The organism is Streptomyces sp. NPDC002386 (genome assembly GCF_053593175.1).
Genome location: NZ_JBSFBX010000004.1, coordinates 335,113 through 448,611 on the forward strand (window position 1 = coordinate 335,113; position 113,499 = coordinate 448,611).

102 protein-coding genes, 1 tRNA gene and 1 pseudogene (2 of these 104 cut by a window edge) are annotated in these 113,499 nt (G+C 72.8%); 39 read left to right on the forward strand and 65 right to left on the reverse strand.

Going from position 1 to position 113,499, the window contains the following annotated elements; genetic code table 11:
* The 12 genes from ACWCPN_RS11205 to ACWCPN_RS11260 all read right to left on the reverse strand — a co-directional run.
* Positions 1–2,184 carry the 5' portion of a DEAD/DEAH box helicase gene (locus ACWCPN_RS11205; protein WP_451204319.1) on the reverse strand. It extends 669 nt beyond the left edge of the window, so the window shows 2,184 of its 2,853 coding nt (coding positions 1–2,184); the start codon lies at positions 2,182–2,184; the stop codon falls past the left edge of the window.
* Positions 2,185–2,257: 73 nt separating this feature from the next.
* The gene (locus ACWCPN_RS11210) at positions 2,258–2,668 is read right to left on the reverse strand and encodes a hypothetical protein (protein WP_451204321.1); all 411 of its coding nucleotides are present in this window, start codon (positions 2,666–2,668) and stop codon (positions 2,258–2,260) included.
* A gap of 259 nt (positions 2,669–2,927) precedes the next feature.
* A complete protein-coding gene (gene tatC, locus ACWCPN_RS11215; RefSeq protein WP_451204323.1) occupies positions 2,928–3,878 on the reverse strand; it encodes a twin-arginine translocase subunit TatC in 951 nt (316 codons plus the stop codon).
* A 49-nt stretch (positions 3,879–3,927) separates the two neighbouring features.
* Entirely contained in the window at positions 3,928–4,215 is a 288-nt protein-coding gene (gene tatA / locus ACWCPN_RS11220; RefSeq protein ID WP_451204325.1) for a Sec-independent protein translocase subunit TatA, read from the reverse strand.
* 229 nt (positions 4,216–4,444) lie between these two features.
* Entirely contained in the window at positions 4,445–4,639 is a 195-nt protein-coding gene (locus ACWCPN_RS11225; RefSeq protein WP_199209924.1) for a hypothetical protein, read from the reverse strand.
* A 20-nt stretch (positions 4,640–4,659) separates the two neighbouring features.
* On the reverse strand, positions 4,660–4,920 hold the full coding sequence (locus ACWCPN_RS11230; protein ID WP_199209925.1) for a hypothetical protein: 261 nt from the start codon (positions 4,918–4,920) through the stop codon (positions 4,660–4,662).
* 53 nt (positions 4,921–4,973) lie between these two features.
* On the reverse strand, positions 4,974–6,017 hold the full coding sequence (locus ACWCPN_RS11235) for a helix-turn-helix transcriptional regulator (RefSeq protein WP_451204327.1): 1,044 nt from the start codon (positions 6,015–6,017) through the stop codon (positions 4,974–4,976).
* 19 nt (positions 6,018–6,036) lie between these two features.
* Positions 6,037–7,014, reverse strand: a complete 978-nt coding sequence (locus ACWCPN_RS11240) for a helix-turn-helix transcriptional regulator (protein WP_451204329.1) — start codon at positions 7,012–7,014, stop codon at positions 6,037–6,039.
* Positions 7,015–7,176: 162 nt separating this feature from the next.
* Positions 7,177–7,560, reverse strand: coding sequence for an FKBP-type peptidyl-prolyl cis-trans isomerase (locus ACWCPN_RS11245; protein ID WP_451204330.1), 384 nt, complete (start codon positions 7,558–7,560; stop codon positions 7,177–7,179).
* A gap of 93 nt (positions 7,561–7,653) precedes the next feature.
* Positions 7,654–8,667: an FKBP-type peptidyl-prolyl cis-trans isomerase gene (locus tag ACWCPN_RS11250; protein WP_451204331.1), complete on the reverse strand. Its 1,014-nt coding sequence runs from the start codon at positions 8,665–8,667 to the stop codon at positions 7,654–7,656.
* A 143-nt stretch (positions 8,668–8,810) separates the two neighbouring features.
* Positions 8,811–10,172 carry a Pup--protein ligase gene (gene pafA, locus ACWCPN_RS11255; protein ID WP_020938995.1) on the reverse strand — a complete coding sequence of 454 codons (1,362 nt, stop codon included), beginning with the start codon at positions 10,170–10,172 and terminating at the stop codon, positions 8,811–8,813.
* A 9-nt stretch (positions 10,173–10,181) separates the two neighbouring features.
* On the reverse strand, positions 10,182–11,441 hold the full coding sequence (locus ACWCPN_RS11260; RefSeq protein WP_451204333.1) for an MFS transporter: 1,260 nt from the start codon (positions 11,439–11,441) through the stop codon (positions 10,182–10,184).
* A gap of 139 nt (positions 11,442–11,580) precedes the next feature.
* On the opposite strand from ACWCPN_RS11260, the gene ACWCPN_RS11265 reads away from it, so the two are divergent.
* Complete coding sequence (locus ACWCPN_RS11265) at positions 11,581–12,603, forward strand: LacI family DNA-binding transcriptional regulator (RefSeq protein ID WP_451204334.1); 1,023 nt, start codon at positions 11,581–11,583, stop codon at positions 12,601–12,603.
* Positions 12,604–12,942: 339 nt separating this feature from the next.
* On the opposite strand, the gene ACWCPN_RS11270 is transcribed toward ACWCPN_RS11265, so the two are convergent.
* From ACWCPN_RS11270 to arc, 8 genes are all read right to left on the reverse strand, one after another.
* Positions 12,943–17,253: an HAD-IC family P-type ATPase gene (locus ACWCPN_RS11270; RefSeq protein ID WP_451204336.1), complete on the reverse strand. Its 4,311-nt coding sequence runs from the start codon at positions 17,251–17,253 to the stop codon at positions 12,943–12,945.
* Positions 17,254–17,264: 11 nt separating this feature from the next.
* Positions 17,265–17,813: a hypothetical protein gene (locus ACWCPN_RS11275; RefSeq protein ID WP_451204338.1), complete on the reverse strand. Its 549-nt coding sequence runs from the start codon at positions 17,811–17,813 to the stop codon at positions 17,265–17,267.
* A 227-nt stretch (positions 17,814–18,040) separates the two neighbouring features.
* Positions 18,041–18,784, reverse strand: coding sequence for a proteasome subunit alpha (gene prcA / locus ACWCPN_RS11280; protein ID WP_451204340.1), 744 nt, complete (start codon positions 18,782–18,784; stop codon positions 18,041–18,043).
* Positions 18,785–18,844: 60 nt separating this feature from the next.
* Positions 18,845–19,690, reverse strand: a complete 846-nt coding sequence (prcB, locus tag ACWCPN_RS11285) for a proteasome subunit beta (protein ID WP_451204342.1) — start codon at positions 19,688–19,690, stop codon at positions 18,845–18,847.
* Positions 19,642–20,235 (reverse strand): endonuclease VII domain-containing protein, encoded by a 594-nt coding sequence (locus ACWCPN_RS11290; RefSeq protein WP_451204344.1) that lies wholly within the window; start codon positions 20,233–20,235, stop codon positions 19,642–19,644. Before ACWCPN_RS11290 ends, prcB begins: the two co-directional genes overlap by 49 nt.
* A gap of 43 nt (positions 20,236–20,278) precedes the next feature.
* The gene (locus tag ACWCPN_RS11295) at positions 20,279–20,497 is read right to left on the reverse strand and encodes a ubiquitin-like protein Pup (RefSeq protein WP_031108679.1); all 219 of its coding nucleotides are present in this window, start codon (positions 20,495–20,497) and stop codon (positions 20,279–20,281) included.
* Between the two features lie 199 nt (positions 20,498–20,696).
* Positions 20,697–22,208 (reverse strand): depupylase/deamidase Dop, encoded by a 1,512-nt coding sequence (dop, locus tag ACWCPN_RS11300; RefSeq protein WP_365122607.1) that lies wholly within the window; start codon positions 22,206–22,208, stop codon positions 20,697–20,699.
* A 232-nt stretch (positions 22,209–22,440) separates the two neighbouring features.
* Complete coding sequence (arc, locus tag ACWCPN_RS11305; RefSeq protein ID WP_451204347.1) at positions 22,441–24,207, reverse strand: proteasome ATPase; 1,767 nt, start codon at positions 24,205–24,207, stop codon at positions 22,441–22,443.
* A gap of 516 nt (positions 24,208–24,723) precedes the next feature.
* On the opposite strand from arc, the gene ACWCPN_RS11310 reads away from it, so the two are divergent.
* Positions 24,724–25,026: a ferredoxin gene (locus ACWCPN_RS11310; protein WP_199209932.1), complete on the forward strand. Its 303-nt coding sequence runs from the start codon at positions 24,724–24,726 to the stop codon at positions 25,024–25,026.
* A gap of 114 nt (positions 25,027–25,140) precedes the next feature.
* Here the strand turns inward: ACWCPN_RS11310 and ACWCPN_RS11315 are convergent, their stop codons facing one another.
* From ACWCPN_RS11315 to ACWCPN_RS11330, 4 genes are all read right to left on the reverse strand, one after another.
* Positions 25,141–25,725: a hypothetical protein gene (locus tag ACWCPN_RS11315; protein ID WP_451204349.1), complete on the reverse strand. Its 585-nt coding sequence runs from the start codon at positions 25,723–25,725 to the stop codon at positions 25,141–25,143.
* 236 nt (positions 25,726–25,961) lie between these two features.
* Positions 25,962–26,864 (reverse strand): tRNA (adenine-N1)-methyltransferase, encoded by a 903-nt coding sequence (locus ACWCPN_RS11320; protein WP_067050546.1) that lies wholly within the window; start codon positions 26,862–26,864, stop codon positions 25,962–25,964.
* Positions 26,865–26,916: 52 nt separating this feature from the next.
* Positions 26,917–28,470, reverse strand: a complete 1,554-nt coding sequence (locus tag ACWCPN_RS11325; protein WP_451204351.1) for a site-2 protease family protein — start codon at positions 28,468–28,470, stop codon at positions 26,917–26,919.
* A 149-nt stretch (positions 28,471–28,619) separates the two neighbouring features.
* Positions 28,620–28,895, reverse strand: coding sequence for a hypothetical protein (locus tag ACWCPN_RS11330; RefSeq protein WP_451204544.1), 276 nt, complete (start codon positions 28,893–28,895; stop codon positions 28,620–28,622).
* Here ACWCPN_RS11330 and ACWCPN_RS11335 point away from each other — a divergent pair.
* Together ACWCPN_RS11335 and ACWCPN_RS11340 are read left to right on the forward strand one after the other, a co-directional pair.
* A pseudogene (locus ACWCPN_RS11335) lies at positions 28,807–29,667 on the forward strand (RecB family exonuclease); the annotation flags it as partial. The gene ACWCPN_RS11330 and the pseudogene ACWCPN_RS11335 overlap by 89 nt on opposite strands.
* A gap of 89 nt (positions 29,668–29,756) precedes the next feature.
* The gene (locus tag ACWCPN_RS11340) at positions 29,757–30,428 is read left to right on the forward strand and encodes a response regulator (RefSeq protein ID WP_451204353.1); all 672 of its coding nucleotides are present in this window, start codon (positions 29,757–29,759) and stop codon (positions 30,426–30,428) included.
* A gap of 77 nt (positions 30,429–30,505) precedes the next feature.
* Here the strand turns inward: ACWCPN_RS11340 and ACWCPN_RS11345 are convergent, their stop codons facing one another.
* From ACWCPN_RS11345 to metH, 3 genes are all read right to left on the reverse strand, one after another.
* Positions 30,506–32,110: an ABC transporter substrate-binding protein gene (locus tag ACWCPN_RS11345; RefSeq protein WP_199209935.1), complete on the reverse strand. Its 1,605-nt coding sequence runs from the start codon at positions 32,108–32,110 to the stop codon at positions 30,506–30,508.
* A gap of 456 nt (positions 32,111–32,566) precedes the next feature.
* Complete coding sequence (locus ACWCPN_RS11350; RefSeq protein WP_451204355.1) at positions 32,567–33,268, reverse strand: HAD family hydrolase; 702 nt, start codon at positions 33,266–33,268, stop codon at positions 32,567–32,569.
* Positions 33,269–33,461: 193 nt separating this feature from the next.
* Positions 33,462–36,977: a methionine synthase gene (gene metH, locus ACWCPN_RS11355; protein ID WP_451204357.1), complete on the reverse strand. Its 3,516-nt coding sequence runs from the start codon at positions 36,975–36,977 to the stop codon at positions 33,462–33,464.
* Positions 36,978–37,271: 294 nt separating this feature from the next.
* Between metH and ACWCPN_RS11360 the strand changes: the two genes are divergently transcribed.
* From ACWCPN_RS11360 to ACWCPN_RS11380, 5 genes are all read left to right on the forward strand, one after another.
* Complete coding sequence (locus ACWCPN_RS11360; protein ID WP_451204359.1) at positions 37,272–38,036, forward strand: IclR family transcriptional regulator; 765 nt, start codon at positions 37,272–37,274, stop codon at positions 38,034–38,036.
* 384 nt (positions 38,037–38,420) lie between these two features.
* A complete protein-coding gene (locus tag ACWCPN_RS11365; protein ID WP_199209937.1) occupies positions 38,421–39,215 on the forward strand; it encodes an MIP/aquaporin family protein in 795 nt (264 codons plus the stop codon).
* A gap of 69 nt (positions 39,216–39,284) precedes the next feature.
* Positions 39,285–40,823 (forward strand): glycerol kinase GlpK, encoded by a 1,539-nt coding sequence (gene glpK, locus ACWCPN_RS11370; RefSeq protein WP_199209938.1) that lies wholly within the window; start codon positions 39,285–39,287, stop codon positions 40,821–40,823.
* A 40-nt stretch (positions 40,824–40,863) separates the two neighbouring features.
* Positions 40,864–42,480, forward strand: a complete 1,617-nt coding sequence (locus ACWCPN_RS11375; protein WP_199209939.1) for a glycerol-3-phosphate dehydrogenase/oxidase — start codon at positions 40,864–40,866, stop codon at positions 42,478–42,480.
* A gap of 372 nt (positions 42,481–42,852) precedes the next feature.
* Positions 42,853–43,863 (forward strand): PAC2 family protein, encoded by a 1,011-nt coding sequence (locus ACWCPN_RS11380; protein WP_451204362.1) that lies wholly within the window; start codon positions 42,853–42,855, stop codon positions 43,861–43,863.
* A gap of 80 nt (positions 43,864–43,943) precedes the next feature.
* Here ACWCPN_RS11380 and mshC read toward each other — a convergent pair whose 3' ends face one another.
* The 4 genes from mshC to ACWCPN_RS11400 all read right to left on the reverse strand — a co-directional run bounded on the left by mshC (position 43,944) and on the right by ACWCPN_RS11400 (position 47,432).
* Positions 43,944–45,173 (reverse strand): cysteine--1-D-myo-inosityl 2-amino-2-deoxy-alpha-D-glucopyranoside ligase, encoded by a 1,230-nt coding sequence (gene mshC / locus ACWCPN_RS11385; RefSeq protein WP_451204364.1) that lies wholly within the window; start codon positions 45,171–45,173, stop codon positions 43,944–43,946.
* Positions 45,174–45,266: 93 nt separating this feature from the next.
* The gene (locus ACWCPN_RS11390) at positions 45,267–46,100 is read right to left on the reverse strand and encodes an SCO1664 family protein (RefSeq protein ID WP_451204366.1); all 834 of its coding nucleotides are present in this window, start codon (positions 46,098–46,100) and stop codon (positions 45,267–45,269) included.
* Complete coding sequence (locus tag ACWCPN_RS11395; RefSeq protein WP_451204368.1) at positions 46,064–46,654, reverse strand: DUF3090 domain-containing protein; 591 nt, start codon at positions 46,652–46,654, stop codon at positions 46,064–46,066. Before ACWCPN_RS11395 ends, ACWCPN_RS11390 begins: the two co-directional genes overlap by 37 nt.
* A 91-nt stretch (positions 46,655–46,745) precedes the next feature.
* Positions 46,746–47,432: a histidine phosphatase family protein gene (locus ACWCPN_RS11400; protein ID WP_451204369.1), complete on the reverse strand. Its 687-nt coding sequence runs from the start codon at positions 47,430–47,432 to the stop codon at positions 46,746–46,748.
* 62 nt (positions 47,433–47,494) lie between these two features.
* Between ACWCPN_RS11400 and ACWCPN_RS11405 the strand changes: the two genes are divergently transcribed.
* Positions 47,495–48,499 carry a magnesium and cobalt transport protein CorA gene (locus ACWCPN_RS11405; RefSeq protein WP_451204538.1) on the forward strand — a complete coding sequence of 335 codons (1,005 nt, stop codon included), beginning with the start codon at positions 47,495–47,497 and terminating at the stop codon, positions 48,497–48,499.
* Positions 48,500–48,656: 157 nt separating this feature from the next.
* On the opposite strand, the gene ACWCPN_RS11410 is transcribed toward ACWCPN_RS11405, so the two are convergent.
* Positions 48,657–49,712, reverse strand: a complete 1,056-nt coding sequence (locus tag ACWCPN_RS11410) for an LLM class F420-dependent oxidoreductase (RefSeq protein ID WP_199209944.1) — start codon at positions 49,710–49,712, stop codon at positions 48,657–48,659.
* Positions 49,713–49,910: 198 nt separating this feature from the next.
* Between ACWCPN_RS11410 and ACWCPN_RS11415 the strand changes: the two genes are divergently transcribed.
* Both ACWCPN_RS11415 and ACWCPN_RS11420 read left to right on the forward strand, forming a co-directional pair.
* Positions 49,911–50,891 (forward strand): aldo/keto reductase, encoded by a 981-nt coding sequence (locus ACWCPN_RS11415; RefSeq protein ID WP_451204372.1) that lies wholly within the window; start codon positions 49,911–49,913, stop codon positions 50,889–50,891.
* Positions 50,888–53,047, forward strand: coding sequence for a helix-hairpin-helix domain-containing protein (locus tag ACWCPN_RS11420; protein WP_451204374.1), 2,160 nt, complete (start codon positions 50,888–50,890; stop codon positions 53,045–53,047). Before ACWCPN_RS11415 ends, ACWCPN_RS11420 begins: the two co-directional genes overlap by 4 nt.
* Positions 53,048–53,125: 78 nt before the next feature.
* Here ACWCPN_RS11420 and ACWCPN_RS11425 read toward each other — a convergent pair whose 3' ends face one another.
* The gene (locus ACWCPN_RS11425; RefSeq protein WP_451204376.1) at positions 53,126–53,869 is read right to left on the reverse strand and encodes a hypothetical protein; all 744 of its coding nucleotides are present in this window, start codon (positions 53,867–53,869) and stop codon (positions 53,126–53,128) included.
* A gap of 47 nt (positions 53,870–53,916) precedes the next feature.
* Here ACWCPN_RS11425 and ACWCPN_RS11430 point away from each other — a divergent pair, with 47 nt between their 5' ends.
* Positions 53,917–54,105 carry a DUF5703 family protein gene (locus ACWCPN_RS11430; protein WP_030053310.1) on the forward strand — a complete coding sequence of 63 codons (189 nt, stop codon included), beginning with the start codon at positions 53,917–53,919 and terminating at the stop codon, positions 54,103–54,105.
* A gap of 91 nt (positions 54,106–54,196) precedes the next feature.
* Here the strand turns inward: ACWCPN_RS11430 and ACWCPN_RS11435 are convergent, their stop codons facing one another.
* The 3 genes from ACWCPN_RS11435 to ACWCPN_RS11445 all read right to left on the reverse strand — a co-directional run bounded on the left by ACWCPN_RS11435 (position 54,197) and on the right by ACWCPN_RS11445 (position 56,835).
* Positions 54,197–54,985, reverse strand: coding sequence for a chaplin family protein (locus tag ACWCPN_RS11435; RefSeq protein ID WP_451204378.1), 789 nt, complete (start codon positions 54,983–54,985; stop codon positions 54,197–54,199).
* A gap of 142 nt (positions 54,986–55,127) precedes the next feature.
* Positions 55,128–55,361 carry a chaplin ChpH gene (gene chpH, locus ACWCPN_RS11440; RefSeq protein WP_199209947.1) on the reverse strand — a complete coding sequence of 78 codons (234 nt, stop codon included), beginning with the start codon at positions 55,359–55,361 and terminating at the stop codon, positions 55,128–55,130.
* Between the two features lie 148 nt (positions 55,362–55,509).
* On the reverse strand, positions 55,510–56,835 hold the full coding sequence (locus ACWCPN_RS11445) for a M20/M25/M40 family metallo-hydrolase (protein ID WP_451204381.1): 1,326 nt from the start codon (positions 56,833–56,835) through the stop codon (positions 55,510–55,512).
* Positions 56,836–57,034: 199 nt separating this feature from the next.
* On the opposite strand from ACWCPN_RS11445, the gene ACWCPN_RS11450 reads away from it, so the two are divergent.
* Positions 57,035–57,122, forward strand: a tRNA-Leu gene (locus ACWCPN_RS11450).
* A 73-nt stretch (positions 57,123–57,195) separates the two neighbouring features.
* Here the strand turns inward: ACWCPN_RS11450 and ACWCPN_RS11455 are convergent.
* The 3 genes from ACWCPN_RS11455 to ACWCPN_RS11465 are packed head-to-tail and all read right to left on the reverse strand — an operon-like array spanning position 57,196 to position 59,963.
* Positions 57,196–58,326 (reverse strand): CapA family protein, encoded by a 1,131-nt coding sequence (locus ACWCPN_RS11455; RefSeq protein WP_451204383.1) that lies wholly within the window; start codon positions 58,324–58,326, stop codon positions 57,196–57,198.
* 9 nt (positions 58,327–58,335) lie between these two features.
* On the reverse strand, positions 58,336–59,640 hold the full coding sequence (locus tag ACWCPN_RS11460) for a phosphoribosyltransferase family protein (RefSeq protein ID WP_451204385.1): 1,305 nt from the start codon (positions 59,638–59,640) through the stop codon (positions 58,336–58,338).
* 11 nt (positions 59,641–59,651) lie between these two features.
* A complete protein-coding gene (locus ACWCPN_RS11465) occupies positions 59,652–59,963 on the reverse strand; it encodes a dsRBD fold-containing protein (protein WP_365122562.1) in 312 nt (103 codons plus the stop codon).
* A gap of 132 nt (positions 59,964–60,095) precedes the next feature.
* On the opposite strand from ACWCPN_RS11465, the gene ACWCPN_RS11470 reads away from it, so the two are divergent.
* On the forward strand, positions 60,096–60,470 hold the full coding sequence (locus ACWCPN_RS11470; RefSeq protein WP_199209950.1) for a YchJ family protein: 375 nt from the start codon (positions 60,096–60,098) through the stop codon (positions 60,468–60,470).
* Between the two features lie 58 nt (positions 60,471–60,528).
* Here ACWCPN_RS11470 and ACWCPN_RS11475 read toward each other — a convergent pair whose 3' ends face one another.
* Positions 60,529–61,230 carry a FadR/GntR family transcriptional regulator gene (locus ACWCPN_RS11475; protein WP_451204388.1) on the reverse strand — a complete coding sequence of 234 codons (702 nt, stop codon included), beginning with the start codon at positions 61,228–61,230 and terminating at the stop codon, positions 60,529–60,531.
* Between the two features lie 140 nt (positions 61,231–61,370).
* On the opposite strand from ACWCPN_RS11475, the gene ACWCPN_RS11480 reads away from it, so the two are divergent.
* Both ACWCPN_RS11480 and ACWCPN_RS11485 read left to right on the forward strand, forming a co-directional pair.
* Complete coding sequence (locus tag ACWCPN_RS11480) at positions 61,371–61,889, forward strand: gluconokinase (protein WP_451204390.1); 519 nt, start codon at positions 61,371–61,373, stop codon at positions 61,887–61,889.
* 39 nt (positions 61,890–61,928) lie between these two features.
* Positions 61,929–63,326, forward strand: a complete 1,398-nt coding sequence (locus ACWCPN_RS11485) for a GntP family permease (RefSeq protein WP_365122557.1) — start codon at positions 61,929–61,931, stop codon at positions 63,324–63,326.
* A gap of 87 nt (positions 63,327–63,413) precedes the next feature.
* On the opposite strand, the gene ACWCPN_RS11490 is transcribed toward ACWCPN_RS11485, so the two are convergent.
* The 3 genes from ACWCPN_RS11490 to ACWCPN_RS11500 are packed head-to-tail and all read right to left on the reverse strand — an operon-like array spanning position 63,414 to position 65,846.
* Complete coding sequence (locus ACWCPN_RS11490; RefSeq protein ID WP_451204392.1) at positions 63,414–64,040, reverse strand: cytochrome b/b6 domain-containing protein; 627 nt, start codon at positions 64,038–64,040, stop codon at positions 63,414–63,416.
* Complete coding sequence (locus ACWCPN_RS11495; protein WP_199209955.1) at positions 64,024–64,758, reverse strand: molybdopterin-dependent oxidoreductase; 735 nt, start codon at positions 64,756–64,758, stop codon at positions 64,024–64,026. Before ACWCPN_RS11495 ends, ACWCPN_RS11490 begins: the two co-directional genes overlap by 17 nt.
* 53 nt (positions 64,759–64,811) lie before the next feature.
* A complete protein-coding gene (locus ACWCPN_RS11500) occupies positions 64,812–65,846 on the reverse strand; it encodes a hypothetical protein (protein ID WP_451204394.1) in 1,035 nt (344 codons plus the stop codon).
* A 263-nt stretch (positions 65,847–66,109) separates the two neighbouring features.
* Between ACWCPN_RS11500 and ACWCPN_RS11505 the strand changes: the two genes are divergently transcribed.
* The 4 genes from ACWCPN_RS11505 to ACWCPN_RS11520 are packed head-to-tail and all read left to right on the forward strand — an operon-like array spanning position 66,110 to position 68,277.
* Complete coding sequence (locus tag ACWCPN_RS11505) at positions 66,110–67,003, forward strand: DMT family transporter (RefSeq protein WP_451204396.1); 894 nt, start codon at positions 66,110–66,112, stop codon at positions 67,001–67,003.
* Positions 67,004–67,036: 33 nt separating this feature from the next.
* Positions 67,037–67,552 carry an NUDIX domain-containing protein gene (locus ACWCPN_RS11510; RefSeq protein WP_451204397.1) on the forward strand — a complete coding sequence of 172 codons (516 nt, stop codon included), beginning with the start codon at positions 67,037–67,039 and terminating at the stop codon, positions 67,550–67,552.
* A gap of 21 nt (positions 67,553–67,573) precedes the next feature.
* Complete coding sequence (locus ACWCPN_RS11515) at positions 67,574–67,966, forward strand: YidH family protein (protein ID WP_199209958.1); 393 nt, start codon at positions 67,574–67,576, stop codon at positions 67,964–67,966.
* A complete protein-coding gene (locus ACWCPN_RS11520) occupies positions 67,963–68,277 on the forward strand; it encodes a DUF202 domain-containing protein (RefSeq protein ID WP_451204399.1) in 315 nt (104 codons plus the stop codon). Before ACWCPN_RS11515 ends, ACWCPN_RS11520 begins: the two co-directional genes overlap by 4 nt.
* Positions 68,278–68,294: 17 nt before the next feature.
* On the opposite strand, the gene ACWCPN_RS11525 is transcribed toward ACWCPN_RS11520, so the two are convergent.
* Positions 68,295–69,242, reverse strand: coding sequence for an NADP-dependent oxidoreductase (locus ACWCPN_RS11525; protein ID WP_451204401.1), 948 nt, complete (start codon positions 69,240–69,242; stop codon positions 68,295–68,297).
* Between the two features lie 255 nt (positions 69,243–69,497).
* Between ACWCPN_RS11525 and ACWCPN_RS11530 the strand changes: the two genes are divergently transcribed.
* Positions 69,498–70,520 (forward strand): phosphotransferase family protein, encoded by a 1,023-nt coding sequence (locus ACWCPN_RS11530; RefSeq protein WP_451204403.1) that lies wholly within the window; start codon positions 69,498–69,500, stop codon positions 70,518–70,520.
* A 6-nt stretch (positions 70,521–70,526) separates the two neighbouring features.
* The gene (locus ACWCPN_RS11535; RefSeq protein ID WP_451204405.1) at positions 70,527–71,741 is read left to right on the forward strand and encodes an acyl-CoA dehydrogenase family protein; all 1,215 of its coding nucleotides are present in this window, start codon (positions 70,527–70,529) and stop codon (positions 71,739–71,741) included.
* A gap of 56 nt (positions 71,742–71,797) precedes the next feature.
* Here the strand turns inward: ACWCPN_RS11535 and ACWCPN_RS11540 are convergent, their stop codons facing one another.
* The 3 genes from ACWCPN_RS11540 to ACWCPN_RS11550 are packed head-to-tail and all read right to left on the reverse strand — an operon-like array spanning position 71,798 to position 74,867.
* Entirely contained in the window at positions 71,798–72,391 is a 594-nt protein-coding gene (locus tag ACWCPN_RS11540; protein WP_199209961.1) for a TetR/AcrR family transcriptional regulator, read from the reverse strand.
* A 26-nt stretch (positions 72,392–72,417) separates the two neighbouring features.
* Complete coding sequence (locus tag ACWCPN_RS11545) at positions 72,418–74,097, reverse strand: class I adenylate-forming enzyme family protein (protein WP_451204407.1); 1,680 nt, start codon at positions 74,095–74,097, stop codon at positions 72,418–72,420.
* Entirely contained in the window at positions 74,094–74,867 is a 774-nt protein-coding gene (locus ACWCPN_RS11550; protein WP_199209962.1) for an SDR family oxidoreductase, read from the reverse strand. Before ACWCPN_RS11550 ends, ACWCPN_RS11545 begins: the two co-directional genes overlap by 4 nt.
* 182 nt (positions 74,868–75,049) lie before the next feature.
* Between ACWCPN_RS11550 and ACWCPN_RS11555 the strand changes: the two genes are divergently transcribed.
* On the forward strand, positions 75,050–76,324 hold the full coding sequence (locus ACWCPN_RS11555) for an exo-beta-N-acetylmuramidase NamZ family protein (RefSeq protein WP_451204408.1): 1,275 nt from the start codon (positions 75,050–75,052) through the stop codon (positions 76,322–76,324).
* A gap of 81 nt (positions 76,325–76,405) precedes the next feature.
* The gene (locus ACWCPN_RS11560; RefSeq protein ID WP_451204409.1) at positions 76,406–77,701 is read left to right on the forward strand and encodes a serine-threonine protein kinase; all 1,296 of its coding nucleotides are present in this window, start codon (positions 76,406–76,408) and stop codon (positions 77,699–77,701) included.
* A 21-nt stretch (positions 77,702–77,722) separates the two neighbouring features.
* On the opposite strand, the gene ACWCPN_RS11565 is transcribed toward ACWCPN_RS11560, so the two are convergent.
* Positions 77,723–80,512, reverse strand: a complete 2,790-nt coding sequence (locus ACWCPN_RS11565; RefSeq protein WP_451204410.1) for a penicillin acylase family protein — start codon at positions 80,510–80,512, stop codon at positions 77,723–77,725.
* 255 nt (positions 80,513–80,767) lie between these two features.
* Here ACWCPN_RS11565 and ACWCPN_RS11570 point away from each other — a divergent pair, with 255 nt between their 5' ends.
* Positions 80,768–81,370, forward strand: coding sequence for a hypothetical protein (locus tag ACWCPN_RS11570; protein WP_451204411.1), 603 nt, complete (start codon positions 80,768–80,770; stop codon positions 81,368–81,370).
* Positions 81,371–81,478: 108 nt separating this feature from the next.
* On the forward strand, positions 81,479–82,207 hold the full coding sequence (locus ACWCPN_RS11575; protein ID WP_451204412.1) for a 3-keto-5-aminohexanoate cleavage protein: 729 nt from the start codon (positions 81,479–81,481) through the stop codon (positions 82,205–82,207).
* 66 nt (positions 82,208–82,273) lie between these two features.
* Here ACWCPN_RS11575 and soxR read toward each other — a convergent pair whose 3' ends face one another.
* Positions 82,274–82,732, reverse strand: a complete 459-nt coding sequence (soxR, locus tag ACWCPN_RS11580) for a redox-sensitive transcriptional activator SoxR (protein ID WP_199209965.1) — start codon at positions 82,730–82,732, stop codon at positions 82,274–82,276.
* A gap of 104 nt (positions 82,733–82,836) precedes the next feature.
* Here soxR and ACWCPN_RS11585 point away from each other — a divergent pair, with 104 nt between their 5' ends.
* A complete protein-coding gene (locus ACWCPN_RS11585) occupies positions 82,837–83,298 on the forward strand; it encodes a MaoC family dehydratase (RefSeq protein ID WP_199209966.1) in 462 nt (153 codons plus the stop codon).
* On the opposite strand, the gene ACWCPN_RS11590 is transcribed toward ACWCPN_RS11585, so the two are convergent.
* The 3 genes from ACWCPN_RS11590 to ACWCPN_RS11600 form a co-directional block, all read right to left on the reverse strand.
* The gene (locus ACWCPN_RS11590; RefSeq protein ID WP_392294341.1) at positions 83,289–83,933 is read right to left on the reverse strand and encodes a TetR/AcrR family transcriptional regulator; all 645 of its coding nucleotides are present in this window, start codon (positions 83,931–83,933) and stop codon (positions 83,289–83,291) included. The two genes, ACWCPN_RS11585 and ACWCPN_RS11590, sit on opposite strands and share 10 nt — an antisense overlap.
* Before the next feature lie 103 nt (positions 83,934–84,036).
* Entirely contained in the window at positions 84,037–84,324 is a 288-nt protein-coding gene (locus ACWCPN_RS11595) for a YiaA/YiaB family inner membrane protein (protein ID WP_392401909.1), read from the reverse strand.
* Positions 84,325–84,406: 82 nt separating this feature from the next.
* Positions 84,407–85,558: an acyl-CoA dehydrogenase family protein gene (locus ACWCPN_RS11600; RefSeq protein ID WP_392294520.1), complete on the reverse strand. Its 1,152-nt coding sequence runs from the start codon at positions 85,556–85,558 to the stop codon at positions 84,407–84,409.
* 91 nt (positions 85,559–85,649) lie between these two features.
* Between ACWCPN_RS11600 and ACWCPN_RS11605 the strand changes: the two genes are divergently transcribed.
* The 3 genes from ACWCPN_RS11605 (at position 85,650) to ACWCPN_RS11615 (ending at position 88,157) form a co-directional block, all read left to right on the forward strand.
* Positions 85,650–86,291, forward strand: a complete 642-nt coding sequence (locus tag ACWCPN_RS11605) for a TetR/AcrR family transcriptional regulator (protein WP_451204413.1) — start codon at positions 85,650–85,652, stop codon at positions 86,289–86,291.
* A 54-nt stretch (positions 86,292–86,345) separates the two neighbouring features.
* Positions 86,346–87,056, forward strand: a complete 711-nt coding sequence (locus ACWCPN_RS11610) for an ArsR/SmtB family transcription factor (RefSeq protein ID WP_451204415.1) — start codon at positions 86,346–86,348, stop codon at positions 87,054–87,056.
* 165 nt (positions 87,057–87,221) lie between these two features.
* Positions 87,222–88,157: a DMT family transporter gene (locus ACWCPN_RS11615; RefSeq protein ID WP_451204417.1), complete on the forward strand. Its 936-nt coding sequence runs from the start codon at positions 87,222–87,224 to the stop codon at positions 88,155–88,157.
* Between the two features lie 19 nt (positions 88,158–88,176).
* Here ACWCPN_RS11615 and ACWCPN_RS11620 read toward each other — a convergent pair whose 3' ends face one another.
* The 10 genes from ACWCPN_RS11620 to ACWCPN_RS11665 all read right to left on the reverse strand — a co-directional run bounded on the left by ACWCPN_RS11620 (position 88,177) and on the right by ACWCPN_RS11665 (position 100,459).
* Positions 88,177–89,259 (reverse strand): Zn-dependent alcohol dehydrogenase, encoded by a 1,083-nt coding sequence (locus ACWCPN_RS11620; protein ID WP_451204419.1) that lies wholly within the window; start codon positions 89,257–89,259, stop codon positions 88,177–88,179.
* A 14-nt stretch (positions 89,260–89,273) separates the two neighbouring features.
* Positions 89,274–90,662, reverse strand: a complete 1,389-nt coding sequence (locus tag ACWCPN_RS11625; RefSeq protein ID WP_451204421.1) for an aldehyde dehydrogenase family protein — start codon at positions 90,660–90,662, stop codon at positions 89,274–89,276.
* Positions 90,663–90,799: 137 nt separating this feature from the next.
* Positions 90,800–92,140, reverse strand: a complete 1,341-nt coding sequence (locus ACWCPN_RS11630) for an ABC transporter ATP-binding protein (protein WP_451204423.1) — start codon at positions 92,138–92,140, stop codon at positions 90,800–90,802.
* A gap of 278 nt (positions 92,141–92,418) precedes the next feature.
* Positions 92,419–93,078: a class F sortase gene (locus ACWCPN_RS11635; protein ID WP_451204425.1), complete on the reverse strand. Its 660-nt coding sequence runs from the start codon at positions 93,076–93,078 to the stop codon at positions 92,419–92,421.
* Complete coding sequence (locus ACWCPN_RS11640) at positions 93,065–93,778, reverse strand: hypothetical protein (RefSeq protein ID WP_365122519.1); 714 nt, start codon at positions 93,776–93,778, stop codon at positions 93,065–93,067. Before ACWCPN_RS11640 ends, ACWCPN_RS11635 begins: the two co-directional genes overlap by 14 nt.
* Positions 93,779–93,877: 99 nt before the next feature.
* The gene (locus ACWCPN_RS11645; RefSeq protein WP_451204427.1) at positions 93,878–95,122 is read right to left on the reverse strand and encodes an MFS transporter; all 1,245 of its coding nucleotides are present in this window, start codon (positions 95,120–95,122) and stop codon (positions 93,878–93,880) included.
* A gap of 45 nt (positions 95,123–95,167) precedes the next feature.
* Positions 95,168–96,574: a CitMHS family transporter gene (locus ACWCPN_RS11650; protein ID WP_451204429.1), complete on the reverse strand. Its 1,407-nt coding sequence runs from the start codon at positions 96,572–96,574 to the stop codon at positions 95,168–95,170.
* A 133-nt stretch (positions 96,575–96,707) separates the two neighbouring features.
* Positions 96,708–98,960 (reverse strand): molybdopterin oxidoreductase family protein, encoded by a 2,253-nt coding sequence (locus ACWCPN_RS11655; protein WP_451204431.1) that lies wholly within the window; start codon positions 98,958–98,960, stop codon positions 96,708–96,710.
* A gap of 138 nt (positions 98,961–99,098) precedes the next feature.
* Entirely contained in the window at positions 99,099–99,716 is a 618-nt protein-coding gene (locus ACWCPN_RS11660) for a TetR family transcriptional regulator (RefSeq protein ID WP_451204433.1), read from the reverse strand.
* 194 nt (positions 99,717–99,910) lie between these two features.
* Positions 99,911–100,459 carry a hypothetical protein gene (locus ACWCPN_RS11665; RefSeq protein ID WP_451204435.1) on the reverse strand — a complete coding sequence of 183 codons (549 nt, stop codon included), beginning with the start codon at positions 100,457–100,459 and terminating at the stop codon, positions 99,911–99,913.
* Positions 100,460–100,625: 166 nt separating this feature from the next.
* Here ACWCPN_RS11665 and hmgA point away from each other — a divergent pair, with 166 nt between their 5' ends.
* The 4 genes from hmgA (at position 100,626) to ACWCPN_RS11685 (ending at position 105,383) form a co-directional block, all read left to right on the forward strand.
* Positions 100,626–101,939, forward strand: coding sequence for a homogentisate 1,2-dioxygenase (hmgA, locus tag ACWCPN_RS11670; RefSeq protein ID WP_451204437.1), 1,314 nt, complete (start codon positions 100,626–100,628; stop codon positions 101,937–101,939).
* 45 nt (positions 101,940–101,984) lie between these two features.
* Complete coding sequence (locus ACWCPN_RS11675; protein ID WP_451204439.1) at positions 101,985–102,734, forward strand: GntR family transcriptional regulator; 750 nt, start codon at positions 101,985–101,987, stop codon at positions 102,732–102,734.
* 26 nt (positions 102,735–102,760) lie between these two features.
* Positions 102,761–103,912, forward strand: a complete 1,152-nt coding sequence (locus ACWCPN_RS11680; RefSeq protein WP_451204441.1) for a type ISP restriction/modification enzyme — start codon at positions 102,761–102,763, stop codon at positions 103,910–103,912.
* Positions 103,913–104,186: 274 nt separating this feature from the next.
* The gene (locus ACWCPN_RS11685; RefSeq protein WP_451204443.1) at positions 104,187–105,383 is read left to right on the forward strand and encodes a CaiB/BaiF CoA transferase family protein; all 1,197 of its coding nucleotides are present in this window, start codon (positions 104,187–104,189) and stop codon (positions 105,381–105,383) included.
* Between the two features lie 94 nt (positions 105,384–105,477).
* Here ACWCPN_RS11685 and ACWCPN_RS11690 read toward each other — a convergent pair whose 3' ends face one another.
* From ACWCPN_RS11690 to ACWCPN_RS11700, 3 genes are all read right to left on the reverse strand, one after another.
* Entirely contained in the window at positions 105,478–105,747 is a 270-nt protein-coding gene (locus ACWCPN_RS11690; protein ID WP_451204445.1) for a hypothetical protein, read from the reverse strand.
* Between the two features lie 126 nt (positions 105,748–105,873).
* Positions 105,874–106,686: an anti-sigma factor gene (locus ACWCPN_RS11695; protein ID WP_451204447.1), complete on the reverse strand. Its 813-nt coding sequence runs from the start codon at positions 106,684–106,686 to the stop codon at positions 105,874–105,876.
* Entirely contained in the window at positions 106,683–107,225 is a 543-nt protein-coding gene (locus ACWCPN_RS11700) for a sigma-70 family RNA polymerase sigma factor (protein WP_365123065.1), read from the reverse strand. The genes ACWCPN_RS11695 and ACWCPN_RS11700 overlap by 4 nt, the downstream gene beginning before the upstream one ends.
* 216 nt (positions 107,226–107,441) lie before the next feature.
* Here ACWCPN_RS11700 and ACWCPN_RS11705 point away from each other — a divergent pair, with 216 nt between their 5' ends.
* From ACWCPN_RS11705 to ACWCPN_RS11720, 4 genes are all read left to right on the forward strand, one after another.
* The gene (locus ACWCPN_RS11705) at positions 107,442–108,983 is read left to right on the forward strand and encodes a DUF4331 domain-containing protein (protein WP_451204449.1); all 1,542 of its coding nucleotides are present in this window, start codon (positions 107,442–107,444) and stop codon (positions 108,981–108,983) included.
* Between the two features lie 94 nt (positions 108,984–109,077).
* Entirely contained in the window at positions 109,078–110,586 is a 1,509-nt protein-coding gene (locus ACWCPN_RS11710) for a tetratricopeptide repeat protein (RefSeq protein WP_451204451.1), read from the forward strand.
* The gene (locus tag ACWCPN_RS11715) at positions 110,583–112,247 is read left to right on the forward strand and encodes an urease accessory protein UreH domain-containing protein (RefSeq protein ID WP_451204453.1); all 1,665 of its coding nucleotides are present in this window, start codon (positions 110,583–110,585) and stop codon (positions 112,245–112,247) included. Before ACWCPN_RS11710 ends, ACWCPN_RS11715 begins: the two co-directional genes overlap by 4 nt.
* Positions 112,248–112,292: 45 nt before the next feature.
* Positions 112,293–113,499, forward strand: partial view of a serine/threonine-protein kinase gene (locus ACWCPN_RS11720; protein ID WP_451204455.1) — the 5' portion only. 410 nt of this gene lie beyond the right edge of the window; 1,207 of the gene's 1,617 nt are visible here — the first part of the coding sequence; it begins with the start codon at positions 112,293–112,295; its stop codon lies beyond the right edge, outside the window.

A 113,499-nucleotide genomic window follows, 5' to 3' on the forward strand; every position in this document is an offset into this window, starting at 1 on the left:
GCGGGCGTGGTCCTCGCGGTCGTCGCAGCCGTGGCAGGGGTGCGCGCGGATCGCCGTGCGCAGCCGGGCGATCTCCCGGTCGTCGGCGGCCTGCGAACGCTTCTTGCGGGCCCTCTCCGGCGGGATGTGCCCGGCCTTGGTGCGCAGCGCCGAGGCGAGGTCCCGGCGGGACTGCGGGGAGCGCGGGTTGAAGGACTTCGGGATCCGCATCCGGTCCAGCGGCTCGACCGGCACCGGGAAGTCCATCGACGCCAGCCGCTTGACCTGACGTTCGGCCGTCAGCACCAGCGGTCGCGGGCCGTCGTGGGCGTCGAAGCCGCGGTGGCCGTTGGAACGCCCGGCGGGCAGGCCCGGGTCCAGCACCAGGGCGAGGCCCGCGTACTTGCCGGTGGGCACGTGGATGACGTCCCCCGGCTTGAGCCTCTCCAGGGCGACGGCCGCCTCGGCGCGCCGCTCGCTGGCGCCCTGCCGGGCGAGTTCGGTCTCCCGGTCCTTCAGCTCGCGGCGCAGCCGCGCGTACTCCTCGAAGTCGCCGAGGTGGCAGGTCATCGAGGCCTTGTAGCCGTCCAGGCCCTCCTCGTTGCGCTGCACCTGACGGGAGATCCCGACGACCGACTTGTCGGCCTGGAACTGCGCGAACGAGGTCTCCAGCAGCTCGCGGGAGCGGTGCCGGCCGAACTGCCCGACCAGGTTGACCGCCATGTTGTACGACGGCTTGAAGCTGGAGCGCAGCGGGTACGTGCGGGTGCCGGCGAGACCGGCCAGGTGCTCGGGGCTCATGCCGCGCTGCCACAGCACGACCGCGTGGCCCTCGACGTCGATGCCCCGGCGGCCGGCCCGTCCGGTGAGCTGCGTGTACTCGCCGGGGGTGATGTCGGCGTGCTGCTCGCCGTTCCACTTGACGAGCTTCTCCAGGACCACCGAACGGGCGGGCATGTTGATGCCCAGCGCGAGCGTCTCGGTCGCGAACACGGCCTTGACGAGACCGCGTACGAACAGCTCCTCCACGACCTCCTTGAAGGTCGGCAGCATGCCCGCGTGGTGGGCGGCGATGCCGCGCTCCAGACCTTCCAGCCACTCGTAGTACCCGAGGACGTGCAGGTCCTCCGTCGGGATGGCGGCGGTCCGCTCCTCGACGAGGGCCCGCACCCGTTGCCTGGCCTCGTCGTCGTTGAGCCTGAGGCCCGCGTAAAGGCACTGCTGGACCGCGGCCTCGCAGGCGGCCCGGCTGAAGATGAAGGTGATGGCGGGCAGCAGGCCCTCGGCGTCGAGGCGCTCGATGACCTCCGGCCGGCCCGGCGTCCACACCCGGGAGCGCTGTCTGCGCTCCCGCTCCCGGTCGGCCTCGCGCATCGCGCGCCCGCGCCGCCGGTCCTGGTACGACGGCCGGCTCGCCTCCATGCGGGCGAGCCGGGCGAGGTCGGGGTTGACGGCCTTCTTGTGGCCCTCGCCCTCCTCGAACAGGTCGTACATCCGGCGGCCGGCCAGCACGTGCTGGAACAGCGGCACGGGCCGGTGCTCGGAGACGATCACCTCGGTGTCGCCGCGGACGGTGTCCAGCCAGTCACCGAACTCCTCGGCGTTGGACACGGTCGCCGACAGCGACACCAGGGTCACCGACTCGGGCAGGTGGATGATCACCTCCTCCCAGACGGCGCCGCGGAAGCGGTCGGAGAGGTAGTGCACCTCGTCCATGACCACGTAGCCGAGGCCGAGGAGGGTCTGCGAGCCGGCGTACAGCATGTTCCGCAGCACCTCGGTGGTCATCACGACCACCGGGGCGTCGGAGTTCACGCTGTTGTCGCCGGTGAGCAGACCGACCTTGGCCGCGCCGTAGCGGCGGCACAGGTCGGCGTACTTCTGGTTGGACAGCGCCTTGATGGGGGTGGTGTAGAAGCACTTCTTGCCCTGCAGCAGGGCGAGGTGGACGGCGAACTCGCCCACGATCGTCTTGCCCGAGCCGGTGGGGGCGGCCACCAGCACGCCCTTCCCCGCTTCGAGCGCCTGGCAGGCCTCGATCTGGAAGGGGTCGAGGCCGAAGTCGTACATCTCGCGGAAGGACGCGAGCGCGGTGGCCTGCTCGGCTGCCCGCAGACGGGCGGCCGCGTACCGCTCGGCCGGTGAGAGGTCCTCTGTCATCGTGCTTTCGAGCGTACCGGGCCGCACTGACAACAGGACGATCATTATCCCGATCACCCCGAGCCGGGAAGCGCCGAGGCCGGTACCCCCGCTGGGGGTGCCGGCCGCGCCGGGGGTATCAGCCGTTGTTGCTGATCCAGGTGCTGGTGTCACACTCGTCGTCACCGATGCTGGCCACGCAGGCCGTCACCTGGATACGGCTCCCCTTGCCGCCGTACGCATTGGTGCTGCTCGATTCGTAAAAATCCTTGTTGCACGCGGCCCAGTCGCCGGAGCTCCCGGGGTTCGAGCACTTACCGGTCCGATAGGTCTGCCAGTTGCCGCTGGAGTTCTTGAGCTGGTTCGTCCACTTCGCATAGACACCGTAACCGTCCAGGGAAGTGTCCTTGATCCAGATCACGTCGCCGTAGGGCTGGAAGCAGCCCTTGGCGCCCTGGATGTTGATGATGCACGTGCTGCCACTGGCCGGAGACCCGCCGACGACACCCGTGTCGTCATCGGCGGCGACCGCAGGACTGCTCATCGCCACGAAAAGCGCTCCCCCGGCTGCCAGCGTGACGAACGCGGACCTCAAGACACCATTCATGATGTTGTCCCCTCCCCAAGTCGGACACGAAGAAGCGAGGCCCTGAACACCCGAAACCAGATGAAGGCCTCGCAAACACCTGGTGACGTTAAGTGTCCATTCCGCGGGCGGACAAGATCGAGATCCGGCCACTGCCGCCACGAATTCGAGGAGGCACCCCGGAAGGGTGCCTCCTCGAATCGGAACGATCTCCAGCTCTCTCCTACGTGAAGTCGTCGTAGTCCCTCGCCTCGGCACGCGCGACGGTCGTCTGCTCCGGCACTGCGAGACTGGCGCTCACCGGCTCGATCTCGCCGATCGCCTCGGGCGTGAGGTCCAGTTCGGACGCCTCGTCGTCGCCGGGGCCCTCGGCCGCTCGGCGGGCCCGGCGCCGGTCGTTGAACAGCGCGATGGCCACAGCGATGAAGTAGAGCGCCCAGATCGGCGCGGCCAGCGCCAGCATCGTCATCGGGTCAGGGCTGGGCGTAGCCACGGCCGCGAAGGCGGTGATGCCGACGACCATGCCCCGCCACCAGCCGAGCATTCGCCGGCCGGACAGGACACCGGTGAGGTTGAGCATGACCAGCAGCAGCGGCATCTCGAAGGCGAGGCCGAAGACGACGACCATGCGGGTGACCAGGTCCAGCAGTTCGTCCAGCGGCTGCAGGTTCTCGACCCCGGACGGGGTCAGCCCGATCATCACCTTCGCCGTGGTGGGCAGCACGTGGTAGGCGAGGTAGCCACCACCCAGGAAGAGCGGGAAGCCGAATCCGACGAACGCGTAGGCGTACCTTTTCTCGCTGCGGTGCAGCCCCGGGGCGACGAACGCCCACAACTGGTACAGCCAGACCGGCGACGCGAGCACGACACCGGCCATCAGGGCGACCTTCAGGGCCAGGGTGAACGGAGCCAGCAAACCGCTGACGGTGAGGTGCGCGCAGTGTACGTTCTTGGCCTGGGCCAGCTCCCCGAAGGACTGGTGGCAGCCGATCTCGTCGAGCACCGGCTCGGTGATGAAGTCGATGATGTCCCGGTAGAAGAACGCCGCCACGATCGTGACGACCAGGATCGCCAGAACACCCTTCGCGAGCCGGTTGCGCAGCTCACGCAAGTGATCCACGAGCGGCATCCGCCCCTCGGGATCTCTCTCACTCTTGCGGGCAGACTTGGGCAACCCACATCCTCATCTCGTGCAGCGGACCGGATCGGCTCCAGTCCTCGCGTCAGCGCTGGGTCGTGTCCGTGGGCTCGTTGACCGGACGGGAGCTGGTCACGTCGCCGGGAGCGGCCTGGATCGTGCGCTGCGCCGGAGCGGGGTCCTCGGTGGACTGGGCGGTGCCGGCCTCGGGCTGCTTGCCGTCGTCCTTCATCGCCTTCGCCTCGCTCTTGAGGATGCGCGCGGACTTGCCGAGCGAGCGCGCCATGTCCGGGAGCTTCTTGGAACCGAAGACGAGGACGATCACCAGTACGAGGAGCAGCAGGTGCCACGGCTCAAGTCCGTTGCGGAACATAGTTCTTCACCTTCTCACCGAGGCGGGTGGGTGTCCGACCGGTCGGACACGAGTCTGACCATCGTGCTGGCAGCGATCGTAACGCCCGGGAGTGAACGCGGAACAATCCCCCTGCGTATTTCTCTGCCGGCGGCCCGTGCCTCGTTCACCGGGCCGCGACCAGCAGCGTACCTGGCGGGGCCCGGGCCATGACAGGGCGAAGTAGCCCAGACCGCACGAGGTGCGGGACTCACAGCGTGTCCACGGCCCGGGCCGCGCTCACCGTCGCCCGCTCCAGGTCCTCGGCGGCCCGGTTGATACGGCGCGCGGAGTCGGCGACCTGCTGCCCGAGCCGCCGTGCCTCGACGAAGACCCGCACGGCGAGCACCCCCAGCACGGCGACGGTCACAAAACCCACGGCTACCGCGAACATCGGCCAGAACATGACGTCGACCTTAGACGGTCCTACACCGTGGAGTGCAGCCGCAGGGTGCGGACACCGCCGCCGGTGAGCAGTTCGACGATCCGCTCCCCCGCGGGCTTGCGCACCGAGACGCCGCAGTCGGGGCAGGTGAAGGAGTAGAACGTCGTCCTGCTCGTGGCACCTATGGCCAGGCGCAGCGCGCCCGCGGCGAGTTCGAAACGGCCCCGGCAGTCCGGGCAGCCGGCCCGGAACAGCACCGGGACGGCTCTTCTCATCCCGGCGAAGGCGGACGCCACCGTCATCTGGCCGCCCGCCTCCCTCGTGGCTCGGCCCGCACCGGACACCGGAGACTCGCTCAACGCTCTCGCTCCTGCCTGTCGTCACGCCGTTCGTCGGCACCACCGCGCGCCGGCGGGGCGGCGGTGTCGTACGCCGCCAGCGCCTCGCGGGCCGCCCGGCGGGCGCTGTCGGCCAGCTCGGGCGGCGAGACGATCCGGCCGTCACGGCCGAGGCGCAGGGCCAGCCGTCTCAGCGAGGCCGGATCGGGGGTGCGCAGAGTGATACGCAGCCCGCCGTCGGGAAGCTCATCGGCGCTGTCGTGCGGGTAGTACTCGGCCACCCAGCGGCCGCCGGGACCGACCTCGATGACCACCTCCGGATCCTCGGCGGCCGGCTGCACCAGGGCCTCGGACAGGTCCCGCAGCTCCATCTCGGGCGGCGCGGACGGCTCGTCCAGGATCCTGATCTCGGCGACCCGGTCCAGCCGGAAGGTGCGGCGCGCCTCGGAGCGGCGGCACCAGGCCTCGACGTAGGTGTGGCCGACGCTGACCAGGCGGATCGGGTCGATCTCCCGCTCGGTGATCTCGTCGCGCGCGGGTGAGTAGTAGCGGATCCACAGCCGGCGGCGCTCGGAGATGGCCCGGTCGACGTCGGCGAAGACCCCGCCCTCGGACTCGAAGGTCACCGAGAGCCGGGCGCTGGCGCCGGCCGCCTCCCCGGCCGCCGTCTCCACCTTGGCCGTCGCCCGCAGCAGCGCCTGGCGGTCGCTCTCCCTCAGGCCCGGCAGGGTGGACACCGCACGGGCGGCCACCAGCAGGGCCGTGGCCTCGTCGGCGGCGAGCCGGAGCGGCTCGGCCGCCTCCTCGCCGAGCGCGGCCGGGTTGTGCCACCAGATGCGCTCGCCGTCGGTGTCGATGTCCAGCAGGTCGCCGCCGCGGAAGCTGGTGCCGCACATGGGCAGCAGATCGAGGTCGGAGACCAGCTCGTCCTCGGTGATGCCGAAGGCGCGCGCCACGTCCGCGATCCGGGCGCCGGGGCGCTCCCTGAGGTAGGTCACCAGGGAGAGCATCCGCCGGGTCTGGTCGATGGCGTTCACGGGCCTGACCGGTTTGCCTGCCATGGTTGTGCTCCGCTCCCCCTCAGCCCTTGGCCACGGCACGCAGCCGGTCCACCACGTCCGCGCGCAGCTCGGCCGGCTCCACGACCACCGCGTCCGGTCCGAACTCCACCAGCCAGGCGTCCAGCCCGTGCCCGTACGGAATCTCCAACTCGTCCCAGCCGTCGCCCAGTTCCCGGACCGCGGTGGCCTTCGCCCGAAGGGGGTAACCGGAGCCGGAGCGCAGCCGGATCAGCGCCGAGCGGTCGGCGATCTCGCCGGCCCAGCTCGCCACCGTCTCACGCACGGTGACCACGTCGGGCACCGGCGCGGTGAGGCCGGTGCCGCGCGAGCGCACCCGGCCGGTGATCCGGGAGAGCCGGAAGACGCGCTCTGCGCCCCGGTCCCGGTCGAAACCGGCCAGGTACCAGTGGCCGCGCCAGCACTCCAGCGCCCACGGCTCGACGTGCCGGGGCTCGGGGTGGGCGGCGGAGGCCTTGCGGTAGTCGAAGACCACGGGACGGCGGTCGCGGCAGGCCAGCATCAGCGGTTCGAAGGCGGCCTCGTGCACCGGGATGCGCGGCTCCAGGGCGCCGTGCGCCTCGTAGGGGTCGACGTCCTCGGGGAGCCCGGCGGCGCGCAGCTTCTGCAGGGCGCCGCTGGCCGCGCCGGCCAGCCGGGCCTGCTGCCAGACCTTGGCGGCCAGGCCCAGGGCGGCGGCCTCCTCGGCGTCCAGGGTGATGGGGGGCAGGCGGTTGCTGTCCCGGCGGGCGAGGTAGCCGACCTCGCCGTCGATGTTCTCCACGGTCTCGATGACCAGGCCCAGCTCGCGCAGGTCGTCCTTGTCCCGCTCGAACATGCGGTTGAAGGAGTCGTCGCTGCCCGCCGCGCCCCGCTCCGGCCTGGAGGCCTCGACGTACGCCTCGATGGAGTCGCGCAGCTCGCGCTTGCTGAGCGGCCGGCGTGTGCCGAGCAGGCACAGCGCGAGGTTCATCAGCCGCTCGGCCTTGGCAATGGCCATCGACGCCCTTCGCCTTCCCTATGGTGCTTCCGACCGATGACCGTACCGCCCCGGGGTGTCGGGGCAAAAGCCGGAGCGGGGAAGCGGAGCCGTCCTGAACAGCGGCGGTCACGCGAGGAGGGCCCGTGCGGACAGCACGGGCCCTCCTTCGACCATCTTCGGTCAGCGCTTGGCAACGCCCACGAGGTCGCAGACGAAGATCAGCGTCTCGCCCGGGGCGATCCGGCCGCCACCCGCGCCGCGGTCGCCGTACGCGAGGGGCGCGGGGATGGTCAGCTGGCGGCGGCCGCCGACCTTCATGCCCTGGACGCCCTTGTCCCAGCCCTGGATGACCTGGCCGACGCCGAGCTGGAAGTCCAGCGGGGTGCCGCGGTTCCAGGAGGCGTCGAACTCCTCGCCGGAGGAGAAGGCGACGCCCACGTAGTGGACCTTGACGATGTCGCCCGCTTCGGCGACGTCGCCGTCCCCTTCCCAGATGTCCTTGATCTCGAGGTCCGCCGGCGGCTCGCCGCCCGGGAAGTCGATCTCGGGCTTCTCGATGCTCACGTCAAAAGCTCCTGCTTGTTTACGAGACGAAACATGGACAGTCTGTCATCCCCGCTGGTCTCCCGCCCGCCACGGCCCCGCGGCGGGCACGGTTCACATCGCGGCGAGGATGTCGACCGAGAACACCAGCGTGGCGCCCTTCTTGATGCCGCTGCCGCTCGGCGGGGTGTCGCCGTAGCCCAGGTCCGGCGGCACGACGATCAGGACCCTGCTGCCCACCTTCTTGCCGGTCAGTCCCTGCGACAGCCCCTTGACGACCTGCTGCATCTGCTCCAGGGAGAACTGGCTGAGCCGCCCGGAGTCGTACGTCTGCTGGAACGCCTTGTCGGTGCCCCAGACCACGCCCTTGAACTGGCACAGCACCGCCTGGTTCGCCTTGACCTCGGGGCCGTCGCCCTCCAGGACGTAGACGGAGGCCAGCTCCTTGGGCGGGGTGCTCTGCTTGGCCGGCTTGATCGCCGGCGCCTTGCCGTCGGTGTTGGTGCCGACCGTCGGCAGCGCGGGGTCGTCCTGCGGGACCTCCTTGCCCTGGGCGGAGCTCTTGGAGTTGAACGAGTTGATCACGTCGATGACGAAGACCAGGGTGTCGGTGCCCTTGATGCCCGCCTGCGCGTTGCCCGACGTGCCGTAGCCCCAGGTGGGCGGTACGGCGATGAGCACGCGGCTGCCGGTCTTCTTGCCCTGCAGGGCGTACCGCCAGCCGTCGATGAGGCTGCCCTGGGCGAGCTGCATGACCAGCGGGCGGTGGCGGTCGTAGGAGTTGTCGAAGACCTTCGCCGTGCTCCAGATCTGGCCGAGGTAGTTCGCCTCGATGAAGTCGTTCTCCGCGACCGTGCGGCCGCTGCCCGCGATGACCGTCTTGACCGCGAGATCCTTCGACGGGTCGCCCGGCCCCTTGGCGACGGTCGGCTTCTCCCCGAACTTCGTGCCCGCCGTGATCGCCGGCAGCGGCCCGTCCACGATCTTGGGCGGGGGTACCGAGGACGCCGGGCCCGACGGTGTCGGCGACGCGCCGGCCTTGCTGGACTCGGACTTGTCGTCGCCGCATCCGGCGAGCGTGACCAGTCCTGCGGGTACGGCGGCGAGGAGGAGTGAGCGTCGGCGCACGGGAAGGGCCTCGTAATCGGTCGATCTTGCGGATTGGCGTGCGCGCAACTCTACGACGCGAGACGGGCGCCGTACGGTAAACGTACGGCGCCCGTGTGGCGTTCCGGCATTTCGGCCCGGAAAGGCTTGACTCGCGTGCGGTGTCACATTCCGGCGATGAGCTTCTCCACGCGGTCGTCCACCGAGCGGAACGGGTCCTTGCACAACACGGTGCGCTGTGCCTGGTCGTTGAGCTTGAGGTGCACCCAGTCGACCGTGAAGTCGCGGCGCTGTTCCTGCGCCCGGCGGATGAAGTCGCCGCGCAGCCGGGCCCGAGTGGTCTGCGGGGGGACCGACTTGCCCTCGAAGATCTTCAAGTCGTTGCAGATCCGGGTGGCTTGGCCCTTCTTCTCCAGCAGGTAGTAAAGGCCCCGGCGACGGTGGATGTCGTGGTACGCGAGGTCTATCTGGGCGACCCGCGGGTGCGACATGGTCATGTTGTGCTTGGCCCGGTACCGCTCGATGAGCTTGTACTTCATGACCCAGTCGATCTCGGTGCCGATGCGGTCCAGTTCCTCGGTCTCGATGGCGTCGAGGGTGCGGCCCCACAGCTCCAGGACCTGCGCGACCGTGCCGGTGCGGATGCCGCGGCGGTCGCAGAAGTCGACGGCCTTGTCGAAGTACTCGCGCTGCACCTCCAGCGCGGACGCCTCCCGGCCGCTGGCCAGGCGCACCTTGCGCCGGCCGGTGATGTCGTGGCTGACCTCGCGGATCGCCCGGATCGGGTTCTCCAGGGTGAGGTCGCGCATCACGGTGCCCGCCTCGATCATGCGCAGCACCAGGTCGGTCGCGCCGACCTTGAGCAGCATGGTCGTCTCGGACATGTTCGAGTCGCCCACGATGACGTGCAGCCGGCGGTAGCGCTCGGCGTCCGCGTGCGGTTCGTCGCGGGTGTTGATGATGGGCCTGGAGCGGGTCGTCGCCGAGGAGACGCCCTCCCAGATGTGCTCGGCACGCTGGCTGACGCAGTACACCGCGCCGCGCGGGGTCTGCAGGACCTTGCCCGCACCGCACAGCAGCTGCCTGGTCACCAGGAAGGGGATGAGGATGTCCGCGAGCCGGGAGAACTCCCCGTGCCGGGCCACCAGATAGTTCTCGTGGCACCCGTAGGAGTTGCCCGCCGAGTCGGTGTTGTTCTTGAAGAGGTAGACGTCGCCCGCGATTCCCTCCTCGTGCAGGCGTCGTTCCGCGTCCACCAGGAGTCCTTCGAGAATGCGCTCGCCGGCCTTGTCGTGGGTGACCAGTTCGGTCACGTTGTCACATTCGGGTGTGGCGTATTCCGGATGTGACCCCACGTCCAGATAGAGCCGGGCGCCGTTTCGCAGAAAGACATTGCTGCTGCGGCCCCATGACACGACACGGCGGAAGAGGTACCGCGCCACCTCGTCAGGAGACAGGCGCCGCTGTCCCCTGAACGTGCATGTGACGCCGTACTCGTTCTCCAGCCCGAAAATGCGGCGGTCCATGACTGAACATTACGCCCGATCCCCCGAGCTGAAACGGGGTTCGGCAGCACGATTTGGATCATTTTCCGATGAAGCCGCAACAACCCCGCTCCGCGCGGGAGCTGCGAGGACCCGCCCGGTGGCGAGGAGGACCAGCAGGGACACGGCTCCCGCGGCGCCGGGTACGGCGTATCCCCACAGCGGGCCGCCGGCCTGGACCACCGGGCCCGCCAGGCCCGTTCCCACCGAGGCTCCCACCGTGAACGTCGTGACGAGCCAGGAGAAGGCCTCGGTGACGGTGCCGCTCGGGGCGTGCCGGTCGACGATGATGAACGCGCAGGCGATGCAGGGGGCGAGGAACACCCCGGAGACCAGGCTGAGCAGCACCATGGCGACGGGGCCCGGCATGAGCATCAGCGGCAGGTAACAGACCGCCAGAAGGGCGACCAGGACCCGCAGTCGCCGCTCGGGCGCGCCGCTCCAGGAGCGTGCGCCGTACACGGTGCCGCCGATGAGCGCCCCGAGGCCGAGAGCGGCCATCAGCCAGCCGTAGACCGCGTCGCCGCCGTGCTCGTCGGCGTACGGCACTGAGGCCACGGTGATGGAGCCGAGCGCGATGCCGACGAACAGGAACGCGGCGAGCAGCGCGAGCAGCCCGGGCGAGCGCAGGGCGCCCAGCCAGTGCGCCTCGCGCGGCGCCGAGCGCCACGCGCGCGAGGGCGGCGAGAGGACCACGGAGAGCGCGCCGAGGACGCCGACGGCGTTCAGCACCAGCAGCGCCGCCCGCTCCGACCACAGCGACACGCACAGCGTGACCAGCAACGGGCCCACCGTGAAAATGACTTCCTGGGCGACGGCGTCCATGGCGTACGCGGTGTGCACCTGCTCCTCGCGGCGCAGCACGGAGGGCCACAGGGCCCGCAGACCGCCCTCCAGCGGCGGGGTGAACAGGCCGGCGGCGGCCACGGCGGCGCAGGCGAGGGGCAGCGAGCCGGTGCCCGCGAACGCGAAGGCGGCCATCGCCAGCGCCGACAGGACGGCGGCGGGCAGCTGGACGCGCGGCTGGCCGTACAGGTCCACCAGGCGGCCCAGCACGGGCTGGCCGACGGCGTTGGCGACGCCGTACACGGCCGCGAGGGCGCCCGCCAGGCCGTACGTACCGCCCTCGGCGCGGACGAACAGCACCAGCGCGATCGCGGCGGTCGCGTTGGGCAGCCGGCCCACCAGGGTGCCGGTCAGCAGCCGGGCCGCGTGTCTCGCCCTGAGGATCTCCAGGTACCCCGCGGCCATGTCGCGCCTCCAAGTGTTACGTATAACCCCGCCCGTCATACGTACCATGTGCGCTGTTCACCCGTCCAGACGACCGGACGCGAGCCGGCGGGCCACGGCCCCTCGCGCGAACGTCCGCCAGAACAGGAGCACCCCCGCGGTGGCACGCAGCAGCACCCGCCCGACCAGCCGTGACGTCGCGCGGGCGGCCGGCGTCTCCCAGGCGGCCGTCTCCCTCGTGCTCGGCGACAAATGGCGCGGCCGGGTCTCCGAGGCCACCGCCGACCGGGTCCGGGAAGCCGCCCGCGACCTCGGCTACCGGCCCAACCTCGCCGCCCGCAACCTGCGCCTCGGCCGCACCCGCACCGTCCTGCTCGTCGTCCCCGCGCTCACCACGGAGTTCTTCGCCGGCGTCTACACCGGCGCCGCGCGCGTCGCCGCCCGGCACGGCTTCGGCGTCGTGCTGTACCCGTCCCCCGAGGGCATCGGCCCGGCCCGCGACCCCTTCGCCTCCGCGCAGGCCGCCCTGGACGGCGTCATCGCCTCCTCCATGGCCGCCGACGCCCTCAGCGCCATCCGCGGCGACCAGCTCCCCCTCGTCATGCTCGACAGCGACCCGCAGGGCAGCCTCGGCGCCGCCACCGTGAACCTCGACATCGCCGACGGGGTTCGGCAGGTCACCGAGCACCTGCTGGCCCTCGGTCACCGCGACTTCCTGCACCTGGCCGCCGACGTGCCCTCCTGGACCTTCGAGATGCGCGCCCGGGAGCTCGCCGCCCGCCTCGCCGCCGTGCCCGGGACCCGGATCCGGACCGCCCCCGCCCCCATCTCCATCGACGGTGCCCGCACCGCCACCGAGGCCGCGCTGGCCGCCCCCGGCCCCCGCCCGACCGCCGTGGTGTGCGACGACGACAAACTGGCCGCCGGCGCCTACAAGGCGCTGCGCCGCCTCGGCCTGCGCGTCCCCGACGACGTGTCCGTCACCGGCCTCGACGACCTGGCCCTCGCCACCGCGCTCGACCCCGAACTCACCACCGTCCGGCTCGACGCCGAACTGTTCGGGCAACGCGGCATGGAAGCCCTCCTCGCCGTCCTGGACGGCCGCGAACCGCCCGGCGGCGACATCCCCGTCGAACTCGTCACCCGGGGCTCCACGGGCCCGGCAGGGGCCGAAAGGCCCTGACGGGGCACGACGGCCCGGTCGCGCCCGCGCCGGGCCCGGACCAAGGAGCCCGCGTCACGCCCCGGCGGGCCCGGAACAAGGAGCCCGCGTCGCGACCGGCGGGCCCGGAACAAGTAGTCCGTGTCGGCCCCGGCGCGCCCCGACACGGGCTCACGGCTCCTCCTTCGGCCCCAGCACCAACCTTCGGCCGATCCGGCGGCCACGACGCGGCCTCTCGCCCGCACACCGGCCCTGGCCGGAGGCAGAGCCCGGGCAGCACGATCGGCGCATGCCGAGCGACTCGCACCGCCCGCCGGCCTCACCGGCGTCCGGACGGCTCCTCCGCCCCCGCGCCGTCCGTCACGCCCCGGCGCCCGCCGGCATCAGCCGGGTCACCGTCTCCTCCAGCCGGGGCAGCACCCGCTGGCCCGCCAGGGCCACCGCGATGCCCGCCACCACACCGGCCCATCCCACCGGGCCCAGCGGGGTGCAGCCGACCGCGTGGCTCGCCACCGGCACCTGGATGAGAGCCACCAGAGCCACCGCCGAACCCAGCGACGTCACCCGGACCAACGGGCTGTCCCGGCGGTCCAGCAGCGTCTGCGCGAGCTGGGTGCCGACCACCCCGCACAGCGCCATCGTGCTCGAACGGCGGGCCGTACCCGGGGTGAGACGGCCGACCAGCCACGCCGTCACCGCGCCCAGACACGTGGTCAGCGCCCGGTGCCGGATCTGGCGGATCAACGCCTCCCCCAGCACCCCGCCCGCCGCGTCCTCCGGCGACCGCGGACCCGACCGCTCCGCGGCCTCCACCCCGGCCTTCGGCGTCACCGCCACCGCCATCGCCGGGAACAGGTCCGTGAACAGGTTCACCAGCAGCATCTGCCGCGTCGACAACGGCGCCCGGCCCGACACCAAAGTGCCCAACAGCCCGAAACCCACCTCACCCGCGTTGCCGCCGATCAGGATCGCGATCGCGTCGGCCACGCTGTGCCACAGCGCCCGCCCCTCGACGACCGCGTCGATCAGCACCGTCAGATCGTCGTCCGTCAGCACGATGTCCGCCGCGTTGCGCGCCGCCGCCGACCCCCGGGCGTTGATCCCCACACCGATGTCGGCCGCCCGGATCGCCGCCGCGTCGTTGGCGCCGTCACCCACCATCCCCACCACCCGGCCCGCGTCCCGCAACGCCTCCACCACCTGCAGCTTCTGCTCCGGCGCCACCCGCGCCACCACACCCGCGTCCCGCAGCATCCGGGCCCGCCCCGAACGGTCCGCCGCACCCAGCTCCTCCCCCGTCACCACCACCGGCTCCTCCGGCCACCCCAGCTCCCGGGCGATCGCCCGCGCCGTCTGCGGATGGTCCCCGGTCAGCATCACCGGCCGCACCCCGGCCTCGTACAGACCCCGCAGCAACGCCGTCGACGTCGCCCGCGGCACGTCCGAGAACGCCAGCAGCCCCGTGAACACCAGCTCCCCCAGCGGCTCCTCCAGCACCCCGGCCGCCCACTCCCCCTCCGCCAGCCGGCGCCCGGCCACCGCGAGCACCCGCAGCCCGTCACCGGCCAGCACATGCGCCCCCTCCCAGGCGTGCGACGGCAGATCCCGGCAGGCCGGCAGCACCGTCTCCGGAGCCCCCTTCACCACCAGCACCCGCGCCCCGTCGCCCGCCCGGCCGACCGCCGCCGCGTACCCGCGAGCGGCCTCGAACGGCAGCCCCTCCAACTGGGTCCACCCCGGATCGTCCCCGGCCGCGTCCAGCACCGCCTCGTCCGTCGCGTGCACCGGCCGCTCCGACCCGCCGTTCAGCCGCGGACACGCCCGCGCCGCCGCCCGCACCGTCTCCGCGGCCGCCGCCTCACCCGCGGCGCACACCCCGCCCCCGGCGTCCGACACCCGCACCAGCCGCAGCCGGTTCTCCGTCAGCGTGCCCGTCTTGTCGAAACAGACCGTGTCCATCCGCCCCAGCGCCTCCAGCGCGCGCGGCGTCCGCACCAGCACCCCGTCACGGCTCAACCGCCGCGCCGCCGCCAGCTGCGCCACCGTCGCCACCAGCGGCAACCCCTCCGGCACCGCCGCCACGGCCACCGCCACCCCACCGCTCACCGCGTCCCGGACCGGAGTCCCCCGCAGCAACGCCAGCCCCGTCACCGCCGCCCCGCCCCCCAGCGTCCACGGCAGCGCCCGCCGCGTCAGCTCCTGCAACCTCGCCTGCACCCCACCCGCCGGCGGCGTACGCGCGGCCAGATGAACCGCACGCGCCGCCTCCGTACGGTCACCGGTGTCCACCACCACGGCCCGCGCCGTCCCCGCCACCACCGTCGTCCCCTCGAACACCATGCACCGCCGGTCCGCCACCACCGCGTGCGGCGTCCGGTCCGTCTGCTTCTGCACCGGCAGCGACTCCCCCGTCAACGCCGACTCGTCGACCTCCAGACCCTCCTCCCACAACAGCCGGGCATCCGCCGGCACCACGTCGTCCCCGCCCAGCTCGATCACATCACCCGGCCGCAGCCCACCCGCGTCCACCGTGCGCGTGCCACCCGCCGGCGCCTCCTCCTCCGACGGCGCGACCCGCGCCTTGCGCTGCTGATCCGCCAGCAACCCCGACAACGCCCGCTCCGCGCGCAACCGCTGCACCCCACCCACCAGCGCGTTCAGATCAAGCGCGCCCACCACCAGCAACGCGTCCACCACCGAACCCAAGATCGCCGACGCCGCCGAACCCACCGCCAGCACCGGAGTCAGCGGATCATGCAACTCACCGCTGACCGCCCGGCCCAGCCGCACACTCCAGCGCACCGGACCCACCGCCGGATGCCCGGCCACCGCACCCGCCGCCCCACGCAACCCAGCCGTCACCCGGTCCAGCCCGCTCACCTCGGCGACCGGCTCCCGGCCCAGCCGCTCCCGCGCCTCCTCCGCCCCCAGCTCATGCCAGTGCACCCGCGGACGCGGACGCGGAGCCGACGCCGCCGCCACCCCCAGACCCGCCCGCACCCCGGAGAACAACGCACTCGCCGCCGCCAGATCCACCGGCACATGCCGCATCCCCGGCAGCACCGCCAGCCGCCCACGCCCGCCCCTCGACTCCCCCACCGCCACCAGCAACCCCGAAAGCGCGGCACCCGACCGCGCCAGCGTCTGCGACCGGCCACCCACCGCACGCGCCGCCGGAACCGCCATCAGCACCCGCCACACATCCGGCAGACCACGCCGGGCCAGCACATCCGCCCCCCACACCACCGCGCCGTCCCCGTCCACCAGCGCCACCGCCAGATCACCGGCCCGCAACCCCGCCAGCACCGCGGCATCGTCCGCCGAACCCAGCCGGGCGACCGTGATCACAGCCCCCTCACCACCACGCATCTCACACACCACGTCGTCCAGCGGCCGCCGGGCGTCCACCACCACATCCGCCAGACCCGCGAAATCCTCCAGCACCGGATCGTCCACCACCACGACCCGCAACCCCGCCCGCCGCGCCGCGTCCAGAACCGGCTCCGTCCACGGATCCACCGAACCGTCCGCCGCCCGCAGCGCACTCGGATGCAGCACCACCGTCCCCGCCAGCTCCAACTGCCACAACCGCTCCGGCGTCCGCACCAACGCCCCCACCCGCGCCAGCGCACCACCCAGCACCGCGTGGAAAGCCGCCGGACCGTACCGCGCCGCCTTCGGCGAACCGGCCAGCACCGCCTCCGCCGCCTCCGCAACGTCATGCTTCACCAGCAACGTCGCCAACGCGCCGATCACACTCCCCGCCGCCGCATGAGCCGCGTACTCCTGCGCCGGCGTGGACCGCAACGGCGGCCGGCCCCATTCGCCGCCCCCCACACTCACCCGCTCCGGCGCACACAACTCGTCGTGCACCGAGTCGAACGCGGCGACCCGCGCCACCGCCTCCGCCAGCTGACACCCCCGCAACGCCCCGTCCAGCACCAGCGAAGCCGGACTCTGCCCCGCCCCGTGCGCCACCGCGTTCGCACCCGCCAGCACCAGATCCATACCCGGCCCACCCAGCCGCCGGCGCAGCACCGCACGCACCCGCGGGTTCTCCCGCAGGAACGTCACCGCCGCCGTCACCGTCCGCGGCGACGGCGGCAACCGCCACGCATACGCCGCGAACGCCGCACCCGTACCCACCACATCGGCCACCAGCGCCGCCGCCGCGACCCGCACCGCCACCGGATCCGCCGGATGCGACAACTCCTCCGGATCACCCCCCAGCTCCAGACCATGGCACGCCGCCACGTCCACCACGTGGTCCAGCACCCGGTCCGTCAGCCCGTCCTCGGACGCCGTCACCACCAACCGGGCCAGCCCCTCGTCCCAGTACGCCAGCAGCACATCCGGATGCTCCGCCACCGCCGCGGCCACCCGCCGCCCCAGACGCTCCCTGCCGTGCCGCGCCGCCTCCGCGTGCGCCGGCCGCAACGCAACATGCTGCCGGGCACCCGCACGCCACCGGCCCCCACCACCCGGCAGCGCGTTACCCGCGACCCGGCCCACCCGCACCGCCGCGTCCGCGCCCCGCACCCCCGCACGCGCCGTACCCGCCACCGCCCCCGCCGCCGCACCCACCACCGGAACGGCCACCCGCGCCAGCAACCGCGGCGCCGCCGGCACCAACCGGGCGGCAGCCGACGGAACCGTCAGCAACGAGAACACCTCGAACCCCCTCAGCGCACCGTACGACCCGGCCGCGCCGTGGGCCCGAGAGGCCCACCATGCGCGCCATGACCACCGTGCTCGGCGAACCCCCCATGATCACCCGCACCACCGTGCCGCTGCCCCGGCCGCTCCCCGGCCGGCGCCGTCCGATGCGTCGCCGCCCACGCCATCGCCTCGTCGTCCGGCTCGACGGCCACCGGCTCCTCCGGCACGTCCACCACATCCGCGCGCTCCACCGGCTCACCGTCCTCCACCGGCTCACCGAGCCGCCGCCCCGTACCGGCCCCCGCCCGCCCGGCACCGGGCCGCGGCTGGGTCAGCCACGCCACCGCCGCACCCGTCAACGCCACCGGCCACTCCACCACCCCCGCGACCCCCAGCACCCCCGCCCCCGTGTACACCGCCAGCCGCCGGCTCCTCGGCGACACCGCACCCACCTTGTCCAGCGCCCCCTCCGCGACCCTGCTCACCATCCCGGCACCGGGCAACCGCCCCAGCACCGCCGCCGCGCCCCGCACCGGAGCGGTGAGAACCGAGGACGACCTCTGATCCGCCATGACTCCTCCACCTCCGCACAGTCCTGCCGTGCCCCTCCGAGTGCCCCGGCACAGCGGGCCATCCCACAGGTCGGCGGGCGAACGCCGCCCACCCCTCCAGGTTCCGGTCCCCCGGCACGACCCGCACGCGGAACAACCCCCGGCCGGACGCGGAACGCACCGCGCCCCGGCCAGAACGGCCGGGGCGCGACAGCGACGGGACGGCGGCGAAACCGCCGCGAACGGGCCTACTCCTCTTCCTCCACGGAGCTCTCCGCCTCCGTGGCCGCACCGTCCGCCTCCAGCAGACGCGACAGCTGACGGCCCACGATCCGCTTGAACTTGCGCTGCTGCGGCCGCGTACGGTCCAGCACCGCGACCTCCAGACGCTCCGCCGGAATCTCCCGCTCACTGCCATTGGTGTCACGGGACAACGCCTGCACGGCCAGCTTCAACGCCTCCGCCAACGACATCCCGTCACGATGACGCTGATCCAGGAAAGCGCTGATCTGCTCCGCGTTGCCGCCCACCGCCACCGAGCCGTGCTCGTCCACGATGGAACCGTCGTGCGGCAGCCGGTAGATCTGGTCACCCTCGGGCGTCGCGCCCACCTCGGCCACGACCAGTTCCACCTCGTACGGCTTCTCCGCCGCCGAGGAGAAGATCGTGCCCAGCGTCTGCGCGTACACGTTCGCCAGACCCCGGGCCGTCACATCGTCACGGTCATAGGTGTAACCACGAAGGTCGGCGTACCGCACACCACCGATCCGCAGATTCTCGTACTCGTTGTACTTGCCGGCGGCCGCGAAACCGATCCGGTCATAGATCTCGCTGAACTTGTGCAGCGCGCGGGACGGGTTCTCGCCGACGAACACGATGCCGTCGGCGTACTGCATGACCACCAGGCTGCGGCCACGCGCGATGCCCTTGCGGGCGTACTCCGCCCGGTCGGCCATCGCCTGCTGGGGTGAGACATAGAACGGCGTCGACACCGGTTATCCGTCCCTTTCTGTCATGGTCACTGGATCACCTCGAGAACAGCCGGGCCACGCTCAGAGCAGAGCGGCCTTCGGACCGTCCGGCTCCTCCAGCCGCCGCTGGAGCACCGCACGCGACAGCCCCGAGGTCTCGTCCTCGGTGAGCCGGCGGAAACCGTCCTCGGTGATCACCGTGATGATCGGATAGATCCGGCGGGCGACATCGGGACCACCGGTCGCCGAGTCGTCGTCAGCCGCGTCGTACAGAGCCTGGACCACCAGCGTCGTGGCCTGCTCCTCGGACAGGTCCTCGCGGAACAGCTTCTTCATCGCACCCCGCGCGAAGATCGAGCCCGAACCCGTCGCCGCGAAGTTGTGCTCCTCGGAACGGCCGCCCGTCACGTCGTACGAGAAGATCCGCCCCCGCTCCCGGTCCACGTCGTACCCGGCGAACAGCGGCACCACCGCCAGCCCCTGCATCGCCATGCCGAGGTTGGACCGGATCATCGTCGACAGCCGGTTCGCCTTGCCCTCCAGCGAGAGCTGCGCGCCCTCCACCTTCTCGAAGTGCTCCAGCTCCAGCTGGAAGAGCTTCACCATCTCCACGGCGAGACCGGCGGTGCCGGCGATACCGACGGCCGAGTACTCGTCCGCCGGGAACACCTTCTCGATGTCCCGCTGGGCGATCACGTTGCCCATGGTGGCCCGGCGGTCACCGGCGAGAACGACGCCCCCGGGGAACGTGACGGCGACGATCGTCGTCCCGTGCGGCGCCTCGATCACGCCCTGGGTGGGCGGGAGCTGCCGCTTGCCGGGCAGCAGCTCGGGCTGGTGCTCGGAGAGGAAGTCCATGAAGGAGGAGGACCCTGGCGTCAGGAAGGCAGCTGGTAGACGCCCGGTGCCACGATTATTGGCTTCCACGAGTTTCCTTCCAGGTAGGCAACAGCACGACGGCCGACGTCCGGATCTTCTCGCAATTTACCGAGGGCCGAATTGCAGTTGAAGCACAGTACGCCTCGGACCCTACCCGTCTTGTGGCAGTGATCCACATGTGCGGCCGGGGCATCCAAGCAGATCACGCAGAGCCCGCGTTGAGCGGCGACCATCGCGTCACGCTCGGCTTCGGTGAGGCCGTAGTTCCGCTTCAGGTGCCCCGCTCGCCCCTCGGCCGCACGACACACCTTGCACCGGGTCGAGAGGCCGTCCGAGGCGGTCGTGTTGCGGTGCCACTCGCTCCACGGTTTGACCTCACCGCACTTCCGACAGAGTTTGTGGCCCTCGGGCACGTCCACCCTGGGACGCACCTTTCGGCCTTTGGCAACCTGACGCTGCTGGTGATACGCGGCGGCGCAGTCTCTGCAGTAGGTCTGCAGCCCGTCACGCATCGCCCTGTTCCGTGCGAACGCCGCCCGAGGCTTGTGTCGCCCGCACCGCGAGCAGCGCTTCGCACCTTCTCCGCTCTCCAACCCTCGACTCCCCCGCTACCTTCAATTCGAAGGCAAAATTGGGCTACTGCCCGCCCTTCTGAACGAAGGAACGAACGAAGTCCTCCGCGTTCTCCTCCAAGACGTCATCGATCTCGTCCAGGACGGAGTCCACGTCGTCGCTCAGCTTCTCCTGCCGCTCCTTGAGGTCCTCGGAGCCCTGCGCGTCCTGCGCCTGCTCCTCGACCTCCTCCGTGGAGCGCGTGGCCTTCTGCTGGCCGCCGCCGGTGTCCTTGGTTGCCATATCCCTCACCCCGCTCTGTTCGCCCGACATGGTCGACGGGTCGGCATTCCTGCCGATCGGTGATGATCAGACCCTACAAGCCGGGTCCGACATCGGCCCCGCAGTTTCGACAACGTACGGGGGCCATCTCGATGATTCCCGGACGGTGGGGTTTCCACCCCGGCCGCCCGGGCGGGTCCGAGTGACCCGCTGGTCCCGCTCAGCCGCCGGACAGGACCCTGACCAGGTCTTCCGCCGTGCGGCAGCGGTCGAGCAGCTCCTTGACGTGATTTCGCGTTCCGCGAAGCGGTTCGAGGGTTGGGACCCGTTGCAGCGAATCCCGGCCCGGCAGGTCGAAGATGACCGAGTCCCAGCTCGCCGCGGCCACGTCGTCTGCGTACTGCTCCAGGCAGCGGCCGCGGAAGTAGGCGCGGGTGTCCTCCGGAGGCGTCGTGCGGGCCTTCTCGACCTCGGCCTCGTCCAGCAGGCGCTTGATGCGTCCGCGGGCCGCGAGGCGGTTGTAGAGGCCCTTCTCGGCGCGTACGTCGGCGTACTGGAGGTCGAGGAGGTGGAGCTTGGCCGCGTCCCAGTCGAGGCCGTCGCGGCGGCGGTAGCCCTCCATGAGCTCGCGCTTGGCGACCCAGTCGAGTTCGCCGGCCAGGCTCATCGGGTCGTTCTCGAGCCGGTTGAGGGTGTCCTCCCAGCGGGAGAGGACGTCCTTGGTCTGGTCGTCCGCGTCGGCGCCGAAGCGTTCCTCGACGTACTTGCGGGACAGCTCGTAGTACTCCATCTGGAGCTGGACGGCGGTGAGCGTGCGGCCGCTGCGGAGGGTGATCAGGCGCTGGAGGCCGGGGTCGTGGGAGACCTGGTGGAGGGTGCGTACGGGCTGGTCGACGGCCAGGTCGACGGCGATGAAGCCGTCCTCGATCATGGACAGGACCAGGGCGGTCGTGCCCAGTTTGAGGTAGGTGGAGATCTCGGAGAGGTTGGCGTCGCCGATGATGACGTGCAGGCGGCGGTACTTCTCCGCGTCGGCGTGCGGTTCGTCGCGGGTGTTGATGATGGGCCGCTTCAGCGTGGTCTCCAGGCCGACCTCGACCTCGAAGTAGTCGGCGCGCTGGCTGAGCTGGAAGCCGTGTTCGTGGCCGTCCTGGCCGATGCCGACGCGGCCGGCTCCGGCGATGACCTGGCGGGAGACGAAGAAGGGCGTGAGGTGGCGCACGATGTCCGAGAACGGGGTCTCCCGTTTCATCAGGTAGTTCTCGTGCGTGCCGTAGGAGGCGCCCTTGTTGTCGGTGTTGTTCTTGTAGAGGTGGATGGGCTGGGCGCCGGGGAGCTGTGCGGCCCGTTCGGCGGCCTCGGCCATGATGCGTTCGCCGGCCTTGTCCCAGAGGACGGCGTCGCGGGGGTTGGTGACTTCGGGGGCGCTGTATTCGGGGTGGGCGTGGTCGACGTAGAGGCGCGCACCGTTGGTGAGGATGACGTTGGCGAGGCCGATGTCCTCGTCGGTGAGCTGGCTGGAGTCGGCCGCCTCGCGGGCGAGGTCGAAGCCTCGGGCGTCCCGTAGCGGGTTCTCCTCCTCGAAGTCCCAGCGGGCCCGGCGGGCCCGGTGCATCGCCGCGGCGTAGGCGTTGACGATCTGGGATGAGGTGAGCATGGCATTGGCGTTGGGGTGGCCGGGGACGGAGATCCCGTACTCCGTCTCGATGCCCATTACTCGCCGTACGGTCATGCGGCCCTCCTTGCCCGGCGGCACCCTCGGTCGTGGGTACCGCTCGCGTACCGCCGGCGCTCCGGTGCGTGCGCGGTGCCCGTCCCCGCACTGTGCGACTCGGCGGTAGGAAAGAGCCTAGAACGCCTTTGCGCTGGTGGGGAGATCATTTGCGTCATTGGCTGCTCCGGTCGTGGCCTGAAAAGCAGTCGGCTGCGGGTACCCGTGGTGGGCACCCGCAGCCGCCCTGGTTTTACAGGTACTGACCGGTGTTCGCCACCGTGTCGATGGAGCGTCCGGTGTCGGCGCCCTGCTTTCCGGTGATGAGGGTGCGGATGTAGACGATCCGTTCGCCCTTCTTTCCGGAGATGCGGGCCCAGTCGTCGGGGTTGGTGGTGTTGGGCAGGTCCTCGTTCTCCTTGAACTCGTCCACACAGGCCTGGAGGATGTGGGAGACGCGGAGGCCCTTCTGGTTCTTGTCGAGGAAGTCCTTGATCGCCATTTTCTTGGCGCGGCCGACGATGTTCTCGATCATGGCGCCGGAGTTGAAGTCCTTGAAATAGAGGACTTCCTTGTCGCCGTTGGCGTAGGTGACTTCCAGGAAGCGGTTTTCCTCGGATTCGGCGTACATGTGCTCGACCGCTGTCTGGATCATGCTCTGGACGGTGGTGAGCTTGTCGCCCTCGTGCTCTCCGAGGTCGTCGGAGTGGAGCGGGAGGCGCTCGGTGAGGTACTTGCCGAAGATGTCCTTGGCGGCCTCGGCGTCGGGCCGCTCGATCTTGATCTTCACGTCGAGGCGGCCGGGGCGCAGGATGGCCGGGTCGATCATGTCCTCGCGGTTGGAGGCGCCGATGACGACCACGTTCTGCAGGCCTTCCACGCCGTCGATCTCGGCGAGGAGCTGCGGGACGATGGTGTTCTCCACGTCGGAGCTGACGCCGGAGCCGCGGGTGCGGAAGAGGGATTCCATCTCGTCGAAGAAGACGATGACGGGGGTGCCCTCGCTGGCCTTCTCGCGGGCTCGCTGGAAGACGAGGCGGATCTGGCGCTCGGTTTCGCCGACGTACTTGTTGAGGAGTTCGGGGCCCTTGATGTTGAGGAAGAAGCTCTTGCCGGCGGCCTGTCCGGTCACCTCGGCCACCTTCTTGGCGAGCGAGTTGGCGACGGCCTTGGCGATGAGCGTCTTGCCGCATCCGGGCGGTCCGTAGAGCAGGACGCCCTTGGGCGGGCGCAGCTCGTGCTCCTTGAAGAGGTCGGGGTAGAGGTAGGGCAGCTCGACCGCGTCGCGGATGGCCTCGATCTGGTTGCCGAGGCCGCCGATCTGCTCGTAGCCGATGTCGGGGACTTCTTCGAGGACGAGTTCCTCGACCTCGCTCTTGGGGACGACCTCGTAGACGTAGCCGGAGCGGGGCTCGAGCAGGAGGGCGTCACCGGGGCGGATGGTGACGTCGAGGAGGGGTTCGGCGAGCCGGACCACTCGTTCTTCGTCGGTGTGCCCGAGGACGAGGGCGCGCTCGCCGTCCTCGAGGATCTCCTTGAGGGTGACGATGTCGCCGACGCGCTCGAACTCCATGGCGTCGACCACGTTGAGCGCCTCGTTGAGCATGACCTCCTGGCCGCGCCTGAGGTCGTCGAGGTCGACGCTCGGGCTGACGTTCACGCGGAGCTTGCGGCCGCCGGTGAAGATGTCGGCCGTGCCGTCCTCGTTGGCCTGCAGGAAGACGCCGAAGCCGGCGGGCGGCTGGGCGAGCCGGTCGACCTCCTCCTTGAGGGCCACGATCTGGTCGCGGGCCTCGCGGAGTGTGTTGGCCAGGCGCTCGTTCTGGGCGGAGACGCCGGCCAGGTTGGTCTGCAGCTCGACGATCCGCTCTTCGAGAATCCTCGTGTGCCGCGGAGAGTCGGCGAGCTTGCGTCGCAGGACGGCGATCTCCTGCTCAAGGTAGGCGATCTGCCCGGCGGGGTCTTCGGACCCTCGTCCCGGGCGGATGCCGCGGTTCATGTCGTCGTCGTGGGCTGCCACGGTCCTCACCTCCTCCAAGGGGAGCTGGACGCTTCCAGACCCTACCTGGGTGGGTGTCGATTGAAACCCCTAGATCACAAAGACTGTCAAGGTGTGTCGTCGGTCACCCGGTGCGCTCCCTCTCGCACGGAGGGGATACCCACTCAACGTGATTCGGAAGCCGCTTGTTCCTGGTCCGTGGCGGTCAATACCCGGCCTGTGTGGCTGGAGTTGTCCGTTCCGGGCCGGTCGGCCGGTTCCGGGGCACGTTTCGGTGCGCTCGTGCGCTCATCACGCAGAGCGACGGTCTGGTCGGTCGTGGTCATCGTCGGGGCGGCTGGAAGTGTTCGCCCGGTGCCGGGGCTCCCTTGCCCGGTCGGGCGCTCGTACCCGAGGGGGTGCCGAGGGAAACCCGATACCCGTGGACTCGGGCGGGTATGCGGGCGGAGGTAGGGTCGGGGTGTTCAACAGCCGCTGGTGCGGACCTCGCTGGCCGTCGGGCCGGGGGTGCCGTCCGGCGATTCGACGGCAGGAGAGGTGACCGTGCAGCAGGAGGCCCCGGACGGCGAGGCGCTGGAGGTCTGGATCGACCAGGCGCTGTGTACCGGCGACGGGATCTGCGCCCAGTACGCGCCCGAGGTGTTCGAGCTGGACATCGACGGGCTGGCCTACGTGAAGGGCGCGGACGACGAGCTGCTGCAGGCCGAGGGCGCCACGGTGCCGGTGCCGCTGCCGCTGCTCATGGACGTGGTCGACTCGGCGAAGGAGTGTCCCGGGGAGTGCATCCATGTGCGCCGGGTTCTGGACAAGGTCGAGGTCCACGGTCCGGACGCGGAGTAGGGGCCGGCCGGTGACCGGCTGTGGTGTGCGCGCGCGTGGGCCGTCTTCGGGCGGGCCGCGCGCGTGCCGCGTTCCAGGGGCGGGCGCGCGCCTTGGGGGTGTGGCCGGAAGGTGTCACACGGTGTGGGACGCGGTGGGCGTGGAGCGTATGAACGCCTTTCCGTTCCAGTGCCAGCTCGTGGGGGTTTTCAGGTCGGGGCAGCAACTGGGTATGTCGGCGGTGGAGTAGCCGAGCAGGGTGGCGGTGACGGTGCCGGCGTCGAGGGCGAAGTCGGTGACGGTGCGCCGGTCCTTGGGGTCGACGAGGGTGGCGACGACGCGGGAGGTGCCGCCGGCGGCGGTGCCCCGGGTGAGCACGTAGACGCCGTCGGGCGGGGTGCCCATGGGGGCGTCGCAGTGCACGACGGCGACGGTTTCCGGTGTGCCGTCGCCGTCCAGGTCGCCGGTGACCTTCTTGACCACGACCGCTTTCACGGGCCCGCAGGTGAGCGGGAAGTGGACGCCGTCGGTGCTGGGCGGGGCGGCGTCGGCGTCGGCGGACCCGACCTCGGTGCGCGTGGTGGGCTGGGCGGCTGTGGCCGAGCCGGGCTGTACGGCGGAGGACAGGGCGACGACGCCAGCGATCGCGGCGGCGGTGGCGACCCAGTGGATGGGCCGGGTGTGCGTGTGGGCGAGCTCCGGAACGGCGGATGGCTGCACTAGGAGTGTCTCCTGTGAGGGCTGTGCCGGTGGGGGGGGTGGCCAGCATGGTGCCACACGTCACAGTGCGTGGGAACGGCGGGGTCGGTACGGGATTCTCGCAGGCGGGGTGTCCGCGCGCGGGGGGCGTGCGCGGCCTGGTGCCGTGTCAACGAGTCGGCGCCGTGGCGGGGTTCCCGGGTGTGGTGGGGAACTCGGCCACGGCGCCTTCGTGTTGTGCCGGTCGGGAGGGCCGGTCAGCGGCCGGTGCCGCCGTCGGCGTTGGGGCCGGCGTAGTCCTCGCCGTAGGCGCCCTTGGCGGGGCGGCGGCGGCGCATGGGCGGCTCGACGCCGTCGGCGAGCCGGCGGGCGGTGAGCAGGAAGCCGGTGTGGCCGATCATCCGGTGGTCCGGGCGGACGGCGAGGCCCTCGATGTGCCAGTTGCGGATCATGGTCTCCCAGGCGGTCGGCTCGTTGAAGCAGCCGATCTCCCGGATGGACTCCACGGTCCGGGCGAGCTGGGTGGTGGTGGCCACGTAGCAGCACAGGATGCCGCCGGGGACGAGTGCCTTGGAGACGGCCTCCAGGCATTCCCAGGGGGCGAGCATGTCGAGGATGACGCGGTCGACGTCGGTGTCGGACAGGTTGTCCTGGAGGTCGCCGACGGTGAGCTGCCAGGCGGGGTGGGGGCCGCCGAAGTAGCGCTCGACGTTCGCCTGCGCGATCTCGGCGAAGTCCTCGCGGCGCTCGTAGGAGTGCAGCATGCCCTGGTCGCCGATGGCGCGCAGCAGGAAGCTGCTGAGCGAGCCGGAGCCGACGCCGGCCTCGACGACGCGGGCGCCGGGGAAGATGTCGGCGAAGGCGAGGATCTGCCCCGCGTCCTTCGGGTAGACGACGGCTGCCCCGCGGGGCATGGACAGGACGTAGTCGGGGAGCAGGGGGCGCAGCGCGAGGTAGGCGACGTTGCCGGTGGTGCGGACAACGCTGCCTTCGGGAGCGCCGATCAGTTCGTCGTGCGGGAAGGAGCCCTTGTGGGTGTGGAAGTTCTTCCCGGCTTCGAGCGTGAACGTGTAGTGGCGGCCCTTGGGGTCGGTCAGCTGAACCTGGTCCCCGACCTTGAAGGGCCCGCGCCTGCGGGCGGCACCGGTCGGTTCGGACATGTGACCAGCCTACCGGCGTTTGCGGGGGCCGCCGACCACGGGAGGCGGGCCGTCAGGGGCGGGCCATGGCCTTGACGAAGGCGCGCTCGACGTCGGCGGCGGAGAGGACGCCGTAGATCTCGCCGGTCTCCTCGACGACGAGGTATTCGGTGGCGGGGGTGGCCCGGAGGGTGTCGAGGAGTTCCTCGCCGGCCAGTTCGGCGGAGACCCGCATGCCGTCGGTGAGGTCCTGGGCGAGGCCGCTGACGGCGACCCAGGGGCGGCGGTGTTCGGGTACGCCGACGATGGCGGCCTCGCGGACGAGGGAGAGCGGGTTGCCGTCGGGGTCGACGACGACGAGGGCGCGGGCGCCCGCGGCGTTGGCCCGGCGGAGGGCTTCGGACAGCGGGGTGTCGGTCTCGACGGGGACGGCTCGCCGGGTGAGGGCGCGGGCCTTGAGTTCGGGGAGGTGTTCGCGCAGGCGGGCCATGCGCAGGCTGTTCCCGGCGCCGGTCCAGATGATCGCGGCGAGGATGGCGGCGAGCAGGGCGTCGGTGACGGTGTCCATGCCGCCCCTGTCCTGGTTGCCGCCGCCGAAGGCGCCGGACTGGTTGAGCAGCGGCAGGCCGACGAGGACGGAGATGGCGAGGGCGCGGCCGACCCAGGCGGCGGCGACGGTGCCGCTCATGGGTTTGCCGGTGATCTTCCAGACGACGGCGCGGAGCATGCGGCCGCCGTCGAGGGGCAGGCCGGGCAGCAGGTTGAAGGCGGCGACGATGAGGTTGGAGATCATCAGGCCGGCGAGCAGGACGCCGGGGACGCTGTCCGGCCGCACGGGCTTCATGGCCAGGTAGAAGAGGCCGGCCAGGACGAGGGAGAGCAGGGGGCCGACGAAGGCGAGGACGAATTCGCGTCCCGGGGTCTCGGCCTCCTTCTCGATCTCGGAGACGCCGCCGAAGAACTGGAGCTGGATGCGGCGGACGGGGAGCCTGAAGCGGATCGCGGCGACCGTGTGGGCCAGTTCGTGGACGAGGACGGAGGCGTAGAAGGCGACGGCGAAGAAGAGGGAGACCAGGTAGCGGGCGGCTCCGAGTTCGGGCAGGACGCGGTCGAGCTGGCCGCCGAAGACCCAGGTGATGAGGGCGGCCACGAGGAACCAGCTGGGTGCCACGTAGACGGGGACGCCGAAGGGGCGGCCCATGAGCAGTCCGCCGCCGGGTTCCTTGGGCCGTGGCCGCGGGGGTTCGCCCTTGGCGATGCCGGAGTGGGCGAGGGAGCGGTGTTCGGCGGGGTGGGTGCGGGCGGCGGGGGTTTCGTCGTCGGTGGCGGGGTGGGTGGGGCCGGTGCTGTCTCCGGTGGCGTCGCCCGGGCCCGGGCCTCCGGGCCCGGCGTCCGTCCCGGGGCGCTCGTCCCGGCCTTGGTGGTCGCCCGGGTCGCGGGGTTCGCCGGGGGCGCCGTGCTCTTCCGGGCCGGGGCGCGGGGTGCCGGCGGGCTCGGGGGCGTCGTCGGGCTCCGGGCCGGGGTGCTGACCGGTGGGTCCGGTCGTCGGGACCGTAGGGCCCGCGGGGTGCTCGGCCGGCTCGTCGTTGCCGGACCGCGGCTGCCCGCTCCCGCCGCTCACGTCCACGCTGTCCCCTCGTTCGAAGCGTCTTCCGCGCCATGGGGCGGAAGGTCTCGGGTCGATGGTATGCGGCCGTGGTGGTCCGTTCCGCCCCGGCACCCCTTGTGTTTGCCCCGCTGTCGCGCGGCCTAACGCGGCCCGCGGCTGGGTCGCTGTCAGTGCCGGGCCGTATGGTCTGGGGTCATGGACAGCAGCATCGAGGACGCGGGGGCCCTGCCGGGTCCGGCCGGGGAGAGGGTTCCGCCGGCGCGGTCGGCGGAACCGGCACCGGACGCGGCGGTGACCTCCGGGGAGCCGGTGGTGTCCGCCGGAGTGCCGGTCGCGTCCGCCGGGGAGCCGGTGGTGTCCGGGGCCGGTCCGGCGGGGACGGCGGGAGAGCGGGTGGCCGTCGCGCCGTCCTCGTTGTCGCCGTCGCGGGCCGGTGACTTCATGCAGTGTCCGCTGCTGTACCGGTTCCGGGTGATCGACCGGCTGCCGGAGAAGCCGAGCGAGGCGGCGACGCGCGGGACGCTGGTGCACGCCGTGCTGGAGCGGCTGTTCGACGCGCCCGCCGCGGAGCGGACGGCCCCCCGGGCGAAGGCGCTGATCCCCGGGCAGTGGGACCGGTTGCGGGAGAGCCGGCCGGAGGTCGGGGAGCTGTTCGCGGAGGATCCGGAGGGCGAGCGGCTGGCCCGCTGGCTGGGTGAGGCCGAGCGGCTGGTGGAGCGGTGGTTCACGCTGGAGGATCCCGCCCGGCTGGAGCCGGCCGAGCGGGAGCTGTTCGTGGAGGCCGAGCTGGAGTCGGGGCTGCGGCTGCGCGGGATCATCGACCGTGTCGACGTGGCGCCCACCGGCGAGGTGCGGATCGTGGACTACAAGACGGGCAAGGCGCCGCGGCCGGAGTACGCCGAGGGCGCGCTGTTCCAGATGAAGTTCTACGCGCTGGTGGTATGGCGGCTGAAGAGGGTCGTCCCGCGCCGGCTGCAGCTGGTGTATCTCGGCAGCGGTGACGTGCTGACCTACGACCCCGTGCCGGCCGACCTGGAACGGGTGGAGCGCAAGCTGCTGGCGCTGTGGGACGCGATCACGCAGGCCACGCGGACCGGTGAGTGGCGGGCCCGGCCGACGAAGCTGTGCGGCTGGTGCGATCACCGGTCCCACTGCCCGGAGTTCGGCGGTACTCCCCCGCCCTACCCCCTGCCGGTGCGGTCCGCCGCGGCCGGCGAGTAGCGTCCGGCGGCCGCCCCGAGGGCGCCGCCGGTGGCCGGCGGGGCGCAGGGCAGAATGGGTGCGGACTAGCGAAGGAGAGTCACGTGGCCATCCGCGTCCTACTGGTCGACGACCAGCCCCTGCTGCGTACCGGTTTCCGGATGATCCTGGAGGCCGAGCAGGACATCGCGGTCGTGGGCGAGGCCGGTGACGGTCTGCAGGCCCTCGATCAGGTTCGGGCCATGCAGCCGGACGTCGTGCTGATGGACATCCGGATGCCGCGGATGGACGGTGTGGAGGCCACCCGGCAGATCACCGGTCCCGGGCGGGACGGCCCTGCGAAGGTGCTGGTGCTGACCACGTTCGACCTGGACGAGTACGTGGTGGAGGCGCTGCGCGCCGGGGCCAGCGGGTTCCTGCTCAAGGACGCGCCCGCCAACGAGCTGGTGCAGGCGATCCGGGTGGTGGCCGCCGGGGAGGCGATGCTGGCGCCGAGCATCACGCGCCGCCTGCTCGACAAGTACGCCACGCATCTGCCGTCCGGTGAGGAGTCCGTTCCGGACACCCTGCACACCCTCACCGACCGTGAGGTGGAGGTGCTGAAGCTGGTGGCGCGCGGGCTGTCCAACGCGGAGATCGCCGCGGATCTGTTCGTCAGCGAGACGACGGTGAAGACGCATGTCGGGCATGTGCTGACCAAGCTGGGGCTGCGTGACCGGGTGCAGGCGGCGGTGTACGCGTACGAGAGCGGACTGGTGCGGCCCGGCGCGAGCTGAGTTCCGCGCGGTACGACACCGAGGGCGCCCCCTCCCGTGCGGGAGGGGGCGCCCTCGGTGTCGCGTGGGGCGGGTCGTCAGCCGCTCACACCGCGGCCGAGCTCCCACAGCTGGAGCGACGCGACGGAGTTGAGGGCGTAGGAGACGCCGGTGACGTTGTCGCGGGCGGCGACGTACTGCTTGCCCTGCCACAGCGGCAGCACGGGGACGTCCTCGGCGACGGTGTCCTGGATCGCGGTGAGGGTCTTGACCGCGTTGAGGCGGTCGGCCTCGCGCCGGGACTCGGGGATCAGCGTGCGCTGGATGGTGCCGTTGGAGTACGGCGAGCCGAGGAAGTTGCCCTTGTCGAGGAAGGGCGCGACGAAGTTGTCGGCGTCGGGGAAGTCGGGGAACCAGCCCATGCCGTAGACGTCGTACTGGCCCTTCTGCTCGGCGGGCCGGAAGGTCGACCAGGGGTGGCCCTGGATGGTGACGTCGAACAGGCCGCTGCCGTTGAGCTGCTTCTGCAGGATCTGGAACTCCTGCTTGGTGGCCGAGCCGTAGTGGTCGGTGGTGTAGTGCAGCGTCAGCTTCACCGGGGTGGTGATGCCCGCCTTCTCGAGCAGCCCCTTGGCCTTGGCGGCGCTGGGGTTGCCGTACTTGTTGAAGAACGAGTTGGAGTGGCCGGTGAGGGTGGCCGGGACCAGCGAGTACAGCGGCTCGGCCTGGGTGCCGTAGACCTTGGAGACCAGTTCGCCGCGGTTGATGACCTGGGCCATGGCCTGGCGGACGGCCTTGGTCTTCACGGTCGGCGCGTCGGTGTTGAAGGCGAGGTAGCGGATCTCGAGGCCCGGCATGTCGACGAGGTCGACGTTGGCCTGGGAGCCGGAGTCCAGCTTGTCGATCTGCGACGGCGACATGGTGCGCGTCATCAGGTCGATGTCGCCCTTTTCGATGGCCTGGCCCATGGCGTCGGCGTCGTCGAAGGAGCGCATCTCGACCTCGTCGTTGTTCACCGTCACGCTGCCCTTGTAGGAGGGGTTCTTGGTGAAGGTGGCGTTGACGATCGCGTTGTCCTTGACGTCGGCCTTGAGCGTGTAGGGGCCGGAGCCGTCGACGTCGAAGCCGTCGCGCAGCTTGTCCTTGGCGTAGTCCTTCGGGTTGACGATGGCCGCGACCGGGGTCGACAGCTTGTACGGGAAGGTGGCGTCGGCCGTCTTGAGGTGGAAGATGACCTCGCGGTCGCCCTGAGTCTCGACCGTGTCGACGGTGTTGAGCAGGGTGGCGACACCGCTGTCCGCGTTGATGCGCAGGGCTCGCTCGATGGAGTACTTGACGTCGGCGGCCGTGACCTTGTCGCCGTCGGAGAACTGCAGGCCCTCGCGCAGCTTGCAGGCGTAGCGCTCGTTGCCGCTGTCGGTGAAGGAGCAGCTCTCGGCGGCCTCCGGGACGGGGTTGCCCTCGCCCTTGGGCTGGGTCATCAGGGTCTGCACCGTCTGGCGCAGGATGTTCCAGGTGCCGACGTCGTAGGCGTAGGCGGGGTCGAGGGGTGCCGGGGCGTCGCTGGTGGCCTCGAACCGGTCCGTGGTGCCGACGACGATGGCGTCCCCGCTCTTGCTCCCGCTGTCGGATCCGCCGCACGCGGCGAGAACCGGCGTCAGCAGGCCGGCCACTGCCGGCAGCACCAAAGTCTTGCGGTTCATGCGGGAGTTTCTCCAGAGCTGTTCGAGTCCATGTACTCGGCATGCATGGGTGGTGCGGCGAGCCACGGGGGTTGCTTCGATGTTCTCGCGACGAGATTAGTCCGCGCCCGCACGGGGGTTCACTGGCGCGTGAGTTGAGCGTCCATCACGGAGTGAAACCGGGTGTGGACACACCGAAAACCCGACAGCGGCAGGATTAGTGCAGCGTCTCCCCAATCGGGACACAAGGGCACGCCGACCCGTGCCGGATCGGGGCGGTCTGCATACTTGGGCAACGTTGTCGAGGACTCGTCGCGTGGGGAACGTCACATCCGCGAGCTGGAGTTGACGCTTACCGGAATTCGGCCGGCGACCCCGCGGAATTCACCCCTTGGTGTACTTCCCCGGAAATTTGTCCAACACGCCCATTGGGCTTGGTACTCGGCCGGTTCGGGCCGGGGCGCGACGGGTGAACGGCTAGCGCATTCGCGTCATCAGGCCGCGCAGGAATGCCAGGTCGACCTCTTCCAGGGAGGAGACGACGGTGCGTCGTTCGGCCGGGGCGATGGGGGCGATGGAGGGGACGGCGACCACCTGGCAGCCGGCCGCCTCGGCGGCGGCGACGCCGGTGGCCGTGTCCTCGACGACCGCGCAGCGGGCCGGGTCCACGCCGAGTCCGGCGGCGGCGAGCAGATAGGGGTCGGGGTAGGGCTTGGTGCGCGAGACCTCGTCGCCGGCGATGGAGAGGCCGAAGTGGTGGGGGCCCAGCACGGTCAGCACGCGGTCGATGATGCGCCGGTGGGAGGCGGAGACCAGGGCGGTGGGGATGCCGTGCTGGTGGAGTTCGGCGAGCAGCCGGGCGGCGCCGGGCATCAGCGGCAGGGCCCGGCCGATGCGGGTCTCGAAGCCGTCGTTGAGCAGCACCGACAGCTCGGCGAGGGAGATGGCGGCGCCGGTGGCCTCGATGAGGAAGCCGGCGCTGCGGGTCATGGGGCCGCCGACGACGATGTGCCGCCAGGACTCGTCGAGGACGTGGCCGAGGGCGGCGAAGACCTCGACCTCCACGTCCCACCAGAAACCCTCGGTGTCCACCAGGGTGCCGTCCATGTCGAGGAGGACCGCCTGCAGGGCGGAGCCTTCGGCCGTACGGGCTCCGAGCGCTGGGACAGTGCTGGTCATCCTGGCGCACCTCCTCGGGGACGACCAGGCCGGTTCCCATGCGGGGAACCGGCCTGCGGTGGACCGACCAGTGTACGTCCCCGGCGCCCGAAGCGCCTCGTTTATCCCTCCGGGTCCGGGGTACCCCCTGAAATACCCCTGCGCAGGCCAGGAGGCCCTTCGGTGTGCCCGGAGGCGGGGGCCGGCGCGTGGGTCAGCGGGCGTTGAAGTACTTGGCCTCCGGGTGGTGGATCACGATCGCGTCGGTGGACTGCTCGGGGTGGAGCTGGAACTCCTCGGAGAGCTGGACGCCGATCCGCTCGGGCCGCAGCAGCTCGGCGATCTTGGCGCGGTCCTCCAGGTCGGGGCAGGCACCGTAGCCGAGGGAGAAGCGGGCGCCCCGGTACTTCAGGGCGAACATGTCCTCCATGGCGGCGGGGTCCTCGCCGCCGAAGCCGAGTTCGGCGCGCACCCGGGCGTGCCAGTACTCGGCGAGCGCCTCGGCGAGCTGCACGGACAGTCCGTGCAGTTCGAGGTAGTCGCGGTAGGCGTTGGCCTCGAAGAGCTCCGCGGTCCGCTCGCCGATCCGGGAGCCGACGGTGACGACCTGGAATCCGACGACGTCGGTCTCGCCGGACTCCTCCGGGCGGAAGAAGTCGGCGAGGCACAGGCGGCGGCCGCGGCGCTGGCGCGGGAAGGTGAACCGGGTGCGTTCGTTGCCCCGCTCGTCCAGGACGATCAGGTCGTCGTCCTTGGAGACGCACGGGAAGTAGCCGTAGACGACGGCCGCCTCCAGCAGGTTCTCCGTCTGGAGCCGGTCCAGCAGGCCGCGCAGGCGGGGGCGGCCCTCGGTCTCCACCAGTTCCTCGTAGGTCGGGCCGTCGCCGGCGCGGGCCTGCTTCAGGCCCCACTGGCCCTTGAACAGCGCGCCCTCGTCCAGCCAGCTCGCGTACTCCTTGAGCTGGATGCCCTTGATGACGCGGGTGTCCCAGAACGGCGGGGCGGGCACCGGGTTGTCGGTGGCGACGTCGGAGCGGACGTGCCCCTCCTCCGGGCGCTCCTCGACCTGCGCGGCGGCGGTGGCGCGGACCCGGCGCTGCCGCAGCTCGGGCAGCTTGGCGCCGGGCACGCCCCGCTTGACGCCGATGAGGGCGTCCATCAGGCGCAGGCCCTCGAAGGCGTCGCGGGCGTAGCGGACCTCGCCGTCGTAGATCTCGTGCAGGTCCTGCTCGACGTAGGCGCGGGTGAGGGCGGCGCCGCCGAGGATGACCGGGAAGCGGGTGCCGAGGCCGCGCTGGTTCAGCTCCTCCAGGTTCTCCTTCATGATCACGGTGGACTTCACCAGGAGGCCGGACATGCCGATGACGTCGGCGCGGTGCTCCTCGGCGGCGTCCAGGATCGCGGAGACGGGCTGCTTGATGCCCAGGTTGACGACGTTGTAGCCGTTGTTGGACAGGATGATGTCGACGAGGTTCTTGCCGATGTCGTGGACGTCGCCGCGCACGGTGGCCAGCACGATGGTGCCCTTGCCCTCGGCGTCCGACTTCTCCATGTGCGGTTCGAGGTGGGCGACGGCCGTCTTCATGACCTCGGCGGACTGGAGCACGAAGGGGAGCTGCATCTGGCCGGAGCCGAACAGTTCGCCGACGACCTTCATGCCGTCCAGGAGGGTTTCGTTGACGATGTCCAGGGCGGGCCGGTCCTGGAGGGCCTCGTCGAGGTCGGCCTCCAGGCCGTTGCGTTCGCCGTCGATGATGCGCCGCTTGAGCCGCTCCTCCAGGGGCAGCGCGGCCAGTTCCTCGGCCTTGCCGGCCTTGAGGGACTTGGCGGTGGCGCCCTCGAAGAGCTGCATCAGCTTCTGCAGCGGGTCGTAGCCCTCGGCGCGGCGGTCGTGGATGAGGTCGAGGGCCGTGCGGACCTCTTCCTCGCTGAACCGGGCGATCGGGAGGATCTTGGAGGCGTGCACGATCGCGGAGTCCAGGCCGGCCTTGACGCACTCGTCGAGGAAGACGGAGTTCAGCAGGATGCGGGCGGCCGGGTTCAGACCGAAGGAGATGTTGGACAGGCCCAGGGTGGTCTGGACGGCCGGGTGGCGGCGCTTGAGCTCGCGGATCGCCTCGATGGTGGCGATGCCGTCCTTGCGGGACTCCTCCTGACCGGTGCAGATGGTGAAGGTCAGGGTGTCGATGAGGATGTCCTCCTCACGGATGCCCCAGTTCCCGGTCAGGTCGTCGATGAGCCGTTCGGCGATCTCGACCTTCTTCTCCGGGGTGCGGGCCTGGCCCTCCTCGTCGATGGTGAGCGCGATCAGCGCGGCACCGTGCTCCCGGGCCAGCTCGGTGACCTTGGCGAAGCGGGAGTCGGGTCCGGCGCCGTCCTCGTAGTTCACCGAGTTGATGACGGCGCGGCCGCCGAGCTTCTCCAGGCCCGCCCGGATGACGTCGACCTCGGTGGAGTCGAGGACGATGGGAAGGGTGGAGGCGGTGGCGAAGCGGCCGGCGAGTTCCTCCATGTCGGCGACGCCGTCGCGGCCGACGTAGTCCACGCACAGGTCGAGCATGTGCGCGCCCTCGCGGATCTGGTCGCGGGCCATCTCCACGCAGTCGTCCCAGTGGCCCCCGAGCATGGCCTCGCGGAACTTCTTGGATCCGTTGGCGTTGGTGCGCTCGCCGATGGCGAGGTAGGAGGTGTCCTGGCGGAAGGGCACGCTCTGGTAGAGGGAGGCGGCGCCGGCCTCGGGGCGCGGGTCGCGGGTACGCGGGGTCAGGCCCTCGACGCGTTCGACGACCTGGCGCAGGTGCTCGGGGGTGGTGCCGCAGCAGCCGCCGACGAGCGAGAGGCCGTACTCGCGGACGAAGGTCTCCTGGGCGTCGGCCAGCTCGGGCGCGCTCAGCGGGTAGTGGGCGCCGTCCTTGCCGAGCACCGGCAGGCCCGCGTTGGGCATGCAGGACAGCGGGACGCGGGCGTTGCGGGCGAGGTAGCGCAGGTGCTCGCTCATCTCGGCCGGGCCGGTGGCGCAGTTCAGGCCGATCATGTCGATGCCGAGCGGTTCGAGCGCGGTGAGGGCGGCGCCGATCTCGGAGCCGAGCAGCATGGTGCCGGTGGTCTCGACGGTCACGGACACGATCACCGGCAGGTCCAGGCCGAGGGCGTCGAGGCCGCGGCGGGCGCCGAGCACGGCGGCCTTGGTCTGCAGCAGGTCCTGGGTGGTCTCCACGAGCAGCGCGTCGGCGCCGCCGCTGACCAGGCCCTCGGCGTTGCGCTGGTAGGCGTCGCGCAGGGTGGTGTAGGGGGCGTGGCCGAGGGTGGGCAGCTTGGTGCCGGGGCCCATGGAGCCGAGGACCCAGCGGGGCCGGCCGTCCCCGGCGGTGAACTCGTCGGCGACCTCGCGGGCGACGCGGGCGCCGGCCTCGGACAGTTCGTGGACGCGCTCGGGGATGTCGTACTCGCCGAGGGCGGAGTGGTTGGCCCCGAAGGTGTTGGTCTCGACGCAGTCGACGCCCACGGCGAAGTACGCCTGGTGGACGGAGCGGACGATGTCGGGGCGGGTGATGTTGAGGATCTCGTTGCAGCCCTCGAGTTGCTGGAAGTCCTCCAGCGTCGGCTCCTGGGCCTGGAGCATCGTGCCCATCGCTCCGTCGGCGACCACCACACGGGTGGCGAGTGCCTCTCGGAGCGCGGACGCACGGGTCCGGCTGTCGGCGGAAGGGGTCGTTGGCAACGAGGCCATTAAGGGGCTCCCTGGGGTGCGACGGCTGTCGGCTATGCGCCGTCCCCGGCGGCAACCGGGGCAGGGCACGGCGTCAGCGTAACCGGGAGTGGGCTTGGATGGGCACCGGCGTCCACGAGGCGGACGCGGGGCGTGCCGGATGGCCGGATCGCCACCGGCGTGCCGTGCGGGATGTAACAGGTGTCGTCCGACCATTGGCGGGAGGTCGACATGGACCGGTAGTGTTCGACATTGCCGAACGGGGTGTTGCACGCTGTTCGGCATTGGTCGAAGGGGACGGAGGGCAGGACGGCGATGGCACGGAACATCCAGTCGCTCGAACGGGCGGCGGCGATGCTGCGCCTGCTCGCGGGCGGCGAGCGGCGGCTCGGCCTCTCGGACATCGCCTCGTCACTGGGCCTCGCCAAGGGCACCGCCCACGGCATCCTGCGGACCCTGCAGCAGGAGGGGTTCGTCGAGCAGGACGCCGTCTCCGGCCGCTACCAGCTGGGCGCCGAGCTGCTGCGTCTCGGCACCACCTATCTGGACGTGCACGAGCTGCGGGCGCGGGCCCTGGTGTGGACCGACGACCTGGCCCGCTCCAGCGGGGAGAGCGTCTACCTGGGCGTCCTGCACCAGCAGGGCGTCCTGATCGTGCACCACGTCTTCCGGCCGGACGACAGCCGGCAGGTGCTGGAGATAGGGGCGATGCAGCCGCTGCACTCCACGGCGCTGGGCAAGGTGCTGTCCGCCTACGACCCGGTGGCGCACAGCGAGGCCATGGAGGCCGACCGCAAACCGTTCACGGACCGCACGGTGTGCGAGCCGGCGGACTTCGAGCACCTGCTGGACCTCACGCGCGCGCGTGGCTACGCGGCGGACGTGGAGGAGACCTGGGAGGGCGTGGCGTCGATCGCCGCGCCGATCCACGACCGGCGCCGGATGCCGGTGGGCGCGGTCGGCATCGCGGGCGCGGTGGAGCGGCTGTGCCGGGACGGCGAGGTGCGCCCCGAGCTGATCGCGGCGGTGCGGGACTGCGCCCGCGCGGTGTCGCGGGACCTGGGCGCGGGGCGCTTCTGACCGGCGGCGATCCACCGCCGGGCGACGGCCGGACGAGGCCGCGGGTATCGAGCTGGGACAGGACGACCGGGACGCGAGGCGGCGTTCCGGTTCTCGCCATACCCTGAAATGGACATATCGGGCGAGCAGGTACGTCAGTGCAGGAAGAGCGATAACCGGCAGCGATCAATAACGATCCTGTTTTCGATAACAGAACCCTTGACGCATGCGCGACGCCGAAGCAAGACTCCCGTCCATCGGTCGGCATTGTCGAACACCTAACGGCAATACGCGCTAGAGTGTGACAACGCCAAGGGCCGGCATCGCTCTCACCCCCGAGGGCGCCAGAACCCCCGGAGGGACCCGGGGTTCGGTTTCCCTGGACGAAGGACAAAGGAGTCGCGGGTGTCCAGCTCCGACATCTTCATCGGCGAGACCATCGGTACCGCCATACTCATCCTGCTCGGCGGCGGCGTGTGCGCCGCCGTGACGCTGAAGGCCTCCAAGGCCCGTAACGCCGGCTGGCTCGCCATCACCTTCGGGTGGGGTTTCGCCGTACTGACGGCCGTCTACACCTCGGCGCCGCTCTCCGGCGCCCACCTGAACCCGGCCGTGACGCTCGCGCTCGCGATCAAGGACAAGGACTTCAGCAACCTCCCCGTGTACTGGGGCGGCCAGCTGCTCGGCGCCATGATCGGCGCGGCCCTGGTGTGGGCCGCCTACTACGGCCAGTTCCACGCGCACCTCACCGACAAGGAGATCGTCGGCGGTCCGGGCGCGCAGGCCACGACGGCCAAGGCCGTCGAGGCCCAGGAGAAGGGCGCTGGCCCGGTCCTGGGCGTCTTCTCCACCGGTCCGGAGATCCGGAACGCGGTGCAGAACCTCCTCACGGAGATCATCGGCACCGTCGTGCTGGTGCTCGCCGTCCTCACCCAGGGCCTGAACGACAAGGGCAACGGTCTGGGCACCCTGGGCGCCCTGATCACCGCGCTCGTGGTCGTCTCCATCGGCCTCTCCCTCGGCGGCCCCACGGGTTACGCGATCAACCCGGCCCGTGACCTCGGCCCCCGCATCGTCCACGCCCTGCTGCCCCTGCCCAACAAGGGCGGTTCCGACTGGAGCTACGCCTGGGTCCCGGTGGTCGGTCCGCTGATCGGCGGCGCCATCGCCGCAGGCATCTACAACGTCGCCTTCGTCTAGGAAGCACCGAGCCTCCGCGCACGCGCCGTACGTAAAGCCCCATCACCACGGATCTTTCAGGAGCACACAGTGACCGACGCCCACACCGCAGGCCCGTTCATCGCCGCGATCGACCAGGGCACCACCTCCTCGCGCTGCATCGTGTTCGACAAGGACGGCCGGATCGTCTCCGTCGACCAGAAGGAGCACGAGCAGATCTTCCCGAAGCCGGGCTGGGTCGAGCACAACGCCAACGAGATCTGGACCAACGTCCAGGAAGTCGTCGCGGGCGCCGTCCAGAAGGCCGGCATCACGCGCGACGACATCAAGGCCATCGGCATCACCAACCAGCGCGAGACCACCGTGCTGTGGGACAAGAACACCGGTGAGCCCGTCCACAACGCCATCGTGTGGCAGGACACCCGCACCGACGCCCTCTGCCGCGAGCTGGGCCGCAACGTCGGCCAGGACCGCTTCCGGCGCGAGACCGGCCTGCCGCTGGCCGCCTACTTCGCCGGTCCCAAGGCGCGCTGGCTGCTCGACAACGTCGAAGGCCTCAAGGAGCGCGCCGAGGCGGGCGACATCCTCTTCGGCACCATGGACAGCTGGGTCATCTGGAACCTGACCGGCGGCGTCAACGGCGGCAAGCACGTCACCGACGTCACCAACGCCTCCCGCACCCTCCTCATGAACCTGCACACCATGCGGTGGGACGAGAAGATCGCCGAGTCCATCGGCGTGCCGCTGGCGATGCTGCCCGAGATCCGCCCCTCCGCCGAGGTGTACGGCGAGGTCACCGGCGGCAAGCTCGGCGACCTGCTGGGCGGCATCCCGGTCGCCTCGGCGCTCGGCGACCAGCAGGCGGCCCTGTTCGGCCAGACCTGCTTCTCCGAGGGCGAGACCAAGTCCACCTACGGCACCGGCACCTTCATGGTGATGAACACCGGTGACAAGATCATCAACTCCTACGCCGGTCTGCTGACCACCGTCGGCTACAAGATCGGCGACCAGCCGACGGTGTACGCCCTCGAGGGTTCGATCGCCGTCACGGGCTCCCTGGTGCAGTGGATGCGCGACCAGATGGGCCTGATCTCCACCGCGGCCGAGATCGAGACGCTCGCGCTCTCGGTCGAGGACAACGGCGGCGCCTACTTCGTACCGGCCTTCTCCGGCCTGTTCGCCCCGCACTGGCGTTCCGACGCCCGCGGTGTGATCGCCGGCCTGACCCGGTACGTCACCAAGGCGCACCTCGCCCGCGCGGTCCTGGAGGCCACCGCCTGGCAGACGCGGGAGATCGCCGACGCCATGGTCAAGGACTCCGGCGACGAGCTGGTGACCCTCAAGGTCGACGGCGGCATGACCTCCAACAACCTGCTGATGCAGACCCTCTCGGACGTCCTGGACGCACCGGTCGTGCGCCCGATGGTCGCCGAGACCACCTGCCTCGGCGCCGCCTACGCCGCCGGCCTCGCCGTCGGCTTCTGGTCCAGCACCGACGAACTGCGCGCCAACTGGCGCCGGGCCGCCGAGTGGACCCCCCACATGGACGCGGAGACCCGCGACCGTGAGTACAAGAACTGGCTCAAGGCCGTCGACCGGACCATGGGCTGGATCGAGGACGAGAGCTGAGCTGAGTTCCGACAGCTCTGACGAGGAGTAAGTACCCGACATGACCAGTCAGTCCACCCTGCAGTCCGTGCCTGCCCTGGGAACGCACCCGGCCTCCGGCTCGAACCCGAGCCGAGCCGAGACCAGGGAGCAACTCGCCAAGGCGTCGTACGACCTTCTTGTGATCGGCGGCGGCATCCTGGGCATCTCCACCGCCTGGCACGCCGCGCAGTCCGGACTCAGGGTGGCGCTGGTCGACGCCGGCGACTTCGCCGGTGCCACCTCCTCCGCCTCCTCCAAGCTGCTCCACGGCGGTCTGCGCTACCTGCAGACCGGCGCGGTGAAGCTGGTGGCGGAGAACCACTTCGAGCGCCGTGCGGTCTCCCGCCAGGTGGCCCCCCACCTGGCGAACCCGCTCACGTTCTACCTCCCCGTGTACAAGGGCGGGCCGCACGGCGCGGCGAAGCTCGGCGCGGGCGTCTTCGCCTACTCGGCGCTCTCCGCGTTCGGCGACGGCGTCGGCCACCTGCTCTCCCCCGCCAAGGCGGCGCAGGACGTGCCCGAGCTGCGCACCGACAACCTCAAGGCCGTGGCCGTGTACGGCGACGACCAGATGAACGACGCGCGCATGGCGCTGATGACGGTCCGCGCGGCCGTCGAGTCGGGCGCGGTCGTCCTCAACCACGCCGAGGTCACCGGGCTGCGCTTCACCCGGGGCCGGGTCACCGGCGCCGACCTCAGGGACCGCATATCCGGCTCCGAGTTCGGGGTCAACGCCCGCCTGGTGCTGAACGCGACCGGCCCCTGGGTCGACCACCTGCGCCGGATGGAGGACGCGAACGCGGCGCCCTCGATCCGCCTGTCCAAGGGCGCGCACCTGGTGCTGAAGCGCACCGCCCCGTGGAAGGCCGCGCTCGCCACCCCGATCGACAAGTACCGCATCACCTTCGCCCTCCCCTGGGAGGACATGCTGCTGCTCGGCACCACCGACGAGGAGTACGAGGGCGACCCGGCGGACGTCTCGGTCACCGAGAAGGACATCGCCCAGATCCTGGACGAGGCCGCGTTCTCCGTCCGGGACCAGCAGCTCCAGCGCGACCTGATGACGTACGCCTTCGCCGGCCTGCGGGTGCTGCCGGGCGGTCCCGGCGACACCGCCAAGGCCAAGCGCGAGACGGTCGTGACCGAGGGCAAGGGCGGCATGCTGTCCGTCGCGGGCGGCAAGTGGACGACCTTCCGGCACATCGGCCGCACCGTGATGCAGAAGCTGGAGGAGCTGCCGGGCCACCCGCTCGGCGACGACTTCGAGCCGATCTCCTCGCTGCCGAAGAAGATCCCGCTGCCCGGCGTCGCCAACCCGCGCGCGGTCGCCCACCGCCTGCTGGTGGACAACCCGGCGCCCGGCCCGCGCATGGCCGCCGACACGGCCAAGCACCTGGCGACCCACTACGGCTCCCTGGCCTTCGACATCGCCCGGCTGGCGAACGAGGACCCGGAGCTGGCCCGGCGCGTCCACCCGGACGCCCCGGAGATCTGGGCGCAGGTCGTCTGGGCCCGCGACCACGAGTGGGCCGAGACGACGGACGACGTGCTGCGCCGCCGTACCACGCTGACCATCCGCGGCCTCGCGACCGACGAGATCCGCGCCAAGGTCCAGGACCTGCTCGACGGCAAGTAGGCCCGGGCGGCGGCCGGCCCCCCTCCCTGACCAGGGCCGGCCGCCGCTGCCGCGCCGGAACCCGCCGCACCGGGTCCGGAAGGGCGGAAGGGGCGGCTCCACGCCGATGGAGCCGCCCCTTTCGCTGCCCCTCCCCCGTCGGGGCGGCCGCCGTGCCGCAACCCGCGGTGCCCCGGGCCCCGTTGGGCACGGTCCCGCCGCGGGCCGGGGCGCCGGCGGAGCGGCGCGGTCCGGTGCGGGCGCGCCGGGTGTTCAGGTGTGGCGAACGGGGCAGTGATCCGGGCAGCCCCCGGTCAAGGGGGTCGCGGGCGCTCCCGCCGGACGCCGTAAGGTTGTGTGGTCAGGCGAGAGCACGTCGGAAGGAGGCACTGGGTGATCGAGCTGGAGGGGGTTCCCGAGCTGATCGACCCAGTCATGGTGGCCGCGTTCGAGGGCTGGAACGATGCCGGTGACGCCGCCTCGACGGCGGTCGCGCACCTGGAACGCGAGTGGAAGGGCGAGGTGTTCGCGGCGCTGGACGCCGAGGACTACTACGACTTCCAGGTGAACCGCCCCACGGTGTTCATGGACGGCGGGGTGCGCAAGATCACATGGCCGACGACCAGACTGTCGGTGGTCCGGGTGGGCGGCGACAAACCGCGCGACCTGGTGCTGGTCCGGGGCATCGAACCGTCCATGCGCTGGCGGTCGTTCTGCAACGAACTGCTCGGCTTCGCGCACGAGCTGGGCGTGGAGCTGGTGGTCGTCCTGGGCGCCCTGCTCGGCGACACCCCGCACACGCGTCCGGTGCCGGTCAGCGGGGTCACCTCGGACCCCGACCTGGCGCGCCGCATGGACCTGGAGGAGACCAAGTACGAGGGTCCGACGGGCATCGTCGGTGTCCTGCAGGAGGCCTGCACGCACGCGGGCGTGCCGGCGGTGTCGCTGTGGGCGGCGGTGCCGCACTACGTCTCCCAGCCGCCCAACCCCAAGGCCACGCTGGCCCTGCTCAACCGGCTGGAGGACCTGCTGGACCTGCGCATCCCGCAGGGCGAGCTGCCCGAGGACGCGCGTGCCTGGCAGGTGGGGGTGGACCAGCTCGCCGCCGAGGACAGCGAGGTCGCCGAGTACGTGCAGACGCTGGAGGAGGCCCGGGACACCGCCGAGCTGCCGGAGGCGTCCGGCGAGGCGATCGCCCGCGAGTTCGAGCGCTACCTGCGGCGCCGGGACGTCGGCCCGCCGGGCGGACACGCCACGGCGGAGGGCGGCGAGGGCGGCTCGTTCCGGCGGGACACGCCCCGTGACACCCCCGGCGGGCGCACCCGCCCGCCGAAGCCGGCCAAGCCGGACACGGACACCCCCGGCGGTACGGAGGACGGCGACGAGGACGGCTCGGAGGACTGAGCGAGGACGGAGAAAGGGGCGGTACGCGACTCGCGTACCGCCCCTTCGCCGTCGGTCCGGGCCTGGACCGGGCGGGTGCGTCAGAGGGCCACGCCGAGCAGCGCGTCCACGGCCCGGCTGACCAGACCGGGGGCGCCGGTGTCGGTGCCGCCCTCCCGCTGCTGGAGGTCGGCCCAGCGGTCGACGGCGGCGAGCGCGGCGGGCGCGTCGAGGTCGTCGGCGAGGGCCGCGCGGATCTCCTCGACGAGCGCGTCGGCGGAGGGGCCGTCGGGCCGGGAGACGGCGGCCCGCCAGCGTCCGAGCCGGTCCTCGGCGTCGCGCAGCACCTGGTCGGTCCACTCCCAGTCGGAGCGGTAGTGGTGGGCGAGCAGGGTCAGCCGGATCGCGGCCGGGTCGACGCCGTCGCGGCGCAGCCCGGAGACGAAGACCAGGTTGCCCTTGGACTTCGACATCTTCTCGCCGTGCAGGGCGACCATGCCGGCGTGCACGTACGCCTGGGCCATGGGGAACTCGCCGGTGAGCACCTGGGCGTGCGAGGCGCCCATCTCGTGGTGCGGGAAGGCCAGGTCGGAGCCACCGCCCTGGACGTCGAAGCCCATGCCCAGGTGGTCGAGGGCGATCGCCACGCACTCGATGTGCCAGCCCGGCCGGCCGCGGCCGAGGCTGCCGCCGTCCCAGCTGGGCTCGCCCTCACGGGCGGCCATCCACAGCATCGGGTCCAGCGGGTTCTTCTTGCCCGGCCGGTCCGGGTCGCCGCCGCGCTCGGCCGAGAGCAGCCGCATGGCGGCCGCGTCCAGGCGGGAGACCTGCCCGAAGTGCGGGTCGGCCTCCACGGAGAAGTAGATGTCGCCGTCGAGGTCGTAGGCCGCGCCGAGTTCACGCAGCCGCTCCACGAGCGGGACGATGCCGGGTATGGCCTCGACGGCACCTATGTAGTGCTTGGGGGGGAGCATCCGGAGGGCGGTCATGTCCTCGCGGAAGAGGGCGGTCTCCTTCTCGGCGAGGGCGACCCAGTCGACGCCGTCCCGGTCCGCGCGCTCCAGCAGCGGATCGTCGACGTCGGTGACGTTCTGGACGTAGTGGACCTGCCGCTTGGTGTCGAGCCACACGCGCTGAACGAGGTCGAACGCGTTGTAGGTCGCCGCGTGACCCATGTGGGTCGCGTCGTACGGCGTGATGCCGCAGACGTAGATACGGGCGACGGGACCGGGGTCGAGGGTGACGAGGCCGCCGGTCGCGGTGTCGTGGATCCTCAGGTCGCGGCCCTGACCAGGCAGGGCGGGGACCTCGGAAGCGGGCCAGGCATGCATGTACATGAGCCTAACCGGCCGCGAGCAGCGGATACGAACGGGATCGGCCCGGATGGCCGGTTGTGCGTTCTTGTGGTTGGCGCCGTGATGTGCTCACACGGGCGGCCAGGGGATGGCGGGCCACTCCCCTCCCGGCTCCGGGTGGAGTCCCGCCGCGAGCAGCGCGTCGACCCGCGCGCGTGTGGCGTCGATCTCGGCCGGGGTGATCAGCGGTGCCAGCCGCCCGGCCAGCTCACCGCCCCCGGCGAGGGATCCGCGCAGCGCGCGCAGCACCTCCACGGCCTCGGCCGTGAGCGGTTCCCCGGCCCAGCCCCACAGCAGGGTGCGCAGCTTGTCCTCGGTGTTGAAGGTGACGCCGTGGTCGATGCCGTAGAGCCGGCCCTCCGCGGTGGGCAGCAGGTGGCCGCCCTTGCGGTCGGCGTTGTTGATCACGGCGTCGAGGACGGCCATGCGGCGCAGCCGCTCGTCGTCGGCGTGGACCAGCAGCGCGGTACGGCCCTCGCCCACCTCGGCGAGCCCGATCGCCTTCCAGCCGGGTTCCGGCTCCTCGGCGTCCACCAGGGCGAGCAGCTCGGCCTCGGCGACGGTGTCGATCCAGAGCTGGCACATGCCCTCGCCGTACGGGCCGTCGCGCAGCACGGTCGGCGGGACCAGGCCCCAGCCGGTGGCCTCGGAGACCTCGTAGGCGGCCACCTCGCGGCCGGCCAGGGTGCCGTCGGGGAAGTCCCACAGCGGGCGCTCCCCGGCCACCGGCTTGTACACGCAGGAGGCTTCCCGGCCGTCGAGGGCGACCGTGCAGAACAGCGCCGCGTTGGACGCCTCGCGGATGCGTCCGCGCACGGCCAGCTCACCGCGCGAAAGCAGTTCGGCGGCGCCGTCTTCCGCGGCCGTCACGCTCCGCGGCGGTATCCGTTCTGGCGCGGACATACGTGTCCTTCCGGGTCGAGCGGGAGGCTGCACAGCGGGCACGGCGGCCGCCCGGCGTTGACGACGTCCAGGGCGCGCTTGGCGAAGGCCCTGGCCTGCGCGCCGGTCAGCCGGACCCGCAGCATCGGGGGCCCGTTCTCCTCGTCCTGGAGCAGTCGCTCCTCGGCCTCGGCGAGGTCCTCCTCGGTGTCGGCGTCCAGCTCCACCAGGGCCTGCGCCTCCACGATCATGCGCTGCTCCTCGCCGTCCCAGGCCAGGGCCATGGTGCCGACCCGGAACTCCTCCTCGACGGGGGTGTCCAGCGGGCCGGTGTCGGCGACCTCCGTGGGCGCCACGGCGGGGACGGAGGCGCTGCCGCCGCTGCGCCGTACGACCTCGTCCAGCAGTTCGTCCATGCGCTCGGCGAGTGCGGCGACCTGGGTCTTCTCCAGGGCCACGCTCGTCACCCGGGAGCCGGCGACGGCCTGGAGGAAGAACGTACGGCGTCCGGGCAGCCCGACGGTGCCCGCGACGAAGCGGTCCGGCGGGTCGAAGAGGAACACCTGACGGGACACGTCCTGTCTCCAGTTGGATTCGGGGATTGCTGCGGTGCGGGCCGTGGCGGTTGCGACGGGGTGGATCGCTTCACCCTACTGCGGGCGACGATCACGGTGCGCCCGCACCACCACCGACCGGTGCGTCGCCCTCGCCGGGCTCCTCGCGCGGGGCGAGCGAGGCGAAGTCACCGGTGTCGCCGAGGCGGACGAGGAACGGCCTGAGGCGGGTGTAACGGATCGCTGTGATGGAACACGGTTCCACGGAGATGCGCTGGAAGAGGTCGAGATGGAGCCCGAGGGCGTCGGCGACGAGCGACTTGATGATGTCCCCGTGCGAGCACATGAGGTAGACGGCGTCGGCGCCGTGGTCGCGCTCCACGCGCGCGTTCCACTCGCGCACGGCCTCGGCGGCGCGGGTCTGCATGGCCCGCATGGACTCGCCGCCGGGGAAGGCGGCGGCCGACGGGTGGGCCTGGACGACCTCCATCAGCGGCTCGTCCTTCAGTTCGGCGAGTTTGCGTCCGGACCAGTCGCCGTAGTGGCACTCCCCGACGCGTTCGTCGGTGTGGGCGCGCAGTCCGGGCCGGGCGTCGAGCAGCGGCCGTACGGTCTCCTGGCAGCGTTGCAGGGGGCTGGCGACGACCTCGGCGATCGGCAGTCCCGCGAGCCGTGCGGGCAGCGCGGCGGCCTGTGCGGCGCCGCGCTCGTCGAGGGAGACGCCTGGCGTCCACCCGGCGAGCACGCCCGAGGTGTTGGCGGTCGACCGTCCGTGCCTGACGAGGATCAGCGTGGGCATGCGGCCCAGGGTAAGGGCATCAGTACATGCACTGGTGAACGGGCGAAGGGAGAATGCGCTCCGTGATCGTGGACTGCGCGGTGTACCGGCACGGGCACCGTACCGAGGGCCCCGAGGACCTGTCCGACGCGCTGGAGGAGGCGCGGGCGGCGGGCGGCTTCGTGTGGATCGGGCTGCACGAGCCGTCGGAACGGGAGTTCGACCTGGTCACCCGTGAATTCGGGCTGCATCCGCTGGCGGTCGAGGACGCCCTCAAGGCGCATCAGCGGCCCAAGCTGGAGGTGTACGACGACTCGCTCTTCATGGTCCTCAAGCCGGTGGTGTACGAGCCGGAGGGCGACACCGTCTCGGCCGGGGAGGTCATGGTGTTCGTCGGTGACGGCTTCGTGGTGACGGTCCGGCACGGCGTGGGGGCGCCGCTGGCGGCCGTGCGGCGCCGGCTGGAGGACGACCCGGAGATGCTCGGCAAGGGCCCCACCTCGGTGCTGTACGCGATCTCCGACGCCGTCGTGGACCACTACCTGGAGGTGGCGACGGAACTGCAGACCGACCTGGAGGAGCTGGAGGCGGAGGTGTTCGAGCCGGTGAGCGGCGGGTCGCGGCTCACCGCGTCGCGGATCTACGCGTTCAAGCGGCAGGTGCTGGAGTTCCGCCGGGCGACCGGACCGCTCGCGGTGCCGCTGACCCGGCTGGCCGGCACCGGACCGATCGGCGGGGGCGGCGGCGGGGTGCGGTACGTCGACGACAAGGCGCGGCCGTTCTTCCGGGACGTGAGCGATCACCTCACGCGCGTGAACGAGTCCGTGGAGAGCCTGGACCGGCTGGTGTCGGACATCCTGTCGGCGCACCTGGCGCAGACGAGCGTGCGGCAGAACGACGACATGAGGAAGATCTCCTCCTGGGCGGCGATGGCCGCGGTGCCGACGATGATCGCGGGTGTGTACGGCATGAACTTCGATCACATGCCCGAGCTGCACTGGCTGTGGTCGTACCCAGTGGTGGTCGTGCTGATGGCCGCGCTGGAGGTGCTGCTGTACCGGCAGTTCAAGCGGCGCGGCTGGCTGTGAGCGGGCCGTCGGCGGGCGGCGGGCGGGCCGTCCGTGAGAAGGGAGGCCGGGGGTCGTAACCACCCGGCGTCCGGTGCGTTGTTCAGCGTGACGGCCGTGGCGGGGAAGACCCCCGAGCCCCCACCACGGCCGCAGAACTTCCCGCGGCGGACACGACCTAGCCGAGGCCGGCGCGCTCCAGGGCCTCGCTGCCGGCCCGCAGCGAGGCGATCCGCTCGTCCAGCGTGAAGCCCGCGGGGGCCAGCGAGAGCGTGGTGACACCCGCGGCGGCGTAGGCCTTCATCCGGTCGGCGATGCGGTCCACGGAGCCCAGCAGCGTCGTCCGGTCGATCAGGTCGTGCGGGATCGCGGCCGCGGCGCCCTGCTTGTCGCCGGACAGGTACTTCTCCTGGATCTCGGCGGCCTCCTTCTCGTACCCCATGCGCTGGGCGAGCCGGTTGTAGAAGTTCTGCTTGAAGCTGCCCATGCCGCCGACGTACAGCGCGGTGTAGGGGCGGAAGGTGTCCGCGAGGCGGGACACGTCCTTGTCGTCGCCCACGGCCAGCGGCAGGGTCGGGCAGATGTCGAACCCGTCGAGGGTCTTGCCGGCCTTCTCCCGTCCGGCGCGCAGGTGCGTGATCGTGGTGTCCTCGAGGTGCTCGGCGGACGGGAAGATCAGCAGGGCGCCGTCGGCGATCTCGCCGGTCTGCTCCAGGTTCTTCGGGCCGATGGCGGCGATGTACAGCGGGATGTGCTCGCGCTGCGGGTGCACGGTCAGCTTGATCGGCTTGCCCGGGCCGCCGGGCAGCGGCAGCGTCCAGTGCTCGCCCTCGAACGACAGCCGCTCGCGGGTCATCGCCCTGCGGACGATCTCCACGTACTCGCGGGTGCGGGAGAGCGGCTTGTCGAACCTGACGCCGTACCAGCCCTCGGAGACCTGCGGGCCGGAGACGCCGAGGCCGAGCCGGAAGCGGCCCTGGGACAGCGAGTCCAGGGTGGCCGCGGTCATCGCGGTCATGGCCGGCTGCCGGGCCGGGATCTGGAAGATCGCCGAGCCCACGTCGATGCGCTCGGTCTGGGCGGCGACCCAGCTGAGCACGGTGGCCGCGTCCGAGCCGTAGGCCTCGGCGGCCCAGCACACGGCGTAGCCCAGCCGCTCGGCCTCCTGCGCGACGGCCAGATTGTCCGCGTCCATCCCGGCACCCCAGTAGCCGAGGTTGATCCCGAGCTGCATGGCCGAATCCCCTTACCCATGAGTAACGTCCGTTGGCTGCGACCTTAGCGAGCCGGGGCCGTCCCCGCACAGTCCCCGTCCGCCGCTCCCGGCCGGTGCGGGTGCCGGCGGGGCGCGGAAATCCGGGCGCCCGCCCGGGCGGATCCGGTTGTCCACAGGCAACCCACGGCAGCAGTTCTGGCCAGTAATCTCCCGCACATGGAGCAGAGGCATCTCGGCCGCACCGGCCTGCGCGTGTCCCGCATCGGGCTCGGCACCCTCACCTGGGGCCGGGACACCGACGAGCACGACGCCGCGGACATGCTGAAGACCTTCTGGGAGGCCGGCGGCACCCTCGTCGACACCGCGGACGTGTACGGCGACGGTGAGGCGGAGTACCTGCTGGGGCGGCTCATGGACGGCCTGGTGCCCCGCCGGGACCTGGTGATCTCCACCAAGGCGGGCAGCGTTGCGGACCCGGAGCGCCGCGTCGACGGATCCCGCGGCCATCTGCTCGCCGCCCTGGACGCCTCCCTCGCCCGCCTCGGCACCGACCACGTCGACCTGTGGCAGATCCACGCCTTCGATCCCGGCACCCCGCTGGAGGAGACCCTCCACGCCCTCGACCTGGCGGTCAGCAGCGGCCGGGCCCGGTACGTGGGCGTAGCCGACTTCTGCGGCTGGCAGCTCGCCAAGGCGGCCACCTGGCAGCTCGCCGCGCCGGGCCGCACCCCGCTGGCCGGCACCCAGCTCGAGTACTCGCTGCTCCAGCGCGGCGCCGAGCGCGAGGTGCTGCCCGCCGCGCTCGACCTGGGCGTCGGTCTGCTGCCCTCCTCCCCGCTGGGCCGCGGTGTGCTCACCGGCAAGTACCGGCACACCACTCCGGCGGACTCGCGCGGCGCCTCCGAGCACCTCGCGCCGTTCGTCGAGCCGTACCTCGACGACACCGCCTCGCACATCGTGGACGCCGTCACGACGGCCGCGGACGGGCTCGCGGTCACCCCGCTCCAGGTGGCCCTCGCCTGGGTCAGGGACCGGCCCGGTGTGGCCGCCCCGGTCGTCGGCGCGCGCAACGCGCAGCAGCTCACGGCGGCACTGTCAGTGGAGGCGCTTAGTCTTCCTGACGAGATCTGCCGGGCGCTGGACGATGTGTCGGCGCCCGTGCACCGCTATCCCGATCACGACTGGAGCACGCTGTGAGCACGGAGCCGGAGACCACGGAGGACACCGGGCCCGAGGGCCCGGACGCCCCGGAGAGCCCGGACACTGAGCGGACCCCGGAGCAGGACGCGGCGGCCGGCGGCGGCCCGGGAAGCACGGGCGCGGAGCCCGCGGGCGACGCGGGCGGGCCGGAGCTGTCCGAGGCGGAGGCCGAGCTGGCCGCGCAACGGATGGAGCGGGAGCGGATCGAGCGGCGCAAGGCCGGGCGTACGGCGCCCATCGCGAGCGGGACCGCGCTCAGCGGGAAGGCGGCCGACCTGCTCGCCGCGGTCCGGGCGGTGGAGAGCGGCGAGCAGCCGGCCACCGCGGTGTTCGCCGAGCCCGCGGCCCCCCGTCGCCCGGCCCCCGAGCCGGTCCGGCGGCCGCAGCCCGCCCCGGCCGCGGCACCCGCCGTCCACGGGCCCGCCCCCGAGGCCGTGGAGGCCGTGCGGCGGGTGCTCGCCGAGGGCGGAGCGCCCGAGGCCCTGGCCGTCCAGGTCGCGTCGGGACTCGGCGAGGGCGCCGACACCGCGCTGCGCGAGGATCCCTGGCAGCTCCTGCGGATCGGCGGGGTGCGGCCGGAGCAGGCCGACGGGTTCGCGCGGGCGCTGCTCGGCGCGGAGTGCGGCCCGGACGACGAACGGCGGGGCCGCGCGATGACCGTCTGGCTGCTGGAGCAGGCGGCGCTGGCCGGTCACACCGCGCTGGAACTGACGGCGCTCACCGCGGCCCTGGCGCGGCGCGGCGTGCCGGACCCGGACGCGGCGGTGCAGAGCACGGTCGCCGAGGCGGAGGCGCTGCTCTTCCAGGACGCCCTGGAGGAACCGGGCGCCCCGGCCCCGCGGGAGGACGGCGACGAGGAGGAGCGCCCGGTCCGGGTCCTCGCCGGTCTGGAGCGGTACGCGCTCGCCGAGGAGAGTCTCGCCGACGGCCTGGCCCGACTGGTCAACTCGCTGCCGAAGGAGGCCCCGGGGCCCTGGGAGGCGGCCGCCGCCGGGGCGTCCGGCGGCGGGGCCGAACTGGCCCGCGCGGTCGCCGGGCACGCCCTGGTGCTGCACACCGGCGGGGAGACCGCCCGCGCCGAACCGGCCGCGCTGTTCGGCGCGGCCCGGGCGGCCGGGCTGCGCGCCTTCGCCGTCTGCCACACCACGGACGGTGCCCGTCGCCTCGCCGCCCTGCTCGGTGACGCCGGGGGCACCCCGGCCGCCGGCACGGTCGCCGGGGTCCTCTCCGGGGCCGAGGGGCCCGGCCGGGACGCGGAGGGCGCGCTGGACCTGGATCTGCTGATCGTGCTGGACGCGCCCCAACTCGACGTGGAGAGCGGCGCCATGCTGGTGGAGTCCCTGCCCGACGGGGCCCGGCTGGTGCTCAGCGGCGACCCCTCGGTGCTGTGGTCGGCCGGCCCCGGCCGGGTCTTCGCCGATCTGCTGGCCGCCCGCGCCTGTCCGCAGATCGCCTCCCGGACCCCCGACCCCGGCCCGCTGGGCGAGCTGGTCTCCGGCGTCGGGGCCGGTGAACTGAACCAGGTGGATGCGCCCGGCAAGGAGATCGTCATCGTTCCGGTGCGGGACGCGGGCGAGGCCGTGCACCGGACCGTGCAACTGGTCGCGGACTCGGTGCCGCGGGCGATCGGGGTACCGCCCGAGCAGACGGTGGTGATCACCCCGGGCCACGGCGGCTCCGCCGGCACCCGGGCGCTGAACACCGTGCTGAAGGAACGCCTCAACCCGGGGCCCGGCCGCTTCGGCGGCTTCGATCCCGGCGACCGGATCGCCTACTCCCCCGCCCCGGGCCGTACGGTGCCGGGCCGCGTGGTGGACGCAGACGCCGCCGGGCTGCGTCTGGAGTGCGCGGGCGAGCCCGTCGTCGTGCCCCGGGAGCGGGTGGAGCAGTCGGTGCGGCACGGCTGGGCGCTGACCGCGCACCAGGCGGTGGGCGGCCGCTGGCCGGCCGCGGTGGTGGTGCTGCCGGGCGACGCCGCGCAGACCCTCACCAGACCCTGGGTGTACACGGCGTTCGGCCGGGCCGAGCGCCATCTGTCGGTGGTGCACGGTGTGGAGCAGGCACTGCCGAGGGCCGTGGCGGAGGCCGGGCCGGGGCCCCGGACGACCCGTCTGCAGACGCTGCTGCGCGCCCAGGTCCCCGCGGCGGGCTGACCGGCCCGCCGGTCCCGCACCCGGCGACGGCGGCGGTTCCGCGGGGGCCGGTGGCCCCGGTGGCGCCGCCGGACCGGGTCACCGCTCGGCGTCGAGCGGCTCCAGGTCGTCGTCGCCGTCCAGTTCGTCGTCGGCGTCGTCGCCGTCCAGGTCGTCGAGGGCCTCGTCGTCGATGCCGTCGTCCTCGTGGTCCTCGTCGGCGTCCTCGTGGTCCTCGTCGAACACGGCGCTGACGTCGAACCGGCACAGCACCCGCTCCGGGTCGACCTCGTCGAAGGGGGCCTCCAGCCACTCACCGGGGTCGGCCGGCTCGTCGGCGGCGGTGACCCAGAGCGTGGAGTCGCCCTCCTCCAGGCCGAACTCCTTGTGCCGGGAGGCGATCTCGTCCGGTTCGAACTCGCCGAAGAGGACACCGAGCGCCCCGGGGACGGTCGCGGCGGCCTCCTCGTTGGCGCCCTCGCCGTCCTCGTACTCCGCCGCCTCGACCCGCTGGGCCTGGGCCAGCAGCCGCTGGGGCTCCGCCACGGAGTAGTCGCGGCGGATCAGCACGCTGACGGCGTTCGGCTCCCCGGGGCCCGAGTACGGCGGCAGCGACTCCTCCGCACCGGGGATCTCGAACGGCGTGACCTCGTCGTAGCGGTCGTAGAGCAGCTCGTCGTACGCCTCGGCGGCCGACGCCAGCTCGTTGAACGCCTCGTACACGGCCTGGTCGTCCTCCCCCGTCCTGCGTTCGACCGCGGCCAGGTGACGGTCGAGAGCGGTCTTGACCGCCTCGACGGCGGCGCGTACCTCGGCAGCGGTGGGCTGCGCAGCATCAGACATAGTGCAGACGCTATCCGTACCGGGCACCAGCCCGCACAATAGATGCGATGCCGGAATACGAATTTGTCGACGTGTACGTGCCTCGCGGGGTGTCCCGCAAGGACGCCACGCGTCTGCTGACGGACCATGCCGAGTACGGACACTGGGAGTTGGACCGACTGAGCCTGCTGCGCGACGGCAGCCGCAAGGTGCGGTTGCGCCGACGGATCATCCGCCAGGTGCGGGCCACGTGGTGAGGCAGGACGACGCATGACCAACGGAGCGGGCCCCGCCGTCGACGGCGGGGCCCGCTCCGGTTTTCCCGGCCTCCCGGCCACGGTGTTCCGGTCAGGCGGCGCGGGCCTTGCGGTACAGCACCGCGCCCGCGAGCAGCGCGCCCGCGCCGGCCGGCAGCGCGATCCCGAGCGGCATCTCGCTTCCGGTGTGGGCGAGCTGACCACCGCCCACGGACTGTTCCGCACCACCGCCCTGCGTCCTGACCTGGGACGAACCGTGCGGCGTCCGGCCGGTGTCGGTGGGCGGAGTGGCCGGCGTGCCCGGGTGACCGGGGTTGCCGGGGTGATGGGGCGTACCCGGGTTGCCGGGGTGATGGGGCGTGCCCGGGTGACCGGGAGTACCGGGGTGCCCCGGAGTGCCCGGGTTACCGGGGTGACCCGGGTGCCCGGGGTTGCCGGGCGGGTTGTGGTGCCCGCCGCCGTTGGCGCATTCGTTGCCCCCGGTGGCGTTGCCGACGCCCACGACGTCCACGCTGTTGCCGCACGCGTTCACCGGGACGTCCACCGGCACCTGGACGGTGTTGCCGGAGCCGACGCCGGGCGAGTGGTCGCTGCGGCCGCTCGCGTGGGAGCCGCCGTGGCCGCTCGCGCCGCTGCCGCCGTGGTTGGCGCACGCGTTGCCCACGGCCGGGTTGAGGAGCCCGACCACGTTCACGGTGTTGCCGCAGACGTTCACCGGAACGTGCACCGGCGCCTGCACGGTGTTGCCGGACAGCACGCCCGGCGATCCGTTGGCGGATCCGGCCGCTCCGGCGTCGGCGTGTGCGTAGCCGCTCGCGGCGGCGATGACGCCGGTGGCGGCGGCCATGGTCATAAGACTTTTGCGGGTGCTCTGTCGCATTACGGAATTCCCCCCTGCCTTCGATGATGTCTGTACACTCCGCGAAAAGGAATTCGACGGAGAAAGGCCGGTCGGCCCCGGAGCGCATGGCACGCGCTCCGGGGCCGACGGCTCGCAAAGGACGCCCCTCGGGGAGCCGGTGTCAGTCGTTGACGCAGGCGTTGCCGAAGGCGGGGTTCAGGAGCCCGATCACGTCGACCGTGTTGCCGCAGACGTTCACCGGAACGTGGACGGGCACCTGGATGACGTTGCCGGAGACGACACCCGGCGAGTGCGTGGCGGCACCCTGGGCACCCGAGTCGGCGACGGCCAGGCCCGCGCCCGCGAGAACCAGACCACCGGTGGCGGCCGCGGCAGCGACGACCTTCTTGATCATTTATTCCTCCTAGTTGACAATGCGATCCCAAGGTGCGGGGATCACATCACCTGTAACGAGGAGGGGGTAATGAGGCTACGAGCTTATCGTCGCATTCACTCTTCTCAGTCGATCTCGCACAGCCGCCCGATTACCTCGGCCCAAGGCGTCACGACGCGTCGATGAACCGGTCGAGCACCCGGACACCGAACTGCAGCCCGTCGACCGGCACCCGCTCGTCCACGCCGTGGAACATGCCGGCGAAGTCCAGCTCCGGCGGCAGCTTCAGCGGAGCGAAGCCGAAGCCGCGGATGCCGAGGTCGTCGAAGGACTTGGCGTCGGTACCGCCGGAGAGCATGTAGGGGATCGCCTTGGCGGTGGGGTCCTCGGCGAGCAGCGCGGACTGCATGGCCTCGACCAGCGCGCCGTCGAAGGTGGTCTCGACCGCCTTGTCGGCGTGCACGTCCTCCCGGCGGACGTTCGGTCCGAGGAGCCGGTCGAGGTCGCCGAGGAACTCGTCCTCGTGCCCCGGCAGGAAGCGGCCGTCGATGTGCGCGGTGGCCTCGCCGGGGATGACGTTGACCTTGTAGCCGGCGCCGAGCTGGGTGGGGTTGGCGGTGTTGGAGAGGGTCGCGCCGATGAGCTTGGCGATGCCGCCGAGCTTGGCGAGGGTGGCCTCCATGTCCTCCGGGTCCAGCTCGGTGCCGAGCGCGTCGCCGAGCTCGTCCAGGAAGGCCCGGGTGGTCTTGGTGACCCGGACCGGGAAGCGGTGCCGGCCGACCCGGGCGACGGCCTCGGACAGCTCGGTGATGGCGTTGTCCCGGTGGATCATCGACCCGTGCCCGGCGGTGCCGGCCACGGTCAGCTTCATCCAGTGCATGCCCTTCTCGGCGGTCTGGATCAGGTAGAGCCGCCGCTGCTCGTTCACCGTGAACGAGAAACCGCCGACCTCGCTGATCGCCTCGGTGACGCCCTCGAACAGGCCGCGGTGGTTGTCGACCAGGTGGCGCGCGCCGTACGTACCGCCCGCCTCCTCGTCGGCGAGGAAGGCGACCACGATGTCGCGCGGGGGCCGGCGGCCGCTGCGGAGCCGGTCGCGCACGACCGCCAGGGTCATCGCGTCCATGTCCTTCATGTCGACGGCACCGCGCCCCCACACGCACCCGTCGGCGACCTCGCCGGAGAACGGGTCGTGGGTCCAGTCGGCGGCGTTGGCCGGTACGACGTCCAGGTGGCCGTGGATGAGCAGCGCGGGCCGGGACGGGTCCTCGCCCTCGATACGTGCCACGGTGGAGGCGCGTCCCGGGTGCGACTCGAAGATCTCCGGCTCCAGCCCGACCTCGGCGAGCTTCTCGGCGACGTACTCGGCGGCAGCCCGTTCGCCGGGTCCCGAGTGGTCGCCGTAGTTGCTGGTGTCGAACCGGATCAGCTCACGGCAGAGGTCCACGACCTCGTCCTCGCCGGTGACGCCCCTGGCGTTGTCCGTCTCGCTCACGCTGATTCCTCCCACTGTCACTGCTGGTGGTCCCGTCCATCCTCCCTCCGGCCCCGCCCAGCGCCCAAGAGCGGGTCCGGCCCGTCACGCGCCGTTCACGCCGGACCGGCCGCGGGGACGGGGTGTGATCGGCCACCCCCGAAAGCCTGGTAGTGTTTCCTTCGTCGCCGCGGGGGAAACCCCGCACGACAGACACCTTGTCCGGGTGGCGGAATGGCAGACGCGCTAGCTTGAGGTGCTAGTGCCCTTTATCGGGCGTGGGGGTTCAAGTCCCCCCTCGGACACCAGTGAGGCCCCCGCTCCGCGGGGGCCTTTCGCATGCCCCGACGGTGCCGTCCGAACCGCGGGCCGGGCGGCGCCTCATCTGGGCGCCGTGGCGCGCAGGGGGCGTGCGGTGAGGGTGCCGTCGTCGCTCCGCTCGACGCGGGTGCCGAGGTCGCGGCCGCACCGGTCGAGCACGGTGAGCAGCCAGGCGGTGTCGTCGGCCGAGGCCCGTTCCAGGCGCATCCGGCGGGCCCGCAGGGGCACCATCCGCAGGCGGGTCAACCGGCCCGTGCCCTCCTCCAGGGTCACCAGGTACAGCAGGCGCAGGTCGTCCCGGTAGCGCTCGTAGCCGCTGATGCCCTCGTAGTCGTCGACGAGGTCGCCGCAGCCGTACAGGACGAGCCGGCCCCGGTACACCTCTGGGGCGCGCGGATGGTGGGAGGAGTGGCCGTGGACGACGTCCACGCCGGCGTCGACGAGGGCGTGGGCGAAGCGGACCTCGCCGCGGGGGATCCCGTATCCCCAGTTGGGGCCCCAGTGGACGGAGACGACGACGAGGTCGGCGGGCCGCCGGAGCTGGCGCAGGCAGTCGGCGAAGGCGGCCGCGCCGGCCGGGGTCGGCGCGGGGATCAGGGCCACGCCGGCGCGGTCGGCGGTGGCGGCCCAGCCGTGCGGGATGCCGCTGGAGGGCATGCCGAAGGAGAAGACGAGGACGCGTCCGCCCGACCTCAGGGGCACGGCGGCGGGCCGCCAGGCCGCGACCGCTTCGGGGCCCGCTCCGGCCGTGCGCAGCCCGGCCCCGGCCAGGCTGTCCAGCGTCTCCGCCAGGCCGCGCGGCCCGAAGTCGAGCACGTGGTTGTTGGCGAGGGCGCAGACGTCGGGGCGGGCCGCGGCGAGGCAGGGCAGGTTGGCGGGGTTCATCCGGTAGTGCACGGCCTTGCCGGGCGCGAAGTCCCCGTCCTGGGTGACGGCCGTCTCCAGGTTGATCACCCGCACGTCGGGCGCGGCCCGGTCCAGGCAGGGCAGTGCCTCGCCCCAGGGCCAGGCCGGGCCCACCGGGCGGGGTATCGGGCCGTTCGCGGCCTCGGCGAGGGCAACGTAGTCCCGGGCGTCGCGCACGTAGTCCTCGCGCAGGGCGGGGTCGCCGGGGTGCGGGAGGATCTGGTCGACGCCCCGGCCGAGCATGACGTCACCGGCGAGGAACAGGGTGACGGCGCCTTCGCGCATGGCCCCGGCCTACACGTGCGCGGGAGCCATGTGGTCGGTGAACCAGTCGCGGGCCAGTTCGGTCACCCGCTCCAGCGTGCCGGGCTCCTCGAAGAGATGGGTGGCGCCGGGCACCACCTCGAGCCGGCTCTCGCAGCGCAGCGCGGCCCGCGCCCGCCGGTTGAGTTCGAGCACCTGCCGGTCGGCGCCGCCCACGATGAGCAGGGTGGGCGCGGTCACCTCGGGCAGCCTGGGCCCGGCGAGGTCGGGGCGGCCTCCGCGGGAGACGACGGCGGCGGGACGGGCCTGCGGTTCGGCGGCGGCCCACAGGGCGGCGGCCGCGCCGGTGCTGGCGCCGAAGTAGCCCACCGCGAGCCCTTCGGCGTCGGGTTCCTCGCGCAGCCACCGGGTGACGTCGCGGAGCCGGCCGGCGAGCAGGCCGATGTCGAAGACGTTGGCCCGGTCGCGCTCCTCGTCCTCGGTGAGCAGGTCGAAGAGCAGGGTGCCGAGTCCGGCCCGGTTCAGCCCCTCGGCGACGAACCGGTTGCGGGGGCTGTGCCGGCCGCTGCCGCTGCCGTGGGCGAAGGCCACGATCCCCGTCGCGCCCGCGGGGAGGGTGAGCCGCCCGCGCAGCCGGACGGCTCCGGCGGCGATCTCCGCCTCCCGGTCCCCGGGACCGGTGCCGGCGAAGCGTTCGTGGCGGTGGGCCGCCTGCCGCAGCCAGGCGGTGACCTCGTCGTCGGCGACCTGGGTGAAGTCGCCGTAGAACTGGCCGATCGCGTAGAAGTCCGCGGGGGTGGCCAGGCAGACCAGGTCGTCGGCCTCCCCGGCGAGCCGGTCCGGGAAGTCCCAGGGGGCGACGGGGACCGCGAGCACGGTCCGGGCGGCGCCGCGGGCCCGGGCGATCCGGCAGGCGACCCGCGCGGTGGAGCCGGTGGCGACGCCGTCGTCGACGATCACGGCGGTGCGGCCGGCGACCGCGGCCGGCCGGCGGTCGCCGCGGTAGCGGGCGGCGCGCTGCGCGAGGACGGCGCGCTCGTGCGTCTCGACCCGGTCCAGGTCGGCCGGGGAGACCCCGACGCCGCGCAGCACCTCCTGGTTGATGACGCGGACACCGTCCTCGCCGATGGCGCCCATGCCCAGCTCGGGCTGGCTGGGCACGCCCAGCTTGCGGACCATGCAGACGTCCAGCGGGGCGTCGAGGGCCTCGGCGACCTGCGCGCCGACCGGGATCCCGCCCCGGGGCAGGCCGAGCACCACGACGTCCTGGCCTCTGAGGTACTCGAGGCGGGCGCCAAGCCGCCGTCCCGCCTCGAGCCGGTCGGTGAAGAGCACGGTGGGCTCCCTCATTCCCGGGACAGCCAGAGCGGCGCGGGGGCCTCCCGGTCGGTCGCGCCCATCTCCTTCATGTCGCCCGCGGCCGCGCGCAGCAGCACCCGGCCCATGGCGATCAGCGCGCGTCCGGCGGCCAGTTCGTCGCCGATGTCGGGCACCGCCGTGTCGTAGGGGTTGCGGCGGGCCTCGGCGCGGCTCTCCAGGACGTTGTCTCCGGTGTCCAGGACGATCCGGGCGGTGGTGTCCGGGTCGTGTTCGGACAGGTACAGGTTCAGCCGCCATTCCTTGACGGACGGAGGACGGCTGCTCAGGGGTCGAGTCATCGTCCGCCTCTCCTCATTGCGCTGCGAGGCCAACGGGACGCGCCGGCGCGCGTCACCCCTTCCACTGTGCACCGGCCGGGCGGGGGCCGCCCGGCGGCGGTCCGGTGCGGCGGTCCGGGCAGAATGCGGGGCATGACCACGCGCGCCTGCCCCTGCGGACTTCCCCTGCCCTACGACGCCTGCTGCGGCCGTTTCCACTCCGGTGCGGCCGCCGCTCCGACCGCCGAGGCGCTGATGCGGTCGCGGTACTGCGCCTTCGTCCGGGGGGACGCGGAGTACCTGCGGCGGACGTGGCACCCGAGGACCCGGCCGGAGCGGCTGGAGCTGGATCCCCGGACGAGGTGGACGGGGCTGGAGATCCTGGAGACCGGGGAGGGTTCGGCGTTCCACCGCGCGGGGACGGTGACCTTCCGCGCCTCCTACCGGGGCGGTTCGCTGCACGAGCGGAGCAGGTTCGAGCGGGTGGACGGGGCGTGGGTGTACGTCGACGGGGACTTCCTCGACTGATCCCGGCCGGGGGCGTGCGGTCCGGCCCCCTCTCCGGCGCGGTTCCCTCTCCGGCAGGTCAGGGTGCCAGGATGTCCAGTTCCTGGAGGGCGCCCTCGGTGATCTCCCGGGTGAGCCGTTCGGCGCGGGCGCGGTCGCCTTCGCGGACCGCCTCGGCGACCTGGACGTGCAGGGTGACGGCCGCCGGGTCGGGGTCCTCGAACATGACCTCGTGGTGGGTGCGCCCGGCCAGCACCTCGGCGACGACGTCGCCGAGGCGGGCGAACATCTCGTTGCCGGAGGCTGTCAGGATGATCCGGTGGAAGGCCATGTCGTGGACCAGGTAGTCCTGGAGCCGGTGTCCGCGTGAGTTGGCCACCATGCCGAGGGCGCACTCGGTGAGTTCGGCGCACTGCTCGGGTGTGGCGTGGGTGGCGGCGAGGCCGGCGGCCACCGGTTCGACGGCGGAGCGCAGCACGGTCAAAGAGCGCAGTTGGTGCGGGCGGTCGGCGCCCGCCAGCCGCCACCGGATGACCTGCGGGTCGTAGACGTTCCACTCGCACTTGGGGCGGACGGTGACGCCGACCCGGCGGCGGGACTCGACCAGGTGCATGGACTCCAGCACCCGCACCGCCTCGCGCATCACGGACCGTGAGACCTCGAAGTGCTGTGCCAGCTCGTCGGTGCGCAGCACGCTGCCCGGCGGGTACTCCCCCGCGGTGATCGCGGGACCGAGGGTGTCCAGTACGCGGCCGTGCAACCCCCGGCCCGGTGTGCTCATGGAGTCAGCGTACGGCCTGGATCACGGCGACAAAAAGTCAGACTTATATGTCACACACTCTTGTATTCGTCCTACCTAATAGGTTTCAGTGTGGCGACGCCGAAGTGGCGTCGGATGTCGAGGAAGACAGCGAGGCAGTCATGCGCACCCCCCAGGTCGTCGTCGTGATGGGCGTCGCCGGGACGGGCAAGACCACGATCGGTCCGTTGCTCGCGGCCCGGCTGGGTGTCCCGTACGCCGAGGGCGACGACTTCCACCCGCGGGCCAACATCGAGAAGATGACGGCCGGCGTTCCGCTCGAGGACGCCGACCGGTGGCCGTGGCTGGAGGCCATCGGGCACTGGGCGTACGGGCGGTCCGGGCTCGGCGGTGTGGTCAGCAGCTCGGCCCTGAAGCGGTCGTACCGCGACCGGCTCAGGTCCGTCGCTCCGGGAGTGGTGTTCCTCCACCTCACGGGCGACCGCGAGCTGATCGAGGACCGGATGTCCCACCGGCAGGGTCACTTCATGCCGACCGCGCTGCTGGATTCCCAGTTCGCCACGCTGCAGCCGCTGGAGACGGACGAGGCCGGAGTGGCCGTGGACGTCGCCGGCAGCCCCGAGGAGATCACCGCACGCGCCGTACGGGCCCTCGACGCGCTTTCCGCGACCTCCGCGTAACACCTCACCCCCGTCCCCCGTACCTGCAAGGGAACCCCCGTGACCAGACTCAGCGTCGAGATGCTGGCAGCGGACGCACCTCCGCCGATCACCTCCGCCGGCCATGCCCAGCTCGGCATCGCCGTCCTGGTGGGCATCGCCGTCATCGTGCTGCTCATCACCAAGTTCAAGCTCCATGCCTTCCTGTCGCTGACCATCGGGTCACTGGTGCTCGGCGCGGTCGCCGGGGCCCCGCTGGACAAGGCCATCGTCAGTTTCACCACCGGGCTCGGCAGCACCGTGGCCGGCGTGGGCGTCCTGATCGCGCTCGGGGCGATCCTGGGCAAGCTCCTCGCCGACTCCGGCGGCGCCGACCAGCTCGTCGACACGATCCTCGCCAAGGCGGGCGGCCGGTCGATGCCGTGGGCGATGGTGCTGATCGCGTCGGTGATCGGTCTGCCGCTGTTCTTCGAGGTCGGCATCGTGCTGCTGATCCCGGTCGTGCTGATGGTCGCCAAGCGCGGCAACTACTCCCTGATGCGCATCGGCATCCCGGCGCTCGCCGGCCTGTCCGTGATGCACGGCCTGATCCCGCCGCACCCCGGCCCGCTGGTCGCGATCGACGCGGTCAAGGCCAACCTGGGTGTGACGCTGGCGCTCGGCATCCTGGTCGCCGTCCCCACGGTGATCATCGCCGGCCCGGTGTTCTCGCGCTTCGCCGCCCGCTGGGTGGACGTCCCCGCTCCCGACCGGATGATCCCGCAGCGCCCGTCGGAGGAGCTGGAGCGCCGTCCGGGCTTCGGCCCGACGCTGGCCACGGTGCTGCTCCCGGTGGTCCTGATGCTGGCCAAGGCGCTGGTGGACATCGTGGTGGACGACACCGCGAACATGACGCAGCGGGTCTTCGACGTGGTCGGTTCCCCGCTGATCGCGCTGCTCGCCGCCGTCATCGTCGGCTTCTTCACGCTCGGCCGGCCCGCCGGGTTCAGCAAGGACCGCCTGCAGCGGACGGTCGAGAAGGGCCTGATGCCGATCGCCGGCATCCTGCTGATCGTGGGCGCGGGCGGCGGCTTCAAGCAGACGCTGATCGACTGCGGTGTGGGCCAGATGATCCTGGACATCTCCAAGGACTGGTCGATCCCGGCGCTGCTGCTGGCCTGGCTGATCGCGGTCGCGATCCGGCTGGCCACCGGCTCGGCGACGGTGGCGACGGTCTCGGCGGCCGGTCTGGTCGCACCGCTCGCGGCCGACATGTCGACCACCCACGCCGCTCTGCTGGTCCTCGCCATCGGCGCCGGCTCGCTCTTCTTCAGCCATGTCAACGACGCCGGTTTCTGGCTGGTGAAGGAGTACTTCGGGCTGAGCGTCGGGCAGACCGTGAAGACCTGGTCGGTGATGGAGACGATCATCTCGGTGGTCGCGGGCGGGCTGGTCCTGCTGCTGTCACTCGTCATATAGACGCACGGCAGCCGATGGCGCCCCGCGCGGGCGCCGAGAACGCCGCTCACCCCCTCCTCGTACGCCGAGGAGGGGGTGAGTCGTGTCTCAGGGGCGCCACAGCGGGTGTTCCCGCTCGGCCCACCGCCTGCTCACCGTGCCGGTGCGCAGCCCGCGCCGCGCCTCCGGGTCACCGAGCGCCATGCCGATGTGGCCGGCCAGCACCACGCCGATCGTCAGGGCGAGCCAGTCGTGCACGAAGGTCGCCGAGGTCCGCCAGACCAGCGGGGTGAGCCGGGTGAACCACATCATCAGGCCGGTGCCGAGCATGACCAGCGAGGCCCCGGCGATCCAGGACGCGTAGACCTTCTGGCCGGCGTTGAACTTGCCCGCCGGCCGGGAGGAGCGGCGCTTGTCCCGGCTCAGCGCGGCCCACAGCCAGACGCGGTCGTGCGGGCCGAAGCGGTTGAGGAAGCGCAGGTCGGCGCGGAAGGCGCGGGAGGCGAGGCCCAGCAGCACGGGGACGGGCAGCGCGAGCCCGGCGCACTCGTGGATGCGGACGACCAGCTCGCGGCGGCCGACGAGCACGGCGAGCTGCGGGATGTAGAGGCAGGCCGCGCTGAGCACGCACACGCCCATCAGCGCGGCCGTGCCCCGGTGCACCCAGCGCTGGGCCGGGCCGAAGCGGCGGACGCGGGAGTCCGGCGGTGCCGGGGTGTCAGCTCGTAGGCTCATCGGTCCGCCCGTTCGACCGGCCGACCCAGGCGTCGACGTCGTAGCCGAGCCGCTCCCAGTAACCCGGCCGGACGCGGTCGGTCACGGTGATGCCGGAGAGCCACTTGGCGGACTTGTAGAAGTACATGGGCGCGACGTAGAGGCGGACGGGGCCGCCGTGGTCGTGGCCGATGTCCTTGTCCTGCATGCGCAGGGCGACCAGCACGTCCCGGCGGCGGGCCTGGTCGAGGGTGAGGCTCTCGGAGTAGGTGCCGTCGAAGCAGGTGAAGCGGACCGCCCGGCCGGCGGACCTCACTCCGGCCGCGTCCAGCAGCCGGGAGAGCGTCACGCCCTGGAAGGGGGTGCCGGGCACCCGCCAGCCGGTGACGCACTGGACGTCCCTGACCAGCCGGGTCTGCGGCAGCGCGCGCAGGTCGGCGAGGGTGTAGGTGCGCGGGTGGTCGACCAGACCGTCGACGGTGAGCCGGTAGTCCGCGGGGCTCTTGTGCGGGACGGATGCGGCCACCGAGTAGTAGCGGAAGCCGCCCCCGTTGGGCAGCAGGCCGGTCAGGCCGGTCGGATCGTCGCCGGCGAGGCCGCCGAGGACGCCCTCCAGGCCGCGCTGCACCACCGGAGCGGTGGCGACGCCAAGCGCTCCCAGGGCGAGGGTGCCGAGGAAGACGCGGCGGCCGACGGGCCGGCCCTGGGCGCCGGGGTCCTCGGGCGGTTCGGGGTTCACGTGTTCATTCGAGCACTTCCGGCCGGGACGGGGCCAGGGTGTGCGGACATCGGTCAGAGTTCCGTAAGGACTTCCCGCCCGGGTGCGGGAGCGCTCCCGCCGTGCGGCCGCGGGTGTCCGCCCAGCGCGCGGGCGCGGGCCGTGCGGAAGGCCGGCCACGGCTCGCGGTGCGGGTACGACCAGGGGACGGGGGTGGCGTGCCGGCCGATGCGCCGGAACAGGGCCGCCGCCTCGGCGGGGCGGCCGGCGCAGGACATCGCGAACGCGAGGTGGTTGAGGTCGGTGTGGCGGCGGGGGTGTTCGTCGTGCTCCCACTCCAGCCACCAGTCGAAGGCCGCGCGCAGGACGCGGCGGGCCCGGGGGCCCGACCAGTGCCGGCTGCCGGACGGATCGGCCGGGGCCAGGCCGGTGGCCGCCAGGACGCGGTAGCGCTCGGCGTACGCGACGACCGGGAGGACGGCCAGCGGGGAGTCGGCGGGGGCCTCGGCGGCGGCCCGCTCGGCGAGGTCGTACACCTCGTGGGACTCGGCCCGGCCGCCCTGGGGCCGCTCGGCGAGCCGGGCGACCAGCAGGTGGTGGGCGTGGTGGTGTTCGGGGTGGCGTTCGCGCAGTTCCGCGAAGGCGCGCAGCAGCTCGTGTTCGGGGCCCAGCAGGCGCGCGAGCTGGAGCAGGCCGAGCCAGGGGGTGGGGTCGGCGGGGGCCAGGGCGGCCGCGGCGCGGCAGGCGGCGCGGGCCCGGTCGGGGCTCTCCTTGCCGCGTAAGGTCCGCCGGACCAGGGCCAGGGCGTGCAGGGCCGCGGCGTCGGGCGAGTCCGGTTCGGCGAGCAGCCAGTCCTGGGCCCAGGCGGCGGCGTACGGCGCGCCGGCGAGCACGGTGAGGCGGTGGCCGCGGCGGTCCCAGTCGTCACCTGTGCGCCGCAGCAGGGCGCGGGTGGCCTGTCGCCTGCCCTGGGCCAGCGAGGTGCGGGCGGCGAGGAGTTCGGCGTCGTCCAGGGCCTCGTCGAAGGCACCGGAGCCCGCCGGGGCGGTGTCGCCCGGCTGGTCCGGGAGGGCACGGCGGGCGCCGAGCAGAGACGGGATTGGGGGCACCGCGGGACTTCCTGTTTCTCGGGCTGCCATCGACCGATCACGCACAGCAAACCCTCAGCCAAGGTTTGCGTCAAGCGGAACCGGAGTGTTGCCCTCTTCAACCAGCCGGTGAGGCGGGCCACTTGAGGCACGGACGCGCTGGTCGCCGCCGGGTCCGGGGAGCCCGCGGACGGGCCGGTGTGGCGTACGCCATGGCACGGTGTCCCCGGAGCGCTACAGTCGGCCACCAGGCCCTGTCCGGCCGGATGATCGAGGTACGCAGCGTGTCCGTTCTGGTTCTCGTGCTCGCCGTGAGCGCCGCCGCCTGCGTGGGCTTCGGGTTCGTGCTCCAGCAGAGCGCCGCGCAACAGGCGCCGCTCGGCGACTTCCTCTCGTTCCGGCTGCTGCTGGACCTGGTGCGGGTGCCGCGCTGGCTGGGCGGCATCGCCCTGATGGTGGCCGGCATGGTGCTCGGCGCCGTCGCCCTCGGCAAGGGCGAGATCTCGCTGATCGAACCGCTGCTCGCGACGAACCTGCTGTTCGCGCTCGTGCTGTCCCGGCTGCGGACGGGCAGATCGCTCGGCCGTCAGGGCTGGGCCGGGCTCGGACTGCTGGCGGGCGGCGTGAGCGCGTTCATCGTGGCGGGTGAGCCGCGCGGTGGCAGCGCCGTCACCGATCCGGTGCGGCACTGGCTGATCATCGGCGTGATGCTGGGCGCGGCGCTGGTGCTCACCACCTGCGCCAAGCGGTCCCGGCTGGACGGGGGCCCGGTGCCGCTGGCCACCGCCGCCGGGCTGCTGTACGGCGTGCAGGACGCGCTCACCCGGATCTGCGGCACCCGCTTCTCGGCCGGCGGCCTCACGGAGCTCCTGACCGGCTGGCAGCCGTACGGCGTGGCAGCGCTGGGCGTCACCGGACTGGTCCTGGTGCAGAGCGCGTTCGAGACCGCCGAGCTGCGCATGTCGCTGCCCGCGCTCACCGCGGCCCAGCCGCTGGCCGGCATCCTGTGCGGGGTGGGCTTCCTCGGGGACCGGCTGCGCACCGACACCGGGGCGCTGGCCTGGGAGGCCGCGGGGCTCGCGGCGGTCGTCGCCGGCATCGTGCTGCTCGGGATGCACCCGGCGATGCCGTCGGGCGCGGTGGGAGCGGAGCGCGCCCGGGACCTCCAGTCGCGCTGAGACCGCGCGCCGGGCCCTGCTTGGATGACGGGCATGAACCCTGCTGACGAGATCCTCGACATCGTCGACGAGAACGACCGGGTGGTCGCGCGGGTGCCGCGCGGCGAGGCGTACGCCCGGGGCCTGCGCCACCGGTGCGTCTTCGTCCAGGCCCGGGACGCGGCCGGCCGCCTGTTCGTGCACCGCCGCACCCCCACCAAGCTCGTCTTCCCCTCCCTGTACGACATGTTCGTCGGCGGCGTGGTGGGCGCGGGCGAGTCCTACGACGCGGCGGCGCTGCGCGAGGCCGAGGAGGAACTGGGCGTGTCGGGGCTGCCCCGGCCGGAGTTCCTCTTCAAGTTCCTCTACGACGACGGGGCCGGGAAGAGCTGGTGGTCGGCGGTGTACGAGGTGCGCTGCGACCTGCCCGTGCGGCCCCAGGCGGAGGAGGTGCAGTGGTACGGCTTCCTGCCCGCGGACGAGGTGGAGCGGCGGCTCGGCGAGTGGGAGTGGGTGCCGGACGGCGTGGCGGCCTACGAGCGGCTGCGGGCGTTCCGGTCGGCCGGGTGACGCCCGGGTAGGGTCCTGCGCGTGAGTGAGTTCGTACGCAACGTCCGGCTCTGGTTCGCCCCGGAGCGGGTGCGCGAAGAGGGCGGCACGCCCGACTACCGGTTCTCGCTGGCCAACGAGCGCACCTTCCTGGCCTGGCTGCGGACCGCCCTCGCGCTGATCGGCGGCGGGTTCGCGGTGGACCAGTTCCTGCCGGACCTGCGCTGGGCGTGGCGGGTCGGCCTGGCGCTCGCGCTGCTCGGCGCGGGCGTGCTGTGCTCGCTGCGCGCGGTGAACCACTACGTGCGCTGCGAACGGGCGATGCGGCGGGGCGAGGACCTGCCCGCCTCCCGGTTCCCGGCGGTGCTGAGCCTGGTCGTCGCGGTGGTGGCGGTCGCGATGGTCGTGGTGGTGCTGGTCGGTTGGGCGGGGTGAGCACCGCCGGCCGTGATCCTGGGCTGCAGCCGGAGCGCACCCGGCTGGCCTGGCGGCGTACGACGCTGTCGGCCGCCGTGGCCACCGTGCTCGCCGTGCGGGCCGCGCTGCACGGCGGGGCGTCGGCCGCCGCGGTCGTCGGATGCGCGGCCTGCTGTGTGCTGTGGCTGGGCTTCCTGTGGGTGGCCCACCATCGCATCCGCGCCCTGGCGGCCGGACTCCGGCCGCCCCCGCTCGCGCCGCGGCACGCCACGGCCGCCGCGCTGTGCGCGGTGGCGATGGCCGTGTGCGCGGTCGCGCTGGTGGTCTGAGCCGGCGGCGGCAGGGGCTAGGAGGTTTCCTCGGTCTCCCAGCCGACCGTCACCACGATCTTCCCGCGGGTGCGCCCCTCCTGGTTCAGCCGGTGCGCGTCGGCCGCCCGCTCCAGCGGGAACGTCTCCTGGACGTGTACGGACACCACCCCCTGCTCGGCCAGTTGGGACAGCTTGTTCAGGTCCTCGGCGTCGGGCCGGACGAAGCAGTAGCGGCCGCCGAAGCCGACCACCTCCGGGTCGGCGATGGACGCCAGCCGCCCCTCCGGGGCGAGCAGGTTGGCCGAGACCTTCAGGGTGTCACCGCCGACGGTGTCGAAGACCGCGTCCACGCCCTCCGGGGCGAGTCCGCGCACCCGCTCGGCCAGGCCCTCGCCATGGCTCACCGGCTCGCCGCCGATCCCGCGCACGAAGTCGTGGTTGTGCTCGCTCGCCGTGCCGATCACCCGGGCGCCGAGGTGGGCGGCGATCTGGACGGCCAGCGAGCCGACCCCGCCGGCCGCCGCGTGCACCAGGACGGTCTCGCCGCGCTTGACCTCCAGCGCCTTGACCAGGACCTGGTAGGCGGTCAGCCCGGCCAGCGGCAGCCCGGCCGCCTCCTCGAAGGAGAGGTTGCGCGGCTTGCGCGCCAGGGTGCGCACGGGCGCGGCGACGTACTCGGCGAAGGTGCCCCGGGACAGGAAGTCCTCGCGGACGTAGCCGATGACCTCGTCGCCGACGGAGAACTCCGGTACCGAGGCGCCGGGCTGCACCACCACCCCGCTGACGTCCCAGCCGGGGATCACCGGGAAGACGGCGTCCAGGACCTGGTCCAGGTAGCCCTCGCGGCACTTCCAGTCGACCGGGTTGACGGCCGCTGCGCGGACCTTGACCAGCACCGAGTCGGGGCCGACCTTGGGGTCGTCCGCCTCGCCGTACTCCAGCACCTCGGGCCCGCCGTAGCGGCTGTAGCTGATGGCCTTCATGCCCACGACCCTCCGGGGTCCTCGTGCGCCGCGCAACCGGTATGCCGGGATGTGCACCGTTCGCGTGACAGCGTCTGCGTCGTTCCCACCCGTACCCCGAAGGCGGACGCCATGACCACCCGCCGCGCGCGGGGTGCGCAGATTATCGTGGCTCCGGTCACGTTCGGGGTCCGGTTCGGCACGCGTACTGGACTACATACCGACCGGTCGGCATCATGAGACGCGTTCCTGTTCACCCGTTCGTAGGAGTGATGTATGAGCGCCGACCACCCGCCCGGACTCGATCTCGACCGGCTGCGCGCGCTGCTCGACCGTGAGCGGCCCGGCCTGGTGGACGGGCCGCTCACGGGCCGGCTGATCGAGGGCGGACGGTCGAACCTCACATACGCGCTCTCCGACGGCACCTCGCGCTGGGTCGTCCGGCGGCCGCCCCTCGGGCACGTGCTGGCGACCGCGCACGACATGAAGCGCGAGCACCGGGTGATCAGCGCCCTCCACCCGACGGACGTACCGGTCCCCCGGCCGGTGCTGCTGTGCGAGGACGACGAGGTGCTCGGGGCGCCGTTCTACGTCATGGAGTTCGTCGAGGGCACGCCCTACCGCACCGCCCGGCAGCTCGCCCCGCTGGGCGAGACGCGGACCCGGGACGCCGTGCTCTCGCTCGTCGACACGCTGGTCGGGCTGCACGCCGTGGACCCCGCGGCCGTCGGGCTCCAGGACTTCGGGCGCCCGGACGGCTTCCTGGACCGCCAGCTCCGCCGCTGGGGCAAGCAGCTCGACGCCTCCCGCAACCGTGACCTGGCGGGCGTGGACGAACTGCACGCCGCCCTCGGCCGCGCCCTGCCCACCTCGCCCGCCCCGGCCGTCGTCCACGGCGACTACCGGCTGGACAACGTGCTGATCGGCCCCGACGACACCATCCGGGCGATCCTCGACTGGGAGATGTCGACCCTCGGCGACCCGCTCACCGACCTGGGCCTGCTGGTGATGTACAGCACGCCGCTCGGCCTGCCGAAGTCGCCGGTGTCCACGACCGCCGAGGCGCCCGGGCACCCCCGGCCCGCCGAGCTGATCGAGCGGTACGCCGCCCGCTCGGGGCGCGACGTCTCCGCCGTCTCCTGGTACACGGCGTTCGCCTGGTTCAAGCTCGCCGTGATCCTGGAGGGCATCCACTACCGGTACACGCTCGGCCAGACGGTGGGCGGCGGCTTCGACCGGATCGGCGAGCTGGTGCCCGTCTTCATCGACCACGGACTGACCACTCTTCAGGAAGGCTGACCGGACATGGACTTCGCGTTCGACGCGCGCACCGAGGAGCTGCGCGCCAGGCTGCTGGCCTTCATGGACGAGTACGTGTACCCGGCCGAGCCGGTCGCCGAGGAGCAGCGGGCCGCGCTGGCCTCGCCGTGGGACACCCCGGCCGTGGTGGAGGAACTGAAGGCCGAGGCGCGCCGGCAGGGCCTGTGGAACCTCTTCCTGCCCGACGCCGAGTACGGCGCGGGGCTGACCAACCTGCAGTACGCGCCGCTCGCCGAGATCACCGGCCGCTCCCCGCACCTGGCGCCGCCCGCGACGAACTGCGCCGCGCCCGACACCGGGAACATGGAGGTGCTGGCGCAGTTCGGCGACGAGCGGCAGCGCAAGCAGTGGCTGGAGCCGCTGCTGGCCGGGGAGATCCGCTCGGCGTTCGCGATGACCGAGCCGGAGGTGGCCTCCTCGGACGCCACCAACATCACCACGCACATCGAGCGGGACGGCGACGAGTACGTCGTCACCGGCCGCAAGTGGTACATCTCGGGGGCGATGAACCCCGACTGCAAGATCTTCATCGTCATGGGCAAGACGGACCCGGACGGCGCCGACATCCGCCGGCAGCAGTCCATGGTGCTGGTGCCGCGCGACACCCCCGGGGTGACCGTGCGGCGCGCGATGCAGGTCTTCGGCTACGAGGACCACTCGCACGGCGGCCACGCCGAGGTGGTCTTCGACCACGCGCGCGTGCCGGTCGCCAACCTGATCGGCAAGGAGGGCGGCGGCTTCGCCATCGCCCAGGCCCGGCTCGGCCCCGGCCGGATCCACCACTGCATGCGGCTGATCGGCATGGCCGAGCGGGCGATCGAGCTGATGTGCCGGCGCGCGGTGTCCCGGACGGCCTTCGGCAAGGCGCTGGCCCAGCAGGGCGTGGTGCAGAACTGGATCGCCGACGCGCGGGTCACCGTCGAGCAGCTGCGGCTGCTGGTGCTGAAGACCGCCTGGCTGATGGACACCGTCGGCAACCGGGGCGCGCACACGGAGATCCAGGCCATCAAGATCGCCACCCCGCGCGCGGTGGTCGGCATCCTGGACCGCGCGATCCAGTTGCACGGCGCCGGCGGGGTGAGCCAGGACTTCCCGCTGGCCGAGCTGTACGCGAGTGCCCGCACCCTGATGCTGGCCGACGGCCCGGACGAGGTGCACCAGCGGTCGCTGGCCCGGCGCGAGCTGAAGAAGTACCTGTAGCGGACGCGGGTGAGGGGCGGCCGCGCGGGCGGCCGCCCCTCGTTCGTGCGTGGCTGCTACGGGCGCAGCGCCCGCAGCAGCAGGTCGGCGAGGTGGTCGGCGACCTGCTGCGGGGTGAGCGGGCCGTCGGGGCGGTACCAGGTCGACAGGTGGTGGACCGAGCCGAAGTGGTAGTCCACGACCAGGTCGGCCGGGGTCGCGGTGGAGAAGACGCCCTCGCGCTGGCCCTCCTCGATGAGCGCGCGGAAGCCCTCGTGGTAGCGCCGGCGCTCGGCGCGCACCTGCTTGTTCTTCTCGGGGCTCAGATGGTGCATGGAGCGGAAGAAGATCATCGCGTCGTCGAGGTTCTCGATCGTCGTGACGACCACGTCGGCCGCCGCGCCCCTGAGCCGCTTCTCCACGGGCTCGTCCGCGTTCGCGAAGGTGTCGAGGCGCTCCTGCTGGATGCGCAGCACGCGCGCGTACACCTCGTGCAGAAGGTCGTCCTTGGAGCCGAAGTAGTGGTACAGCGCCCCCTTGGTGACGCCGGCCGCCTCCACGATCTCCTGCACCGACGTGCGGTCGTAGCCCTGCTCGGCGAAGAGGCGGGTGGCGGCGTCCAGCAGCCGCTGCGGGACGGGCGTCCCGTCTCCGTCCGTCGTCCTGGGCACTGCCGCCACCTGCCTTTCCGTCGTGTCTACCGACTGTCGTTCGCGCTGCCTTGCGCCCGGGTGCGCAGTTCCCGCCGGAGGATCTTCCCACTCGCCGTCTTCGGCAGGTCGGGCAGGATCTCCACCTGGCGCGGGTATTTGTAGGCGGCCAGTCTCTCCTTGCAGTACACCGCGAGTTCATCCGGGTCCGGGTCCGCGCCCGGACGCAGGCTGATGTAGGCCTTGACGGTCTCGCCGCGGTAGCCGTCGGGGACGCCGACGACGGCCGCCTCGCGCACCGCCGGATGGGTGTACAGCACGTCCTCAACCTCGCGCGGCCAGACCTTGAAGCCGGACGCGTTGATCATGTCCTTCTTGCGGTCGACGACGTAGAGCCAGCCCTGCTCGTCCATGAACCCGATGTCCCCGGTGCGCAGCTCGCCGTCCGGGAAGGTCTCGGCGGTGGCGTCGGGGCGCCGCCAGTAGCCGGGGACGACCTGCGGGCCGCGTACGACGATCTCGCCCTGCTCTCCGAAGGGGAGTTCCTCGCCCCGGTCGTCCACGATCCGTACGACCGTGTCGGCGCCTGGCAGGCCGACCGAGAGCGTCCCGGAGACGGGGTCGACCGGTGACTCCAGGCCGGGCGGTACGGAGGCGCAGGGGGCGGTGCACTCGGTGAGGCCGTACCCGGTGCGGATGTACGGCCCGAAGCGCTCGCGGAACCGCTCGACCAGGGCGGGCGGCACGGGGGCGCCGCCGGAGGAGATGTTCACGAAGGAGGAGAAGTGGTCCGGGCAGACGTCCGGGTGCGCGGCGAGGGCCATGAACGCGGTGGACGGGCCGACCGTGTAGTGCGGGCGGTGCTCGGCGAAGGCCGCCAGGACCACGCCGGGCTCGAAGCGGTAGGTGAGCACGAGGGTGCCGGCGCTGTTCAGGCAGGCGCCGAGCTGGCAGACCATCCCGGTGATGTGGAACAGGGGCGCGAGCGCGTAGTAGACGGGCGCCTCGGGCAGGGCGAGGCCGGTCCGCTGGCGCTCGGCGTTGTACATGATGTTGCCGTGCGTGTTGGTGGCGCCCTTCGGGGTGCCGCTGGTGCCGGAGGTGTAGCTGATCAGGGCGATGTCGCCGGGGCGGGGGTCGCGGCCCGCCGGGGGCCGGCCGCCCCGCCGGGCCACGGCCACGAGGTCGTCGGCGTCGGGGGCCTGGGGCAGCCGCTCGAAGGTGAGCACGCGCGCGTCGTCGCGGGTCTGGAAGTCGAGCTCGCAGCCGGTGAGCACGATCCGCACCGGCGAGTCGGCGGCCGTGTCCCGCAGGTACGACTCCCAGGCCCGGTCGGAGCAGATCAGCGCGGCGACCTCGCCGTCCCGCAGCACGTGGGCGACCTCGGCCGACTTGTACATCGGGTTGACGGGCACGACGGTGGCGCCGGCCTTCCACGCGCCGAGGACGGCGAGCACGAAGTGCGGGGAGTTCTGCAGCAGCACGGCGACCCGGTCGCCGCGCTCCAGGCCGCGCTCCGCGAGGTGGGCGGCGACCGAGTCGGTCAGTTCGTCGACCTCGCGGTAGCCGAGGGAGGCGTCGAAGTAGGTGAGGAAGGCGCGGTCGGGCGTCTCGGCGACGGCGCGGCGCAGGGCGTGCACCAGGGAGTCGGCGGGGTCGACCGGGGCGCGCTGGGCCTCGTCGAGCAGGGCCAGCCAGGGCCGGGCCGCGTAGACGGAGCCGCTCATCGGGCGGCCTCCCACTTGCGCTGGATGTGGTTCATGCCGGCGAGCCAGCGGTCGGGGGCGGCGGCCCGCGCCTGGTAGAACTCGGCGACCTCGGGGTGCGGCAGGATCAGGAAGCGGTCCTCCTCGATGCCCCGGAACAGGGCGTCCGCCACGTCCTCGGGCTCGATCGCGGTGGGCTGGAGCACCAGGTCGCCCGCGCTGCCGGTGGCGGCCAGCATGTCGGTGCGCACGCCCTGGGGGCAGATGGCGTGCACCTTGACCCCCTGGTGCCGGTAGGTCAGCGACAGCCACTCGGCGAAGGCCAGCGCACCGTGCTTGGTGACGGCGTAGGAGGGGGCGCCGATCATGGTGAGCAGTCCGGCGGCCGAGACGGTGGAGACGAACCGGCCGGCGCCGCGCTCCAGCCAGCCGGGCAGCAGCGCCTGGGCCGCGCGGACGTGCGCCATCACGTTGACGTCCCAGGACAGCGCCCAGGCCCGCTCGTCCAGGGGCGCGCCGGGCCCGGCGTCCTCGAAGGCGACGCCGGCGTTGGCGCAGTAGACGTCCACGGTGCCGCCGAGCGCGTCACGGGCCTGGTCGACGACGGCCGAGGCGTCACCGGGCACGGCGATCCCGCCGGTCTCCGCGGCCACGGCCTTCGCCTTGTCCGCGTCCAGGTCGTTGACGACCACGCGGGCGCCCTCGGCGGCGAACCGCCGGGCCAGCGCGGCCCCGATCCCTCCGCCCGCTCCGGTGACGACCACTCCCGCATCCCGCACGGTTTCCACCATCGGTCTCCTTCTACACGACGCGACTCGGCTCGGCGACGGCCAGACTAACCGGTCGGTATGTGTGAGGGAAGGCCGGCCGGATCAAACCTAGGGGCGCGGGGCCGTACCGGTGTGCGACTCCGCGGCGCGGGCTCGACCCGCCGCGCACGGTCCGCACGTCCCCACCCGATGGAGGTCTCCTCGTGCACCTGTCCAGACGGAGCGTACTGGCGGCGGCCACGGTCACCGCCGCCGTCCCGGCGACGCCGGCCCTGCTGGCGGCGGCCAAGGCCACCGCGGACCTCCCGGCGGCACCGGCAGCCGCCGCGGAGCACCCGCGCACGGGCTTCGAGCGGCTCGCGGCCGACGGGTACCGCCTCCTCGACGGCCGGCGCGTCGGCGTCGTCACCAACCCCACCGGCATCACCCGGGACGCCCGGCACATCGTCGACGTCATGCACGCGGACCCCCGGGTGCGGCTCACCGCCGTCTTCGGCCCGGAGCACGGCTTCCGGGGCACCGCCCAGGCGGGCGGCTCCGAGGGGCGCTACGACGACCCGGCGACCGGGCTGCCGGTCTACGACACGTACCTGAAGAGCGGTCAGCCGCTGGCCGACGTCTTCACCGCCTCCGGCGTGGACACGGTCGTCTTCGACATCCAGGACGTCGGCGCCCGTTTCTACACGTACATCTGGACCCTCTACGACTGCATGGAGGCGGCCGCGCTGGCGGGCAAGCGGTTCGTCGTGCTCGACCGGCCCAACCCGGTGACCGGACGCTCGGCCCAGGGCCCGGTGCTGCACCGGGAGTTCGCCACGTTCGTCGGCCGACAGCCGGTCGCGCAGGCGCACGGGATGACGGTGGCCGAGCTGGCCCGGCTGTTCAACGGGGAGTTCCTGGACGAGCCCGTCCCGCTGGAGACCGTCCTGATGTCGGGCTGGAAGCGCGACCGGTTCTACGACGCCGCGGGCCTGCCCTGGGTGCCGCCGAGCCCGAACATGCCCACCGCGGACACCGCGCTGGTGTACTCCGGGACCTGCATGTTCGAGGGCACCAACCTGTCCGAGGGGCGCGGCACGACCCGGCCGTTCGAGCTGCTGGGGGCCGAGGGGATCGACGGCCGGTGGGCGGCGGCGGCGAACGAGGCCGGGCTGCCGGGCGTGCGGTTCCGGGAGGCGTACTTCGCGCCCACGTTCTCCAAGTTCCAGGGGAAGACGGTCGGCGGCGTGCAGATCCACGTGCACGACCGGGCCGCCTTCGATCCGGTGCGCACCGGGATCGCGCTGCTGGTGACCGCCCGGAAGGTCTGGGACGGCTTCGCGTGGCGCCCGGACAACTGGATCGACAAGCTCACCGGCTCCACCCGGGTGCGGACGATGATCGACGCGGGCGCGGACACCGACGAGGTCGTCGGCGCCTGGCAGGAGGAGCTGGCGGCGTTCCGGCGGGTCCGCGGGAAATATCTCCTCTACCGGTGAGCCGCCCGCTCTGGCCAACTCACCCGGACCGCAGGACGATGCGCCCAGATCGCACCGTTTCGGGGCACGAGGGAGCCTGGCATGGCGGATCCTGGGATGAGCGTGACTCCCTACTGGGAGCTGACCTTCGACGCGGACGGGGACGTGGACGGCCCCGAACGGGACCGGCTGCGGGCGGGGGTCACGGACCGCGGTGTCCGTGACCTGATCGTCTTCGCGCACGGCTGGAACAACGACCGTTCCGGCGCCACGGCGCTGTACCGCGACTTCTTCGCCCCGTTCCCGGGCCTCGCCCCGAGGGCCCGGATCGGGTACGTCGGCGTCGTCTGGCCGTCGATGCGGTTCTGCGACGAGCCCATCGGGGACCTGCCCCGGTCGGCGGCCGCCGCGGCGGCGCAGGCGGCGCCGGGCCCGGCGCTGGACAAGGACACCCGGCGCGCCCTGCTGGCCGCCTTCCCGGACCGGGCCACCGTGCTCGACCGGCTGGCCCGGCTGCTGGACGAGCAGCCGGCCGGGGACGAGGGGCTCGCGGAGTTCGGCCGGCTGGTGCGGCTGCTCGCCGAGCCGGGGCCGGGCGCGCCCGGGGTGGCGGACGTCCCGGACGAGGACCGCCCGGCCCTGTTCCGCGGTGACCCGGTGGCGGCCTGCGCGGAGCTGGCCGACGCCCTGGCGGGCCTCGGCACGGCGGAGGGGTTCACGCTGCCGAACCCCTGGGACGGTGCCAAGGAACTCCTTCGGCAGGCCACGTACTACAGCATGAAGCGGCGGGCCGGGACGGTCGGCGAGCACGGGCTGGGGCCGGTCCTCGGACGGCTGGCCGCCGCGGCGCCGGGTGTGCGGGTGCATCTGGTCGGGCACAGCTTCGGCGGGCGGCTGGTGTCGTTCGCGCTGCGCGGGCTGCCCTCCGGGGTGCGCGCGGTGAAGTCCGTGACGCTGCTCCAGGGCGCCTTCTCGCACTACGCGTTCGCCGCCCGGCTGCCGCACGACCGGGACCGCGCGGGGGCGCTCGGGGACCGGCAGAAGCGGATCGACGGCCCGTTGGTGTGCTGCTACTCGCGTTTCGACTCGGCGCTCGCCACGTTCTACCCGCTGGCGTCGCGCTGCGCCGACGACGACCGCTCGGTCGGCGGCCTCGCGGTCGGCCGGATGCTGGGCGACCGGTGGGGGGCCATGGGCCACGACGGGGTTCAGGGGGTGCCGGGGACCGGTGCCCTGGACCTCGCCGCGGCCCTGCGCGGACCGCTGCCCGCGTCCGGCTGCGTCAACGTCGACGTGGCGGCGGTGGTGCGGCGCGGAGGCGCGCCGAGCGGGGCACACAGCGACATCGTGCACCCGGAACTGGCGCGGGTGGTGCTGGCGGCGGGCCGCATCGCCTGACCCGCCGCCGTCGCCGGTGCCTCACCGGTGCGAGGTGAACTCCACGACCTGCTGGTAGGTCGGCCGGTTCTGCCAGCCGATCCGGCCGTGCTTGACGCCCCCGAGCGGGCGTTGCGCGATGGAGTCGGCGCACCACTGGTCGCCCGCCGAGCACTGGTCGTCGCCGGGGTACACCTGGGCGGCCGTCTTCCCGGCCGCCTCCTTCAGGGTGCTGATCAGCACGTCCCGGCAGGCGCCGAGGGCGCCCCCGCCGCAGTATTTCCGCGCCAGGCCGTCCCGTACGGGCTCCCCGAGCACCGCCCGGATGTCCTTGTCGACATAGCTCCACCAGCCGTACTGGAAGGAGCTGCCGGCGTGCGATCCGGTCGGGCCGTGGCCGGCCGAGGGGGCCTCGTCCACGGGCAGGTTGCCGGTGAACGCCGTGTACAGGTCGCCGCCCAGACCGGGTTCGAACTCGGCCTTCACCAGCAGCGGCCACCAGGCGTCCAGGATCCGGACGGCGTCCGCGTCCGCGTACTTCCTGGAGCCCGCGGCGGTCTCGGTGCGCCTGGCGCCCGCGGCCACCCACGCCTGGAGTCTGCTCACGGCGGTGGCGGCCGTGGGGTCGGTCACCGGCGAGGAGCCGATCACCCTGAGCAGTCCGGGCAGGACGTCCTCGGCGCGCAGGTCGGTGAGGGCGGCGTCCGCCATGGCCTGCACCAGCTCGGTGCGGGTCACCCCGCCGGCCGCGACGAGTTCCGCCACGCGGTCGTCGAGCAGGTCGCCGCGGTGCACGGACCCGTCGCCCCAGGACGCGGTCGTGTAGTCCTTGGCCTGCTTGTTGTTCCAGGAGACGTAGTAGTCCTGGTCGACGGAGTTCGGATGGGCGGAGGCCGGGGTGTAGTCGGCGGTGTTGGTGGCCGGGTCCCAGTTCCGCCACTCGTAGGCGGGCTCGGCCAGCACCGGGAACTCGGCGTCGACGCCGCTCGCCCGGACCGGGTTGTCACCGCTGTTGTAGTACGCGGTGTGCTGCGAGTCGGCGTAGAACCAGTTGAAGGTGTAGTTGATGTGCTGGGCCGCGCTCTGGAAGTCCTTCGGGCCCTTGACGTAGCCGGGGTCGTTGAGCATCTGGAAGCCGATGATCGAGTCGGCCTCGTGCAGGTAGGAGGAGCGCAGGGTGGTGTAGGCGACCTTCCTGCCGCCGACGGTCGCGCGGTACTGCACGGGTCCGTACCTGGTGCGCCACACCCGCATCGTGTACGAGCCCGCGGCGGTGCCGTCGGCCACCGTGGGCTTCCAGGCGTTCCTCCGCTCGACCTGGTCCATCGCCGTGCAGGTGCCGTGGTACAGGTAGTGGTGGTCGTCCTGGCACAGCTCGACGGCGTAGGTGTCGATGATGTCCTGGCCGGAGGTGGTCGCGCTCCAGGAGTAGTCCTGGCCGCGGCCGAGTTCGACGTACATGCTCAGACCCGCGAAGGAGGCGCCGCGGGCGCTGATGCCGGGTCCCTGGATCTCCTGGAGCAGGAGCAGCTGCGGGGCGAAGTAACCGGTCTGCGGTCCGAAGACGGCGACGGGACGGCCGCTCGCGGTGTACTTGCCGCTGACCACGAGGGCGTTGGACATGCCCCGCCGGGCGGAGCTCAGCGAGGTTCCGGCGGCCGCGCCGGAGGCGCTTCTCGCGCTCGCGGTGGCCGCGCTGCCGGTGCGGTCGTGGACGAGGGGTTCCTCGGTCACCGATCCGGCGTCGGGCAGCGCCGCTCCCTCGCGGTCGGCGGGCCGGCCTGCGTAGGGGAAGCTCGTGCCGTCGTGGACGGTGAGGGCCGCCTCGGCGTCGTTGCGCATCCGGAACGACTCCCAGACCCTGGTGCCCTGTTCCACGCCGTACTTGGACTGGGCGGCGATCAGCGAGAGCGCGTTGTTCACCTCGCCGCCCCCGCCGGAGCCGAACAGCGAGCCGACGACGGAGGCCAGCGCCACCAGGTCGGTGATCTTGAAGTGGTCTATGGTGCCGGCGTTGGTGACGGAGTCCTTGTGGCCGGTCAGGACGTACTCACCGGGGAAGTAACGGCCGCTGTCGGAGGCGTCGATGTAGGAGTTGATGCCGTCGAGGTAGGCGTTCGCGTCGGTGAGGGCCTGCTGTCCGCGGGTGCCGTTGTGCGTGACGGCGTTGTGGATCTGCGCCTGCAGATCGGCCTCGGTGTACGGCGCGTCGCGGTAGAACTGCTGCTCCAGGCCCTGGTTGGCGGCCGCGCCGCCCGCGAAGCCGGTGAGCTGCCCGCGGCCCACGTGCCGGAAGACGTCCATCAGCCAGAGCCGGTCCTCGGCGGCCGCGTATCCGGCGCCGAACTCGGTGCCGTAGCGGGTGGTGCCCGTGATGTGCGGCACACCGGTCTTCTTGTCGCGGACGATGCTCACGTCGCCGCGGCCGGCCGGTCTCTCGGTGGAGGCGACCTGGTCGGAAGGGACGCCGAAGGACGCGTCGTTGAAGAAGGTGTTGATCTTCGCGTCGGTGAGCCCCCGGTATCCGGTCGCGAGGCCGGCGTAGGGACCGAGCTGGTCCTCGGCGTGTGCGGGCTGGGTGCCGAAGGCCTGGTTGAGCAGGATCTGGGCGAGAGTGGCATTGCCGTTCTCACCGGGCGGCAGGATGTCCGAGCACTGGCCGCCGCAGTGGTCGTCCGAGGTGGCGGCGGCCTCCGCGGCGGTGGCCCGGGCGACCGGGGAGAGAAGTCCGGCGACGAGAACGCATATCGACGCCGTCTTCAGGAACCCGGTGAGCCTGCGGGGAGTTCTCAGTTTGTCGAACAGCACGTTGCGTGGGGCGCGCCGTTGCATGGCAGCTCCTCCCGACGGGGGTGGGCCGGACGTTACCGCCGGTATCCCCGAGATTGAAGATGAACATGCGTCAACTTTCGGGGTCACCGGAGGGGCGCCCGGCGGTCAACCCGGAGCGCCTTATGGGAGGGCATCGGAAAACGGATGGAGCCGGATCGTGTGTCGATACGTCTATTCGGCGACGTCCCGAGGAACCCGTACGGCGACGGAGAAGTGACGCAAGAGCGGACGCAGGTGTGACGGAGGTGCATGGCGATGGCCGGATTCCGAAGTCTGGCGAGACAGGTACGAGATCCGCGGTGTGATCTGGCGCTGCGGCGCTACTCGCTGCGCAAGTGCCTGGAGCGGTTCGCTCCTTATGGGCACCGGGCGACCTGGGACCATCTGTGCTCCCGGGCCGGTTTCGGTCCGGAGGACCGGTCCCCCGATCCGGTGCGGCTCGTGGCCGCGCTGGAGGAGCTGGAGGAGGCGCGGGCGGTCTGGCTCGGCTACGAGGCCGAGTTCGCCGAGCGCCGCAGGAAGGAGAAGCACGACGGCCTGCGCCGGCCGGGGACGGTGGACGACTGGCACCGCCTGACCTGGGGCGGGTTCGGGGTCGCCTGGTGCGACGACCCCCGGGTCCATCCCGGCGAGCCGCTGGCGGAGGTGCTGCGCCGGCTCATCACCGCACTGAACCGCGAACCGGGCGAGTGCTGCCCGGTCTGCGACGGGGAGCGGCTGGTGTGGCGGTACGGCCTGGACCACGAGCCGTCGTCCGGACCCGTCTGCGCGGACTGCGGCATCCTCGTGCCCCGGCCCGTACTCACCCCGCGGGCGCTGGCGTACTCCAGAAGCGAACGCCTGCTGATGTCGGCCTGAACCACGGGCCGGCCCGACCGACGGGGATGCACCGGGGGTGTGAAGGGGGATGCCGCACCCCCAGAGGTGCCCGACCACTCCGTCAGTGACCCCTGGCACCATCGGGGCATGGTGCAGGTATGTCTCAACGGACGCCGTTCGGCCGCCGACGGCGCGTGTGTGCCGTCGTCCCCGGGGGAGTTGGCGCGGTCCGCCGCCGAGGCCGTGGCGGCGGGTGCCACGGAGGTCCATGTCCACCCGAGGACGCCGTGCGGGCACGACAGCCTGTCCCCACGGGTGCTCGCGCCGGTGCTCGACGCGATACGGGCGCGGGTGGCGGTGCCGGTCGGGGTGACCACCGGAGCGTGGGCCGAGCCCGACCCGGCCGCCCGGCTCGACCGGGTACGGGCCTGGTCCGTGCTGCCCGACTTCGCCTCGGTCAACTGGCACGAGCCGGGCGCCGAGGAGGTCGCCGCGCGGTTGCTCGCCATGGGCGTGGGCGTCGAGGCGGGGATCTGGTCCGGCACGGACGCCGCGGCCCGGTTCGCGGCCTCCCCGCTCGGCCCGCGGGTGCTGCGGGTGCTCGCGGAGGTGACGGACCCCGTCCCGGCGACCGCGGAGATGACCGCCCGCGCCCTGCTCGAGCGCCTGGGGGCCGCGCACGGCCGCCCGGTCCTGCTGCACGGCGAGGAGGGCGGCGCCTGGCCCGTGCTGCGGCTGGCCGGACGGCTGGGCCTCGCCACCCGGATCGGCCTGGAGGACACGATGTTCCTGCCGGACGGACAACGCGCCGCCTCCAACGCCCAGTTGGTGGCCGAGGGACTGGTCCGGTACGGGGCGTCCGCACGCCCGACGTGAGCAATGAGCCGTGCGGCGTGCGGCGTGGCCGGCGGTGCGGGTGCCGAGACCGCGCCCCGGCCGCCGCTACGGGCGTTCCGGCAGGAGGCGGGAGCCGCTCAGACGGTTGCCGGAGACGTCGTCCGGGTTGGACAGGACACAGTTCTCCAGAGACAGGCAGCCGCAGCCGATGCAGTCGGTGAGGTGGTCCCTGAGCCGGTTCAACTGCCGGATGCGTTCGTCGAGTTCGGAGCGCCACGCCTGCGAGAGGCGGGCCCAGTCCTCACGGGTCGGGGTCCGTTCCTCGGGGAGCCGGGCCAACGCCTCGCGGATCGTGGCCAGCGGGATGCCCACCCGCTGGGCCGCCCGCACGAAGGCGACCCGGCGCAGGGTGTCACGGGTGTAGCGGCGCTGGTTGCCGGCGGTGCGGCGACTGGTGATCAGACCCTTGGTCTCGTAGAAGTGCAGGGCGGAGACGGCGGCTCCGCTGCGCGCCGACAACTGGCCGACGGTCAGCTCGTGGATCTTCTCGGGGATCTGTGGCACCCCGCAGAGCCTACCGACCCGGCCGGCCCCCCATCCGTTGACATCGCACTCGCACCCGACCATGCTAAGCAGTTGCTTAGGAACGCGAGCGAGAGGCCGGGAACATGGCAGAACCGAGGACCTTCACCTCCCCCGACGAGCTGAAGGCCGCCGTGGGCGAGCAGCTGGGCCACACGGACTGGCTGGAGATCGACCAGAAGCGGATCGACCTGTTCGCGGAGGCGACCGGGGACCACCAGTGGATCCACGTGGACCCGGAGAAGGCCGCCGCGGGGCCGTTCGGGACGACCATCGCACACGGCTACCTCACCCTCTCCCTGCTGCCGCTCTTCGGCCCGCAGCTGATCCGGGTCGAGGGCGTGCGGATGGGCGTCAACTACGGGACGAACAAGGTCCGCTTCCCCTCCCCCGTCCCGGTCGGCTCCCGGCTGCGGGCCACCGCTACCGTCACGGGCGTCGAGGACGTCAAGGACGGCATCCAGGTGACCCTCGCCTTCACCGTGGAGCGGGAGGGCGGGCAGAAGCCCGTGTGCGTCGCGGAGTCGGTGTCCCGGTACTACCTCTGAGCCGGGGCGTCCGGCTCGGCGCCCACCATGCGCAGCACGAGGCCGGCGTAGAGCTCGCCGACCTCCTCGGGCGTGCGGGGCCCGTCCACGTTGAACCAGCGGGCCACGTCGATGCAGAGCGACAGCACCGCGAGGGTGGTGCCCTGCACGTCCGGGACCCGGAACTCGCCCGCGGCGACACCGTCGTCGATGATCCCGCGCACCTCGGCGTCGACCTGGCGGCGCAGTGCGACGATCTCGGCGCGGGCCGCGGGGCCGAGCGCGTCGAGTTCGTACTGCACGACCCGCGCGGTGGTGCGCCGCCCGGCGTGCCAGCGGACGAAGGAGCTGACGGCGTCGGTGAGCCGCTCGGTGGCGGTGCCCTCGCGCCGGGCCGCCGTGCGCAGGATGTCGAGGGCCTTGTCGTGGCCGATCCTGCTGATCCGGTGGAGCAGCTCTTCCTTGGTCTTGTAGTGGATGTAGAGCGCCGCCGGGCTCATGCCGGCGCGGCCCGCGATGTCGCGGGTCGTCGTCGCGTGGTAGCCGCGCTCGGCGAAGGCCTCCACGGCCGCGACCAGCAGCCGCCGTGCCGCGTCAGGGGTGACCTGTTCCCACGGCTCCACTTCGCCGCCGGTCGTCTCCTCCGCCGTACTCATCGCTCGCTCGCCCCTCTCGGTGACAGGAGCACCACCATACCGCCGAAGGTGAGCGCTCGCTTAGAGCGGCCGCTCAGCGGAGTGCGCGCGAGCCCGGGGCCGCTCAGAGCTTCTCGAAGGGATCGTGCTCGGCGAGCAGCTTCTCCAGCCGGGCCTGGTCGACCCGGCTGACGATCTGCCCGGCTTCCTGCCGGTCCCGGATCACCTTGGCGAGGGTGAAGGCGGACGTGACGAGGTAGAGAACGGCGATGGCCAGGAAGGAACGCACCCAGGCGTCGGCGTCCAGCCGGAGGATGCCGATGGCGGTGGCCGCCATGGCGACCGCGAAGGAGGCGACGGCCTGACCGTAGAAGGCCGCCGTGTTCTGCTGCTTGACCGGTGTGTCACTCATGCGACGAGCATCGGCGGACACGGCCCGCGCCACATCCGCCGGGATACTCAGAACGGCTACTCAGAAGGCCGGTGAGCACGGCTCAGAAGGCCGACACCCCCGTGAGCTCACGCCCGATGAGCAGCTTCTGGATCTGGCTGGTGCCCTCGTAGAGGGTCATCACGCGGGCGTCGCGCAGCAGTTTTCCGGCCGGGTACTCGTCGATGTAGCCGTAGCCGCCGAAGACCTGGAGGGCGTTGTTGGCGGCGCGGACGGCGGCCTCGGAGGCGAACAGCTTGGCCTTGGAGGACTCCACGGCGAACGGCCGGCCGCGGTCGATCAGATCGGCAACCCGCCAGGTGAGCAGCCGGGCGGCGTCCACGTCGACGGCGATGTCGCTGATCAGCTCCTGCACGAGCTGGTGCCGGGCGATGGGCTTGCCGAACTGCTCGCGCTCGCCGGCGTACCGCACCGCCGCGTCCAGCGCGGCCTGGGCTATGCCGACGCATCCGGCGGCGACCGACATCCGGCCCTTGGCCAGGGCGGACATGGCGACGGAGAAGCCCTTGCCCTCCTCGCCGACCAGCGCCGAGGCGGGCACCCGCACGTCGTCCAGGACCAGCTCGGCGGTGGCCTGGCCGCGCAGGCCGAGCTTGCCGTGGACGGTGCGGCGGGTCAGGCCGGGCGTGTCCGTGGGCACGAGGAACGCGGAGACGCCCTTGTGGCCGGGGGCGTCGGTGGACCGGGCGAAGAGCAGCACGACGTCGGCCCAGGTGCCGTTGGTGATGAACATCTTGGTGCCGCTCAGGACGAAGCCGTCGCCGTCGCGCACCGCCCGGGTGGCGAGGCTGCCCGCGTCGGAGCCGGTGCCGGGCTCGGTGAGGCCGAAGCAGCCGACGTACTCGCCGGCGGTCAGCCCCGGCAGCCAGCGCCGCTTCTGCTCCTCGCTCCCCCAGGCCGCGATCGACTTGGCGACCAGCCCGAGGGACACCGACACGATCCCGCGCACCGAGGAGTCGCCGCGCCCCAGCTCCTCGGTGACCAGGCAGTACGCCAGGTGGTCGCCCCCGGAGCCGCCGTACGACTCGTCGATGGTCAGCCCCAGGAAACCGACCTCGCCGAGCTTCTTCACGATGCCCCGGTCGACCTCCTCGGCGCGGTCCCAGGCGACCACGTGCGGGGCGATCTCGCGCTCCACGAAGTCCCGGGCGAGCTGCCGTACGGCGGCCTGCTCCTCGCTCAGCTCCAGGTTCACCACGCGATCACCCCACACGGATACGGATCTTGAAAGACGTACATTTAAATTAGCACTGCTAGTTTCCACTCGCAGCCCTACTATGTGCGCCATGGCCCGACCGCGCAAGCCCCTCCTCAGCACCGACCGGATCGTCGAGACGGCCCGGGAACTCGTGGACGCGGAGGGCCTGGCGGCCGTCTCCACCCGGCGGCTCGCCGCCGAGCTGGGCGTGAGCGGGCCCTCGCTCTACAACCACTTCCGCACCAAGGACGAGATCCTGGAGGCGGTCGCGGACTCGGTGAGCGGACAGGTCGACCTGTCGATGTTCGAGGACGGCCGGGACTGGCGGACCGCGCTGCACGACTGGGCCGTCTCCTACCGGACCGCGCTGCGCGACCACCCCAACATCGTCCCGGTGCTCGCCCGCGGGCCCGGCCGCCGGCCCGCCGCCCTGCGGCTGGCCGACGCCGTGTACGGCGCGATGGTCGACGCGGGCTGGCCGCCGGCGCAGGCCACGTCCATCGGCGCGCTGATGCGGTACTTCATCATGGGCTCCGCGCTCGGCTCCTTCGCGGGCGGCTTCGTGGACGACGCGAGTGCGTACGACCCCTCCGACTACCCGCACCTCGGGCAGGCCCATCTGCTCGCCGAGCAGCAGGAGAAGATCGACGAGCGGGCCTTCGAGACCGGTCTCACCGCTCTGCTGGACGGGCTGGCGCAGCAGTACGAGCAGGCGCGGCAGAGCGCGTGAGGGCACTTGGACACTTCGGCCAGCGCCGAAGCGTCGGTGCCGCATGCTGGGTGCATGACCGCCAAGGACACCAGGGCCGCGGGGCTCGCCGCGCTCGCCTCGCTGGTCGCCGACGAGACGCGGGCCGCGTGTCTGCTGGCGCTGCTGGACGGGCGGGCCTGGACCGCCGGGGAACTGGCCCGGCACGCCGGGGTGGCCCCGTCCACGCTCAGCGAGCACCTGGGCAAGCTGGTCGCCGGCGGACTGCTCGCGCAGGAGCGGCAGGGGCGGCACCGGTACGTGCGGCTGGCCGACGCGCGGGTGGCCCAGCTCGTCGAGGACCTGGCCGCCCAGGTGGCGCCCGCCCGGACCACGCGACCGCGCACCCTGCGGGAGTCGAGCGCGGGCTCGGCGATGGCCCGGGGCCGCACCTGCTACGACCATCTCGCCGGACGGCTGGGCATCGCGATCACGGACGCCCTCACCGAACGGGGACTGCTGCGCCAGGACACCGGGTTCGCGCTGACGGACGCCGGGCTGCGGTGGTACGGCACAGCCGGGATCGCCCTCGACCGGTCGGCCCGGCGGCCGCTGGCCCGCGCGTGCCTGGACTGGACCGAGCGGCGGCCCCATCTCGCGGGTTCGGCGGGCGCGGCGCTGTGCCGCCACGCGCTGGACGTTGGCTGGTGCGAGCGGATCGGCTCCGAGCGGGCGGTGCGGGTGACTCCGTCGGGTGCGCGGGCGCTGTACGAACTGCTGGGCGTCGAGCGGGAGGCGTTGTGCTGAGCGCCGTCAGGGAGGTGGGTCGTCGTGGCGGTCTCCGGGTCCGGGCCCGCCGTGGCCGGTCGCGCCGTTCCTCGCGCCCCTCGGGTGTCCCCGCGTCCCCCGCCCTCGATGCGCCGTCGCTTTTCCGCCGGCCGCAACCGCATCGTCCCGCCCAGCCTCAGGAGCATGATGAGCAACGCCCCACGTCACCCCCTGCTGCCCGCCGCCGCTGCCGCCCTCACCGTCGTGCTCTGGGCCTCCGCCTTCGTGGCGATCCGCAGCGCCGGTGACGCCTACTCGCCGGGGGCGCTGGCGCTCGGGCGGCTGCTGGCCGGAGCGCTGGCCCTGGGCGCCCTGTGCGTCGTACGGCGGGAGGGGCTGCCGCCCAGATCGGCCTGGCGGGGCATAGCCCTCTCCGGGGTGCTCTGGTTCGGGTTCTACATGGTCGCCCTGAACTGGGGCGAGCAGCGGGTGGACGCCGGGACGGCCGCCCTCGTGGTGAACGTCGGCCCGCTGCTGATCGCCCTGCTCGGGTCCCGGCTGCTCGGTGATCCGATGCCGCCGAGGCTGCTGGCGGGGATGGCCGTGTCCTTCGCCGGTGCCGTGACGGTGGGTCTCTCGATGTCGTCCGGGGGCGGCGGGGCCTCGCTGCTCGGGGTGGTGGCGTGTCTGCTCGCCGCCGTGACGTACGCCGCCGGGGTGGTGTCGCAGAAGCCCGCCCTGGGGCAGGCGAGCGCCCTGCAGGTGACCACGTTCGGGTGCCTCGTCGGCGCCGTGGTCTGCCTGCCGTTCGCCGGACAGCTGGTGAGCGACGCGGCCCACGCACCCGTGTCGGCGACCCTCGACATGGTCTACCTCGGTGTCTTCCCCACCGCGCTGGCCTTCACGACCTGGGCCTACGCCCTCGCCCGCACCACCGCCAGCCGGATGGGCGCGACCACCTACGCCGTGCCGGCGCTGGTCGTGCTGATGTCGTGGCTGGTGCTCGGCGAGGTCCCGGGAGCGCTCACGCTGGTGGGCGGGGCGCTGTGCCTGGCAGGTGTGGCGGTGTCGCGGTCCCGGACGGCCGGACGGTCGCGCCGGGTCGCGGCCGGGGAGCCGCGACCCGAGAAGGTCCGCTGAACCGGCGGGCGCCGGTCGCTCAGAACACCACCAGCGCGCGGCCGCCCTTGCCGGCGAGCATGTTCTCGAAGGCCGCCGGGATGCCCTCGAGCGCGATCCGCTCGGTGACCAGCGCCGACAGGTCCAGCCGGCCCTCCCGCACGTGCTCGGCGAGGACCGGGACGTCGCGGGCCGGGTCGGAGTTGCCGTAGACGCAGCCGGACAGGGTGCGGCCCCAGTGGAAGATCTCCAGGGCGTTGAAGGTGACCTCCTGGTCCTTCCCGCCGATGCCGACGACGGTCGTCCGGCCGCCCCGGCGGGTGGAGTCCCAGGCGGCGCGGATGCTGACCGCGCGGCCCACGCACTCCACGGCGACGTCGACCCCCTGCCTGCCGGTGAGGGCGCGGATCTCGCGCGCGGTGCCGTCGGAGGCGAGGACGTAGTCGGTGGCGCCGGCCGCGCGGGCCAGTTCCTCCTTCTCCGGCGAGACGTCGACGGCGATGATCCGGGAGGCACCGGCAATGCGGGCCGCCTGGAGCGTGGCGAGGCCCACGCCGCCGGCGCCGAACACCGCGACCGTCTCGCCGGGCCGGACCCGGGCCGAGTGGTGGACGGCGCCGTAGCCGGTGAGGACCGCGCAGCCGAGCAGGGCGGCGTCGGTGAGCGGGACGCCGTCGGGGAGGGGCAGCACGCAGGACGCGCCGACCACCGTCTCCTCGGCGAACGCGGCGACGTTCAGGCCCGGGTGGAGCTCGGTGCCGTCGCTCGTGCGGGCGTGCACACCCGCCGCGCCGGACAGGGCGTCGGCGCACAGCCAGACCTCGCCGAGCGCGCAGGCGTGGCAGGTGCCGCAGGAGGGCGCCCAGTTGAGGACGACGGGGGTACCGGGCGCGACATGGGTGACGCCCTCCCCCACGGACACCACGGTGCCGGCGCCCTCGTGGCCGAGGACCGCCGGGACCGGCACCCGCATGGTGCCGTTGGACAGGGACAGGTCGGAGTGGCAGACGCCGGCGGCGGCGAGGCGGACGCGGACCTGTCCGGGGCCCGGGTCGGGCAGCTCGATGCCGGTGATCTCCAGGGGGGCGCCGATGGCGGGCAGGACGGCGGCTCGTACGGCCATGGCTCGCTGACTCCTCAGAACTGCAGGGACTTGGTCTGGAGGTACTCGGCCAGTCCGTGGCTGCCGAGTTCCCGGCCGACCCCGGACTGCTTGTAGCCGCCGAACGGGGCGAGCGGGTTGAACCGGCCGCCGTTGATGTCGACCTGGCCGGTGTCCATACGGCGGGCGAAGGCCACCGCCTCGGACTCCTCCCCGGCCCAGACGGCGCCCGCGAGCCCGTACACCGTGCCGTTGGCGATGCGCAGGGCGTCCTCCTCGTCCTCGTAGCGCAGGACGGACAGGACCGGCCCGAAGATCTCCTCCTGGGCGACGGTCATCTCCGGTGTGACGTCGGCGAGGACCGTCGGGCTGACGAAGTAACCGCGTTCGCGCGGTGCACCGGGGCCGCCCGCCACCAGGCGGGCGCCCTCGGCGACGCCCTTCTCGATGTATCCGAGCACGCGCGCCCGCTGTCCGGCGTTGACGACCGGGCCGATCCGGTCGCCGTACTTGGCGGCGGCGGCCGCGGCCAGTTCGACGGCCTCGTCGTACTGGTCGCGGTGGACCAGCATCCGGGTCCAGGCGCTGCACGTCTGGCCGGAGTTGGACATCACGTTGGCGACGCCGACGTTGACCGCCTTGGCGAGGTCGGCGCTCGGCAGGATGACGTTGGCGGACTTGCCGCCCAGTTCGAGCGCCACCTTCTTCACCGCGGCGCCGGCCGTCGCGCCGATCCGCCGGCCGACCGCCGTGGAACCGGTGAAGGAGACCAGGTCGACGTCCGGGTGCTCGGCGAGCGCCTGCCCGGCGACCGGGCCGAGACCGGTGACGAGGTTGAAGACACCGGCCGGGAAGCCGGCCTCGTGGACGGCCTCGGCGAAGAGCTGGGCGGTGAGCGGGGTGTCCTCGGCGGGCTTGAGGACGACGGTGCAGCCCGCGGCGAGCGCCGGGGCGGCCTTGGCGACGATCTGGTGCAGCGGGTAGTTCCAGGGGGTGATCGCACCGACCACGCCGACCGGCTCGTGCAGCACGGTGGAGTTGCCGACCTTCTCCTCGAAGGTGTGGGCCGCGGCCAGCTCGGCGTAGGAGCCCGCGACCGCGATCGGCACGCTCGCGTGCACGGCCTGCGAGAACGGCAGGGGCGAGCCCAGCTCGGCGGTGACCGTCTCGGCGATCTCGTCCTTGCGGGCCACCAGGACGTCGCGGAGGGCGGTGAGCCGCGCGGCGCGCTCGGCCGGGGGTGTGGCCGCCCAGCCCGCGAGGGCGGCGCGGGCGGCGCGTACGGCGGTGTCGACGTCCAGCGCGTCACCGGCCGGGACCCTGCCGATGACCTGTTCGTCGGCGGGGTTCACGACCTCGATCACGTCCCGGCCGGCGGCGGGGCGCCAGGCGCCGTCGATGTACAGGCCGTCATGTGCCTTCATGCTGCTTCCTCCCGGCGGGTGTCCGTCGTCCGGCACACAAACTAGCGGCGATAGTTTTCGCGCGCCAGACGCGCCCGGGCGCCGGCGCTCCCCGGCACCCGGACGTACCCGGACATCATCGCCGGACCGGCGGCGGCTCACTCCCCCAGGTCGGGCAGCCGGGCCGGGGCCGGGCAGATGCGGTCGCCGTGCTGGTCGAAGACGAAGAGGTGGGCGAGGTCGACGAGCAGGGGCACCTGCATGCCGTGGCGCAGCCGGATGTCGGGGGTGGTGCGGACCACCAGGTCGCCGGGGAGCCGGCCCTCCGGCGGCGCCGGCTCGGGCACGGTCTCCTGCGACTGTTCCAGCACCACCACCGGACCGGCCCGCAGCGACCCGGCCCGCTCCCGCAGCCGGTCCAGCACACCCACGCCCTCCCGCCGGCGGCGGCGCGCGGCCCGGGCGGCCGGGCGCGGCGCCTCCAGCTCGGGCACCACGGCGGGGCGCGAGCCGGTGTTGAAGTGCACGAGGGTCTCGTGGCCCTGGAACTCCATGTGCTCCACCAGCCCGGTCAGCGGCACCTCCCCGGGCCGGGCGGCGCTGTGCTTGGCGATGCGCACCGCCTCCGAGCGCAGCCCGACGATGATCTCGCGGCCCTGCTGGACGCGGAGCAACTGGTGGTCGAGGGACAGGGGTTCGGGCAGGCGCAGGTACTGCTTGCCGAGGCTGATGGTCATGGCGCCGTCGAGCGGGGCCCGGACCAGGCCGCGCAGCAGGTTGATGCGCGGGGTGCCGATGAAGGCGGCGACGAAGACGTTGCGGGGCAGCGCGTAGACCTCGCGCGGGGTGCCGACCTGCTGGAGCACCCCGCCGCGCAGCACGGCGACCCGGTCGCCGAGGGACATCGCCTCGGACTGGTCGTGCGTGACGTACACCGTCGTCACGCCCAGCTCGCGGGTGAGCTGGGATATCTCGGCCCGCAGGTGGTTGCGGAGCTTGGCGTCGAGGTTGGACAGCGGCTCGTCCATCAGGAACGCGGAGGGGTGCCGGGCGATGGCCCGGCCCATGGCGACCCGCTGGCGTTCGCCGCCGGAGAGCTGGCCGGGGAACCGGTCGAGCAGGTCCTCGATGCCGAGCATGCGGGCGGTCGCGTCCACGCGCGGGGCGGGGTCGGCGGCGGGTGCCTCGATGCGCAGCGGGAAGCCGATGTTGTCGCGGCTGGTCATGCTCGGGTAGAGGGCGAAGTTCTGGAAGACCATCGCGATGTCCCGCTCGGCGGGCAGCCAGTCGTTGGCGTGCTCGCCGTCGAGGAGCAGTTCGCCCGCGTCGATCTCCTCGAGTCCGGCGATCATGCGCAGCACGGTGGACTTGCCGCAGCCCGAGGGGCCGAGCAGGACCAGGAACTCGCCGGGTGCGATGTCCAGCGAGACCCGGTCGACCACGCGGGGGCCCCGGGCGTAGGACTTGCTCACGTCGTGCAGAGAGATGGCGCGTGTCATGGGTGCTGCCCCCGGGGGCTGTGCGGAGCGCCGCTGCTCCGTGGTCCGGGGCCCCGTGCGGACGTACGGGGCCCAGGGGCATGCCGTCGCGTTCCCGCCGCGTGGCCGGCGGGAAGGGGACGACAGGCCCCACGAGTCACGGAAGTTAACGGAATGTGCCCGGCCGGGGAAGAGTGGTGACGATGTCCGGAACCGCGCCCCAGGCGGGCGCCGAAACGGAGGGGCGGGTTCGGGCTCCGGGCCGCCCCGTGCGGGCGGCGGGAGGCGGCGCCGGGGGGTCAGCCGGTCGCGGTGAGGTGGGCGAAGACCACCACGTTGCTCGTGTAGCCGGTGCGCCGGCTGTACAGACCGCCGCAGGTGAGCACGCGCAACTCCGGGCGCCGGGAGGAGCCGTAGACCTCCTTGTCGGGGAAGCCGGCCTTGTCGTACACCTTCACCCGGTCCACGCTGTAGACGGCGGTACGGCCGTCCGCGCGCCTGACCTCGATCGGCTTGCCCGGCTCGACCTGGGCCAGGGCCGCGAAGACGGCGGCACCGGTCCGGGTGTCGCGGTGTCCGACGGCGATGGCGGTGCCGGTCTCCCCGGGCGTGGGACCGTCCTGGTACCAGCCGACCTCCTTCGGGCGGTCCAGCGGCGGTGTCGACAACTGCCGCTCGCGGTCGAGTCGCAGGCCCATGACCGGGGCGTCGATGCCGAGGGACGGGATGCGCAGGTCCGTCGGCCGGGACCGGGTGGACAGAGGGCGGGGCGGGGGCGCCTGGTCCGACTCCCCCTGCCGTCCGTCACCGCCGGTCCGGCCACCCGCCTGGGCCGGACCGTCCGGTCCGCCGCACCGGACCCCCACCGTCACCAGGACGCCCGCGAGCAGGGCCGTCCTGGCGAGGCGGTAGGCACGGGTCCGGTACCACGGCCTGGGTCGGCGCCTACGCGGCACCATGGGGCCGCCGGCGGATCAGCCGGATGTACACCGCGCCGCTGACCGCGACCAGTCCGACGGCCGCGGCGGCCGCGACCGGAGAGAACGCGCCCGTCGTGTCGACGAGGCCGCCGCCGCCCGCGTGCACGCCGCCCTTGGGGCCGTCGTTGTGGTCGCCGCCCGAGCCCCAGGCCGAGTCGCTCTGCTGGTCGTGGTTCTGCTGGCCGTTGTTCTGCTGGTGGTCCTCGATCTGACCGCCCGGGCCCTGCTGCCCCTCCGCCCGGCCGTCCCGGCAGTTGACGCGGAAGACCTTCTCCTTCAGGGCCGGGGGCGTCCCCACGGTCCAGCTGATCTTGTACTGCCCGTCCGCGAGTCCCAGCGGGTCGGTGTGGCCCGCGCCGCCGGCGAGCTGGATGCTGCCCGTCACGGTGGCGGCGGTGGGCAGCGGCGGCTGGGGCGTGATGGTGTAGGTGATGGCGGGCAGCGCGTCGAAGTTGACGGCCTCGAGGAAGAACTTGCAGACCACCGGGTCGTCCTTCGCCGAGCCGATGAACGACGGCGGGTTGGTGGAGCGCGCGTTGTGGATCCGGATGTCGCCGTTCTCCCCTACCGCCGTCGCCGCCGGCGCCGCCACCCATGACGCGCCTGCCGCGGCCAGGGCGGTGAGGACGACGGTGGCACCCGCGCGGGAGAAGGTCCGTGGAAGTGTCAGGGTGGGCATGCAAGCTCCTCCGAGTTAGACGATTTTCATACAAATCGCTCTCCTCTGGACTCTCACGCATGCGCTCCACGGCCCGCGGCACCAACGCCGGACGCGCCGTCAGATATCGCTCGTGCGGCGCAACGCCGTTGCCTTCCGGCCCGTCTCCGCGGCCGGATCGGCCTCGGGGGGCCGCTTTCCGCCCTCCGGCGACCGCACCGCCACCGCCGAGGACAGCAGCAGCAACGCGCCCAGCATCACGAACGGCGCGGCCACCCCGGCCACGCCCGCGACCAGGCCCGCGGCGGCCGGGGCGGCGACCTGGCCGAGCCGGTTGCCGGTCAGGCGCAGGGCGAGCGCGGTGGAGCGGGCGCCGGCCGGGGCGGCCTGGACGACCGTCGTCATGGACAGCGGCTGTCCGACACCGAGGCAGAAACCGAGGACGGTGAGCATCGCTCCGAGCGCCCACACCGGCACCGGCACGGCCACCCCCGCGCACACAACGGCCGCCAGGAAGCAGGTCGCCGTGAGCAGCGCCGGACGGCCCAGCAGCCGCAGCAGCGGGGTGAGGACGAGCCGGCAGGCGATGGTGGCCCCGGCGCGCAGACCGAGCAGGACACCGATCACCGCGGGCGCGATGCCCCGGTGCTCGCCGACCACCGGGAGATAGGCGGTGAGGATGTCGGTGGCGGAGAGCACGGAGAGGCTGACGAGCATCCCCGCGGGCACGCCCCGGGCACGCAGGATCCCGCCGACCGGCACTCTGCCGCCCCTGGGCGAAGGGGAGTCGACCGCCGTGCGGTCCTCGACGCGCCACAGCGAGGTGAGCGCGAGCGCCCCGCCCGCGCCCGCGACGACGAGGGCGAGGGCGCTGCTGCCGGCCATGTCGGGGCCGCCGATGAGGGCGCCGGCGGCGACCGGTCCGACGAGCTGGCCGAGGGAGGCGCCGATGGTGAAGTGCCCGAAGTTGCGGTCCTGTTCGTGCGGTGCGGACTGCCGGGCCACCAGCGACTGGGCGCCGATCACGAAGCCGAGGTGCCCGAGCCCCATCACCCCGCTCCACAGGGCCGTCGCCCACAGGGAGTCGGCCAGTCCGCTGAGTACGCAGCCCCCGGAGATGAGGACGACGCCCGCCGGCAGCAGCGGTGCGCAGCGGCCGTGGTCGGTACGGCGGCCGAGCGGCACCGCCGCGAACAGCGGGAGCAGGGCGTACACCCCGGCGATGACGCCGACCGCCCGCTCGTCGGCGCCCAGCGCGAGCGCCCGGTAGGAGACGGCGGGCCGGGCCATCGACACCGCCCCCTGCGCGAGACCGAAGGCGACGACGAGGCGGAGCAGCCAGCCGCGGTTCCCACCGGGCGCCATGAGACCTTCTCCTTCCGGGAGACCTGCCGTTGACCGTCCGGCGGATCAGAGGATGCCGAGGACGGCGCCCGCGCCGAGCACCACCAGCGAGGTGAGGACGGCCCACTTCACGACGAACCGGGTGTGGTCGCCGAACTCGACCTTGGCCATGCCGACGAGGACGTACACGGCCGGGACCAGCGGGCTGGACATGTGCAGCGGCTGGCCGACGATCGAGGCGCGGGCGATCTCCACGGTGGAGACGCCGTGGGCCTGGCCCGCCTCGGCGAGCACCGGCAGGATGCCGAAGTAGAAGCCGTCGTTGGACATGAAGTACGTGAGCGGGATGCTCAGTACGCCGGTGACGAGGGCCATGTGCGGGCCCATCGCGTCGGGGATGTTGCGCACCAGCCACTCGGCCATGTGGTCCACCATGCCGGTGCCCTGCAGCACGCCGGTGAAGACGGCGGCGGCGAAGACCATGCCGGAGACGTTGAGGACGTTCTCGGCGTGCGCGGCGATCCGGGCCCTCTGGTCGGGCATGTGCGGGAAGTTGACGGTCAGCGCGAGCGCGGCGCCGAGCAGGAACAGCACCGGGATCGGCAGCCACTCCATGATCATGGCGGTCAGCAGGACGACCGTGAGCAGCGCGTTGAACCAGTACAGCTTCGGCCGCAGGGTCGCGCGGGCGGGGTCGAGGCCCTGGAAGCCCTCGTCCTCGGGCGCCGCGGGCAGGCTCCCGCCGGTGCCGGTGCCGGTGCCGGAGCCCCCGGTGCGCTTCGGGGTGCCGCTGGAACCGGCGCCGACCAGCACGGTCTCCGCGTCGGGCGCCTCCACCAGCGCCTCGTCCAGGGTGAGCACGCCGAGCCGGCCGCGCTCGCGCCGGCCGAGGACGTAGGCGAGGACGAGGACGAACAGCAGGCCCGCGGCCAGGGCCGGGATCATCGGGACGAAGATGTCGCTCGCGTCCAGCTTCAGCGCCGTCGCGGCGCGCGCGGTCGGCCCGCCCCACGGCAGGGTGTTCATCACGCCGTTGGCCATGGCCGCCACGCCGGTCATCACGACCAGGCTCATCTTCAGCCGCTTGTACAGCGGGTACATCGCCGAGACGGTGATCATGAAGGTGGTGGAGCCGTCGCCGTCGAGGGAGACGATGGCCGCCAGGACGGCCGTGCCGACGACGATCCGCAGCGGATCGGCCCGGCAGAACTTCAGGATGCCCCGGACGACCGGGTCGAAGAGGCCGACGTCGATCATCACACCGAAGTAGACGATCGCGAACATGAGCATCGCCGCGGTGGGGGCGAGTCCGGTGACGCCGTCGATGACGTAGTCGCCGAGGTGGGCGCCCTTGCCCACGAAGACACAGAAGAGTGCCGGTATGAGCACGAGCGCCGCGATCGGCGACATCTTCTTCAGCATGATCAGGACCAGGAAGGTCGCGATCATGGCGAAGCCGAGGATGGTCAGCATGTGGATACCTAACGTTCGCCCTTGAACATCCCACCTGGGGCCGGCGGTGCGACGACGTTAGGTCCGGTCAAACGGCGTTAACAAGTGGTTGACACGCGAGCAATAAGCGCGAAAGTCCAGGTCACAGCTTTGCTCAGGTCAGCGTGGTGAGATCGTCGGGCACGGCCGTCACCTCGACCGGGACGCCGTTGAGGACCGCGTTGCCGGAGAGCGGGTCGAGCAGGCTGCCGTCGAGGAGCTGGTTGACGTTGACGCCGGGGTCGGTGCCGGCGTGGCGCAGCCGGACGCCGGGGCGGTCGTGGCCCCAGCCGTGCGGCAGGCTCACCACACCCGGCCGGACCGCGTCGGTGACCTCGGCGGGCGCGGTCACCGCTCCCCCGGCGCCCTTGACCCGCACCGGTTCGCCGTCCGCTATGCCGAGGCGGGCGGCGTCGCGCGGGTGCAGCTGCAGGGTGCAGCGGTTGCTGCCGCCGGTGAGGGCGGGCACGTTGTGCATCCAGCTGTTGTTGGAGCGCAGGTGGCGGCGGCCGACGAGGACCAGTGAGGCGGGGCGCTCGCGCAGGGCCTCGCGCAGCCGGGGCAGGTCCCCGGCGATCGGCGCGGGCAGCAGCTCGACCTTGCCGCTCACGGTCTTCAGGGGCTGCGGCAGGCGCGGTTGCAGCGGGCCGAGGTCGATGCCGTGCGGGTGGTCGAGCAGCCTGCGCAGCGTCAGGCCGTCGGGCCGGACGCCGAAGCCGTCGCCGTAGGGGCCGAGGCGCAGCATCAGGTCGAGCCGCCGCTCGGGGCCGCTCTCCCCGGTGAGCTGTGCGGCGAGTTCCCCCGGATCGCGGCCGTGCACCGGGGAGTGGGGTTCCTGGACGGCCTTGCCGAGGGTCTGGTCGACGACCATCGCGTCCACGGCGGCCGGGTCGGCGCCGTGCATGCCCGTCGCGGCCAGGACCAGCCGGGCGAGGATCTCGGTCTCGGCCATCCGGCCGGGTTCGAGGGGGACGGCGGGACGGCTGTAGCGGACCTGGTTGCGCACGGCGAGGGTGTTGAAGGCGAAGTCGTGGTGCGGGCTCTGCGAGGGCGGCGGCGGGGGCAGCACGACGTCGGCGTGGCGGGAGGTCTCGTTGAGGTACGGGTCGACGCTGACCATGAAGTCCAGCGAGTCCAGGGCCTTGTCGAGGCGGTCGCCGTCGGGCGCGGACAGCACCGGGTTGGCCGCGACGACGACGAGCGCGCGGACCGGCTCGCCCTCGTCGGTCGCGGTGTCGATCTCCTCGGCGAGCGCGGAGAGCGGCAACTCGCCCTTCGCCTCGGGCAGCTGCCGCACCCGGGAGTGCCAGCGGCCGAGGGCGAAACCGTGGCCGGGGCCGGCCGGGCGGGGTGTCCGGTCGGTGGCGGCCTGCGGGAAGAGGGCGCCGCCCGGCCGGTCCAGGTTGCCGGTGAGGACGTTGAGGACGTCGACCAGCCAGCTCGCGAGGGTGCCGTGCGGGACGGTGCAGCTCCCGATGCGGGCGTAGACGGCGGCGGTGGGGGCGGCGGCGAGTTCACGGGCGAGGGTGCGGATGAGGTCCGCGTCGAGGTCGCAGGCGCCGGCCACCGCCTCGGGGGTGAAGTCAGCGATGGACGCGCGGAGTTCGTCCACGCCCTGGACGTGCGGGGCGAGCGCGCCGAGGTCGGTCAGCTCCTCCTCGAACAGCACGTTGGCCAGCGCGGCGAGCAGCAGGGCGTCGGTGCCGGGGCGGATCGCGAGGTGCCGGTCGGCGAGTTTCGCGGTGCGGGTGCGGCGGGGGTCCACCACGGTGAGCCGGCCGCCGCGGGCCCGGAGGGCCTTCAGCCTGCCGGGGAAGTCCGGGGCGGTGCACAGACTCCCGTTGGACTCCACGGGGTTGGCGCCGATCAGCAGCAGGTGGTCGGTGCGGTCGAGGTCCGGGACCGGGATGGCGTTCGCGTCGCCGAAGAGCAGGCCGCTGGAGACGTGTTTGGGCATCTGGTCGACCGTGGAGGCGGTGAACAGGCTGCGGGTGCGCAGGGCGGCCAGCAGGACCGGCGGGTAGAGGGCACCGGCCATGGTGTGCACGTTGGGGTTGCCGAGGACCACTCCGAGGGCGTGGGGCCCGTACCGCTCGACGACCGGGCGCAGACCCGCCGCGACCGCGTCGAAGGCCTCCTCCCAGGTGGCCTCGCGCAGCGCGCCGTCCTCGCGGACCAGCGGCGCGCGCAGCCGGTCGGGGTCGCCGTCGACGGCGCCGAAGGAGGCGCCCTTGGGGCAGATGAAGCCCTTGCTGAAGACGTCCTCGCGATCGCCGCGGGCACCGGTGACCCGGGTGCCCTCGACGGTGAGGGTCAGCCCGCAGGTGGCCTCGCACAGGGGACAGATTCGCAGGGCGGTGCGGGGCACGGGTCCTCCCGGAGGATCGGCGGCGGTGCCGGGCCCGCCCCGGTCGGCCCGGGCGGGCTCCGGCGGGCTCGGGGGGTGAGCATACCGACCGGTAGGCATGGAGGGGAGCCCCCGCGACGCCCCGGCCGCGGGGCGGGTTCAGTCGAGGACGCGTCCGAGGTACGCCCGCAGCAGCTCGCGGGTCTCGCGGATGATCGCCTCGTCGCCTTGGGGATCGACCCGGAAGGCGAGCTGCACGAGGGTGTCGGCGCTCTCCACGGCGACGAGGAAGACGCGGCGCAGATCCTCGCCGGGGGTGCGGCCGAGGTAGCCGGAGAGCAGGTCGGTGAGCCGGTCGGCGACCCGGGTGTTGGGCTCCGCCTGCCGGGCGCCGACCGGGATCTGGTTGCCGAAGTCCACGAGGGCGAAGCCGGGCGCGGTGCGCTTCATGGCCAGGTACTCGTCCAGCACGGCGTCCACGGCGGCCCGCCAGTCGCCCCGCCGCTCGTCCTCCAGCCGTTCCCTGACGCGTTCGCTGTACCGCTCCAGGTTGCGCTGGGCGAGGGCGTCGGCCATCTGCCGCTTGTTGCCGAAGAACCGGTAGACCGAGCCGATGGGCACCTCGGCGCGCGCGGCCACCGCCCGGGTGCTCAGGGCGTCGTAGCCGGCCTCGTCGAGGAGGTCGGCGCAGGCGTCGAGGATCCGGGTCAGCCGTTCGGCGCTGCGCCGCTGGACGGGCGCGCGGCGCAGCGATGTCGCGTGGGGCACGGACTTCATGATGCCTCTCCGCCGGGGCCGGGTGAACCTCGCCCCCCAGTACGGAAAAGGGTGGCCGTTGCACTCATCGGCGTGCGGGACAGGGCGGCCGCGGTGCCCGCCGGGGCCACCGGGCCGGGGCCGCCGCGCCGGCCTGCGGGGCGGAGAGGGCGGTCCCCGCCGCTCACCGGACGGGGGCGCGGGCCCGGACGCGCTCAGGACCCGGCGGCACCGGTGTCCGTGACCGGCCGCGTCTCAGCGCCGGAGGCCGTGATGTCGGCGGTGCCCTGCACCGGCTCGCCGCGCACGGCCCACACCGTGCCGTCGTCGGCGTACAGACGGGCGGTGACGTGGTGGGTGCCGTGCGGGACGAGCCGGCCGTCCAGGTGGTACTCCCGCGCGCGCAGCCGGGTCACCCGGCGGCCGTCGACGAAGAGGCGGGCGAGCCCGCGCCCGGGCACCGCCCGCGGCCGGGCGTGCGGTGCGGAGAAGCGGAAGTGGCGCAGCGTCAGCCGGACGTCCCAGCCGCCCGCGGCGGCCGGGGCCACCTCGACGGCGACCTCCGGGGCGCCCGCGCCGCCGGCCTCGCGCAGGTGCCGGCCGGCCTCGTCCGTGCCGTCCAGCACCTCGCCCACCGGCGACGGCGCGACGGCACCGGTGCGGTCGCGCGCCTCGCCGGTCCCGCAGCCCCCCGCTCCCAGCGGCAGCAGGACCGTGACCGCGAGCGCGGTCAGGGTCCCGCGCGTCCATGACCTCCATGACATGCCCGGGAGGCTAGAACACCGCCCCGTCACCCCGGATCCCCCTGAAGTCTGGTTCCCGGCCCACCCCTTCGGGTGGACCCGGCGCGGGAACCCGGCACCCCCTTGCGCCCGGCCTCCACCATTCCTACGGTGATGCATAGGAATTAGCAGCGCAAGGGAGCGAGCAATGAGCGGGGACGCACGGAAGACCGCCGAGGGACTGCCGTACCTGACGGGGTTCGGCAACGAGCACGCCTCGGAGGCGGTGCCGGGCGCCCTGCCCGAGGGCCGCAACTCGCCGCAGCGGGCGCCCCTCGGCCTGTACGCCGAGCAGCTCAGCGGCACGGCGTTCACCGAGCCGCGGGCGCACAACCGCCGTTCCTGGCTGTACCGCGTCCGTCCGTCGGCCGCGCACCCCGCGTTCACCCGCACCGGCAACGGCGCGATCCGCACGGCGCCCTTCACCGAGACCGTGCCCGACCCCAACCGGCTGCGCTGGAACCCGCTGCCCGAGCCGCCGGCCGGCACCGACTTCCTGGCGGGCCTGTGGACGCTGGGCGGCAACGGCGACGCGACCCAGCGGACCGGCATGGCCGTGCACCTGTACCACGCCGACGCCTCGATGGAGCGGGTCTTCTCGGACGCCGACGGGGAGCTGCTGATCGTGCCGGAGCGCGGCGGCCTGCTGCTGCACACCGAGTTCGGCCGACTCCATGTGGAGCCCGCGCATGTGGCACTGATCCCGCGCGGGGTGCGCTTCCGTGTGGAACTGCTCGACGAGTCGGCCCGCGGCTATGTGTGCGAGAACTACGGGGCGCCGTTCCAGCTCCCCGACCTCGGGCCCATCGGCGCCAACGGACTGGCCAACGCCCGGGACTTCCGGGCGCCGGTCGCCGCGTACGAGGAGGTAGAGGGACCGGTGGAGGTGGTCAACAAGTTCTGCGGCAACCTCTGGACCGCCACGTACGACCACTCCCCGCTCGACGTGGTCGCCTGGCATGGCAACCACGTGCCGTACGTCTATGACCTGCGCCGTTTCAATGTGATCGGCACCATCTCCTACGACCACCCCGACCCGTCCATCTTCACGGTGCTGACCTCTCCGTCGGACACCCCGGGCCTGGCCGGCGTCGACTTCGTGGTGTTCGCGCCGCGCTGGCTGGTGGGCGAGGACACCTTCCGTCCGCCGTACTTCCACCGGAACGTGATGAGCGAGTACATGGGCCTCATCGAGGGCGCCTACGACGCCAAGGCCGAGGGGTTCGTGCCGGGCGGCGGCTCGCTGCACAACATGATGTCGGCGCACGGCCCGGACCGGGAGACCTTCGACCGGGCGAGCGCGGCCGAGCTGAAGCCGCACCGGGTCGACGACGGGCTGGCGTTCATGTTCGAGACCCGCTGGCCGCTGACGCTCGCCCCGCAGGCGGCCGGGGCCGGACACCTCCAGCAGCGGTACGACGACGTCTGGCAGGGCCTCGAACGTCACTTCCGCGCACGGTGACGGCTCCGTTGCACCGAACGATCCCGAACAGGTACGGATAGGCCCGTGACCTCCTTCGCCCCGGATTCGATCGTCCTGAACCGCAAGCTGCCGCTGTGGTATCAGGTGTCGCAGTCGCTGCGCGCCTCGATACTCGGCCGCTCACCGCGGGACCCGCTGCGCCTGCCCACCGAGGAGCGGCTCGCGGAGCACTACGGGGTGAGCGTGCTCACCATGCGGCAGGCGCTGAAGGAACTGGAGGACGAGGGGCTGATCAGCCGGCACCGGCGGCGCGGCACGTTCATCGAGCCCGACGCGCGACGCGGCGCCCCGGTGCGGCTGCTGGGCTCGGTGGACGCGATCGTCGCCCAGCAGTCGGGCATGACGACCGAACTGCTGGAGCAGGGCAGCACGCCCGTGACCGGCGAACTCGCCGAGTACTTCCCGGACCTGGCGGAGGTGGCCACGTACCACCGGCTGCGCAGCGACGAGAAGACCGGCGAGCCGACCAACCACGCCCGCAACCACGTCCGCCCCGAACTCGCCGCGCGCATCGACGTACGGGACCTGGTCCGCTGGCCGATGACGAAGGTGCTGCGGGACGTCGTCGGCGCGGACATCAGCCGCATCACGGACACCGTGGAGGCCCGGCTCGCCGACCCGGAGACGGCGCGGCTGCTCCAGGTGCCGCTGCTCAGCCCGATCCTGCACTACACGGGCGTGACCTACGACGCCGCCGGCCGGGCGCTGGACGTGGTGGTCATCCACTACCGGGGCGACCGCTTCTCCTTCACGGTGACCCTGGACGCCACCTGACCCGGCCGTCGCCGGCAGGCTCTACGATGCCCAGCGTGACGCACGACGACGCTCCGCCGCTGGCGGACCTCATGCCGTGGTCCGTCGCACCGCCGCGGCCGGGCCGCGCCTGGCCGACGGCGCCCGATCCCGCCTCCCTGCGGGCCCGCTGGGAGGCACTGCTCAGGGCCCATGGCCAGGACCGCGAGACCCTGTTCGAGCCGACCCGCTCCCGCACGGCGCACTCCGCGGTGGGCCAGCTCCCCGGCCAGTCCTCCGGCACCGAACGGCTGGCGCGCGCCGAGGGCCCCTGCGCCGAGCCGGTACGGGTGCTGGCGGCGCCCTTCGACGAGCAGTGGCTGATCCCGGACCACCGGCTGCTCGACGTGGCCCGGCCGGAGCTGTGGCGGGTGGCGGGCGAGCGGCAGGTGTTCGTGGTCGAGACGGGCGACGACGGTCCGCTGCTCGCGACCTCGCTCCTGCCGCTGCTGCGCCCCGGCCGCGTCCGGCCGCTGTACCGCCGCCCGGACGGCACGGAGCCGAACCTGGCGCCCGGTCTGCTGGACCACATGGCGAGCCTGCTGGGAGAACGCCCCACGGCAACGGACGTCCTGGCCTGGATCCTGGCGGCGGTCCGCCCCGGCCTCACCGTCCCGCTCACCCGGGACGCCGGTGTCTGGGACGCCGGCGTGGAGGTGGGCCGCCGCGTGCTGTGGCTGATGCGCCGCGACGGCGAACGCCCCAGACTGCCCGGCGGCCGCCGCCCCTACGTCCGCGCTCCCCTGCCCGCGCGGCCCCTCACCCTGCACTACGACCGCGAGGAGGAGGCGCTGCACCTCGACGGGGGCCGGGTCTCCCCCGTGCCGCCGGAGGCCTGGGACCACGAGGTGGGCGGGGTCCGGGTCCTGGAGGCCTGGTTCGCGGCCCGCACCGCCGCGGCGGATCCGGGCACCCTGGCAGCGATCCGTCCCGCCGCCTGGCCGCAGGCCTGGACCTCGGAGCTGCTGGAGCTGATCACGGTGCTGTCCCTGCTGGCGGAACTGCGACCGCTGCGCGCCGCCCTGGAGGTCACCTCACCGGTCACCGCGGCCGAGCTGCGCCGCGCGGGCGTCCTCCCGGTCCCCGCCTCCGCCCGCCGCCCCGCTTCGGTCCTGGACCACCGGGAGGAGGGCCCGGACGGCCAGTTCGCCCTGCTCTAGGTCGTGTCGTGCAGAGCGGCCTCCGGCCGGGCGGAGAGCCGCCGCGTCCCGCGGCCGGGCGGACCGGTCGACGTCCGCGTGACCCCGGGTGACCTCGCCGGGGAAGGAGTCCGCCGTCCGGCCACCGGGCCGCACCCGGGCCGCGGACGGCCGCCGGCACCTCGGCGATCAGGGCGAGCCGGCGTCCCGCGCGGTCCCGGTCCGTGCGGTCACGGTACGGGGCGTGGTGGCGGGGTGCTGACAGGACCGCCGGTCAGGGGAGATCATCCGGCTCATGGATCATCTGCCGCTGCCCCTGGAGGGCATCACCGTCGTCGCCGTCGAACAGGCCGTGTCCGCGCCCTTCGCCACCCGGCAGCTCGCCGACCTGGGCGCCCGGGTCGTGAAGGTGGAGCGGATCGACGGGGGTGACTTCGCACGGGGTTACGACACCGCCGCCGGGGGTCTCGCCTCGCACTTCGTGTGGTGCAACCGCGGCAAGGAGTCCATCGCCCTGGACCTGAAGGACCCGCGGGGACTGGCGGTCGTGCGGCAACTGGTGGCGGAGGCCGACGTGTTCGTGCAGAACCTGGCACACGGGGCCGCCGCCCGGCTGGGGCTGGACTCGGCCACGCTGTGCGCGGCGCACCCGCGGCTGATCGCCGTGGACATCTCCGGGTACGGCGGTTCGGGCCCGTACGCGGACAAGCGGGCGTACGACATGCTCGTGCAGTGCGAGGCCGGGCTCGTGTCGGTGACCGGTACGCCCGGGCAGCCGGTCAAGGCGGGCATTCCGGCGGCGGACATCGCGGCGGCCATGTACGCCTTCTCCGGTGTGCTGGCCGCGCTGGTCCGGCGGGGCACCACCGGCCGCGGCGGGCCGGTGCAGGTGTCGATGCTGGAGGCGCTCGCGGAGTGGATGGGGCATCCGCTGCACCACGCGATGCACGGGGGCGAGCCGCCGGCCCGCACCGGCCTCGCGCACGCCGTGATCGCCCCGTACGACGCCTATCCGACGGCGGACGGCGGGCGGGTGCTGCTGTCGGTGCAGAACGACCGGGAGTGGCGCCGGCTGGCCGGACAGGTCATGGGGCGGCCGGAGTTGGGGACGGACCCGGAGTTCGCGACGAACGCGGCCCGGGTGGCGAACCGGGGGCGGACCGACGAACTGGTCGCGGACGCGCTCGGGGCGCTCGGCGCCGACGAGGCGCTGACCCTGCTGGAGAAGGCCGGGATCGCCTGTGCGCGCCTGCGCGACCTGCACGAACTGGCGGACCATCCGCAGCTCGCGGCCCGGGAGCGGTGGCGTCGGGTGGGTACGCCGGTCGGGCCGCTGAAGGCGCTGCTGCCTCCCATCACGCTGCCGGGCGGGGACGAGGCACGGATGGGCGACGTGCCCGCGCTCGGACAGCACACCGCGGCCCTGCTGCGTGCCGTGGGGATGACGGACGACGAGATCGCAGCGTTGCGCCGGGACGGTGTGGCGGCCTGAGCGCGGGCCCCGGACGGGTTCCGGGACCGCCGGCCTGCTTCAGGGACCCCGCGGGGCCTCGCGGGGTTAGCTCGGTACTCGGCTCGGCGCCGGCTCAGTGCCCGCCGAACAGCGAGCGCCGCAGCCGGCGCAGCGGCGCGAACAGGGAGACCCGGCTGACCCGCCGGCCCCGGTCGCTGCGCTGGTGCGCGGTGCCACGTGCCGTCAGCTCTCGCATCAGCGAGGTGGCCTCGGCCGTCTCGACCTGCGGTATGGCGGGACCCGCCAGCACCGACAGATGGCGGTCGAGGCGCGAACTGGTCGCGCTGCTCCCGCAGGTGATCGCAGGGACCCTGGCCCTGCTGCGCACTGTTATCTGCTCCATGTCACTCCCCACCCGTACGAGTCCACCCGGCCCGGGCAGGGTAACCCTATCGCCCCGGTGGAGCACCCGTGTATCTCGCCCACAGGATTCACCTTCCCCGTAAGGGGGTTGACCATGCGTCGGCGACTACTCTCCGAATCCGACCGCTTTCAGGGTGAGTTGGGCAACCGGCTGACCAGTGGGCTGTGCCGATCCGCCGCCCGGCTCGACGGTCACGGCGAGTGACGTCGAGGATCTGCCGAGCCCCTTGGCGACCAAGGGCGTGTCGCCCGCGAGGAGGCCCAGGGAGCGCGGTAGCGCACGGGGGCGCATGAGCCAGAGCTGGTGCACGCGGCCACCGGACGGGGTGCCGTATCCGCTGAGGGTGACGACGGCCCGCCCCTCCGAGACGGAAGCGATCACTCCGATACCGCGGCCCCGGGCGTCCGCGCTCGCCGTGGCCCGGGCGTCGGGAGCGGCGAGAACGTGGGCGATCTCACGTGCCCGGACCTGCTCGGCGTCGAGCCGGTCCTGGGTGCGGTTCGCCTGGACGGCGAAGAGGGAGGCGACGACGAGGGCCGCGGCGGCGGTCGCCGTGGCGAACGGGGCGAGGAGAGGGCGCGTCCGGGGCGTACGGGCGCGCGCCGGTGGCGGCTGGCCGCCCCAGACGTGCGGGGGCAGTTGGGGCGCGCGCTCCCGTGCGGGCGGCTGTTCCTGGGGGGTGGCGCGGACGGCGGCCAGCACCCGGTCGCGCAGGGCGGCGGGCGCGGGAGCGGCCGTGGACCAGGCGAGGCGTACCGCGTCCTCGGACAGCGCGCGCGTCTCGGCGGCGCAGCGGTCGCATTTCCCCAAGTGCTTCTCGAAGCGGCGCCGTTCGCCGGGTTCGAGGGCGTCGAGCGCGTAGGGGGCGGCGAGGGAGTGCAGGTCCCCGCGGCCCAGCAGGCGGCCGAGGGCGCTCACGCGGCACCTCCCAGGCACTCGCGCAGCCGGGTGAGCCCGTCGCGCATCCGGGTCTTGACCGTGCCGAGCGGCAGGGAGAGCCGCTCGGCCACCTCACGGTAGGTGTACCCGTCGTAGTAGGCGAGGGTGACGGACTGGCGTTGCAGCGCCGTGAGCCGGTTCAGGCAGCGGCGCACCCACTCGCGCTCCAGTCCGGCCTCCACCTCCTCGGCGACGTGGTCGAAGGCCGGTTCCCCGGCGCGCAGGGCCTCCCGCTGCTCGCGTTCGCCGGCCGCGCGGGCGCTGCGCACCCGGTCGACGGCGCGACGGTGGGCGAGGGTGAGGATCCAGGACAGGGCGCTGCCCCGCCGGGGGTCGAACCGGCCCGCGGAGCGCCACAGTTCGAGCAGCACCTCCTGGGCCACCTCCTCTGACTGCGAGGGGTCGCGCACCACCCGCCGCACCAGCCCGAACACCGGGCCGGAGACCAGTGCGTACAGATCCTCGAACGCCCTCTGGTCGCCGCCCGCCACGAGCACCAGCAATTCGTCCGCCTCCACGCCGGTCCGCCCTCCGTGGCCGCAGCCGGACCGGCCCCCGCCTCTGACTCCACGCATCCGCACGAGCGCACACCTCCGGCGGTTGATACGCATCTGCGGGCCGAAAACGCGGGTCCCGGGAGGACCTAAAGAAATTCTCCGGCCGACCAATCCGATCGGCGATCCCGCTCCGTATACCCGTCCGTCAAAGCAAGTCGGGTACTGAGGACGGACGGCATGACACCTCTCTTCTCCAGGAGCGGCACCGGTCGCAAGGGCCTGGTCACGCTCATCTGTGGTGCGCTGGCCGCCGGGGGGCTCGCAGCCGCCGGCGTCGCCACGCTGGAACCCGGGGCGGCCTCCGCCTCCTCCCACCGCGAGGCCCCGCTCATCTCGGGGACACCGCAGTACGACAACACGGACCTCTACGCGTTCGTCAGCCCGGACAAGCCCGACACCACGACGATCGTGGCCGACTGGATCCCGTTCGAGGAGCCGGCGGGCGGCCCGAACTTCTACACGTTCGCGGACGACGCGCAGTACGACATCCACATCGACAACAACGGTGACGCGCAGGGCGAGCTGCTGTTCCGCTACACCTTCAAGACGCACACGAAGAACGGCGACACGTTCCTGTACAACACCGGTCCCGTCACCAGCCTGGACGACCCGGACCTCAACATCACGCAGACGTACGACATCGACCTGATCCGGACGAGGAACCAGCACGAGGTGTCGCGGACCAAGGTCGCGGACGACGTGCCGGTGGCGCCGTCGAACGTGGGCAAGGCGTCCATGCCGGACTACGGCAAGCTGCGCTCGCAGGCCGTGTACAAGGCGGCGGGCGGTGCCGCGACCTTCGCCGGCCAGGCCGACGACCCGTTCTTCCTGGACCTGCGGGTGTTCGACCTGCTCTACGGCGGCAACCTCACCGAGGTCGGCCGGGACACGCTCAAGGGCTACAACGTCAACACGATCGCCCTGCAGGTCCCCAACGACCTGATACGCGAGTCCGGCGAGCAGCCGGTCGTCGGTATCTGGTCGACCACCCAGCGCCGCAACGCGCAGGGCTACTACTCGCAGGTCTCGCGCCTCGGCAACCCGCTGGTGAACGAGGTCGTCAACCCGCAGAAGGACAAGGACCGGTTCAACGCGTCGCAGCCCGCGTACGACGCCCAGTTCCTGAAGAACGTGACCAACCCCGAGCTGCCGAAGCTCATCGAGGGCATCTACAAGATCAAGGCGCCCGCCGAGCCGCGCAACGACCTGGTCGACGTCTTCCTCAAGGGCGTCAAGGGACTCAACCAGCCGCCGAACGGCAAGCCTTCGGAGCAGTTGCGGCTGAACACCTCCATCAAGCCGGCCATGCATCCCAAGCGGCTCGGTGTCCTGGACGGTGACAACGCGGGCTTCCCGAACGGCCGCCGGCTCACCGACGACGTGATCGACGAGGCGCTCCAGGTCGTGGAGGGCGAGCTGGTCGGCGCCAAGAACGACCTGGGCGACGCGGTGGACAAGAACGACAAGAAGTTCGAGAAGTACTTCCCGTACGTGGCCGAACCCACCGCCGGTTCGCGCGGCGCGCTCGCCAAGGGCACGACCAAGGGCGCGGACGTGCGCAGCCAGCTCGGCGACGCGCTGCGGCCGGCCGGGGCCGGCTCCGCCGGCTCCGGGAACACCGTGCTGATCGCCGCCTCGGCGGCCTCGGGCGCGGCGGGCATCCTGCTGATCTGCACCGCCCTCGCCTGGTGGCGCCGCCGGATGCAGCGCCCGTACTGACACACCCCCCGAACCGGCGCGGCCCGCTTCCCTTCCCCCACGGCGGGCCGCGCCCTCCCGCTTCCCACCGGCACCAGGCGATCCAGGAGACGGCATGGCCCCGCGCACCAACGACGAGGAGACCGGCGGGCGTCCGGCCCGCACGGCCGGGTCCGGCGCCCCGGCGCCCGGCACCGAACCCGCACCGCCGCCCGAGTCCGGCACCCCGCCGGAGGAGCGGCGGGGCGAGGCGGGCGCCGAGGAGCGGGTGGCCGCCGTGCGGCGGACCGGGGCCGCGGCGCGACGCCTGCGGGCCGCGCGCCTCGCGGGGCCGGCGGTGCTGCTGGCGGTCGCGCTGACCGGCGGCGCGATCGCCGTCGGCGCCGGGCGTGACGGCCGGCCGGTACCGGCGGCGGCCTCCGGTGCCGTCGATCCCGGGGTGCTGGGCGGCGGGAACCTGGACGCGGCCGTCACCTCCCTGCAGAGCCATCTGCGGTCACAGCCCCGCGACCACGGCGGCTGGGCCACGCTCGGGCTGGCCTATGTCGAGCAGGCGCGGACCAAGGGCGACCCGGCCCGGTACCCGCAGGCCGAGAAGGCCCTGGAGCGGTCCCTCGAGCTGGCCCCCGGCAACGACCAGGCCCTGGCGGGCCGGGCCGCCCTCGCCGCCGCCCGGCACGACTTCGCCGGCGCTCTCGGCTACGCGGACCGGGCGCTGCGGCGGAACCCGTACGGCGAACGCGCCCTGTGCTCCCGGATCGACGCCCTGGTGGAGCTCGGCCGGTACGGGGAGGCGTCCCGGGCGGCCGCCACCGCTGACGAACGCAGGCCCGGGGTACCGGTCTTCACCCGGTACGCCTACGTCCGCGAGCTGCGCGGCGACGTGCCGGCGGCCCGGCGGGTGCTGCGGCAGGCGCTCGACGCCGCCGCCTCACCCGGCGACGTGGCCTACGTGGCCGCCCAGCTGGGCCAGCTCGCCTGGAACCAGGGGCGGTACGCGTCGGCGCTCGGCTACTACTCCCGGGCCCTGGCCGCCGACGACACCTACCTGCCGGCGCTGGAGGGCCGGGCCAGGGCGCAGGCGGCGAGCGGGCACCGGGACGAGGCGATCCAGGGGCTGCGGTCCGTGGTCGCCCGCTATCCGCTGCCCGGGCCGCTGGTCGCGCTCGGCGAGCTGTACGAGGCCCGTGGCGCGGCCGGCGACCGGGCGCGGGCGCACGAGCAGTACGCGCTCGTGGACGCCTGGACCGCCCTGGCCCGGGCCAACGGTGTCGACGTCGACCTCGACACCGCGCTGGCCGCCGCCGACCACGGCGACAAGGCGTCCGCGCTGCGCGCCGCCCGCGCCGAGTGGGCGCGCCGGCACACCGTGCACACCGCGGACGCCCTCGCCTGGGCGCTGCACGTCAACGGCCATGACGAGGAGGCTCTCCCGCTGGCCCGCCGGGCCACGGCCACCGGCTACCGCAACGCCGGCTTCCTCCAGCACCGCGGCATGATCGAGCTGGCCACGGGCCGCACCGCGGACGGCCGTGCCTCGCTGCGGGCGGCGCTGCGGCTGAACCCCGGCTTCTCGCCGCTGGGCGCGGCGCGGGCCCGGAAGGCACTGGAGGCCGCGAAGTGACGCTCCGCCGCCCGGTCGCCCTGGTCGCGGCCGTCCTGACCGCCGCCTGCGGCCTCGCGCTGCTGCCCGCCGCCGCGGCGAGCGCGCACCCCCTCGGCAACTTCACGGTGAACCGGTACGACGGGCTCGTCGCCGCTCCGGGCCGGCTCCTCGTGGACCACGTGGAGGACCTGGCGGAGATCCCGGCGACCCAGGCCGGGCCCGCCGTCCGGCGACTGGGTCTGGGCGCGTGGGCCGAGCGGCGGTGCGCCGAGGCCGCCGGGGACAGCGCGCTGACCGTCGCGGGCCGCGCCACCGCGCTGACGCCGGTGAGCGCCCGGGCCCGGCTGCGGCCCGGGCAGGCGGGTCTGCACACCCTGCGCCTGGAGTGCCGGTTCACCGCGCCGCTGCCGAAGGGTGAGCCGGTCGCCCTAGGCTTCCACGGCGCCGCGGCCGGCGGCGGACCCGGCTGGCGGGAGATCACCGCCCGCGGCGACCGCATGACGCTCACCGCGACGGACGTGCCGGCCCGGTCCGTCTCGCACGAACTGACCACGTACCCCAAGGACCTGCTGTCCTCACCGGCCGACACCACCGGCGCCTCCCTGCGGGTGCGCCCCGGCGGACCGGCCCTCGCCGAGGAGCGGCGGGACGCGCCCGGCGCCGCGGTCCTGCCCCGGGGCGCCGACCGCTGGACCCGAGCCCTGGACGATCTGGTCGCCCGGCACGACCTCACCCTCGGCTTCGCCGTGCTGGCGCTGCTCATCGCGATCGCGCTCGGCGCCCTGCACGCACTCGCCCCTGGGCACGGCAAGACCCTGATGGCGGCGACGGCGGCCGCGCGCGGTGGCCGGTCCCGGCTGCGGGACGTACTGCCGCTGGCCGCGTCGGTGACGGTGACGCACACCCTCGGCGTGGTCGCGCTGGGGCTGCTCGTCACCGCCGGGTCGGCGGCCGCGCCCTCGGTGATCGCCTGGCTGGGCATGGCGGGCGGCGCCCTGGTGCTCGCGGCGGGCGCCGGTCTGGTGCGCCGGGCCTGGCGCGACCGGGTACGCGCGCGTGCGCTTCCGCGGGCTCGACCGGTCCCGCGGGAGCGTCCGTTGGTGCTGGTCGGCGCGGACGAGGAAGCCGCGGGCGCCGGTCACCCCCACCCCGACCACCACCACCACGACCACGACCACGACCACGGGCATCACGACCACGGGCATCACGACCACGGGCATCACGACCACGGGCACCGTCCTCACGACCGGCACCACCGTCACCACCCCGACGAGGAGCACCACGACGGTGTGGTGCACACGCACGGCGGCCACACCCACAGTCACCCCACGGCACCCACCCTGCGCGGCACGATCCTGCTCGGGTTCGCCGGCGGTCTGGTGCCCAGCCCCTCCGCCGTGGTCGTGCTGGTCGGCGCCGCGGCGCTCGGCAAGGCCTGGTTCGGGCTGCTGCTGGTCGTGGCGTACGGCGCCGGTCTGGCGCTGACGCTGACGGCGGCCGGGTTCGCGGTGGTCCGGCTGGGCTCGGGGGTCGCTCGGGTGCTGGACCGGCGCCCGCGCTGGACGTCACATCCGCTGACCGGGCTGGTCCGCCGCACCCTGCCGCTCGCGTCCGCGCTGGTCGTCGTCGCCCTGGGTGCGGGACTGCTGCTCAAGGGGGCCGCGTCCGCGGTCGGCTGAGCTACTTTTGTGGAGGAATCACGTCAGATGCCGTGGGGGGCAGCCGTGTCCGAAGAGCCGGGCCGTGAACGCGTGATCGGGGGCCGCTACCGTCTGCTGGCCCCGCTCGGCGAGGGCGGCATGGGCACCGTGTGGCGGGCCCGTGACGAGGTGCTGTACCGCGAGGTGGCCGTCAAGGAGGTCCGGGCCCCGGCGGGACTGCCCGCCTCCGACGTCGAGCGGATGTACGCGCGCCTGGAGCGCGAGGCGTGGGCGGCGGCCCGGGTCGCCGACCGCAACGTGGTCACGGTGTACGACGTGGCGCTGGAGGGCGGCCGGCCCTGGATCGTGATGGAGCTGGTCCGCGGGCGGTCGCTGGCCGACCGGCTGGACGGCGAGGGTCCGTTGCCGCCGGCGCGGGCGGCGCACGTCGGCGCGGAGGTGCTGGCCGCGCTGCGCGCCGCGCACGCGGCCGGGGTGCTGTACCGGGACGTGAAGCCGGCCAACGTGCTGCTGGCCGAGGACGGCCGGGTGGTGCTGACCGACTTCGGCATCGCCACGGTCGAGGGCAGCTCCGCGCTGACGATGACCGGCGAGGTGATCGGCTCGCCCGAGTTCCTCGCGCCGGAACGGGCGCTGGGGCGGACCCCGGGCCCGGAGTCGGACCTGTGGTCGCTGGGCGTGCTGCTGTACGCGGCCGTCGAGGGCAGTTCGCCGTTCCGCCAGGACACCCCGCTGAGCACCCTGCGGGCCGTCGTGGACGAGGAGTTGCCGCCGCCGCGCCGGGCCGGGCCACTGGCCCCGGTCATCGAGGGGCTGCTGCGCAAGGACCCGGCGGAGCGGCTGCCCGCCGAACAGGCCGAGCGGGACCTGCGGATCGTCGCGGCGGGCGGCACGACGGCGACCCGTGCGGCGGCGCCGTACGCCACGACGCTCGCGGCCCGGCCGCGCCGGCCCTCCCCCGGCCCGCCGGCACCACCGGCGGCGGGGAGTCCGGAACCCTCGGCCACGGCCGCCGGGGCGGAGCGCGGCCGGCGGGCCGGACCGGTGCTCGTCGCCGGTCTGCTCGCGGTCCTGCTGGCGGTCGCGGGCCTGACGTACGCCCTCCGCGACCACGGCGGCGGCGGGGGCCGGGCGGACGAGGGCACGCACACCAGCCGGACGGGCGGCACCCGTTCCGGCGCCTCCGGCACCGCCAAGGACACGGACACGGGCACGGGCGAGGGCACGGGCGAGGGCACCGGGGCGCCGCGGCCCGCGCCGAGCAGCGGCG

Bases quoted from the DNA above. Each gene is read 5' to 3' on its own strand.
- ACWCPN_RS11660 (WP_451204433.1), bottom strand. From the start codon at position 99,716: ATGAAGTCCGTGCCCCACGCGACATCGCTGCGCCGCGCGCCCGTCCAG.
- ACWCPN_RS11570 (WP_451204411.1), top strand. From the start codon at position 80,768: ATGGCCGGATTCCGAAGTCTGGCGAGACAGGTACGAGATCCGCGGTGT.
- ACWCPN_RS11530 (WP_451204403.1), top strand. From the start codon at position 69,498: ATGAGCGCCGACCACCCGCCCGGACTCGATCTCGACCGGCTGCGCGCG.
- ACWCPN_RS11330 (WP_451204544.1), bottom strand. From the start codon at position 28,895: ATGAAGTCACCGGCCCGCGACGGCGACAACGAGGACGGCGCGACGGCC.
- ACWCPN_RS11225 (WP_199209924.1), bottom strand. From the start codon at position 4,639: ATGTTCTGGCCGATGTTCGCGGTAGCCGTGGGTTTTGTGACCGTCGCC.
- ACWCPN_RS11640 (WP_365122519.1), bottom strand. From the start codon at position 93,778: ATGCCCACCCTGACACTTCCACGGACCTTCTCCCGCGCGGGTGCCACC.
- ACWCPN_RS11615 (WP_451204417.1), top strand. From the start codon at position 87,222: ATGATGAGCAACGCCCCACGTCACCCCCTGCTGCCCGCCGCCGCTGCC.
- ACWCPN_RS11430 (WP_030053310.1), top strand. From the start codon at position 53,917: ATGCCGGAATACGAATTTGTCGACGTGTACGTGCCTCGCGGGGTGTCC.
- ACWCPN_RS11550 (WP_199209962.1), bottom strand. From the start codon at position 74,867: ATGGTGGAAACCGTGCGGGATGCGGGAGTGGTCGTCACCGGAGCGGGC.
- ACWCPN_RS11230 (WP_199209925.1), bottom strand. From the start codon at position 4,920: ATGACGGTGGCGTCCGCCTTCGCCGGGATGAGAAGAGCCGTCCCGGTG.
- ACWCPN_RS11560 (WP_451204409.1), top strand. From the start codon at position 76,406: ATGGCGGATCCTGGGATGAGCGTGACTCCCTACTGGGAGCTGACCTTC.
- ACWCPN_RS11345 (WP_199209935.1), bottom strand. From the start codon at position 32,110: ATGAACCGCAAGACTTTGGTGCTGCCGGCAGTGGCCGGCCTGCTGACG.
- ACWCPN_RS11620 (WP_451204419.1), bottom strand. From the start codon at position 89,259: ATGGCCGTACGAGCCGCCGTCCTGCCCGCCATCGGCGCCCCCCTGGAG.
- ACWCPN_RS11575 (WP_451204412.1), top strand. From the start codon at position 81,479: ATGGTGCAGGTATGTCTCAACGGACGCCGTTCGGCCGCCGACGGCGCG.
- ACWCPN_RS11400 (WP_451204369.1), bottom strand. From the start codon at position 47,432: ATGCCCACGCTGATCCTCGTCAGGCACGGACGGTCGACCGCCAACACC.
- ACWCPN_RS11525 (WP_451204401.1), bottom strand. From the start codon at position 69,242: ATGAAGGCCATCAGCTACAGCCGCTACGGCGGGCCCGAGGTGCTGGAG.
- ACWCPN_RS11635 (WP_451204425.1), bottom strand. From the start codon at position 93,078: ATGGTGCCGCGTAGGCGCCGACCCAGGCCGTGGTACCGGACCCGTGCC.
- ACWCPN_RS11610 (WP_451204415.1), top strand. From the start codon at position 86,346: ATGACCGCCAAGGACACCAGGGCCGCGGGGCTCGCCGCGCTCGCCTCG.
- ACWCPN_RS11650 (WP_451204429.1), bottom strand. From the start codon at position 96,574: ATGCTGACCATCCTCGGCTTCGCCATGATCGCGACCTTCCTGGTCCTG.
- ACWCPN_RS11425 (WP_451204376.1), bottom strand. From the start codon at position 53,869: ATGTCTGATGCTGCGCAGCCCACCGCTGCCGAGGTACGCGCCGCCGTC.
- ACWCPN_RS11710 (WP_451204451.1), top strand. From the start codon at position 109,078: ATGGCCCCGCGCACCAACGACGAGGAGACCGGCGGGCGTCCGGCCCGC.
- ACWCPN_RS11390 (WP_451204366.1), bottom strand. From the start codon at position 46,100: ATGTCCGCGCCAGAACGGATACCGCCGCGGAGCGTGACGGCCGCGGAA.
- chpH (WP_199209947.1), bottom strand. From the start codon at position 55,361: ATGATCAAGAAGGTCGTCGCTGCCGCGGCCGCCACCGGTGGTCTGGTT.
- ACWCPN_RS11375 (WP_199209939.1), top strand. From the start codon at position 40,864: ATGACCAGTCAGTCCACCCTGCAGTCCGTGCCTGCCCTGGGAACGCAC.
- ACWCPN_RS11260 (WP_451204333.1), bottom strand. From the start codon at position 11,441: ATGGCCGCGGGGTACCTGGAGATCCTCAGGGCGAGACACGCGGCCCGG.
- ACWCPN_RS11455 (WP_451204383.1), bottom strand. From the start codon at position 58,326: ATGCGCGAAGGCGCCGTCACCCTGTTCCTCGCCGGTGACGTCATGCTC.
- ACWCPN_RS11435 (WP_451204378.1), bottom strand. From the start codon at position 54,985: ATGCGACAGAGCACCCGCAAAAGTCTTATGACCATGGCCGCCGCCACC.
- ACWCPN_RS11680 (WP_451204441.1), top strand. From the start codon at position 102,761: ATGCCCAGCGTGACGCACGACGACGCTCCGCCGCTGGCGGACCTCATG.
- ACWCPN_RS11690 (WP_451204445.1), bottom strand. From the start codon at position 105,747: ATGGAGCAGATAACAGTGCGCAGCAGGGCCAGGGTCCCTGCGATCACC.
- ACWCPN_RS11510 (WP_451204397.1), top strand. From the start codon at position 67,037: ATGAACCCTGCTGACGAGATCCTCGACATCGTCGACGAGAACGACCGG.
- ACWCPN_RS11625 (WP_451204421.1), bottom strand. From the start codon at position 90,662: ATGAAGGCACATGACGGCCTGTACATCGACGGCGCCTGGCGCCCCGCC.
- ACWCPN_RS11545 (WP_451204407.1), bottom strand. From the start codon at position 74,097: ATGAGCGGCTCCGTCTACGCGGCCCGGCCCTGGCTGGCCCTGCTCGAC.
- ACWCPN_RS11350 (WP_451204355.1), bottom strand. From the start codon at position 33,268: ATGACCAGCACTGTCCCAGCGCTCGGAGCCCGTACGGCCGAAGGCTCC.
- ACWCPN_RS11235 (WP_451204327.1), bottom strand. From the start codon at position 6,017: ATGGCAGGCAAACCGGTCAGGCCCGTGAACGCCATCGACCAGACCCGG.
- mshC (WP_451204364.1), bottom strand. From the start codon at position 45,173: ATGCATGCCTGGCCCGCTTCCGAGGTCCCCGCCCTGCCTGGTCAGGGC.
- ACWCPN_RS11275 (WP_451204338.1), bottom strand. From the start codon at position 17,813: ATGGCGGATCAGAGGTCGTCCTCGGTTCTCACCGCTCCGGTGCGGGGC.
- ACWCPN_RS11480 (WP_451204390.1), top strand. From the start codon at position 61,371: ATGCGCACCCCCCAGGTCGTCGTCGTGATGGGCGTCGCCGGGACGGGC.
- ACWCPN_RS11535 (WP_451204405.1), top strand. From the start codon at position 70,527: ATGGACTTCGCGTTCGACGCGCGCACCGAGGAGCTGCGCGCCAGGCTG.
- ACWCPN_RS11295 (WP_031108679.1), bottom strand. From the start codon at position 20,497: ATGGCAACCAAGGACACCGGCGGCGGCCAGCAGAAGGCCACGCGCTCC.
- ACWCPN_RS11360 (WP_451204359.1), top strand. From the start codon at position 37,272: ATGGCACGGAACATCCAGTCGCTCGAACGGGCGGCGGCGATGCTGCGC.
- ACWCPN_RS11240 (WP_451204329.1), bottom strand. From the start codon at position 7,014: ATGGCCATTGCCAAGGCCGAGCGGCTGATGAACCTCGCGCTGTGCCTG.
- ACWCPN_RS11470 (WP_199209950.1), top strand. From the start codon at position 60,096: ATGACCACGCGCGCCTGCCCCTGCGGACTTCCCCTGCCCTACGACGCC.
- ACWCPN_RS11475 (WP_451204388.1), bottom strand. From the start codon at position 61,230: ATGAGCACACCGGGCCGGGGGTTGCACGGCCGCGTACTGGACACCCTC.
- ACWCPN_RS11565 (WP_451204410.1), bottom strand. From the start codon at position 80,512: ATGCAACGGCGCGCCCCACGCAACGTGCTGTTCGACAAACTGAGAACT.
- metH (WP_451204357.1), bottom strand. From the start codon at position 36,977: ATGGCCTCGTTGCCAACGACCCCTTCCGCCGACAGCCGGACCCGTGCG.
- ACWCPN_RS11665 (WP_451204435.1), bottom strand. From the start codon at position 100,459: ATGTCATGGAGGTCATGGACGCGCGGGACCCTGACCGCGCTCGCGGTC.
- ACWCPN_RS11320 (WP_067050546.1), bottom strand. From the start codon at position 26,864: ATGTCCGAACCGACCGGTGCCGCCCGCAGGCGCGGGCCCTTCAAGGTC.
- ACWCPN_RS11410 (WP_199209944.1), bottom strand. From the start codon at position 49,712: ATGCAGCTCGGGATCAACCTCGGCTACTGGGGTGCCGGGATGGACGCG.
- dop (WP_365122607.1), bottom strand. From the start codon at position 22,208: ATGACCGTACGGCGAGTAATGGGCATCGAGACGGAGTACGGGATCTCC.
- ACWCPN_RS11595 (WP_392401909.1), bottom strand. From the start codon at position 84,324: ATGAGTGACACACCGGTCAAGCAGCAGAACACGGCGGCCTTCTACGGT.
- ACWCPN_RS11590 (WP_392294341.1), bottom strand. From the start codon at position 83,933: ATGAGTACGGCGGAGGAGACGACCGGCGGCGAAGTGGAGCCGTGGGAA.
- ACWCPN_RS11685 (WP_451204443.1), top strand. From the start codon at position 104,187: ATGGATCATCTGCCGCTGCCCCTGGAGGGCATCACCGTCGTCGCCGTC.
- ACWCPN_RS11645 (WP_451204427.1), bottom strand. From the start codon at position 95,122: ATGGCGCCCGGTGGGAACCGCGGCTGGCTGCTCCGCCTCGTCGTCGCC.
- ACWCPN_RS11605 (WP_451204413.1), top strand. From the start codon at position 85,650: ATGGCCCGACCGCGCAAGCCCCTCCTCAGCACCGACCGGATCGTCGAG.
- ACWCPN_RS11630 (WP_451204423.1), bottom strand. From the start codon at position 92,140: ATGACACGCGCCATCTCTCTGCACGACGTGAGCAAGTCCTACGCCCGG.
- ACWCPN_RS11490 (WP_451204392.1), bottom strand. From the start codon at position 64,040: ATGAGCCTACGAGCTGACACCCCGGCACCGCCGGACTCCCGCGTCCGC.
- ACWCPN_RS11705 (WP_451204449.1), top strand. From the start codon at position 107,442: ATGACACCTCTCTTCTCCAGGAGCGGCACCGGTCGCAAGGGCCTGGTC.
- hmgA (WP_451204437.1), top strand. From the start codon at position 100,626: ATGAGCGGGGACGCACGGAAGACCGCCGAGGGACTGCCGTACCTGACG.
- ACWCPN_RS11465 (WP_365122562.1), bottom strand. From the start codon at position 59,963: ATGACTCGACCCCTGAGCAGCCGTCCTCCGTCCGTCAAGGAATGGCGG.
- tatA (WP_451204325.1), bottom strand. From the start codon at position 4,215: ATGTTCCGCAACGGACTTGAGCCGTGGCACCTGCTGCTCCTCGTACTG.
- ACWCPN_RS11415 (WP_451204372.1), top strand. From the start codon at position 49,911: ATGGAGCAGAGGCATCTCGGCCGCACCGGCCTGCGCGTGTCCCGCATC.
- ACWCPN_RS11585 (WP_199209966.1), top strand. From the start codon at position 82,837: ATGGCAGAACCGAGGACCTTCACCTCCCCCGACGAGCTGAAGGCCGCC.
- pafA (WP_020938995.1), bottom strand. From the start codon at position 10,172: ATGGACCGCCGCATTTTCGGGCTGGAGAACGAGTACGGCGTCACATGC.